We start from the raw sequence: 115,343 nt of genomic DNA on the forward strand, positions 1-115,343 counted from the left end.
ATATTGATCAGGCCTGCGCCCTGCCGATTGTCGCTCCTCCCCACAGGGAGGCGATCCGTTCCGGACCGATGCCCACGCTGTCGTCGGTCACTTCAAAGCGCACCCGGTTTTCCTCTGCGCGAATCACAAGGCGCACCGTTCCGCCCTCTTTCTTTGGCTGTACGCCGTGCCGCACCGCGTTTTCCACCAGCGGCTGCAGAACCAGTCGGGGGAGCTGCATTTCAGGCAGCTCCTCCGCTTCCAACGAAAAACGGACGCGTTCGCCGAAGCGCGTCTGTACGATGCGGATATAGGTTTCCGCGGCTTCCACTTCCTGTGAAGGCGGAGCCCGCGGGTAATTCACCACACGGCAACAGTTTTTCAGATATTCGCTGAGATCCACCACCAGCTCCCGGTCCTTTTCGTTGTCCCGGGAGATCATCGAAGCGATGACGCCGAGCGTATTGTTGATAAAATGCGGGCTGATCTGTGCTTGTAAAAACAGAAGCTCATTTTCTTGGGCCTCCCGGCGGGCGTCCTCCGCCAGCACCTTAAGATGATTCTGATTTTCTATGTATACAGTGACGTCCCGGATGGAAAGAAGGGTCCCAATCCTTGTTCCCGTTTCAGAAGAAACAGGGGTCAGCTGCGCGGAACAGTACCGCTTCTCCCCGTCGCCGCAGCGCTGGAATTTCCGTTTCCGGATTTTTCGGGGAGAGGCGGCAGCGCCGCGCTCTCCGCCGGAAAAGCTTTCATGGCGAAAGGCAGGAACCGGAAATTGTAAATTTTTTGTAAACATTCAAAAAAATCTATCTCGGGGACACAAAAAGGACTCATTTGTTAGAATCCTGTCAGAGGCCTCTGTTATAATGCTGGGTATAAAGCTGTAAGTGGTTCATTACTTGGTATTATAAGGAGAGAAGAACAATATGAGAAGAAATCCGATCGGCCGAAAAGCACTTTCTTTCTTGTTGAGTTTCGCGATGATCCAGAGCGTTTTCGGGGTGGACACGGCGGGAGCGTTTGCCGCGGTAAACGACAGCGGCGTCAAAAACAGCGGCTTCAGCGCAATGCGGAATGCTGCTCCGGTCACATTGTACCTTGACAGCGGCGATATTGTCATTACAGAGACCGGGTACTCCGTGAACAACGGGACTGAGGTTCTCTGCACCGGCGGCTACGAGATTACGCAGAGCGGCAGCGGTGATGTCAGCCACAGGATCACTGTCCGGAGCGGCAATCAGGACATTACCCTGCAAGGCGCGCACGCGAAGCCCGCCGACGGCGCGGCTTTTGAAATAGAAAACGGCGCGGAAGCCGACATTACGCTTGCAGGCAGCAATTCGCTGGATTCAAGCGTGAGCAGCGACTTCTGCGCCGGGCTTTCGGTCAACGAGGGCAGCACGGTGCGTATCTCGGGAACCGGTTCTCTGACGGCAACCGGCCAACCGTTATACGGCGCGGGCATCGGCGGAAATAATGGCCAAAGCTGCGGCACGGTCGAAATTTCCGGCGGCACGGTCACGGCAACCGGCGGCGACGGCGGCGCGGGCATCGGCGGCGGCTTTAGCGGCTCCGGCGGCAGCATTACGATCAGCGGCGGTACGGTCAAGGCAACCGGAGGTGATGACGGCGCGGGCATTGGCGGCGGCTATCGCGGCAGCGGCGGCAGCATTACGATCAGCGGCGGTTCGGTCAAGGCAACCGGAGGTGATGACGGCGCGGGCATTGGCGGGGGCAAGGGCGGCGACGGCGGCACCATCACGATCAGCGGCGGTACGGTCACGGCGAACGGAGGCCCGGGCGGTGCGGGTATTGGCGGGGGCACAAACGGCAGCGGCGGCAGCATTACCGTCCGCGGCGGTACGGTCACGGCAGCCGGTGGTGTTTATGGTTCTGGCATCGGCGGCGGTTATCTTGGAAATGGCGGTGCCGTTACCATTTCGGGTGCGGACACGCATGTGACTGCCAAAGGGCAGGATGACGGCGAGGACATCGGTTCCGGCTATCGCAGCAATGACGGAGGCAGCCTCAAGGTTTCGGACGGCGCAACCGCGGCGATGCTTAACAGCAGCCCTTCCTTGAACACAAACGCAAGCACGGCTTATACAGACTGTCAAATCATTACCGGCAGCACCGAAACAAAATATGATAAGGACGGAAACGTTTCCTCAACCCGGCCGGTGCTGTACCTTGACAGCGGCGATATTGTCATTATGGAGACCGGGTACTCCGTGGACGGCGGGGATGAGGTTCTCTACACCGGCGGCTACGTGATTACGCAGCGCGGCAGCGATAATGTCAAGCACAGTATCACTGTCCAGGGCGGCAAGCAAAACATTACCCTGCAAGACGTGCGCGCGCAGCCTGACAGTAGCTTTGCGGCCTTTGAGGCGGAAGTCGGAGCGGAAGCCGACATTACGCTTGCAGGCAGCAATTCGCTGGATTCAAGCGGCAGCAACTTCTGCGCCGGACTTGCGGTCAACGCAGGCAGCACGGTGCGTATCTCCGGAACCGGTTCTCTGACGGCAACCGGTGGTTCGGGTGGAGCGGGCGTCGGTGGAAATTATGGTCAAAGCTGCGGCACGATCGAAATTTCCGGCGGCACCGTCACGGCAAACGGCAACAGCGCAGGCGGTGCGGGCATCGGCGGCGGCGCAGGTGGTGGGGGCGGCGACATTACGATCACCGGCGGCAACGTCAATGCGACCGGCAGCGCAGGCGGGGCAGGCATCGGCGGCGGCATAGGCGGCTCCGGTGGCAGCATCGTGATCGGCAGCGGCACGGTCACGGCAACCGGCAGCAACTCTGAAAACTTTGGCAGCGGCGCGGGCATCGGCGGCGGCGCAGGCGGCGACAGCGGCGGTACCATCACAGTCAGCGGCGGCACAGTCACGGCGAACGGAGGCCCGGGCGGCGCGGGTGTTGGCGGGGGCACAAGGGGCTCCGGCGGCACCGTTACGGTCAGCGGCGGCACGGTTACGGCAAGCGGCGGCAGCGGCGGAGCGGGCATCGGCGGCGGAGAGAACTTTAGCAACGGCGGCGCGGGCGGTACGGTTACCATTTCCGGTCGTGACACGCAGGTAACTGCCAAAGGGCAGAACGGCGGAGAAGACATCGGGTCCGGCAAGAATAATGATAGCGGCGGCAGCCTGACCGTGGGCGGCGGCAGTACAGTTGACGGCCCGGCGGTGGAGCTGCTTTCGGCGGGAACAAATACGGCAAACCCGGACGGCAGCCGTCCGCAGTTCATGAACTGCGTGATTCATGGCGCGGGCGCGAAGGACGCAAGCGGAAATGACCTCAGCGGCTGCTACGACGCGAACGGGAAAATCAGGCTCAGCATCTCTATGCATACGCCTGCTTCCGCAAAGATAGGCGAACCGGTCACGCTGAACGCGAGCGTCACAAAATACAATCCGGATGTTCAAAAATATCAATTCAATCCCGTGTCCCTTCCCGGAACCGTTCAGTTCACCGGGAACGGCACCCCGCTCGGTTCTCCCGCGGGGGTGACGAATGGCGCTTCACAGATCAGCTGGACGCCGGAGAACGGAAACAAAGTCTCGCTGAAAGCGGCCTATGCTCCGGCGGCAGATGACCGTTACGCTTCGGCGGAATCCGCGGCGATCGATTATACGCCGGGGAAAATAACGCCGGTTATCGGGACGGCCCCGACGGCCTCGCCGATCAACGCGGGCGAGAAGCTTTCCCTGTCCAAACTGACGGGCGGCGCCGCAGCGGCGAACGGCACGAAAATTCCCGGCACATTCGCGTGGGCGCATCCGGATATGACGGTTACGGCCTCCGGAAGCTACGAGGCGATTTTCACGCCGACGGATACGGCAACTTACAATACGGTCGGCGGCATTCTGGTAGAGCTGACGGTCGCGGCGGCACCGTCGTCCGGAAGCCATTCTTCAAGTACATCCGTTCCGACTCTTCCCTCTTCGCTGACGGATGTCCTGACAAATATGACGGTTGACCTTTCCGGCGCGCGCTTCCCGTCGTGGGTGACCGGAGTTTCGCTTTCCGCCTCGCCGTTTACGCAGGGCGGCTCTTCGGGCGCTTCCGATGCGCTGGGCGGTGCGGTCTATCGTCTTGTCATTTCGCAGACGGGCCTGAATCTCATCGGCGCCCCGTTTGTCTACAATATTCAGCTGCTCGACCAGAGCGGGAGTCCCGTCACGTATTTTACCGGCACGGTCACAGTGAGGATCCCGCTTCCCGCGGGCCTGCGCGGCACGCCGCGCGTGTTCCGCTATGAGGAGAGCGCGGGAACCTTTACCGATATGAACGCGACCGTGGAAAACGGCTTTCTCGTATTCCAAACCACCCATTTCAGCGATTACGTCGTCGCGGGTACGGGTGATTCGATCACGCTGGACACGAAAAGCTACCAGATGCCCATAAACGGACATTATCAGATCGGCGTAAAGCTGACCGGCGGCAAGGCCGCGGCGGTAAAAGTCCACTCGACAAACGATAAAACCGCGGCTGTTACAAAGCTGAAAAACGGTAATTATGAAGTTTCCGGAAAAGGCGTCGGCACGGCGTACATCATGTTCGACGTGTACGACAATAAAAACCATCTGCTGACCCACGCTTCCGTGCGTGTGGATGTGAAAACGGGAATCCGGCCGAGGGGCGACTCAACCAGGCAGATCGGCGTGTTTTAGCCGGAAGGCGAACAAAATCCCTTTATTAATGGCGGCATCTTGTTAGAATCCTGTCAGAGGTGTCTGCTATCATATGAAACAAGGAAATTATCAGGGCAGCAAACCAATTTCGCTTGAAATGCGAGGAGAGAAGAACAACATGAGCAAAAATACGGTCAGTCAAAAAGCGCTTTCTATCTTATTATGTTTCACGATGATCCTGAGCGTTTTCGGGGTGGACACGGCGGGTGCCTCGGCCGCGGTAAACGACAGCGGAGTCAAAAACAGCGGCATCGGCGCAATGCGGAACGGCGCTCCCGTCACGCTGTACCTTGACAGCGGCGACATCGTCATTACAGAGACCGGGTACTCCGTGGGCGGCGGGACTGAGGTTGCCTGCACCGGCGGCTACGTGATTACGCAGGATGGAAATGGCGACGTCCAGCACACCATTACTATTAAAAGCGGCACGCAGGACATCACGGTTGAAAATATTAACATCAACGTTTCGGGAACAAGCAACGCCTGCGCGTTTTCCATTGAAAAGGGCGCGGCGGTGTACCTGACGCTGGAAGGAAATAACACGCTGAAAAGCGGCGATTATTGTGCCGGACTGCAAGTACCTGGCGACGCGATCGCCCCGGCAGACACAACGAAAAACGCTTCGCTAACCGTTACGGACGCAAGCACCGGCTCGCTGAACGCCACCGGCGGCCGCTACGGCGCAGGCATTGGCGGCGGCTACGGTGGAAGAACCGGCGGCGCAGGCGGCGCCATCACTGTCACCGGCGGTACCGTCACGGCGACCGGCAATTACGGCGCGGGGATCGGCGGCGGCTATAACGACGCGGGCGGCACCATCACTGTCACCGGCGGTACCGTCACGGCAACCGGCAATTACGCCGCGGGGATCGGCGGCGGCTGGGCTGGCGGCTGGGATTTCTCAGACTGCAGCGTCACAATCAGCGGTGGTAGCGTCACGGCGATCGGCGGCACCGGCGGCGCGGGCATCGGCAGCAGCGGCGGCACAAACTGCGCGGGCATCGGCGTAACCATTTCCGGCGGCAGCGTCACGGCGACCGGCGGCAAAAATGCCGCGGGCATCGGTGGCGGTGAAGGCAGCATGGGCGACACTGTAAAGATTTCCGGCACAGGTACGTTTGTGACCGCCAAAGGAAATGGAGGGAAGGATATTGGTTCCGGCAACGGCAACAATAGCGGCGGCAGTCTTTCCGTTTTGGACGGCGCAACCATGACCATGCAGAATACCGATCCTAATCTGAATACGAATGCGGTCAATCCGGATTACAGAAACTGCCAAATTATTACCGGCGGCACCGAAACGAAATATGATAAGGACGGGAACGTGTCCTCAACACAGCGGATACTGCACCTTGACGACGGCAACATCGTCATTACAGGAACCGGGTACTCCGTGGGCGGCGGGACTGAGGTTGACCACACCGGCGGCTACGTGATTACGCAGAATGGAAATGGCGACGTCCATTATTCCATCACCGTGAGCAGCGGCACGCAGGACATTACACTTCAAGACGTGCACGCGAGGCCTGCTCAAGGCGCGGCCTTTGAAATAGAAAGCGGCGCGGAAGCCTACATTACGCTTGCAGGCAGCAATTCGCTCGACACAAGCGGAAGCTCCAGTCATCGTGCTGGTCTTGCGGTAAACGCTGGCAACACGGTGCATATTTCGGGAAGCGGCTCCCTGACGGCAGCCGGCGGGGACACCAGCGCGGGCATCGGCGGAAATAATGGCCAAAGCTGCGGCACGGTCGAAATATCCGGCGGCACGGTCACGGCGACCGGCGGCGTCGACGGCGCGGGCATCGGCGGCGGCAGCAACGGCTCCGGTGGCAACATTACGATTTCCGGAGGCACCGTCATAGCAAACGGTGTCAACCAGGGTGCGGGCATCGGCGGCGGCATCAGCGGCTCCGGCGGCACCATCACGATTTCCGGCGGCACGGTCACGGCGACCGGCGGCAGCGTCACGGCAAACGGATGTTTAGGCGGCGCAGGTATCGGCGGCGGTTTTTGTGGCTCGAGCGGCACCGTGACCATTTCCGGCGCGGACACGCTGGTGACTGCCAAAGGGCAGGGCGGTGGCAGGGACATTGGTTCCGGCGACAACAACAACACCGGCGGCACTTTGACCGTGGGTGACAGCAATACTGCGGAACCGCTTCCCAACGTGGAACTGCTTTCAGCGGGAACGAACGCGGCTAATCCGGGCACCAGCCGTCCGCAGTTCATGAACTGCGTGATTCAGGGCACGGGCGCGAAAGACGCAAGCGGCAATGATATCAGCGGTTGCTACGACAAAAACGGAAAATTATGGTTGGATATTACCATGCAGACGCCCTCTGCCGTAAAAGTCGGCGAATCGGTTGCGCTGAACGCAAGCGTAAAAAGACATTATTTCAACGACACGGTGACACTTCCGGGAACCGTTCAATTCACCGGGGGGGGCAATTTGTTTGGATCCTCCCCGGTGACGCTTGGCGCGGCGCAGATCAGCTGGACGCCGGCGAACGGAAACAAAGTCTCGCTGAAAGCGGCCTATGTTCCGGCAACAGATGACCGATATGCTTCGGCGGAATCCGCGGCGATCGAGTATACGCCGGTAAAAATAACGCCGGTTATCGGGACGGCCCCGACGGCCTCGCCGGTCAAAGCGGGCGAGAAGCTTTCCGCGTCCAAACTGACGGGCGGAACCGCGGCGGCGAACGGCAAGCAAATTCCCGGCGCGTTCTCATGGGCGCATCCGGATACGGCGGTTACGGCCTCCGGAAGCTACGAGGCGATTTTCACGCCGACGGATACGGCAACTTACAATACGGTCAACGGCATTCCGGTAGCGGTGACGGTCGCGGCGGCACCGTCATCCGGAAGCCATTCCTCAAGTACTTCCGCTCCTTCTCTTCCCTCTTCGCTGACGGACGCCACGACGCATATCACCGTTGACCTTTCGGGCGCAACCTTCCCGTCGTGGGTGACCGGAGTTTCGCTTTCCGCCTCGCCGTTTACGCAGGGCGGCTCTTCGGGCGCTTCCGATGCGCAGGGCGGTGCGGTTTATCGTCTTGTTATTTCACAGACGGGCCTGAATCTCATCGGTTCCCCGTTTGTCTACAATATTCAGCTGCTCGATCAGAGCGGGAGTCCCGTCACGTATTTTACCGGCACGGTCACAGTGAGGATTCCGCTTCCCGCGGGCCTGCGCGGCACGCCGCGCGTATTCCGGTACGAATCAGACGGTACGCTGACAGACATGAACGCGGCCGTGGAAAACGGCTTTCTCGTATTCCAGACCACCCATTTCAGCGATTACGTCGTCGCGGGCACGGGCGATTCGATCACGCTGGACACAAAGGATTATTCGATGCCCGTCGGCGGCAAGTACCAAATCGGCGTAAAGCTGACCGGCACGAAAGCCGCGGCGGTAAAATTCCACTCGACAAACGATAAAACCGCAACCGTTGCAAAGCTGAAAAACGGCAATTATCAAGTCACCGGAAACGGCCCCGGCACGGCATATATCATGTTCGACGTGTACGACAATAAAAACAAACTCCTGACCCACGCGTCCGTCCGTGTGGACGTGAAAACGGGAATCCGGCCGAGGGGCGACTCCACCAGGCAGATCGGCGTGTTTTAGCCGGCGCTGCGGTCGAACTCACAGGAATATGAAAGGACTTTTCAAATGGAACTTGCTTTGAAAGAATCCGTGAAAAAGCCGGACGGAACGGCGGCCGGCCGGAGCAGTCTCCGTGCTCCGGCCGCCGGGAACCCCGTGCGCCGCCCTGCCGCTGCCCGGTCTTTTCTTCAGCTCCGGCCCGAAGACGGTGAGAACGGGCGGAGCGAAGAGCGCCCGCGGCCGAACAGGACCGGCCTGCCGGACACGCTGAAAACTTCGCTGGAAAACCGCACCGGCCTTTCGCTGGACGAGGTACGGGTGCATTATAATTCCTCCCGGCCCGCGCGGTACGGCGCCCTCGCCTTTGCGAAGGGCACCGAAATCCACGTCGCGCCAGGGCAGGAGAAGAGCCTTCCGCACGAAGCGTGGCACGTCGTCCAGCAGATGCAGGGGCGCGTGACGCCCAACGCGAGAATCAACGGGGAAGCCGCGAATACCGACAGCCGTTTGGAACGGGAAGCTGAGGCATTCTATATAGGAGGTTCATCGAATCCTTCTTCAACATTAAACAACAAGGCGGCCGGAACAGTTGTCATTCAGTTCAATTTGAATGAAGCCATTAATTATCTGTTAAAGCAATGCACTGCAAATTCAAGTCTTAAAGAAAAGTTATTGAAATTTTTTAAAGATAATAAAATTGATATTGGAAAAAACACGGATATTAATGATAAAAAAGTTATAGAAGCATTAAAATTATTTTTAAAAGCCTCCTCAGATAAAAAGAAAGACACTGAAGGAAAAAAAAATGGCATGAAATTAGTGGAAATGTTGGCGCCTTTTACTATCTGCAAAGAATTTTGTACTAAATTTAATGCTCATCGGAGATTTTATAAGCTTACTCCTCCACCTTCACAAGTTGTACATGAAATCAGACCAAACCCAAAGCAAATTCCGTTGAACAGGAACATATCCAATTTGGATATGTCTGGAGATACTTCGTTTAAAGACAGTACGGATTATCTATGCAACATGCGACACTTTAGGAAAGAAATGAAATCCGGTCATATCGATAAAAACAAAGACGAATCTTACCCTCAACGTACATGCCTCATGGGTATTTATAATATAATTTTATATTATAGCTTCAGGCATAATACCGTCCTTGCACGAACAGAAAGCACATCTGCAAATCAGCCTCTTTCATGGGTCAAAGTTGCAAAAAGGCTTGATGACGATCCAGAGTTGAAAGATATAAGTGTAAAGCAAATAATTCAATCAATGTTAAAACAACTTTTCGAAAGTCCAGCAGTGCCGGAGTTATATTCTGAGACGCATGCTTTAGCTACGGCAATTATCGGATGCGATTTTACAAACGGTTTTAGAGGTCAGCAATTTTTTGCAAAACTGCTTGGCCTTTGGCTAGAAAAAAATACAAAAAAATTGACGTTCTATACTTTTTTTACAAAATATTATTTTCCTGGTTTACCAAACCACAAGCGTTATGTAACTGCCGTCAATGAAATATTAGACGATACTGCTAAAAGTGATGATGATAAGATAAGAGACATCTGTGAAAAGCTACAAAATGGAGGTGAGGTAGGAAAAAAATTGGCGGTAATTTTAGCGAAAAACAAACAAACTATGAAGGATTTTTTGATTGAGTTAAAGGAACCTAAATCACAGCCAAGTCCGGTTTCTCCATTGCCGCCTCCAATGGCTCCACAGCAAACCCCGCCGGAGGCGCTTGCAGCAGCTGGGCCGGCAGTACCCCCGCCAGTCGGCACAGACATGGCCCCGCAGGAAAAGCGGCCGGAAGCACCGCAATTTTCCCCATCACTTCCAGTGGATGAAATAAGCGAACCAAATGCCAAAAAAGCAAAAGTGGATTCACCTCAAGTTACAGTAGGTCCTAAAACGTTCCGAATGCTGGCCCCGTCTTTCTCTCCTTCAACGTCGCTGTCAGGCAAAGACGCCGCAGACATGGCTCCTCATCAAAATTTGCCGGAACCGCTGGCAGATTTTGCTGTGGAACCGTTTTCGGATGACGAAGATTCTGAAATGGAAGACGCGCAGACAAGTGCGTCGGCGGATAAATCGACAGCGAGTGAGGAACCCGAAAAGCCGAAAAAGCGCGTCGAAGGGGGCTCAGACACAGATACGGAAGATGATGAAGAGCCTCAAGGGTAAAAGCACTCACCAATTTGGTTAGGTTATAAGACCTGGAAAAGTAAGGAATCATTTGCCGGCCCCGTTTTTCCTTCTTTTTCCGCCTCATTCCTGAGCGCTTCCGTCATCAACTCATCCGTAACCCGCCCGCCCCGCGCTTTCGCGGCCATGCGGGCCAGCCGCGCGGCGGCGTGGATCGTCGCCGGGGAAAGCTCCAGTTCCCGCGCGTATGTCTTCAGGTCTAAATCGGAGCAATCCCCCGGGAACGCCTGTTTCCACAGCAGAAGCCGCTGCGCCTCGTCCGGCATGGAGAAGCGCGCCAGAACCGTAATGCGGCGCAGGAACGCCTCGTCGAAGTTTTTGAACAGATTCGTGGCCAAGAGAACCGTCCCGCCGTACTGCTCGATGCTTTGCAGCAGGTAAGACGTTTCCACGTTCGCGTAGCGGTCGTTGGAGGAGCTTACCTCCGTGCGACGGGAAAACAGCGCGTCGGCCTCGTCGAAAAACAGGATGCAGCTTCGCTCCTTCGCCGCCTCAAAGATTTCCGCCAGGCGCTTTTCCGTTTCGCCGATGTATTTGTCCAGCACGCGGGAAAGGTCGATTTTCAGCAGTTCCAGCCCTAATTTATTTGCGATGGCGGAGGCGGCCATCGTCTTTCCGGTTCCGGATGGGCCGTAAAGCAGGCCGATCACGCCCCTGTTTTCGCCGGAATCCCCCCGCTTTTCCGCTTCGCGGTTGGATTCGATGCAGCCGCAGAGCAGCTCCAGCCGATTCCTCGTTTCGTCCGTGACAATCAGATCGTCCATTTTCGCGCCGCTTTCCACATTCAGGGCGCCGGAAATCTCTTTTTCCTGCGCGCGCACCGCAAAAGCAAAGTCCCCGCCGCCGATCTTCCCGCGTCCCTCCCGGCGGCAATGCTCTTCAGCGGCAAGCCACGCGGTTTCGATCTGCCGGAAGGTCATCCGGAAGTAATCCGGCGCTTCCGACGGTTCGATTCCGTACTTCCCGCAGAAATAACTTTGCGCGGTTTCATAATCTTTTCCGTTCAGAAAGCCGGTGGTCAGATGCAAAACCGTTTTTCCCTCAATTTCCGGCGCGGGGCAGTCTTCCCGGTCGCTGAGGATCAGGCACGGAATTCCCCGGTCCGGGAGCTGCCGGAACAGAGCTTGCGCTTCTTTCGCGCAATCCGGACCATATCCGCATACGCACAGCACGCTGTTGGAAAGCACCGCGTCCAGCGCGCATTCACAGGAACGCGCGAAAAGCTCCGCTTCGTCCGGCTCTCCTCCGCATTGGTAAAACAGGCACGGGCGCTCCGTCCTTGCGGCGGCGCGGCGGGCAAGAATCCGTTTTCCGCTTCCCGCGCGGCCGGTTACATAGAGAAGAATATTTTCCCCGCGCATCATTTTTCGAAGCGCGTTTTCGGCGGATTCCAGCAATTCATTCCGAACCGGCAGAAAATCGTCGGCATGATCTTGAAACAGGCGGCGGTTCCGGCCATGCTGCACGTTCCCGTTCAGCAAAAACCGAAGCACGTTCCTTCGCGGCAGCAGCGGGGTGAACAGAAGCGGCTGAACCGCGTCGCTTCCCTTTTCCAGGCAGAACAGGTAACGCAGGGCAGAGTGTTCCGCATCGGCGGCGTTCAGACCCTCGTCGATCCTGCCTTCCGAAGAAAATTGGGAATAGACGCCGCAGGCAAAGTCGAAATTCGGCACGGGCGTTCCCGTCAGGCTCTGGACGCTGTTGCGCAGGCCGCCGTCCAATTCGCAGCACAGGGCAAGGACGACGCAGAACCACCCGCATCCCTCCAGCGCAAGCGCTTCCCTCAGCGCGGGCAAGGTCAGATACGGCTCCGAAGACTGTTCGCGTTCCCTGATTTCACGGACCGCTTCGGTGATCCGGCTCCGAACCGGTTCCGGATTGTCGGAATCCATCAGAGACACGCATTGCTTGCATATCCCTATGGCATCCATTAGGTTCTGCCAGTTAGAATGGTACCCGTCCCGTGCCGCCATAAAAAAATCCCCCTTTTGGTTTGGCTCGATCTTTGCTTTCATTATAGAAGATTCATCCGGCTATTTCAATCGACAGCTTTCCGTAAAATGCTGTTATAAAACGTAAATTTCACGAGGTAACCTATGGAGAACGAATTTTTTCTGCGAAACAGATATGAAAAGGGCATGCTTCTGACCGCCGAGGATCAGGAGCAGCAGCAGGCGTACCATGTGGAAAAGCGCAGGCTGCTGAACCGCTTGGCCATGGGGTCCGGAATCGTAAACGGCTTTTCGCTGGGAACGGACGAAGACGGAACGGTGCTGACGATCGGCGCCGGCCTCGCGCTGGATTTCGCCGGGCGTGAAATTTACCTTCCGCGGACAGTCCGAAAAAAAGCGGAGGAATTACTTCCGTCAACAGATCATCTGGAAGGATGGCTCCGTATTTATGTCCGGTACGACGAATCGGCCGTGGGCGAAGCGGCTGTTTTACCCCTGCCGGACGGAGGCCACCCCGTCATTCCGAACCGGATTCAGGAATCCCTGCAAATAGCCGCCGCGCTCGAAGTTCCGGCTGACGGCGTCGCGCTTGCGGAAGTGCGGATTGCGCCGCGGGACGGGCTGCCCGTGATCGCGGACCTGAATCCTTGCAGCCGCACGTTCCGGTCCGCTCTGTTTTCCGTGAAGGACGAAACGAAGACTGCGGCGAGCGGGGTACTGTCGGTCAACCTTGACCGCATTCCGGACGATGAAGGTGTTTTTTATTCCCGGGAGGTATCCCACGGCTTAGGGCCGGGCGCGAATATCTCCGTCACCGCAGCCGTGTTGGACGGCGAGGGGGATTCCCGCTGCGTAATCAGCGGGAATTCGGAGCTGTTCGGCTGCCCCCTGCGAACGGCGGTCAAACTGTTCCCGGAGCGCGGGAGCTTCATTGCCGCGGTGCGGCCGCATTCCGTTCGGAACGGGCTGCTGCGTCTGCGTTGGTACGCGCGGAAAATGGAGGACGGGGGAGAGACGCCTGAGGAAGAAGAGCCGATTCCAAACGAAAAAAGCAAGCCCGAAAATCAGGAAGCGGAGCCGGCTGAATCCGCTTTTCCCGAAAGCGCGGAGTTCCTTTTGAATCCATCGGTCGCGTTTTTGCGCAGAGGGCAGACCGTAAAATATACGCCGGTTTTTCACAACGGTATTTCCGGGAACGACTGCCGGTTCCGGGTTACGGATCCTGACGGAGGAACCATCGACGCGGACGGAACCTATACGGCTCCCAACCGGGCCGGCGTTTTTGAAATCGCCGCGAGCATTGACGGCTTTCCGGAAATTTCGGCAAACGCCCTTGCCTGTGTCCTCTCGGAGGAACAGACATGAAAAAACTGTTGAAAGCGCTCTGGAAAAAAATTGTTGCGTACCCGACCTCATGGAAGGATTATGTCACCGTCGGAAGATGGATGATTTATAAAAAGCTGCTGATCATCGTTTCCGTTCTGATCCCGGTTTTGGCAGTGGCGCTGATTTGCTTTTTCAGCCGCCAGCCGGCCGGCGCGGTACCCGTTTTCCGTGAATCGGATGCGAAGCTGAAGCTCTATTCGGGGCAGGCGGTCGTACTGATGAATCAGGGAAATCAGAAAATCTATGCGGGACAGGTTGCGGCTGGAAAATATTCCGGCAGCGGGCAGCTTTATTCCCCGTCGGATGGGACGCTGATTTATTCCGGCGATTTTTCCGAAGGAAAATACTCCGGTCAGGGAAGTCTGTACAACGGAAAACAGCTTCTGTATGAGGGTGGTTTCCTGAATGGGCTGTACAGCGGAAGCGGCACTCTATATTCCGGAAGCAATGTCCTTTATTCCGGTCAGTTTGCGAATGGCGCTTACGATGGAACCGGAACGCTGTACGAAGGAAAAAACATTTTGTATTCCGGACAGTTTGCTGGCGGGGCTTACAACGGAGAAGGAACCCTGTACGCAAACGGTGTCAAACGGTACGAGGGCGGGTTTAAAAATGGTCTCTACAGCGGTCAGGGTTTCCTTTACACGCAGGGCAAGCTGATTTATACCGGCAGCTTTGCGCAGGGGAAACGCGACGGGCAGGGAGTTCAGACCACGCCGGACGGCGTTAAGGTCTATGAAGGCGCCTTCCGTAACGACTGTTACGACGGAGAGGGAAAATTATATTCCGGCGGCGGCGCCCGCCTTCAGTTCGAGGGCAATTTCATTCAGGGAAAGCCCGGCCCCAGCGGTTCCATTTACAATGCGCGGGGCCAGCTCCTGTACAGCGGCGCCGTATATGAAGGCTCCGTGGATTATCTGAGCCTGCTGGGAATCCCCGTTTCCACGCTGCAGACGGAAGTGAAAGAAGTCCCCGAAATTTATTATGGGTCCGGTTTCGTCGGGTATCTTTATCCGGAACTGGGTTTCGCGTTTCTGACTAAATATAATTATTCGGCGGATGTTCCGCAGAATCCCGAACCGCCGCCGTTGTCCGGGTCGGAGAGTACGGCGTCAAATCCGCTTTCTTCCGGGGCAATAGGCGGGAAAGACACCAGCCTTTTTGCCAAGCCGGAGGATAATCTGGTAGTTAATACCCTGCTGGTTGAAGAGCGGTTCTTTTCTCTGCAAATGCCGGAAAATGAATCTCCGTCCGCTGTAAAAAACAATATTACCGGGTTCGAGGAACTGATGGAATCCCGGCTTGCGCGTATCTCATACTCCTCGTTCCGGCAGTGCTATCAGCCCAGGACCGCCGTCCGGGGAGACCATCTGTTTGAGGCGCCGGATCTTCCCGAGACAGTCGAATTCACAGGAAAAAGCTTTGATCAGAATGAAATTACGTATTTTTATCGGACCAGCGACTGCACAAAAGACGGCGTGCCGTGGGTCATCTTCTGTGAAAAAGACAAGAAAAACGGATAGGAGGAGAGCGATATGGCCGGATACGGCATTATTGCGGACATCAGCAAATATCTGCTGGACACCGTGCGAAATTCTGTCTGCCCGAATCTGATTCAAAGCCGGGAACAGGTATCGCTTGGGCCGCCGAATAACGAAAATCAGACGGCGCTGCTTTGCGTTTATCTGTACGGGATTCAGGACCATTACGATTATTTCCCGCGGGACGCGGCGTCTCTGATGCAGTCCTCGTCCCGGAAAACGGCAAAAGCACTTTCCCTTCAGTACATCCTGTTTTTCAGCCGACACGCACAGGTGCCGCTGGACGCTCTGACCGGGCACCGAGTGTTCGGCAGGCTGATCCAGCAATTCTCCGTCGGCCCGACGATCGATATTGCCGGGATCCACGCGGAAGCGGACAGCGGTGACCTTCCCGTGGAGATAGCGTTTTCCAAGTTTGACGATCACCGGCGTCAGGAGCTTTGGAACAGCCTTTCCGAGCCGCTCCGCCCCGCGATTTATCTGGAAATCGGTCCGGTCCTTCTTTCGGGAGAATTGGAAAGCCTGAATCGCGTCGGTGAGTTCAGCGGGAAAGTGGGTGAAATATGAAGCTTCACTTCTCTTTTGCATTGGTGCTGCACCGTCCGTTTGATTCCGCCCCTCCGGAATCAGAGCCGGAATTTCGGATGGACGGGCGCGTCCTGAATCCGTTTCCGAAACCGGGCGGAATTTATGTTTTCGTCAATCAGCCTCCCGGCCCGGTTTCCGTTCTATGCCCCGGCTACCGGACTGTCGTTGCGGACATCTGTTCCGGACAGATCAAGCATATCTGCCTTGATCCGACCGGACGGTATGATCCTCCGCCGGGATGGCAATTAAGAACTGTGAAAACCGTTCCCGGCCACACCTGTTGGATTCGTGACTCATCTTGCGAAATACGGTTACTTACATATGAACGGGAAAAGCAAACGGCGCGTTTATATGCCCGCCCCGGATTTGTCGGGGGAAGCCTTCTCTTTTCCCGTGATAACGTGAGGGAGCAGGCCTTCATCTTGGAAAAACAGCCGCCCAACCTTTATTTTCTCAGTAATCTGAAGGAGGATTATGCCGGCGGGAAAGCCTGCAGAATTTATCCCGGAAAGGCCGACGACAGCGGGGACTGCCGCCTGATTATTCCACAGAGCTTGGAGTTTTCCGATGCGTTGGTAGAGGAGGGGTAAGATGGGGTTTGGGGTTGTGAACGGCGCGCTGCTGCAGTGCGCTTTCGGCATGACGCCGTCCGTACTGACGGTTTTGCCGGAAAGCCGCGTCTTCTGCGGCGGCATGCCCGCGGCAAATATCATGGACTATCAGCCTTTCGTCAACATTTGTCCGTTCGGGATGTGCACCTGCCCCGCTAACCCGGCGGTGGCCGCGGCGACGGCAGCGGCTTTGGGGGTTCCCACTCCGGCGCCCTGCATGCCGGTCCTGCTTTCCCCGTGGATGCCCGGGAATCCCGCTCTTTTGATCGGGGGGATGTATCCGGCGCTGACCCAGGAAAGCAAACTGATTTGTTCCTACGGTGGAATCATCACCATCAACACGGCGGGTCAATTTTCCGCTGAATATTAATTTCAAAAATTGAAAGGAGAGAGCTTTGCGGGAAGTGACCCCGTTAAAGACAAAAAGCAATGGCTGAATATTTATCACCGGGAGTCTATGTGGAAGAATTCGATTCGGGAATCAAACCGATGGATGGGGTCAGCACCAGCACGGCGGGCTTTGTGGGCATGACCGCCAGGGGGCCGCTGACCGGCGTCCCGCAGTTTGTGGGAAGCTTCGCGGAATTCCAGCGCGTTTTCGGCGGATACCTGCCGAAAGAAATCTATGGGCAGCGCCGCTTTTTGCCTATGGCGGTGGAGCAGTTCTTCGCAAACGGCGGTTCGCGGTGCTTTGTGATGCGCCTGCTGGACGGAAGCGGCGCGCAGGCTTCCGCGGCCGATCTCGGCGCTCTGAAAATTACCGCTTCAAGCGTCGGGGCCTGGGGCGATTCCATCCGGGCGGCCTGCAAGAAAAGCCCCGTGAACGACAAACTCTGCAATCTGCTCGTATCAAGCCCCGAGTTTGAAGAATCCTACGAAAATGTCTCCCTGGACCCGAAATCGGACGGGTATCTCGTCCGGCTGCTGGAAAAATCGCTTCTCGTTCGGGCGGAGTACACCCCGGCGGAAGAGGTGCCCGATCTGTATTCTCTCTTTCCGGGCAGTGAAGAGGACAAGAAAAACGGGAATTGGGCGACCGTGGCATTAACCGGCGGGTGCGACTGCGCAGAGGGAGAAAATCCCGCGGAAAAAATCAATGCGGCTGTTTTGAAGGGGACGGACGGCGGCCCGAACCGCCGCAGCGGACTCTGTGCCATGAAAGATGTTACGGAGGTCAGCATTGTGGTCTGTCCGGGAGTGACCGACCCGGCGGAGGTACAGGAGATTGTGACGCACTGCGCGGAAATGGAAAACCGCGTCTGCATTCTGGATATGCCGTCCGGCATGAATCAAGTGACCGACCTGCAGCAGTACCGCGCACAGTTTGACAGTTCCTTTGCAGCGATGTACCACCCATGGGTTCAGGTTTTTGAAACGCTGGAAAAGAAGTCGGTCTATATGCCGCCCTCCGGGACCATGGCGGGTGTTTACGCGCGCACCGATACGGAACGTGGGGTTCACAAGGCACCCGCCAACGAGGTCCTTCGGAACTGCACCGGGCTGGAAACAGTATTCGGAAAACCGGAGCAGGACATGCTGAATCCGGTCGGGGTCAACCTGATCAGGAATATTCAGGGCCTTGGCATCCGTGTATGGGGTGCTCGGACCTGCTCCAGCGATCCAAGCTGGAAATACGTCAGCGTGCGCAGACTGTTTATCTATATTGAGGAGACGATACGCCGGAATACGGGCTGGGCCGTGTTTGAACCGAACGATCAGCTCCTTTGGACTAAAGTGCGGGGCAGCATCGCCTCCTTCCTCGGCACACTCTGGCGAAACGGCGCGCTGATGGGGGCGACGGAAGCGGAGGCTTACTTCGTCAATATCGGAAAAGGCAGCACCATGACGCAGGACGATATCCTGAACGGCAGGCTGGTCTGTGTGATCGGCGTGGCGCCTGTGCGCCCGGCTGAATTTGTCATCTTCCGAATCACTCAGATTATGGAACAGAATGGTTAAAGGGGGAATGAAGAATGGCGTATCCGTTTAAAAAGTATAACTACGCCGTGCTGATCGACGGCTTTAAGCAGGCCGGGTTTTCCGAAGTCAGCGCCGCGGATGTCGAGGTACAGCATATCGAGTACCGGGAGGGAAACCAGAAAACCATGTCGTTGCAGATGATTCCCGGTATGGTGAAGTACTCCAATGTAACACTGAAATGGGGCTCTTCGGACAGCAAGGAATTTTCCGACTGGATCGCAAAGACAGCGGGCGGCGACGTAACGCAGAAAAAGGTTACCATACAGCTGATGGACGAAAAGAACTCCACGGTTAAAGCGGAGTGGACGCTTGAGAACGCCTGGCCGACCAAATACACGGCGCCGGATTTCAAGGCGTCGCAAAATGAAAACGCGTACGAAAGCGTTGAGCTCTGCCATGAAGGGCTGAGTCGCACAAAGTAAGGAGTGACCGAATATGTCTCTGATGACGGAATACGAATTTACGCTGCCGGACGGATATGTGGACGAGTCCGGAACCCTTCACCGGGACGGCGTGATGCGCCTTGCCACGGCGGCGGACGAAATTCTGCCCATGAAGGATTACCGCGTGCAGCAGAACCCGTCTTACCTGACCATTCTGATCCTCAGCAGGGTTATTGTCCGGCTGGGTACCCTGAAGGAGGTCGGCACCGACGTGGTGGAGCGCCTTTTCGCGCGGGACCTAGCCTTCCTGAACGATATGTATCAGCGCCTGAACGGGCTGGAAGACCGGACGGTTTCCGCGGTATGCCCGCAGTGCGGAGAAAAGTTTGAGATACCGCTAAATTTTACACGGGAGGAATAAGCGTTTACCCGGAACGGGAGCTATACCGGGAGATTACGTTTATCGCCTACTACCTGCACTGGACGGCCGACGAAATTCTGGCTCTGCCCCACGAGGAACGGCGCCGCTTCTGCCGTGAGGTCTCCGACCTTCACGACAGTATGGCGGGACGCCCGAAAAATCCTTTTGAAGTCAACTGAATGGAGTGGGGGAAACGATGGGAAAAACATTGACCGACCGACTTTTACTCGGCTTTAATTTTATCGTAGACACGGAATCGGGAATTTTTCGCGCGTCCAAAGTCAGCAGCATTGAGCAATCGCTCAATCTGGAGGCTATTCCGGAAGGCGGCGTGAACGGCTATGCCCACGCGCTGATTCGGCCTCAAAGCGAACTGAAAAAGCTGATTTTTGAAAGGGGCTGCTGCGAAGAATACCTGGACCGAAAAATGAGCCGCCTGCTTGGGGTAAGGCAGCAGCAGCCCATGACCATCTGTATCTACGACCGCTCTCAGACCAATATTCTCAAGACATACCGTGTGAACGGCTGGATGGTCAGCAAATGGAAGGTTTCCGACCTTGACGCGGCCGGCGGCGGCATCCTTCTGGAAACGGTCGAAGTGGTCTATGATACGCTCACGTGTGAGGATTCTGAATGAAACAGAATATTCTGGTGATCAAGTCGGGCGCGATTGCCCTGCGGAAGCCGCTGATTCAGCCGCTTTTCTGCCGCGTGGGAAAAAATTTCAGCGGAGCCCGTATGTCCTTGCTGAATCCCGCGCGGGGGCCCGAATCCCATATCCAAAGAGTTACAACCAATATTACGAATAACCTGAAAACCGTCAATCATATTTCCGTCAGGGTAATGATCCGGCAAAATGCCCGGATGAAAGAAAACCGGGCGGGCGCAGTTTGGGGCAGCGTCGGTGCCGCGGCCCAAGCGATCATCGACGGCGCTTTGCAGCGAGAAATCGACCGGGAGCTCACGCTGATGGAACGCGGGGAAAACATCGGTTCCAACCAGAGGCGGCTGAATCGGATGAGGGCATATCTGAATGCGAAGCCGTACCATGTGGTCCGGAACTTTTACGCCGTTCACATGCACAATCCGACCCATGCGGAATCGGCTTCGGCAACTGCGGGGGAACCGTTTTATACGGATATCGTCCGGGAAAAATCCGTTCGGGATACCCGCTCGGTCAGTGAGATCCATCTGAACGCGGAAAGCGCTGCGCAGCCGCAGCCGGACGGCTGCCGGGGTGTGGACGCGAAAAAAATTGCCGGGCAGATTCTGGAGCAGGTGGAAAAGCGTATGCGGCTGGATCAGGAACGAAGGGGCATTTGGCCCTAGATCGGAAAAATGGAATTTAGGACAAAGGGGGCGCTGCCGTGGAGAAGGCCGTTATCGCGGCGTATAATCTGACGAGCAGAAAAGTTCAAGGCGATTTCCAAAGCGTGCAATTCAACCCAAATACTTATTCCGTTTCGCGGACAAATACGTTTCAGAAGAACTCAAGTCTAACTTACGGGCGGATGGCCGACGACGCGTTCCTGAAAAGCGAGCCTGCGACTCTGTCGGTCGAGCTGTTGTTTGACACGTTCGTATATGAAGCGGCGGAATCTTCCCAGAAAGACGTTCGCGACCAATACCGGCTTCTGCGCGGTTTTACAAAGATTGAACCCGATTTGCATTCGCCCCCACACGTTCGTTTCTCATGGGGGAAGGTTTCCTTTGTCGGCGACATTTTGTCCATACAGGAAACATTTACCATGTTCGCCGGAAACGGGATTCCGGTTCGTGCAAAGGTGGCGCTGAGCATTCAGGGCTGCTACGATGAAGATCTCGCCGTCAGTTCCAACAACTCTCCGGACAGGACGCGGGAAAAAGTTGTCTGTCAGGGCGACACCTTGTGGTCGCTTGCACAGCAGGCCTACGGTTCGCCGGAGCTGTGGAGGACCATTGCAAAGGCCAACGGCATCGAGAATCCGAGAAAGCTTTCCCCCGCCGTTACCCTGACCGTCCCCGCCCTCCCCGGCGGAAAGGAATAAATCCATGGCGCAGTATACATACGAACAGCTGGAAGCCAAATACAACGGCTGGCGGGCCCCGACCGCTAAGGCTTCCATAAACGGGAGTCCGCTTCCCGCCGCAGCCTGGCGGATCGAATCGGTGGAGTGCGTCACGGGGACCGAGCTTTCCGCCGGAATCTGTTCCGTGACGCTCGGCGGAGTTTACGACCGCAAAAATTCACGGTTCCTGTGCGAAGACGAGTGGCCCCTCGGCTCCATCGTGGAAGTGGAACTCGGCTACATTGTAACCGAATCGGTTTTCAAGGGTTACCTTTACCGCCTGGAATACGAGCTTGGAGAAGAAGACCCGCCGCGGATGATCCTGCTGTGTATGGACGTCAAAGGGGCCATGATGGGAAACGGCCGACTTGGTTTGACGGGGGGGCTGACCTATCGGCAGGCGATCCGGAGCTTTTTTTCAGGAGAAAACGCCCGCGGCTACAATGTGCTCTGCGATCCCCCGGAAACGGACGGCCTTCCGGAACTGGACAATCCTATCCCGTTTTCTCCGGCGCAGACGGACGATTACCGCTTTCTGTGCGGCACGGCCCAAAGGTTCGGTCTGGAGTTCTTCGTCTGCAAGGGAAAGCTGCTTTTGCGAAAAAAGCCCGACTCCGCCCCGGTTCTTCTGGAGCTTTCTTCCGACCGGGGGATCAAACGGTTCCACGCCGCCCTGAGTTCCGCCGGATATATCAAATCGGTTACGGTACGGGGCGGCTCCGACGACGAAAGGGACGGCGAGAAAAAACGGGCGCTGGGCAAGGCGGAGAACACGCAGTCGATTGCTGCGGAGAGCAGCGACGCCGGCCGCTTGATCGGGCAGCGCTCCGCGGAGTTTTTTTCCTCTGCCGGCGATGACAAAGCGGCGCAGGAACTGGCCGAGGCGCAAATGAGGCGAAGGCGTGAAATGGCAAGCGAAATATCCGTCCGTTTGACCGGCCTGCCCGAACTTCTGCCGGGCTTTTCCGTCGGTCTGACCCGGTTCAGCCCAAAGCTGGACGGGAACCTGTATCTGACCTCGGTGATTCATCGCATGGACGAAACGCAGTTCACGACAACGATTACGGGAAGGATGGAATAAAAATGGACCCGTTTGCTCCGGAAAGCGAAAAAATTTACGAATTTTTGCCGGCGACCGTTTTGGCGAACAATGACGAAGAACATAAGGGGCTGCTCAAGGTGGAACTCATTTGCGAGGGAACCGACAGGGCCGTACTGGACGGGGTTAAAGTCGTCGTCCCGTTTTCGGGCGACGCTTACGGGATCTACGCGCTGCCGGAAATCGGCGAACAGGTGGTGGTCGGCTTTCTGAACGGTTCCTTCGACAGGCCTTTCGTGCTGGGAAGCCTCTGCACGGTAAAGGACCGCATGCTTTCAGATTCGTATCACGAAACCAACGCGTACAAGCGGATCGTAACCGCCGGAGGAAACTTAATTGAAATCTCCGACGAAAAGGGCGAAGAGAGCATTTCGGTAAAAACGCCGAAAAAAATCTCGATGATTTTTTCGGAGAAGGACGGAACCGCCGCAATTTCAGCGGGTGAAAATCAGGTAAAAATCAGCGACGCGGACGGTACGGCGGAAATCAGTGCAAAAGAAAAGATCTTACTGAAAACCGGCGGTTCGTCCGTGACGATGGATTCGGATGGAGGAATTACCGTAAACGGCGAGAATCTGCAGTGGAAGGCAAGCGCCATTTCGGCCAAAAGCAGCGGGGAACTGACGGTTCAGGGGACGAAAACGTCGCTTTCCGGTTCCATGGTGGAAATCAGTTCGCAGGGAATTATGACCATCAAGGGCAGCATAACCAAGATCAATTAATCGGTGAAAGGCATTTCTATGGAGAATGGATTTTTAGGCAGAGGCTTCCCGTTTCCGCTTCGAATAGCCGACGGGGAAATCGAGCCGGAAAATGGGGAAGCAAAGATCAGGCAGGCAATCTATGTGATCCTGATGACGCGTCAGGAGGAGCGGCCGATGCTACCGGAATTCGGAAGCCGCCTGTGGGATTATGTGTTCGATCTGCCCGGCGAAACCTGCCGCCATCTACTTTGCAGCGAGATCGTCCAGGCAGTCTGCCGCTGGGAGCATCGGGTGGATCATGTGAGCGCGGCTGTCGACGATTCTGAGCTTTCGAGGGGAAAGGTTATTCTCACGGTTTCCTATACCGTACGCGCCACCAACCGTCCGGACAATCTCGTTTTTCCATTTTATCTGGAAGAGGGGGGCGGAAGATGAAAGAAAAGGGGGAAATGCCTCTTATCGTTTCAGAATCGCGTGAAGAGCTTTTGGCCGAAGTAAAAAAATCCGCCTGGGATTTGGGGATCACGTTTTCCGACCCAAAGGGTTTCGCCGATACGCTTTTTACGCTTTACTCTTATTTCTGGCTGGAAACTGCGGAACGGCTGAACCGCACCCCGCGAAAGCACCGCATCGCCTTCCTGAATTGTCTTCAGACCGCTCATTTCCCCGCGCAGGTGGCCAATACTTTTGTCGTTTTTCAGGTGGTGAAAGGATATGGCTGCCCAGTCAAAATTCCGGAAGGGACCGTGCTGTCCGCTGTGCCCGAGGACGGCGGGGAACCGATAGGATTCCGAACCAAATGGGATTTCTGGGCTGTGCCGTCGTCGATCCGGGATATTCTTTGGGCCGATTATGATGCTGACGCAGTCTGCCGCGTGTATTCGGACGAAAGCGCCCCGTCGCCCGAAGCGTTCGAGCCATGGTGCGGGGTAAAACCGGACGGGCGCCACCGGTTCGACATGGCCTTTCGCAACGTATTGGGTGGCGAAGGGGAAAATCTGGACGTCACTCTTTCTATGAATGTCCGCCTGCAGGATACACCTTTGCCCGCCGGGGCGCTCGCCGACCCTGCGCGGTTCCGCTGGAGCCTGACGGACTGGTCCCCTGAGCAGGAGGATTCCGCTCCGGAGAAATTCGTGCGCGTGACGCCGAAAGAAAACGGCGGGCTGGCCCTTTCCGCGGATGGGTTCCGCAGCAAAGAGCCGCTGGCCTGCTTAAGTCTGGAGCTGCTGGACGGTTCCGCCCGCGATTTGTCCTTTGAACAGATCGAGATATGCGCGGAAAAGAGCGGACTGAGTCCGGACGCCGTGGCAATGGGAGACTGTGAATTGGACGGGAACCGGTTTTATCCGTTTCGGCCGATTCTTCATCCGTTCGAAGAATGCGGTGTGTTCTGCGGCGAGGCGCTTTCCAAACACGGCGCGGAAATCACCCTGAGTTTCCGGCTGTCCGTTGAAACGACGGAGGAGTTCCCGCCGCAGAGGAAAGAAGCGGTCAACTATAAATGGATTATGCGTAAGCCCTTACCGAAGCCGAAAGAAGAAGTTCAGGAAGCTTTCGCGTCCTCGGTAAAATGGGAATACTGGAACGGAAAAGCCTTCCGTACCATATCCGGAAAATGCGGGGCGGCGGACGACTTTTCAAAAGACGGGGAGCTGCGGCTCGTTTTCGACTGCCCGGATGATATCAGCTTGGGGGAGTATGGAGGCAGGAAGGGATATTTCCTGCGCCTGAGCTGCGGGGAATGCAGGGAGCTGTATCGGCTGCCGCGCCGCGTCCATACGCCGTGTATTCAAAATGCGCGGTTTTCCTATCGCTTTTTAAGCCCGCGGTGTCCGGAACGTTTTCGCACCGTTAATTTCGGTGACCGGGCCGAGCTGCCCGCGGATTTTCCGGTTCGGCCTTTTGCCGCGCCGCCCTGCCGGTCGAAATCCCTGTTCCTTGGATTGGACTGGCTTTCCGGCAATCTTCGTGTTCAGATGTTCGCCGCATTGGACGAGCCGCAGGAGGCGGACGAAAAGCTGACAATGGAAATCCTCGGCGAAACCGGATGGGTCAAAATGGCCGTCGACGACGAAACGGGCGGACTGCGGCGCAGCGGGCTGGTCTCTTTCCTTACTCCTTCATCGGTTCAAAAGAAATCCCTGTTCGGCACGGAGAGATATTGGATTCGGATTACCCCTCCGGAACATTCCGAAGGCCTGAAAATCAAAGGGTTTTATCTGAACGCGCAGCGGGTAGAAAACAGGGTCCGGCACCGCAAAGGAGTGTCTCTGCTAAACTTACCGAAAAGCGGAGTGCTTCAGCTTTCCCATGGGAATCTGGTCAAGGAGTGGGTTTTCGTCAAATCAGCCGACGGCGCAAAGTGGGAGCCTTGGAAGGAGTTTTTACCGGGAGACGAATTCCGATGGGGCTTCTATAAAATCAACCGTAGCAGCGGCAGAATCTATTTTCCTTCCCAAATATTTTACCGTGCTTTAAAACCGGATGACGTGATCTATATCGTTTACGACACCGGAGACGGAAAACGGGCCAATGTCGTGGCCGGCGCGATCAGTAAAATGAGCAGGGAAATCCCCTGCATTGCGTCCGTGCGGAACCCGTTCCCGGTGCTGGACGGTTACGACAGCGAAACGGATGAAGATCTGGCGTCCCGCGCTGAAAATCTGCTTTATACTCACGGCCATGCGGTTACGGAGAAGGATTACGAGCTTATGGCCCTCGACCTCTGCCCTGAAATTTACCGGGCGCGCTGTGTCGGCGGTACGCCTGTCCGGCTGGCGGTGCTGATGAATGTCCCGGACAGCCGGGTCGTCTTTCCGAGAATTTGCCGCACGCTGCTGCCTTTTTTCAGAAACTGCGGAGCTGCGCGGACGGCCGGGACGCAAATTGAAATACTGCGGGCCGTCCCGGTTCCGATCGAGTGCGGTATGAGCGTTTGCGGAAAGGATCAGCCGATCGGCGAAGAAATCGAAAAACTGAAAGAAAAGCTGACCGCCTTTTTTAATCCAATCAGCGGCGGCCCGCGCGGCGACGGCTGGGAAATTGGACGGCTTCCGACCTTCGACCAGATCCTGTCGTTTCTGGGGGCGGGGTTCCCGAGACTGTTGATTTCGGACCTGTCGGCGACCGTTTTGAAAAACGGCCGTTCCATCGATCTTCAGAAAATCATGCCGGGTCCGTTTGACGTTCCCGGCCCTGTCACAGTAAAGGTGGAGATTTCAGCATGATGGAACTTCCTGTTTTGGACGATAAAAAATTCCGCAGCCTTTTTGAGGAGGCTGTTGCCCGGATTCCCCTCCTGACGGACAAGTGGACGGATTTCAATCCGCAGGACACGGGAATCATGCTATTGGAGCTGCTGGCCTCGATGACGGAAATGCAGATCTATTACCTTGATCAGACCGGAGACCGCTTTCTGAACGCCTACTTTGATCTTGTCACTCCGGACTCCAAAGGGAAACCAGTCCCGCAGCGCAACATGGAATTCATGCGGGAATTCCAGCAGGTAAAAAGCGCGGTAACCTTCCGGGATTATGAAAGCTTGGCTTTGAATTCTTCTCCGCGGCCCGAAAAGGCACGCGCGGAGCGGATCGGCGGGATGCTGCGCCTGACCGTCTTTCGGAAAGGACGGCTGACATCGGAAGAACTCGGCCGGATCGATCGGGAAATTAAGCCGCACTGCCTTCTGACAACGCGTCTGGAAGTCCGGCAGGCACTGGTGGCACCCTTAATCGTTTCCTGCAGGGCTCGGTTTGACGCTGCGACGGGACGTTCGCAAGCCTGCCGGGAAAAAATAATAGGCATTTTCACCGGCGTCGCCGATCGAAAAAAGATCGGCGAACGCCCGGACATTGGCGAAATTCGCATGGAAATCCTGTCCATCCCGGCGGTCAGGCAAATTGAACGCCTGTCGATTCAATACAAAGGAACGGATCTGGATAAAATCAGGGAAACAAAGGATCTTTGTTTTGAGGTCGAATCGATTCATCTTGAGCTTTTCACTTAACGGAGGACAATCGGAATGTGCAAGACAGAAGAACGTCCTTTTTTTGATCATCTGCCGGATCTTTACAAGAGCGATCCGCTGCTGGATCGCATGACGGCTGTTTTTGAAAAACCTTATCTTGAACTGGAAGGAATCATTGACCGCCTTCCGGAAATGCTTTACGACCCGGAACAAACCCCGGAGCCCTTTTTGAATTTTGTGGGAGAACTCGTCGGGTTGCGAAATGTACACGGTCAGTTTACTCCGAAACAGATGCGGGAACTGATTCCAATTGCGTGTTGGCTTCAGGGTTGGAAAGGAACTCGTCTAGCCATGGAAAAGCTTTTAGACGTTTATTTAGAGAGTATTTGCGGGCATTCCGTATCCTTCCGGATTGTCGAATATGAAAACTGGAACGGCGAAGATCATTCCAAAAAGGTTTTGGCTCGTTATTCCGGCCTGTACGGCGGCGAGCATGACGTAACCGTACTGTTTTTGCCCGAACCGGCTTTGCAGTCCGCGGAAGAACAAAGCCGCCTGATGATGGTCCTGAAAAACTATACCCCTGTCTCAGCCCGTTTAAACGTGGTATTTATCCAATTACAAATAGTACTGGACGATTCTTATCTCGGATACAATGTTCTTTAAAATCACATCGATGCCTGCCCGATTGCTATATTCCCTTTATGTGGTCATCTTTTCCGAATTTCCCGGTCAAGGGGACACGGAAAGAAACCGTCGTTCCGCCGCTGCTTTCCATATGCAGGCCCTCGCCGTAACAGCTCACCAGTCGTTTGGGGATATTGATCAGGCCTGCGCCCTGCCGATTGTCGCTCCTCCCCACAGGGAGGCAATCCGTTCCGGACCGATGCCCACGCTGTCGTCGGTCACTTCAAAGCGCACCCGGTTTTCCTCTGCGCGAATCACAAGGCGCACCGTCCCGCTATGAGGAGAGCACGGGAACCTTTTTTACCGATATGAACGCGACCGTGGAAAACGGCTTTCTTGTATTCCAAACCACCCATTTCAGCGATTACGTCGTCGCGGGCACGGGCGACTCGGTCACGCTGGACACGAAGAACTATCAGATGCCCATCGGCGGAAGCTATCAAATCGGCGTCAAGCTGACCGGTACGAAAGCCGCGGCGGTAAAATTACACTCGACAAACGATAAAGTCACAACCGTTGTAAAGCTGAAAAACGGCAATTATTAAGTCACCGGAAACGGCCTTGGCACGGCATATATCATGTTCGACGTGTACGACAATAAAAACCATCTGCTGACCCATGCGTCCGTAAGGGTGGATGTGAAAACAGGCATCCGGCCGAGGGGCGATTCCACCAGGCAGATCGGCGTGTTTTAGCACAACCCCTTTTTTTCGAGTTGGCAGATAGATCGGCGGGCTAATTCAACACAATTTGGATCTATAAATCCGGCCGCATTGCAGGAAGAGCGGATCATCTCGCTTCTTCCTGTGATGCGGCCTTTTTTCTGCGCTCCAAAACCCAAGCCGCAGAGAAACGGCCGTCCGTTACGAGTCAGGCTCCGGAAAATTCAGGAGCGGCCGGAGCCGATCTGCAACGCGAATAGGTCTCCGCGAACGTTTCCCGGCATCTGTGAGTGGAGGCCGCTGACTGCTTCATTCGAGACAGGGATTGCAAACGGGAAAGAAATTTATTATAATTGTTGTAATATATAAAATACTTTTGCAAAAGTGACTAAATATGGAGAATAGTTATGAAGGAATTAGAAGTACCCGTAACTGAAAGGCGCAGGCTGACGAGAAACAGTATCTACAATTTCATTTATGAATCCGAGTCCCCTCCGTCAAAGCATGAAATCTCGCAAAAACTGGGGCTGAGTTTGCCGACCGTGCATCAGAATATCACGGAACTGTTAAACGCCGGACTCATTCAGGTGGGAAAGGTGCAGAAATCGACGGGCGGCAGGCGGGCAATCGGTTATTCCATCGTCAGCGACATCAAATTCGCGGTGGGGATCTCCATTACAGCGGATAAAGTACATTTTCTGGCCTCCGATCTGAAGCAAAGCGAACTTGCCTATAAAAAAATTGAGATCGGTTCTCTGAAAAGGGATGAAATCGGAACGCAGGTCGCAAGGGATCTGGAGACCTTTCTGAACGAGAACAGGCTGGACCGCAGCCGGATGCTGGGCGTAGGCATTACGCTTCCGGCTGTTTTGGACGAAGAAAAGGACGAGGTTAAGTTGTCGCCCACCATGCAGATGCGGAATATTAGCCTGAGCACCATCCGGAGGCCGATCCCGTACACCACCTATATTGAAAATGACGGGACCAGCGGCGGATTTGCGGAGTGGTTCGGGTCGCGGAACACGCTGAGCAACAATATTGCTTACCTTTATTTGGAGAACGGGGTCGGCGGTGCGGTGTTAATCAACGGAGCACAGTATTACGGAAAAAACAAAAGAAGCGGCGAATTCGGCCACATGTGTGTGGAGCCGGGCGGGCTGCTGTGCAGCTGCGGGAAACGGGGATGCCTGGAAGCCTACTGTTCCACCCTTCGCATCAGCACAAAAATAGGCGTTTCGGTTGAGGAGTTTTTCGACGGGCTCAAACAGGGCAACCGGGAATATAGGCTCCTTTGGGAAGATCTTTTGGAGCATCTGGCAATCGGGATCAACAATATTCATATGGTGCTGGATTGTGACGTCGTACTGGGCGGCTTCCTTTCCCAGTACCTGGAACCCTACCTGCCGGAACTGAAACGCATGGTGGAGCAAAAGGATACCTTTGAGGAGGGTTCGGAGTACTTACGACTTGGCCGGTACCCGCGAAAAGCAAATATGATGGGCGTTGCATGGTGCTATATCAAGAAATACATCGAAAGTGTTTGATTTGTATTTGTTCCTAAATCAGCAATTTAAACATTGGGGATAATGACTAAAAATAGAAAACTGCACAGAAATATATTGACTTTATTGCCCGTTTGTTATATGATTTAGACACTTAAATAAATATCATTTGTAAAAGTTAAGTAATTTACTATATTTGGAAAATCCCGAATCGCTCCTTCAACGGAAGGCCGGCGGCGGGCAGATTCTTTATCTCTTTCATTCTTTTCGCTTGATTTTTTCTTCGCTGATACGTTCATGTTTTTTTAATCTGATGCGTAATAAGGAGGGTAATCTAGCAGGTTCAGGACTCAGACGAGGTATTTTGCCTCTTCGGGCTTTGCAATCAATGAAACAGGAAAAATGTAAGGAGGAAAGTATTGATGAAAAAACTAATTGCAGCTGTATTGGCCTGTATGATGACGGCATCGATGGTGGCCTGCAGCAACGGATCCACAGGGGGCCAAAGTTCGGCGGCGGCACCAAGTTCCGAGGCCGCTTTAGACGCGGCGGGGTCGGCGGCGTCCACTCCGGCAGCCGGCGGAAAGAAAGTCGGTATTTCCATGCCTACAAAATCTCTGGAGCGCTGGAACCGCGACGGTTCTTACCTGGAAGACCAGTTTGAGGGAAAGGGCTGCAGCGTGGAGCTCACCTATTCCGACAACAAAATTGACCAGCAGGTAAAGGATATCGAGAACCTGATCGCCGATAAAGTTGACCTTCTTGTTGTGGCAGCCATCGACGGCGATTCCCTCTCCAATGTTCTGAATACCGCCAAGAGCGCGAATATCCCGGTCATTTCCTACGATCGTCTGATCATGAACACCGACGCGATCAGTTACTATGTATCGTTCGACAACTTCAAGGTTGGTCAGCTGCAGGGCCAGTTCGTGGTTGACCAGCTGGGCCTGAAGCCGGACGACAAGTCCAAGAGCTACAACATCGAATTCACTGCGGGCGATCCGGCCGACAACAACGCGACTTTCTTCTTCAATGGCGCCATGGATGTTCTGAAACCGTACATAGACGCTGGCATCCTGAAGGTTCCTTCCGGCCAGAAAACGTTCCAGCAGGTTGCAACGCAGTCCTGGGATACCAAGAACGCGATGAACCGCATGCAGAACATTCTGGGTTCCTATTATTCCAACGGCAAGACCACGCTGGATGTTGCTCTTTGCTCCAATGATTCCACCGCGCTGGGCGTCACGCAGGCAATCGGCTCCGACTATATGGGCAGCAACACCCCGATCATCACCGGCCAGGACGGCGATGAAGCGAACCTTGCAAATATCATTGACGGCAAACAGTCCATGACGGTTTACAAGGCTGTTGCAAACGAAGCGGTTGCCACGCTTGATATCGGCATGGCCATGCTGGACGGCCAGAAGCCGGACGAAAGCCTGATTAAGTCCGCAGGCTGGAAATTCGACTGCTCCTATGACACGAAGTCCTACGACAACAAAAAAGGCATTGTTCCTTCCTATCTGCTTGTCCCGACTGTCGTAACCAAAGACAACATTCAGAAAGAACTTGTCGACACCGGCTACTACACGATGGATGGCAAATATCCGAAGGCAAAGAAATAATACGAACGGCTTGTACGGGCGGGGTTATTCAGCCCCGCCCGCTCTTCATTTATAAAAGCCGTGATGAAAATACACAGTCAGGGGGGCATTGACTTGCCAGACAATATTTTAGTTATGCAGAGCATCACAAAATTGTATCCCGGTGTCAAGGCATTGGATAATGTGAATCTGGAAGTGCAGCGCGGTGAGATACATGCACTGGTCGGAGAAAACGGCGCCGGCAAATCAACCCTGATGAATGTTTTAAGCGGAACCATTCCATTCGGCGAATATGAGGGAAAAATTCTCTTTAACGGGTCGGAATGCCAGTTTAAACGCATTCATGACAGTGAAAAGCTTGGCATCGTTATTATCCATCAGGAATTGGCTCTGATCCCGGAGCTTTCCATTGGTGAGAATATGTTTCTCGGAAATGAGCGCAACGGAAAATTTGGTATCGATTGGAACGAGACTTACAGTCAGGCAACGAAACATCTGGAAGAGGTGGGCCTGAAAGACAAGGCCACAACCCTGATTAAAGATATAGGGACTGGAAAACAGCAGTTGGTTGAAATTGCAAAAGCGCTCTCCAAAAATGTAAAGCTGCTGATTTTGGATGAGCCGACCTCCTCTCTAAATGAAGAAGATTCAAAAATGCTTTTGGATATGCTGTTGCAGTTTAAAAAGCAGGGCATGACTTCCATTATCATCTCACATAAACTGTCCGAGGTTGCTTACGTGGCCGATCGGATTACCGTGCTTCGCGACGGTGCAACGATTGAGACCATCGACAATGAGGACCGTACCATTGATGAAGACCGAATTATTAAAGGAATGGTCGGACGCGAGCTGACAAACCGGTTCCCCGCCAGAGAGCACAAGGTCAGCGAGGAAATCGGACTGGAAGTAAAAAACTGGGTCGTTCATCATCCGATTTACACGGAGAAGCAGGTGGTAAACGGTGTCAGCTTTCATGTACATAAGGGCGAGATCGTCGGGTTTTCCGGATTGCAGGGCGCGGGCCGTACCGAGCTTGCCATGTCGCTGTTCGGCAAGAGCTATGGCAGCGGCATTTCCGGTCAGGAGTATCTGAACGGCAAAGAGGTGCACCTGAAAACCGAGGAGGACGCCATCGAGCACGGTCTCGCGTACGTAACCGAGGACCGGAAGACCAACGGGCTGGTTTTAATCGACACAATAGCGAAGAACACCACAATGGCGCGGCTCAAAAAGGTGTGTGACAAACACGGCATTATTGATGTCGGCATGGAAAACCATGTTGCGGAAAAGTATGTAAAAGTAATGAATACAAAAACACCGACCGTGCAGCAGATGGTCGGAAATCTGTCGGGCGGAAATCAGCAGAAGGTATTGCTTTCCAAGTGGATGTTTGCGGACCCGGATGTTCTGATTCTGGATGAACCGACCCGCGGCATCGATGTCGGCGCAAAGTACGAGATTTACTGTATCATGAACGATATGGTAGCGCAGGGAAAATCGGTTGTAATGATTTCCTCTGAACTGCCGGAACTTCTGGGGATGTGCGACAGGATTTACGTGATGAACGAAGGCTCCCTGGTTGCCGAAATGAGCAGCGGCGAAGCGACGCAGGAGAGGATCATGGGCGCCATTCTCCATTCCGATAAAAGAGGCATTTCAGAGGAACAAAAGGAAGCGTAGGAGGCAGAAGCATGACAAAGGCATCTTCAATTATTAAAAAGTACACGATGACCATCGCTCTGGTTGTGGTCTTCATTTTCTTCACGGTTTTGACGAACGGCAGATTGGTCTACGCCCAGAATATTTCCAATCTGCTTTTGCAGAACGCTTATGTCTTGGTTATGGCATGCGGCATGCTGCTGTGTATTCTGACCGGCGGCAACGTCGATCTTTCAATCGGCGCTACGCTCTGCCTTGTGGGTGCCGTCGCGGCACAGCTGATGGACCAGGGCTCCATGGGCGCGCTGCCCACGATTCTGATTGCGATGCTGATTGCGGCAGTGATCGGCGTCTGGCAGGGCTTCTGGATCGGCTATATCCACATTCCCCCGTTTATTGCGACTTTGGCGGGTATGTTCCTGTTCCGCGGGCTCGGCCGTGTCGTTTTGGCCTCGAAAACCGTCAACATTCAGAATGAGGCGTTCCTCAACACCTTCATTTCCTATATCGACGTTCCCGGCATGGATACCAAGTCCTTCCATATTTCGGCGTTGATTGTCGGGGTGGCGATCGCGGTCCTGCTGACCGTGCTGATGTTTTCCAGCCGGGCCAAAAAGATAAAAAAGAACTATGCGGTTGATTCGCTGGTAGCTACGCTCATCAAGATCATCATGATTGATGCCCTGATTATCGCATACTGCTGGAAGCTCGCCAACTACAAGGGGATTCCGGTTATGCTTCTCTGGATTCTTCTGGTGGTTCTGATCTTTGCGTTCATTACGATGAAAACAGCTTTCGGCCGTTATTTCTACGCGGTGGGCGGCAACGAAAAGGCCGCGAAACTTTCCGGTATTGACCCGAGGCGTGTCTATTTCTGGGCTTACTTCCTCATGAGCGTATTGGCAGGCTTCTCCGGCTTGCTGGTGGCGGCCCGCATTGGTTCCGTCGACGGCAACATGGGCAACTCTTACGAAATGGACGCAATCGCGGCCTGCTTCATCGGCGGAGCATCTGCTTACGGCGGTTCCGGCACTGTTTCCGGCATTATGATCGGCGCTATCCTGCTCGGTGTTATGAACCAGGGCATGTCGATTTACGGACTTCCGGACGAATGGCAGTACGTTGTGAAAGGCGCTGTTCTTCTTGCGGCCGTTATCTTCGATGTCGTTTCGAACCATAAGGTAGGGAAGCAGTAAGGCTGATTGCTTTTTTGCGATCGGGCGGGCATGATCCGTGAAGAAAGGGTTCCGCGGCGGGCGCGCCGTCCGCCGACAGGCGGTTCCCGCATCGGAATGCGAAAGTGGATTTTCGTCGCCCACTCGGGAGCGAGTGAAAAGCGGGAGGAAAACAAATGCAGGCTCAATCAGAGGAACTTCGTACAAAGAAAAAGAATGCCGGAATCAAGCTGACTCTGCGCATTCTGATTGCACTCTATATTCTGTATCTGACGAAAGAAATCGTCTTTGCGGAGGTGAAGCACACAAGCTCCCTGCCGCTCTGGGTTACTGTGCTTGCGAGCGTTGTTTTCTTTCTGGCTGCCATTGCGTTCGGCATCTATGCATGGCGGGAATATAAAAATTCGCTTACCGTGCGGGGAAGCGAACAGGAATCAGAATCCCCGGGGGACGGCGGCAAGAATCTTCCCGACTCGATTGACCGGAAGTAAATTGTATTTTGTGAACGCCGATCCTATGCCCGGAAGGGTTTGGTCGGCGTATTCCCTTTAATCGTTCAGAAAGGAATCGATCTGCTGCAGCGCGGCCCCGACGGCGCTTGCTTTGTCTTTGAATTTGCTGAAATGAAGATAGTCAGGCTCGCCGCCGAACGAATGGAGCGCTTGAAGTTTTTCCATAAGAATGTCGGAGTACTTTTCCAGATAGCGGTCAATTTCACCGCCAATAATAATTTCGGCGTCAAAAATGGTACGGATGTTGTTAATCCCAGTGGCGAGATAATCCAGATAAATATTCCATTTCTGCTTGCAGTACTGGTTTCCCATTTCAAGCGCCGCGAAGAAATCATCCACGTCTTCAAAATTCGGTTCTGTTAAAACCTTTGTGGAGCAGTATGCCTCCAGGCAGCCTTTTTTCCCGCAGTTGCAGGGCAGCCCGTTCTGCACAATCGTCATGTGTCCGAATTCTCCGGAGTAGCCGTTGATGCCGTTATAAAGCTTATTGTCAATGATAATGGCCCCGCCGACGCCTTTGTTGACGGAAAGGAAGACGGCGCTTTCCACTTCATCCATTTGCCAGATTTCGGCAAGGCCGGCCAGGTTTGCTTCATTGTTGACCATGACGGGGTAGGAGATTTGTTTTTTCAGCCTGTCAATCGAAAGGCCCTTTACATGCAGTGTGGGACTGTATTCCAGAAGATCGGCTTTCGGATTTACCAGCCCGGGCACGGCAATGCCAACCCCGAGGAGCTTGTTGAGATCCACGTGATTTTCCCGCAGAAAGAGGTCTAAATCTTCGGCCACAGCCCTGAAATAATCCTCGTCATTCCGGAACGGTTCACGGATTTTTTTATAGAACAGGACACTCTCTCCGAGGTCAATCACCACAAAGCGGAGATGGTTTTGCGTGACTTCAATCCCGCAGGAAAGCCGCGCGCCGTAGTCCAGCGAGTTGACAAACGGTTTTCTTCCGCCGGAAGATTTCAGTGTTCCTGATTTTGTAACCAAGCCGCGTTTTTCCAGGTCCTTCAGAATGAGGGATACCGTCGGCATGCTCAAACTGAGGGAATCGGCAATGTTTTGCTTGGTTGCCCCGTTGTTGGAGTAGAGAAAATTCATGATTCTGTTCTTGTTTACATCTCTTACCTGAAGATTATTCAAACCTAACACACCTTTTTTCCGGGAAAAATCGTTTTGGAAACCTTCCGTACTTTAGACGAATCCTTTTGTAAAAATCATAGCACGAATCTATTCTATATCCGGATCGGTTTTTTTGCAAGTTTCACATAAGTTTTAGTTGTGCCCGGTTTTTTTCTTTCATAGAGTAGACAGGATCAGAATAGAATGATATCATACTTTATGAAAAGTATTTATTAAAAGTTGTATTGAATAACTAGAAGGATAGTGAAAATCATGAATGAAACAATCGAGGTTCAATCCATCCGAGACGATGCCTTTCGAAAATACGGCAGAGTCGTTTCCGGGTTCGACTGTGCGCCCCTTCTGAGCAGGTTGAAGAAAACCCCCTGCCCGTCGGACACAACGGTTTATGTGGCTTCCGACCCTGAACTGGAAAAGCTGGATGTTTTCGGTGAGCTTCAGGACCGGGAATTCGGCGGACTTCCGATCGAGCTGGGCTATTGCAACGGCAGCAATGATAAGCTCAACGCTCTGGAATATCACCGCAGTTCCGAAATCAATATCGCGGGAACGGATCTCATCCTTCTGCTGGGTTTGCTGCAGGACGTAAGCGCGGCGTTTACCTATGATACCGGACGGGTGGAAGCGTTCCGCGTTCCGGCTGGAACCGCGGTGGAATTATATGCGACGACCCTGCACTTTGCTCCGTGCAGCGCGTCACCGGAAGGCTTCCGGGACGCAGTCATTCTTCCGCGCGGCACGAACCTTCCGCTGGAAGCAAAACCGGCGGCGCAGGGGGAAGACGCATTGCTGTTTGCCAAAAACAAGTGGCTGATTGCACATCCGGAGTCCGGTCTGCAGGCAGACGGAGCTTTTGTGGGACTTCAGGGCAAAAATATTAGGGTGTAACGGGGGAAATACGATGTCTGGAAAATGTGTTCTTGGGATCGACGTTGGAACTTCCGGGTGCAAAATCCTTGCTCTGGACGATTCCGGAGTGATTCTGGGTTCCGTCACGGAGGAGTACCCCTGCTATGCGCCTCAGCAGGGATGGTCGGAACAGGACCCTGAGGATTGGTGGAACGGCACCGCGGCGGGAATCCGTAAAATCACTGCGCAGCTGAACGGAAAAACGGTCTGTGCCGTGGGCCTTTCGGGGCAGATGCACGGCATGGTGGCGCTGGACCGTGAAAATCACGCGGTTCGGCGCGCCATTCTGTGGAACGATCAGCGAACCGGAAAACAGTGCGAGGAGATCACGGAACTGGCGGGGGGGCCGGATGCTCTTCTTGCCGTGACCAATAACAGGATGCTTACGGGGTACACCGGCGGGAAAATCCTATGGATGAAGGAAAACGAGCCGGTGAACTATCAAAAGACCGTACATATTGTTAACCCGAAGGACTATATTCGGCTGAAACTGACGGGGGAACTCAAAACGGATGTTTCCGATGCTTCCGGTACGGGTTTCTTCTGTGTGCGGGAGCGCCGGTGGGCCGACGATCTGATCCGGAAAACAGGCCTTGACCCGGCAATGTTCGCGGAGGCGGTGGAATCGACGGCTGTTTCCGGCCGTGTCACGAAAGGCGCCGCGGATTTCACCGGTCTGCCGGCCGGAATTCCGGTCGGAGGGGGCGGCGGCGACGCCGTTATCTCAACAACCGGCCTTGGCCTCGCAAAATCCGGCCGGGTCGGGGTCACGGTCGGAACCTCCGGTGTTGTCGCCATGGGACTTGCTTCGTTTCTTCCGAATCCCAACGGGATGCTTCAGGTTTTCTGCGGGAATGAACCCGGATCGTTCAGCGCGATGGGCGTAACCCTTGCGGCGGCCGGCTCCTACCAGTGGTTCCGGAATTCTCTCGGTCAGGATGAAATGCGGAAGGCGAAAGAGGAGGGCAAAAGTGCGTTTGCTCTGCTGGATGGCGAGGCGGCCTCCGTTCCTCCGTGCAGTGAAGGGATGTTCTTCCTGCCGTATCTGTCCGGGGAGCGTGCGCCTCTGAACGACCCTCTCGCCCGCGGCGCGTTCCTCGGTGTAACCTCCCGCCACGGCAAGGGCCATTTTGCCCGCGCGGTTCTGGAGGGCGTCGCGTTTTCGCTGCGTCAGGTTTACGAACTGATGAGCGCGAAGGACGCAAGCGAGATTGTCATCGCGGGGGGCGGGGCGGCCAGTCCGCTCTGGCGTCAGATTTTTGCGGATGTCTTTCATCTCCCCGTGAGAACCGTGTATGGCAGCGCGGAGGGCGGCTCGTTCGGCGCCGCGCTGGCGGCCGGCGTAACCGCCGGTATCTGGGGCAGTCTTGAGGAAACCGTGCCTCTGATCCGCTCGGAAAGCATGACGGCACCGATTTCCGCAAATGTCGCATGCTACGAGGAAAATTATGCAAAATACATCAAATTCTATGATGCTCTGAAATGGAGCTTTCATTAACAAAGGAGTGTTTTTGAAATGACGAATATCCCTGAAGTAAAGCTTGGAATAATCGCAGTCAGCCGCGACTGCTTTATCATCTCGCTTTCCGAAAAGAGAAGAAAAGCGATTGTGGATTCTTATACGGCGAAATACGGCGCCATTTACGAAGCGAAAACAACAGTGGAAAACGAGCGGGATATGCTGAAAGCCGTTGAGGAAGTCAAGGCGGCCGGCTGCAATGCTCTGGTGGTATTTTTAGGCAATTTCGGCCCCGAAACGCCCGAAACGCTGATCGCCAAATACTTTGACGGCCCGGTTATGTACGTTGCTGCCGCAGAAGAAACGGGAAAAGACCTGATTAACGGCAGAGGCGACGCCTATTGCGGTATGCTCAACTGTTCCTATAACCTCGGCCTGCGCCACCTTACGGCAGTTATTCCGGAGTACCCGGTTGGTACGGCGGATGATCTTGCCGAGAGCATTGCGAAATTTGTCCCGGCGGCGCGTGCGCTGATCGGCGTAAAATCGCTCAAAATCATCACGTTCGGTCCTCGCCCTCAGGATTTCTTTGCCTGCAATGCGCCGATTCAGCCGCTTTACGACCTCGGCGTTGAAGTACAGGAGAATTCGGAGCTCGATCTTCTGGTTGCCTACCGCGCGCACAAGGACGATTCCCGCATCCCCGAAGTTGTGGCTGATATGGCCGCGGAGCTCGGCGTTGACGGGAACCATTACCCGGATCTTCTGCCGCGCATGGCGCAGTTTGAACTCACCCTGCTCGACTGGGCAAAGGACAATCTGGGCTCGAGAAAATATGTGGCCTTCGCGGACAAATGCTGGCCGGCTTTCCCAAAGGAATTTGGGTTTGAGCCCTGCTACGTGAACAGCCGCCTGACCTCCCGCGGAATTCCTGTGGCCTGTGAAGTGGATCTCTACGGCGCTTTGAGCGAATATATCGGAGCCTGCGTGACGGGCGACGCCGTCACTCTGCTGGATATCAACAACAGCGTGCCGAGCGATCTTTATGAATCCGATGTCGCCGGGAAGTATCCCTATACGCTGAGGGATACCTTCATGGGCTTCCACTGCGGCAACACTCCGTTCTGCAAGCTTTCCAAAGGCGCGGCGGTCAAATATCAGCTGATTCAGAACCGTCTGCTTGAAAACGGCGGAACACCCGATTTTACCCGCGGTACGCTGGAGGGCGACATCGCCCCCGGGGAGATCACGTTCTTCCGACTGCAGGGCAGCGCGGAAGGTAAGCTGACCTCGTACATCGCGCAGGGAGAGGTTCTTCCTGTTGCCACCCGCTCTTTCGGCGGAATCGGTATCTTCGCCATTCCGGAAATGGGTCGCTTCTACCGCCATGTTCTGATTGAACGGCATTTCCCGCATCACGGCGCCGTGGCCTTTGCCCACGCGGGCAGCGCGCTGTTTACGGTGTTCCGTGCGCTCGGCGTCCCGGAGATCGCTTTCAATCAGCCGAAGGGAGTGCTGTACAAAACCGAAAATCCGTTTGAATGAAAAAAGGCCGCCGCTCTGACCTCCGATGTGGGAGCATGAGCGGCGGAACCTGAATTTCCCTTGTCACTTTTCTAAATATTCTTGTCCCTGATTTAACGGATGCGCTCTTTGCGTTCCGCCGAATCGGGGACAACTGCTTTTTTTGCTCAGTTTTCGGGGCTCAGGTCAAATGCAAGCGAGAAAACCTTAAAAAGGCAAGTGAAAATTACTTCTCTATTCCATTTTTGTGATAAAGCGTTTCTTCAAACTTTCTTGCCGCGATGCTTAAAAAGCGCCGGTCATCGCGCACCAGACAGATGGCTCGTTTCGGAATTGTTTCCGCGAGGGAAATACGGAAGATGTCGCCTCGCAGAAGCGCTTCTTTTGCCAGATCTTCCGGTAAAAATCCGATTCCAAGGTTGCTTTTTATCAGGGGAAGCACCTGATCGGTTGTGGCCGCCTCGGTGTCGGGCTGGAGGGATAATCCGTGTTCCAGAAACAACCGGTTATAGAACTCAAAAGTCATTGTATTCCTTTCCAGACAGATCAGCGGATATCTTTCCAATTCCCGCAAATGAATGTTTTTCCCCGCGAGGAAAGCGAACTGCGGTCCCCCAACCAGAACTTCTTCAAAATATTTCAGAGGAATTTCCCGCAGTGTTTTGTGAACGCCGGTCGGCGTAGTCACCACGGCAAGATCGACAAGACCGTTTTTCAGCGCGGCCACGGCCTGAGGCGTGGACTGGTTTGAGATCCGGATCCGTATTCCGGGATACGATCGGTGAAAACCGCTCAGCTTTTCCAGCAAAAGGCCATACAGGGCCGTTTCGCTTGCGCCGATGGAAAGAATCCCGCTTTGCAGATTTTTATCGCTCGCCAGTTCTTCTTCCCCTGTCCGAATCTGTTCATAGGCAATGGCGATATGCGAATACAGGCGTTCTCCCTCTGGAGTCAGCGTCACGCCGCGATTGGTCCGAAAAAACAGTTTACACCCCAGCTCGCTTTCCAGATGATTCATGCCGCGGGTGATGTTCGGCTGGCTGTTCAGCAGAATATTCGCCGCTTTTGTAAAGCTCTGGTATCGGGCGACATAATAGAAAATCCGATAATAGTCATAATTTGCGCTCATCTTTCGCTCCTGATATATCAAATAATTATAGTCGGTATGTCGAATATACTTTTCACATTTTTTTGTGCTTCCAGTATAATGGAGTCGTTGCCAAAGTACAAGTAATTTTTAAGAAGAGAATGGAGCAAACAAAGCGATGAATTTGTTGGAAGCGCTTATGATCCTGTGTTTTGGGCTTTCATGGCCCATTTCCATCTACCGTTCCTATACAGCCAGAACCGCGAAGGGAAAAAGCCTTTTCTTTGAGGTCTTTTTATGGATTGGCTATGTGTTTGGAATCATACGGGAGTTTATGCAGTTCTCATCAGGAGAAGAATTGGACTTTCTTTTCTACTTAGGCTGGGTTTTCTATTTTCTTAATATCGCTGAAATTACGATTGATATGGTGTTGTATGTTCGCAATGTCAGATTGGATAAGAAACGGGAAGCAAAGCTGGAAAAAGAAGTTGCAGAGGAAGAAAATGCGATCGGCTAATCATTTCGGCGGAGGAGCCGTAAATATTCATCTTATGGTAAGGGAGTGCATCTATTGTGGAAAAACAGCTCTATGCGGTAACGATCAGCCACCAGCTCGGATGTGGAGGAGCTTACATCGGGCAAAAACTTTCAGAAGAATTTAACATCCCGTTTGTGGACCGCGATATTCTAAAACAGGTTGCTGATGAGCTCCATCTGGCGGAAGAGGATTTGGAGCACCGCGACGGACGACTGTCTTCCGTGTGGGAGAAGCTTACGGAACAGTTGTATACCGTACCGGCTGCAGGGTGGATTCCGCAGTATCACCCAAGCGATAAGGAACTGTTTTACCTGGAGTCGGAATATATTCTCAAAATTGCCGAGAAGACTTCGGCGGTAATTTTAGGGCGGGCGGGACGCTATGTTCTGAGAGAGAGCCCGAGACATGTGAAGATTTTTGTTACGGCTGAATTGCCGGAACGCATTGAGCGCGTTGCTTCCCTGTTTCAGATTTCCAAAGAGGCGGCAAAAGAAAAGATCGAAGAGAACGATCGGCAGAGGATCGCTTACAATCGAGCGTTCACGAAGTCCGATCGCCTTGATGTCCGTCTTTATGATCTGGCAGTCAATACGTCATCTTTGGGATTGGACTGCGCCGCACGTATGGCGTCGGAGTGCGTCCACGCCAAATTGGCTGTCTGAGTTTAAGGTTATTTTAAAATTGCTGCCTCTGCCGGACTTTTCACTCCGTTTACACACGTTTTTGAAGTTTACACAGAACCTGATACTCCCCAGAATTGCCGCTGCCCTTTCGCAGAGCAATCCTGCCAGGTAAGTGTGGAAAAAAGATATAGCCCCCTGCTGCGCATTGTGCGAATTTTACGCAGTTATCGATGATGGCTTAGGCAGAATATGTCCTCAATGTCATCGCCTTCTCCACATGTTTCCCCTGTTTTCACAAACCCTACGTCCTCATAAATATGTTTACCTTTAGAATTATTGGGTGCGGTGCTGAGATATATTCTATCGCATTTATAGCTCTGAAACATCTCGGAAATAATTATTTGTAATGCACATTTGCCATACCCGTTTCCTTGATAATGCTCATCAATCATAAAACGGCATAACTCATATGCTTTTAATTCATCACTGTACCCGTACATCGTAAAGCCAATCAATATCTCGTCTGCCTGTATGCCCTTTATAACCCAGCCATTCTCAAAAACCGACTGCGCAATTGAAAATGCGTTGCTTGCAACAAATTCTCTGCCATCTTTTCCCGGGTTGAGACAACAGATTTTCTCCCAGTTATCTGCGTTATATCAATAAGTTTTATATGGTTCATTTCATCGTTCACCTCAATATGAATCAAGTATAGCACAAAATCACCACCGCAAAAAGCAAAAACTCCATGTGCGGGTTTATCCCCTGACACATGGAGTTTGTTTTGGTGCCGCCAGCCGGACTTGAACCGGCAAGGAATCACTTCCGAAGGATTTTAAGTCGGTTTATCCATTGAAAAGCAAGCGGAATCTAGAGAATTCTATAAGAAGATAGAGACGCTGCAAACCCAGACAGAATCAGGGTTTGCAGCTTTTTTATATAAAAAATTCAGGCTGCATCCCGATTCCCAAGAAAATGAGTTTTGCATTTTATTTTGCACGTTTAAGGGATAATTAAGGGACGCTCGCTAAACTGCGTCGCATATGAATCAAGCGACATCCCGTCTAAATTCCATGATTGTAGCAGCCATCACCTGCCACTGACAAATTCTAATTAGGAGCCGATGACTGTGAAAACCAAAAATAGGAAGTATTACGAAGCTCTATTTAGCACGTATCCCGATTTAGTGACGCTGGGCCAATTTCGAAAGATGCTTGGTGGAATTTGCGCGGGAACTGCCAGAAAACTTTTAAGAGAGAATCGTGTACAGCATTTCATGATTAGATATACTTACCTGATTCCCAAAACATATATTATTGATTATGTCCTCAGCGACGATTACGCTGAATTCAAGAAAACACTAAAAGTTAAAATATAAGGGAGGCGTAAAAATGAGTAAAATCGTTGTTGTCGCGGCGCAAAAGGGCGGTGTCGGCAAAACGAGCACGGTTCGCAATCTTTCCTATTCCCTCGCAGAGTTGGGACAGCACGTCCTCGCCGTAGACTTTGACCCGCAATTCAACCTTACCACCTGTTTCGGCATTAACGACCCCGAGAAGCTAGAATATACAACTGCAACCCTTATGACCGATATGCTTGAGGACCGAGAGCTTCCTCCGAAAAAGGATTTTATTCTCTCTATCGGTAAGGTCGATCTGATTCCCTCAAACATCCAGCTTTCTGTCATTGAGGCAAATTTGAGGTTGGAAATGGGAAGCGAACACTTGTTTCCAAATCTGCTGGAATCTCTGCGTGGGGACTACGATTATATTATTGTAGATACTTGCCCGTCACTCGGTACACTAACGATCAGTGCCTTGACCGCAGCGGACGAAGTCATGATTCCCGTCAATCCGCAACTGTTGGCGGTCATGGGGTTGCAAGAACTTACGAAAACCATCCTGAAAATCAAGCGCCGCCTGAATCCCAAAATAAAGTTTGGCGGTATCTTGTTCACGATGTGCGATAAACGTACCAATCTGTATAAAGAAATCAGCAGTCAGGTTGACACCGCTTACCGCAGCGGCATGAGGATATTTGACAGCCGGATTCCTACTACGGTCAAGGTTGGAGAGGCCAACGGCCTTGGCCTGAGTGTTTTGGAATACGATAAAAAAAGTCCTGCGGGCCTGGCCTACATGGAACTTGCAAAGGAGGTGCTTGCCTGATGCCGGGACAAAGGCCCAAACTTAATCCCAAAATCAAATCCATCGACGATCTGCTCCGAATCAACGACGAGATTCAGAGTCAACCGCCTAAACAGGAATATTCCGAGGAACCGGTGAGTGGCCCTGTCGCCGTGACCGTTCTCCCCATCGAAAAAATCCGTATGTTTCAGAAGCATCCGTTCCATCTCTATGAAGGAGAACGGCTGGACGATATGGTGGAGAGCGTAAAAGCAAATGGTGTTCTGATTCCCACCATTGTCCGCAGGATTGAACCCGATGAAAATGGCTGCGAATACGAAATGCTGTCCGGCCATAACCGCATGAACGCTTCCCGCATCGTGGGACAAAATGAGATTCCGTGTATCGTCAAGGAAAATCTTTCGAACGAGGACGCATGGATTTATGTCGTGGAAACCAATGTTCTACAGCGTTCCTTTGCGGATATGCTTCCCTCGGAAAAGGCGGCGGTGCTTGCGCTCCGGTACTCAAAAATGTTCAGTCAGGGGAAACGGAACGACATCATCGCGGAACTCAAAGCGCTTGAAAACCCGCAATACATCGAAGAAAGATCGACTTATGGACACGATGTCCACAAGTCGATAAGTAGAGATACTGTGGGTTTCGAATATGGGCTTAATGGAAGATCAGTGGCTCGTTATCTTCGTGTAGATAAGCTGATTTTGCCCTTGAAGCAACGTCTTGATAACAGTGAAATTACCCTCATCTCTTCGGTCGGGTTATCCTATCTCGCCGAATCAGAGCAGAAAATTGTAGAAACAGTATTGGATGAAAATGAGTACAAGATTATCCCCAAAAAGGTTTCTCTGCTCCGCGAATACTCCGGCAAGCTGAATCAGGAGCTTGCCACTCAAATCCTTTCCGGCGAGAAAAATAGGAAGCCAAAAAACTCTACGCCGCCGCCAGTAAAAATAAAGTATAAAACCTACTCCCAATATTTTTCTGCTGATACTAAACCGAGCAAAATGGAGCAGGTAATTGAAGAAGCCCTACGAGAATATTTTGCTCACCATCCCAAAATTGAAGGCATGGAAGAACAAGGTCACATAGCTAACAGCTAAAATATCAAGTAGAGAAAGGTCTGAAAATGATGGAAAACGCATTGGTGGAACTAAGCTACACCGAGAAGAATGGCATGATGCTACCGGGTATTCAGATCTCCAATGACAGAAAAAGCGACTGCCCCCTGGGGCGGTACGGCAGGATGGCACTGGAATATCTCCGAGAGAACCATCCAAAGCGGTTTATGACTATGAAAATGGATGGTACTCTGATGGAGAAAATGCATAGGGTCAATGAGGAAGCGTTGATACAGATTGAGGCCCTCACACAGCAGATGCTCCAAAAGGAGCCGATGACGCACGCCGGGGATACGCTGGAGAGGACTAGGCTTTTCGACAGCCTGCGCGGTCGGCAGAAGAAATCGTTATCTGTGGTTTGGTATTAGTCCCACAATAGACTTGATGTTGCCCTAATTTGTGTTTCTCAATCAACAAATTACAATCTGCTAGGAGCTAACGGGATTTTATTAACGTTAGCCCCTATTTTTTATCTATTATAACGTTGACATGGTTCCTTTCGCTATTGCGACAAGCAGATATTGTATTATCAATAATGTCGATATATAATTAAATATACACATTTATCTTATAAAAAGGCGAATTTACAGATTAAAGGACTAAACAGGCATGAAAGCAACTGAATCTTCTGAATATATGTCTTTTCAATTTCTACAATTGCTTAGGGAGAAAAATCCCGCTTGGAGGTTATTGACTGCCAAACAAGCGCCTTTTATTGCGGCGTTTTTATATCAAGAATTTATTGCTGAAAACAAGCGACAAATTGCTGAGCATGAGTTGATTGGTAGTTTAGAGAGTTATTTGAACGAATTAAATCAAGGACAGGACGAAGATCTTTTTTTGCGATCCGGCCATGAATATTTAGACATCTGGACAGATGATGCTCATGGCTGGTTGCGTAAATTTTATCCTACAGGGCAGGATGAACCGTATTTTGATATTACATCTCAGGCACAAAAGGCCATTGAATGGCTGCTGAGCCTAAAGCAACAAACTTTTATTGGCACAGAATCACGCTTAATCACAGTCTTTGAGCTTTTGCATCAAATTGTTGAACGTTCTGAGACGAATCCTGAACTGCGGTTAGCAGAGTTGGAACGCCGGAAAGCAGAAATTGAGCAGGAAATTACACGTGTAAAAAATGGTCAGGTTAATCTACTCGATGATACGCAGATTATTCAAGCTGGTGGCGGACATCCAGACCGCCGACATGCTAAACCTGCCCACGCCGGAACTGGAAGGCGGAAAACCGACGGTCGTTGCTGTGGAAGCGACGCCCTATCAGAAAATGGTGATGGAGAGTTACGTAGAGCGTGCGGAAAAGATCCGAAGCCGGGCAGTTCCGCCGGACGTGGACAATATGCTCAAGCTGACCGGCGAAGCGCGACTGATGGCCATCGATCCCCGCCTTGTGTATGAAGATGCTCCCAACGACCCGAGTACCAAACTGAACCGATGTATTGAAGACGTCTTCGACACTTGGGAGAAAACAAAGGAGAAACAGCTGACACAGCTTGTTTTCTGCGATGCCGGGACACCGAAACCCGGTAAATTCAACGTGTATGATGAATGTAAACGTGTTCTTTTGGGAAAAGGCGTTCCGAAAAGCGAGATTGCGTTTGTTCATGACGCAACCACCGAAGCGCAGCGAGACGCCTTGTTTGAAAAAGTGCGGCAGGGTGAAATCCGCATCTTGCTCGGCAGCACGTCAAAGCTTGGCACCGGTGTAAACGTGCAGAAAAAGCTGATCTGCACCCATGATCTCGACTGCCCGTGGAAGCCTTCGGATTTAACGCAGCGGGCCGGACGGATTCTGCGGCAATTCAATGATAACCCGGTTGTCAGCATCCGCAGGTACGTAACAAAAGGGACTTTTGATTCGTACCTGTGGCAAATTCAGGAGCAGAAACTGCGGTATATCACGCAGGTCATGAGCGGAAAAAGCATCGCCCGTTCCTGTGAAGACATGGATGAAACCGTGTTGACCGCCGCCGAAGTCAAGGCGATTGCCACCGATAATCCCATGCTGGCACAAAAAATGGAGGTAGATAACGAAGTGGCCCGCTTGAAGCTCCTGCGTGGAAGCTGGCTGAATGAACGCGCCGTTCTGGAACGCAACATCAATCAGTATTATCCGGAAAGCATCACGCATCACCAGAACAATATCAAAAAAATCAGTGCAGATGTGGAGCTGTTACAGCAAACGGAAGGCCGGGATTTCCAGATCACGGTTGACGGCAAGACGTTCAATGAACGTGTTCCCGCAGGAGAACGCCTGATGCTGTTATCCCGGCTGGACGATTGGAAAGGAAAAGATACGCCGCTCTCCGTAGGAGAATACCGCGGCCTTGCACTTTCATTGGAACACGGGGGCTTTGAATCTCTCCAGTTTACGCTGAAAGGTTCGCACACCTATCGCGGTGATCTCGGTTTGTCGGAATTAGGGGCAATTACCCGTATCGAAAATGCCGCCGGTCAGATCACAAAGCTCCTTTCCGATGAAAAAGACGAGCTCGCTAATTTTGAACGGCAGCTCATGGAAGCAAAAAAAGAAATCATCAAACCATTTGAGTACGAACAACGTTTATCGGAGTATGCCGCGCGGCAAAGCGAAATCAATACTTCGCTGGAGTTTCAGGAACTTCAGAAACAGGAGGATATCGTTTTGGATGAAGATAACGAAACGGAGGAAAATGAAGAGGTAAAGGAAGAATCCGTATGTGTCGGCATGGAAGTGGAGTAAACAGACCGGAAAATTTCAATTTTCGTTACTCACTCATTAAACGAATGAAAGATCATAGACTCAAATATCTGTCCATCAATGCTGATTATTTCATCAATGGGGATTGCTGTGCCATCGGTCATAACAACAACACGTTTATATTCATCTACCTTTTTTGCTGATCCGGTGGCAGTAACATAGGCACCGCCGTCTTTCCTTGCGTCCGGCAGAAAATAGGTGATTGCAATCTTGGGATGCTCTTTTAACCGATCCGCTATGATTTGCAGTCTGTCACTCAAAGCGTCTTGTGTATATTCGTCCAATTCTACTCTCTCATCAGTCAGTCTGGCGGTTTCTTTGATGGCGGAATCATAGCCGGTCAGTGCGGCAAAGGGGGAAAATTGAGCCGCTCGGTCAAGGACTGTCATGTGAGGGCGTGTCGCAGAGACATGGTGCGGTAGATTGATGATGTCGTCATATGCCCTTGTCATGCCTTGTGCCCTCCTATCTGCTTATTCCTGTCTACGGTAGTTGCGCCTTCCTTCAGATTCATACCCTTTAGGATGGCGTTTTTGCCATGTTTCTTTTTTATCTCCAACATTACTTCCTGCATCTTTTTTTCTCGTTCAAGTCCGACTTCCTCGGCTTCTTCTTTCGCCCGCGCAGCCGCATAATCCGTAAAGAGATTAAGCTGTTCAAAGTTGTTCGTCTTTTTAACAGTTGTCTCATCAACAACATGATTTGCAGTGATGTTGACTCTTCGAACCAGAAGATTTTTGTCAACAATGCGTTCAAACAGCTCTGTGACCGCATTCAGAATTAACTTTGTAGAGGAAGTCTGCCTGCCAAGATTAGCCGAACCATGTGCGGATTTAGGAACGGTGCGTCCATAGCGATCAGTGGTGATTGACCCCCGATATAATTTCTTAGTCTTCGGGTCTATTAGATTTTCAACATCATATCCCACCGTCAAAACAAGCTGGTCGGTCACAAGCCTTTTATCCACCAGATCAAGTACCAGCAAATCAGTCATTTCCCGTACAATCAATTTCGCTTTTTCAAAAGTATAGGCGGATTGAAGCACTTGACCCGATCCAAGGCTATTTGTACTTGGCTTGTATGCTTTAATATCCGCAATTGTACATGGTTCCCAGCCCCATGCATGGTCAATCAGCAGTTCGGCGTTGATGCCGAACTGCTTGTACAGAAAATCTCCGTTGTAATAATCGGTAGGTTTACCAAGAGAGCATCTTGCAATATCTCCCATCGTAAAAAGGCCGTGTTCCTCCAGCCTTTTGGCATAACCTTTGCCAACGCGCCAAAAATCTGTTAGAGGCCGATGCGACCACAGGGAGCGGCGGTAAAGATCGGCGCGTCGTCCGTCGTTTCGGATACTCCTGTCGTGATTAAGGGGACGATGGACGCGAAAAAAATCAAAGAGCTCCTCGGGCTCAGTCCGCTCTCGGACGCGGCAATGGATTCCGTGGCGAACGGTTCCAGCCGCATCCTGTGCATCCCGGTCGCGGCCAGTACGGGCGGAACGGTCGGAACTGTTTCTAAGACAGGCACCGGAACCGGAAGCTGCGCCGCAAGCGGAGCCCCTTACAATATTTTCAGCGTCATCGTAAAAATCACCGGAAAGGGTTCGCTCAATTCCGCGCTGTTTCAGGTTTCCGTCGACGGCGGGTATTCCTTTTCCGACGAGCTGACAATTCCGCTGAGCGGCACCTATGAAATTCCATCGACGGGGATCACCCTGACGTTTACGGCGGGGACCGGCGAAAACGCGGAAACGGATTCCTTCCTGATCGGGGACACTTACAGCTTTTCGACCACGGCCCCGGCTATGACCAACGCCGACGTGATCGCTGCGATCGCAAAAATTCGCAATCTTGCGGAGACGTTCGAGCTGGTGCATATTGTCGGGGAATCCACGGCGGACTTGTGGGCGGCGGTCGCCGCCGAACAGCTTACGCTGCAGAACACTTACCACAAGCCTGAACTATTTGTGCTGGAAGCCTACGCGCCGAATCAGAACGAAACCGCCGAAGCCTACGCCGCCAGGCTCATCGCAGACCGGAAAAACGTTAAGAATTACAACATTCAGGTCGTCTCCGCCCGGTCGCTTTATGTCAGGATGGACGGCACGACGAGGGAAGTCAACAACGCCGGGATCGTTTGTGGGCTTTACGCGGCGGCGAAACCGCAGCAGAGCATCGGGCAGACCAACGCGTTCGGAATATCTTCCGGCAAGATGCTGGGCCTTCGCCCGGCGGGAATCGAAGACTGCATTTCAGATCTTGACGAAGCGGGATTTTTGACATTCCGCAGATACGACGGGCTTGACGGCTATTTTGTTACAAACGCCCGCGTCATGTGCCCGGACGGATCGGATTATCCGTATGCCGAGGACGTCCGAATCCTGAATAAGATCATCCGCAAGGGCCGCGCCGAAGCACTTAAACAGCTTCAAAGCGGCGTCGACCTGGAAGACGTTGACGGGGATCTTGCCGCGAAGGCCGCCTTTATCCAGACGCCGCTTGACGAAATGGTCCGACAGAAAGAAATCTCCGCCGTGACCGTCACCGTGCCGCCCGATCAGGATGTTCAGAAGACCGAAGCCATGCAGGTCAAGGTCCGTTACGTTTCGCGCGGAATTGTTCGAGAAATCGACATTGACGTCGGTCAGACCACGGCTGCGGCGTCGGCGTCGTAAGGAGGATAGATCATGGCCATCATCAACGGCAGAAACTACGACTGGAGCAGCGTCGACATCAGGCTGCCCGGGATCAACATTGAAGTTCAGGAAATCGACTACGACGACGAGCAGGACAAGGAAGCCTCCTACGGCAAGGGAAACGCGCCGAGGGGATTCGGAACCGGCAACTACAAATCTTCCGGCAAGCTGTCCCTGCTCCGGGACGATTACAATGACCTGCTCGACTACTGCAAGAAACACAACATCTCGTTTTACGACCTCATTATTGACAAGATCGTTGTCTCCTACGCGAACTCCGGCCAGCGCACCCGGCAGGACGTGCTCAACACGGTTACATTCAACAAGCGCAGCCATAAAGCGGCGCAAGGGGACAAATCCCTTAAGATCGACCTTGACATGCTGATCGTAAACGGAATCGTTCAGGACGGCGTCAAGCCGGTTTAATCTCAAAATAACTGACAAAGGAAGCGTTTAAAATGGAAAACGAAGCTCAGAACGCCGTTCAGACCGTGCCGTCCGTTGACGACCTGAAGGCGAAATACGGCAAAGTTTATAAGGTGTGCGCAACGGTGCAGCCGGATGACGATACCTCAGTCGACGTTGAATTTGTGTTCAAAAAACCGTCGACGGCAAGCTACGACCGGTATATGAAGACGGCGTCCAACGGGATGACCAAAGCGACGGAAGCGTTTCTGTACGACAACATTGCCGACGAATACAAGCCGCAGCTTGAGAGCACGCTGGGTGAATATCCGGCGCTGGCGATTTCCGTCGCGGAGAAGCTGCTCGCCATGCTCGGCCTCTCCAAGCTCATAAATTTAACGACACTTTAGAAGAACTGCTCCAGGGGGTGCGGGACGACTTTGTCGAAGCCGGAACGCTCGAAATCCACCGGTATGTGCCCCCCGCCCTTCTAAAGGGAAAAGACCTTGGAGCAATGGACATTGACGAATTCCTTCAGATGTTCGCCTATGCCCGGTATTTGGAGGAGGTCGAGGAGAAAATCACCGCCCGCGCGATTTCGGAGGTTTTCTCGGAAGACTAAAAAACTCCGGCCCAAAAAGGACCGGAGTTCCGGAATTGGTAACTGATTTAAAGAACCGGCTTCCGATGATGAAGCCATGCGCTGTAGACTCTCGTTGCGTCTTTTGTCGTTTTAAAAATCTTCTTAACATTCTTTTCTTTATAACGACCCATAGTCTGTTCATTCCCTAGCCAAAGAATATAAGGAATATTATAAACTGTCAGAGGAATGAAAATTAGAACCGACAGTGCGACAGCAACAACCGCTCCAACACAGAGCGCGAAAATCAGCACATGAAAGAAAGCTGCAAAGAATACCATAATTTCCCTCCTCTTTTTTCTTTAACTATATCACGACTCGGGGGTGATTGCAATAGGCGGCGGACTGGAATCTGTATTTAAGCTTTCGGTCATCATGAACATGATCGACAACCTCACGACTCCGATGGTCCGCGTTACCTCGGCGGTCGACAGCTCCGCGAGTAAAATTCAGAACCTCGGCGTTAAGTTCGGGGACTACGCGAAAGCCGGGGCGGCAATCGCAGCAGTAGGAGAACAGATCACGGACGCGGCGCTCAAGCCGGTCGAAGCGACGTTCGCTTCGCAGAAGGCGCTCGGAGAGCTGAGTTCCCTCGGCATCAAGGACCTCGGGACGCTGAACCAGGCGGCGACGGATTTTTCCGACAAATGGGCCGGTACCTCAAAGTCCGATTTCATCACGGCGGCCTACGATATCAAGTCCGGAATTTCCTCTCTGTCTGACAAGGGAGTCGCGGACTATACCACGCTCGCGGGCGAAACCGCCAAGGCCACAAAGGACACCATCGCGGATATGACTTCATTATTCGCGACCGGCTACGGAATATACAAGGATTATTACAGCAAAATGTCCGACACGGATTTCGGAAAGATGTTCTCGGCTGGCATTTCGACCGCCGTTCAGAAGTTCAAAACGACCGGCTCCGGAATGTCGGAATCGATCCGAACACTCGGGGCCTCCGCCACCACGGCAAAGGTTCCGCTCGAGGAGCAGCTCTCCGTTCTCGGCATGCTTCAGGCGACGATGTCCGGCAGTGAAGCCGGGACAAAATACAAGGCGTTCCTGCGAACCGCCGCGTCGGGCGGCAAGGCGCTGGGCCTGAGCTTTACCGATGCGAACAACCAGCTGCTTTCCATGCCTGAAATTCTCGCGAAGCTGCGCGGAAAATTCGGCGACACGATGGACGCCGCCGAAAAGATGCAGCTCCAGAAAGCGTTCGGCGACACCGAGGCGGTTTCACTGATCGACCAGATGTATTCGAAAACGGGCAGCCTTCAAAACAATATCGTCGGCATGTACGGGGCGCTCGGTCAGGGGACCAAAGCAACGCAGGACATGGCCAGTGCGATCAACAACACCAAGCCCGATCAGATCGAGGTCACCCAGCAGCAAATCCACAATCTGGAGGAGACCCTTGGAAGCACCATGCTCCCGACCATCGGAGAACTGATGGAAAAAGCGAGAGACGTCCTGAAGGTCGTCACCGACTGGGCACAGAAAAACCCGGCGCTGGTCAAGGGACTTCTGTCGGCGGCGCTCGCTATCGGCGGATTCCTGACGATCGGCGGGTCAATGGTCGCTGTTTTGGGTGGGATAGGATTAATCACCACAAAGACGGTAGGGTTCTTTGGCTCATTTGGGACTGCTCTGTTAAAACTCCCGGATAAGTTAACCGACATACGCATTATGACAATGCTTGCCGGGGACAAAATCAAGGATTTCGGCGGATTTCTCAAGACGGGACTCGGCGCGGTCAAGGATTTCGGAGGCGGACTTTTGAACATGGCCCGTCAGGGGATCGCCTCGGCGGTCGAGGCTCTGCCGGGACTGATTTCATCGGTCTGGAGTTTTACCGCCGCGCTGTTCGCGAACCCGGTCACCTGGATCGTGATCGGCATCATCGCGCTGGTGGCCGTGATCATCCTGCTTAAGACGCATTGGAGCCAGGTCACGGCATGGCTGCAGAGCACCTGGAACGGTTTCGTCAACAATATCGTCTCCGGATTCAACACGGTTAAAAGCTGGTTTACGGGGCTTCCCGGCTGGGCGCAAATCGCGATGGCCGTCTTCCTGCCCTTTATCGGGATTCCGCTTTTGATTATCACGCACTGGGATCAGATCAAAGCCTTTTTTGCCAATCTGTGGAACGGGATTTCGGACGGCGCGAAGGACGCGGTCAACTTTGTGATCGGGGCGCTGGACGCCTTGCACTTCACGATTCCGTCCTGGGTGCCGGGCATCGGCGGCTCGTCCTTCGGCTTCAATATTCCAAAGCTCGCCGAGGGCGGCGTCGTGAATTCGGCAACGTCGTTTATCGCGGGGGAACACGGAAAAGAAGCCGTTATGCCGCTTGAAAACAACACTGGCTGGATCGGCGGTCTGGCGCAAAGCTTACTCAACAGAATCGTCGGCCTCACGTCCGGCGGGACTTCCGAAAAGGTCAGCCTTCAGCAATCGGTAAAAAAGGTCAGCCTCACGCAAACAACCAGCGAAAAGACCCGGACAGAGACAAACACGTCCATTAGGGAAAAAGGAATCACTATCAACAAGCTGTATATCCCGGTCGGCCTGACAAAGATCAAGGACCTTCCGAAGTTTCTCGCGTTCCTTCGCGAGCTGGAGGATTACGTCAACGCGAACGGTGGGTCGGTCGGCGATACAGCGACAGAAACATCCTGATGATGCGGGGGGATCACATTGATTTATACCGACGACAACGACGTCAAGATCGACGGGGTGGTTCTCCCCGGTCTCGTCAAGAGCTTTGAAATCCAGCAGGACGCGCAGATTGACGAGGAGGACGTCGAGGGCAGCACCTCCAAGCCCAAACAGGCCACCGGCTATGAGGACGCGAAAATCTCGATCGAGATCATTCTCGACGATAGTCCAACCGAAACCAAGGAACAGAAGCTGACCAAGATTCAAAACCTGTTCAAGGTCAAGAGTCAGGGAATCCCGATCATACGGACCATCGTTAATCAGCACACGGCCATTCGCAATATTTCAAAAATCCTGTTTAAATCGCTGTCAAGCAAAGCGACAAATTCCTCCGGCCAGCTTTCCGTCAGCATTGAATTATGGGAGTATGTGCCGACGACGATCACCGTGACAAAGTCGGGCGCGTCATCCGCCAGCAAGAAATCAGCCAACAAGAAATCCGTCAGTTCCGCCAAGAGTGGAAGCGCGTCGTCGGGCGGTTCCAGCGGCCTTAGTTCTTCCTATCAAAGCTATCTGAAGAGCGACCGTGGCACTGCTCCAAAGCTGACGAACAAGACGGCGCTGACTCCGGCGCAGGACACGGCGGATGCGTCAAAATACCGGGGCGTCATAAAGGCGATGCCCTATTGAGGTGACGGCATGAGCACAACGCAGGAACTGTTTTATCCCGAGGTTTCCGTGAGCGTCGGGAATGATACCTTTGCAAAAGGCATCGAGACCGAAACGTATTCCTCCAAGGATTCCTATTTCGACTGGGCTAAGATTCGGTTTACGGAAGAATTTCAGCCAAAGATCAGCATTTCGGAAGGCGAACCGGCTTCCATCAAGCTGGGGTATTCGGGAGCGCTGGAGGAAGTTTTTCACGGTTACGTCGAAAAGGGATACAACGGCGGGATCGGCAAAAATGAAATTCTGCTCAAGGACGATATGCTAAAGCTGGAAAGCACCTTGATCACCGAAACATTCCTGAACGCGACGCCGCAGGAGATTATTTCCTTCGCTCTTTCCAAAGCCGGAATCCAGTCGCCGGTGCTGTCAAATGAGACGTACCCGGCGAAAAAGATTTTCCCGGTCTCAAAAAAGAGCGTCGTCGCCCTCCTGCGGGAGATCAATACCGCGTGGGGAATCATCGCAAAGGCATTTTTTCGGCAAGGTGTTTTCTACTGGAATACGGCTCCAAAGCAATCGCAAATCTATGTTTTTACCTACGCGCAGAATATTATTTCCCTGAACCGGGTCAACGGAAGGTGGGAGCTCGTCACCGTTTCGGTGCCATTCGTTCACCATTCCGATACGATCCGGGTGGACCATCCGAATTTGTCCGGAGATTTCACGGTCGGCAAGGTCACGTTTTCCACCGAGGCGACGGGGTTCGTCCGGACGCATCTTTACTTTTAGGAGGGATTTCATGGTTTCCGAATTTATGGAGACGGGCGTTCAAAAGGTACTGTCGGAGAAATACCCGCACCTGCTCCTCCCCGCCGTCCTATACGCCGCCGTAACGGCAGCGCAGGACGCAAACGGTTATTATGTGTACGCTCTCAAAATACTTGACAAAAACGGCGAGGTCGATAACGGTTTCAAGGAAATCCCGAACGTCCGGTCAAAGGTTCAGGTGGAGAAGGGAACCACCGTTGCGGTCGTGCTGCCATACGGTGAGCTGAATCCTTATATCCTTGGGGTGGTGGTCTGATGGCAAACCTTGGGGACACGGATATTCGTTTAGATGATTCCTGGCAGCTCACGCGGGCTGCCAATGGGGACGCGCCCGTTGCATCCGGTCTCGACTGCCTGATGCAGGACATCCGGCTGGAGGCAATGACGCAGGAGGGCGAGCTGTTTTACGACGCCGATTGGGGCTGGTCCCTGCTGGATTTCGCGCAGAGCGACGGCAATGAACTGGTAGAACTTGAAATTCAGCAGCGCATTCGGACAAAGCTTTCCAGGCATTCCGAGATCGACGTTGAGACAATCGCGACCTCCGTAAGCTTCAGCGCCGATATCATCCGGATTCATACGACGTTTCAGTTTGTAAACGATTCCCGGACGCAGACGGTAGATACCGGTATCGACCGGGTAAATGTGGAGGTGGTAAACAGTGATTGACACGGAAATTCTGGATGAGGTTCTCCCCGTTCCGGATATTGACGATCTGAAGGACAATACGGTCGCGGAGCTGCAGGACGCGGGTTTCGCCATCACGAATTTTAATTCCGGCGGCATTTTTTACACCCTTACGATGATCGCGCTAAAAGTCTATATTGAGCTGATTACCCTTTGCCGGACCGTCCTGTCAAATATGTTTGTCACTCACGCGGAAAAAACGTGGCTGGACCTGAAGGCCGGGGACTTTGCAAAAACACGAAAGGCGGCGGTTAAGGCTCGGGGAAATGTCACGGTTTCCCGGGCGGCGTCCGGAGACGCGGTCACAATTTCCAAAGGGCAGGTCTTCAAAACCCAGAAAGACATCAACGGCGACGAGCTGCGCTTTTTCTCGCTGACCGACACGGTGCTGCAGCAGGGTGCGCTCAGTGTGGACGTGCCGGTGGAAGCAGAAGCGGCGGGAGTAAAATACAATGTATCCTCCGGGCAGATCGTCAACACTCTGATGCATATCGAGGGCATCGACACGATCACCAACAAAGAGGACTGGCTTAAAACCGAGGGCAGCGATGAAGAAGACGACGACAGTCTTCGGTCCCGCACGAAGAACGCCTGGTCCGAATTGTCCACCCTGCCAATCGCCGACAAATACAAAAATGTCGCTGAGGCCGTTTCGGGGGTACTGTTTGTACGGGTCGACGACGATCAGCCGCGAGGCCAGGGCAGCGTCGATATCATCGTAACCGGCACGGCTGGCGCGGCTACGGAAAACCTGCTTGCGAGCGTACAGACAGCCGAGGAAGAAATCAAGGGGCCGTATGACAACATTGAGGTCAAGAGCTCAACCACCCAGGCGCAGGACATCAGCGTGACGGTGACGGTTTCCGCTTCCCTTGATTCGACCGGTCTGGAAGATAAGGTCAAGGCGGCGCTCAGCTCGCTTCTGGCGGTCAGCAAGGACCGCAGCCTCAACGAGCTTACCATTGCCGATATGATTTACGCGATCAAAAGCAAGTGCTCCGAGGTACAGAACGTCAAGTTTACCACGCCGACCGAAGATGTGACGCTGGAGACCGATCAGATCATCATTGCGGGAACGATCACCGTTACGGTGGAGAAGGTGTAGGCATGTTTGACAATTTCGGCGACTATATGTTTTGGCTTCTTTTTACTCCGCTCAAGCGGGTAAAAAAGTCGGTTAATCAGTTTTACATTTTCTGCAAGGTGATCGGAAAGCTCTTTGACAACGCAAAGGACGCGATCTTCAGGGTGCGGACGGAATCCATGATCTTATCGGCCAGCGAGGTCATGCTGACGGTGCACGGCAAGGACCGTGATATGCCGCGCCTGAAGGGCGAGGGCACAGAAGGATACCGCAGACGCCTATCCATGAAAGCAATTATCGCGGAAAAGGCTGGGACAAACGAAGGGCTCATTCTTGCGGTCAAGGCGCTGGGCTACCAAAATGTAAGAATAGAGCCCCTGTACCTGACCGCCCCCTCCCGGTGGGCGGAGGCAATTCTCTGGATCAGCGGCGGCGATTTCATTATAACCGATCGCGATGTAATTCAAAGCGAGATCAACAAGGTTAAACCGGCATCGGCAAAAATCAGTCTGGCGCAGGAACAGGTTTACGACGGTACAACTTATTGCGCCGGGGTGCTGGAAATCGGACGAATCAGAACATTCAGGCAGGTGTAAATTATGGCATTCGGTAGTTTTATTCAAACAAATTTCGGGCGGCAGTTGGACGCCAAGCATTACGCGGGAAAGGGCCTTCGCTTTTCGCGAATGGCCCTCGGAGACGGGGACATCGAGACAGCCTCCGTGTACGACGTCACGGCGCTCAAGTCGGAAAAGCTGTCACTGAAGATCGACGTGGTTTCCGTGACGGACGATGAGGCAATCGTCACGGCCTCGTTGCTCAGCTCCAATGTGGACACGGGCTTTAACCTGAAGGAAATGGCATTGATGGCCACAGACCCGGACACAAACGAGGAAGGAGCCTATTCCTACAACCGGGACAGCAGCGACGGAGAATATGTTCCGGACAAAAATTCTTCGACGACGCTGAGCGAATATTTGCGGGTCCGCTGCAAGGTCGAAGATACTGAAAACATCACGTTTGATGCAAGCGGAAATCCCCTGTATATCACAAAGCAGGAGCTTGCCTCAGAGGTTGAGGGCCAGATCGCTGCGATGAAAGGCGTCACAGGTGGTTTGGCTCTGTATGACACTCTGAACGCCCACATCTCCGACACCGTCGCCCACATGACGCAGACACAGAAAGACCAGCTCGCGGCGGCGGTGCCGAACAGCCGGAAAATCAACGGTCACGCGCTGACGGGGGACGTGAATCTGACGAAATCAGACCTCGGCCTTGGCAACATAGACAATACGGCAGACGCGAATAAATCCGTCAACTATGCCAACAGCGCGGGATACGCGGGCTCTGCGGGGAGCGCCCCGGCAAACGGCGGCACGGCAACCTATGCCACGTACAGCAGCCACGCGGTTAGTTCTTCCGGATCGGCAGTCAGGAATAATACAATTTCATCATCTTCTCCGTCTGGCGGGCAAGATGGTGATACGTGGGATTACATCGGAAATTGAGGTGATAGAAATGTCCGGACGATATGGAAATATAAGCGGCACGATTACGCAAGCAAATAAACGATTCGGAAATATTGGTGGTACATGGACACCGGTTAATAAGCGATACGGGAACATTGGCGGAACCTGGACACAATCATATTCCGCCGCAGTTCCGATTGTATTTTATTCTATTTTGGGTAATGGAAATTATGCTTATTCTGATACATATTCAAATTTGTCATCGCAGAATACACTAGCGGTGCAGGCACATTATTTGACAGATCACAAATATAGCGGAACATATGAAGTTGTGTTATTTTGTAAGATGCCACACAATATTAATTTCAGCACCTTTGGAAACGCTGTATTACGCTTGAAAGGTAATATATCACATTATTTGAGCAATGGTGTTATTACAGGCGTTTTTGCTGGAATTACTGCGTGGGCAGGTATTGGTTCACCAACTATTGTGGCTACCAAAGATCTTATAGATACGATTGGCCCTGGGACCGGCACCACCGCTATAGATTACACGTTTACAAATATTGTGACCGGAGATCAGAGCGGCTTTATTATGTTTGGTATGGACTTGTCGGTCTATTCATCATCTTCGTTGACAGCTACTGCAAGCTTAGATTTAACGGGCGCCATTTGGGTTCCTACAAACGAGAAACTATTTTATACTGCATAAAAAATGGAGGTTTAAAATGTCAGAAATATTAAAATTTACAGATGGAACAGAATTACCGATTATTGCTTGGTGTAATCCGGGCGACATCAATTTCCAAGGCGCATATCGAAAACAGCGGACGGCCAGGATCGCCGAATCCGCCGTCGAATCCTTGGATACCTTAAAAACACTTTTGTCGGACAGCGCAAAAACGGTAAAGCTCATCCATACGCTTGAGCCGGGCGTAACGGTTGAGCAGGTCGATACCACAGCCACGGCAGACAGCGACGGCACTACGACCGCGACGAGAGACGACGGCAACGGCGACGTCATGACCACGGTGACTACTGTGAGCACCGACACGACCGCCCACACCCGGACCACCACGGTTCAGCAGTCGGTGGAACTGGATAACTTTGTATTCCCCCATCATGTTACCTACAAATATGATGTGGGCGAATACGAAATCGGACTTTGCCAGAAAACCGACACGGAATTGCAGGCGAAAGCTGCGCAGGAAATGCTTGCCGCCGTGCTGAACGCATAGAAAAGAGGTAAATCATGAAATTTGAGGTTTTAAAGACCATGTACGAAAATAAGCTGCTCACCCTATCCGGAATAAAAAAGTCCGTAAAGCTCGGATTTATTGACGCCGACGACTACAAAACAATCACCGGCGAAGATTACGAGGCAATTTAAAAATATTTTGGAGGGAATCAAAATGACAAAAACAAATTTAGGACTGGTGGCGTTTGCAAATCAGGCCCTTGAAGCTGGGACGGGGTATGTTTACGGGACAATCGGGCAGGTTTGCACCGCGTCCTTGCTTAACCAGTGCGCCGCTCGGTACCCGGATAGCAACCTTGCAGGCGGAGCTATGAGAAGGCTCGGCGAAAAATGGATCGGGAAGCGGGTTACTGACTGTATCGGTCTGCTAAAATATTACGTTATGTCCGACGGATACGGCAAAGACCCGGCTTACGATTCCAATTACGACAAATCGGCAAACGGAGCCTATAATCAGGCAACAGTTAAAGGGCCGATTTCCACGCTCCCGGAACTGCCTGGAATCTGCCTCCATATGGACGGCCATTTCGGCATCTATATCGGCGACGGATACGCCATTGAGGCGCGGGGAACGGCGTATGGCGTCGTCAAAACGCGGGTTAAGGACAGACCATGGACGGCGTGGTTCCGTTCACCGTGGATTGAGTACATTTCCGAGAGTTCAGCATTTAAGTGTGATACAACCATGCCTGTCAAACTTTCTCTCGGACAAGCCTATCAGTTCAAGGTTACTTCCGAAACGGCGCCCACTGTGACGGTCGGCACTGGCGGCGTAGTTACGCTCTTGCCGAGGTATCGTGACGGCAAGGATAGTTTTTTCTACATTGTCGGTATCGGCAGCTCAGGCAGTGAAGCTGGAATCTATGTCAATGGAGCAAAGCAATTTGTCGCCCGAAGAGCATAAAATTAGTGCAGTGGATACAGGCTTGAAACCCTGCTTCCACTGCACTGCTCTTATCCTTAGAATTATTTCTAATAACGGCCTTAGTTTTTGCCAGAAATGTTGAGACGATTTGCCAAAAATCTTGTCGCGCCACACAGTGCATCCGTTGAGACACCATACAAATCAGCCAATTTTGTTAGCATTTTTAAATTAGGCTGGGTTTTTCCGGATTCATAATAGGAATAGGTGGATCTGTCTACGAAAAGATACTGCGCCACTTTTTTCTGTGTCAGTCCATTGCTTTCCCGCAGCAATTTCATGTTTTGGGCCAGTTTAATGCCGGGCCCCTTTTGCAGCACATTCAGACTAACTGATCGCATCATCTATCTCCCCCTATGTTTCAGTATAATAATATTTTATAACATTAATATCTTGTTGTAAATAACAAGTAAATATATTTATATAATAAAAACCTGTCTTGTTAAAATGGATGATAGGGGTGGTTACTTGAACAATCTGAAAATATTGCGTGAAGAGGCTGGTCTAAGCCAGCAAAAGTTAGCGGATCAGTTGGGTCTGACACAGCAGGGCATCTTCAGTTATGAAACCGGTGCATATGAGCCTGATATTTCCACACTGAAACGGCTTGCTGACTTTTTTAATACTTCCATAGATTATCTGGTTGGAAATACGGAGATCAGGCGCAGAATTGAGAGAACAGAGAAATATGATCTCAATGAGCAGGAAATGCAAATAGTAGATGAGTACAGAGTTTTGTCTTCGAAGGCGCAAAACAGCTTTCGCCTTATTCTGGAAAGCCTTACTGATTTAGAAAAAGGGTGCTGATTTTATCAATCGGCACCCTTTTTCCTATTCACGCTTACGGTAAACCAGCTGTTGTATCAAAACATTGCTGCTATCTCTTTCCCAGACTTGGATTCAATATGGAAAGCTTATACACTTGATTCTTCAACAAGTTTGTTTCGGTCCATTGTCCGTCCTGATCAATCATTTCATGAAGGAGCACATCATTTCCGTTCGTAATCCGTATAAAGTCAAAACGATATTTCTCCCCGCCGCCCGACGCGTAAACCGAGATCATGTTCCCGCTTTGTTCCGTTTTGTCGACGTGATCGATCAGGTGATACCAGTCCTGATAGATAATTGGCACAAGAGATTGGGCGTCATAGTCCCAGCCGTGCATAGGATGACATAAAAAATCTTCAGGGAAATAATCAATCGCTTTGATTTTCCAGCCTTTATTCTTGTTTAGTTCCGTAGTGACAATGCCGTAAAAATAGGCAAAGTGGCTCCCGGAATAGTAACCGACCGGGTCGTTCATCGGCGCCCCGGTAATCACTTCCGCTTCGATCATATGGTAGTGAAGACGAATTGTCGCTATGAAGCACTTAAAAAAACAGATCCTTTTGTCCCCTGAATAGCGTTGAATTTGCGGAATAATTTCGGTATAATAATATAATCAGAATGAAGAAGGAGTTGGTGAAGATGGCGGACAAGTTGCATCAACAATATGTCCTGATGCACAAAAACATACCTGTTGCCGATTTGGAGCTTGATACTGCATCCGGTTCCATCTCCGCCGTAGGTTCCGCTCACGAAGAAGCGCATGTTCCCATTGGCATTTCTGTGAAAAAGGGAAAAATCGACCGGGCAGCCCTGAATGAATGGTGGAAAGGCCGGGCAATTCCGGCAAGCCGTGATGGAATACGTCACGCGCTGACGGAACTGAATGTTTCTACAACACAACAGCTTCTGGATAAATGCCTGGGACTCAGCCTGTCGGACCAGTATTGGATACGCCCTAAAAAGGCAGGGATTGAATGGCGAGATATCAACTTCTTTGATCACACCTTTTCCGATGATATTGGAAATATCCTGTTTGGCAAGGGGTCGTCCAGTGATAATGTCAGTTTGATGTCACCCGATAACACCTCGGACGGATGGCTGAAAAAGAAATGGGCCATTCTTGACGGGAAGCGGTGCCTGATCAAAGGCGGAAGCGGTGCCATTCAGCAGGAACCGTACAATGAAGTGTTGGCAAGCCGGATCATGGACCGACTTAGGATTCCCCATGTTTCTTATACGCTGATGTTGCAGGATGACTACCCATACAGTGTCTGCCAAGATTTTATTACCCCGCAAACGGAATTGATATCTGCATGGTACATCATGCTGACGCAGAAAAAGCCGAACCATATTTCCGTGTATCAGCACTATATGTGAGGCATTGGGAATCCCCGGTGTGCAGGATTCGCTTGACCGGATGATGGTGCTGGACTATATCATTGCCAATGAGGACCGTCATCAGAATAATTTTGGAGCAATTCGGAATGCGGAAACACTGGAATGGCTTGGCTCAGCCCCTATTTACGATAGCGGATCTTCCCTTTGGTTTTCCAAGCCGCAAGCTATGATTAATGCCAACGCAACGACTCCATGTAAACCGTTCAAGGCTGACCATGAGGAACAAATCAGGCTCGTATCCTCTTTTGATTGGCTTGACTTGTCGGCGTTGAAAGGTATCGATGACGAATTCCGCGACATTCTGAATGGCTCCTTGTTTATTGACGAAACACGGCCTGACGCTTTGTGCTTTGCACTCCGTAAACGGGTAGAAATGTTGGCGGAGATCGTAAACTCACGTGGTGAGCAGCTCCCCGTAGACAATTTTAGCGCGGATATAACGGAAGATGTGGCATATAACGGAACGGATAGCGAGGATGAGGACTTAGAACGGTAACTAAATATTATTGGGAGGGACTGTTGCAAAATGTATTTGCGATAGCACATTGCACAAGAAAACAGTCTCTATAAAAAGAAGATGCACCTTGAAACGGCTTTCTTGAGCCATCAAGGTGCATTTTTTGTGCACTATTTTTTCATCAAGACTATTTTCTAACAGCCTCTTTTATACTTCTATGAAGATGGCGTTAGAAACAGAAGGTCTCCACAAGGTGCTATTATGATTAATAGACGCATATAAAATATTATCACTTATTTTGAAAAAATTGCCCTCTTCAGGGCAATTTTTCTTGACTTCTACGGTATAAGTGAAAGGAGATCAATTTGTTTGGAAATAAAACAACAGCCAAATAAACTAAAACAAACAATTTATAGGAGGTAGGCTCAATGAGTCAAAAGTCCATATCTACGGTGCAAGCAGCATCCAATGTCCAGATTTCCTACTTGAGCAGCGGTACATGGAAGACCATTAATGACCAAGTACAAAGCTCTATGGATGGCATCAAAATTCAGACAAGCTCAAACAGTTCCTATTATTTACAGTATCGGACATGGAATCAGGGGAAAACAGATTATTACCCTTATGTAAAAAGTAATGTAAATGATTATGCCGGCTCGTCGGGCAAACCTGTCCAACGGCTCCAAATACAGGCATACCAAAATGATGGCACAAAACTGTCAGCAGGTATCGTTGTAATGTATCGGGCATTTGTTGATGGAGAATGGCTACCTTGGGTAAGCAATGCCGACCCTGAATGGATGCGAAGCGTACAAAACAAATACGATTTGGGTGGTACTCTGGATACTGATGCATCTTATGCCGGTAAATCAGGCAAAAATATCAGTGGCATTGAAATCCGTGTTTATGAAGAAGGAGCAATTGGAGACTTTTCCGGAGGGGAGGCAACAGCATTCCTAAGCTACATGGCTGATAGTACTTCAAATTGGAATTCTTTTGAAAGAAGCACAGTCGCGTCCCATATTGATGGGATCAAAATGCAAACTACAAACAAACCTTATTATCTCTTATATAAAACGTGGAACTCCGGTCAGTCCTCTTATTATCCGGCAGTTAAGAGTACCGACAATGATTATGCAGGCTCTGCGGGGAAGCCGATTCGGAGATTAAGCATTCAGGCATATAAGAACGATGGCACAAAATTGGTTTCTGGTGTTATTGTTATGTACCGTGCCTATGTAAATGGCGAGTGGCTGCCTTGGGTGAGCAACGCTGATCCAGAATGGATGAGAAACGTACAGAACAAATACAGTTTAGGCGGTACGTTGGACACGGGCGGTTCATTCGCTGGTGAAGTAAATGAAAATATAAGCGGCATTGAAATACGTATTTTTGAAGATGATTCCCTGAATGCCGGAACAGATGATTTCTCAGGAGACGAACTTAGTCTATCATTAAGTTATATGGCTGACAGTAACGATAATTGGAACGGCTTCAATGGAAGTGTAACTGCATCACATATTGATGGAATCAGAATTCAGACAAACTCGGATCAGTCCTTTTATCTGCTTTATAAGACTCTGAATTCCGGCCATGATACGTACTATCCTGAAGTATCAAGTACGGGGAATGATTATGCAGGTTCAGCAGGAAAACCAATCCAGAGGTTAAGTATCCACGCTTATCAAAATGATGGTACAAAATTGATTTCCGGCATTGTCGTAATGTATAGGGCTTTGGTCGATGGAAGGTGGCTGCCTTGGGTCAGTAACGCTGACCCCGTGTGGATGCGTGGCGTTCAAACTCAGTATAACCTGGGCGGCACATTGGATCTAGATGCCTCTTATGCGGGTGCATCGGGTAAAAATATCAGTGGTATCGAAATTCGGGCATTTAAAGGTGACACAGACCTTACGCCGATAGAAAACTTGCCTGGAACTGAAACTACGCCATCCTTAAGTTATATGTACGACAGCATTTCAAACTGGCATTCCTTTGACAAAAGCGTGATGTCAGCACACATTGATGGAATAAAAATACAAACCAGCCCGAATAAACAATATTATATTAAATATCAAACCTGGAATTCCGGCCAGTCTTCCTATTATCCGGAAGTTGCCAGCACAGAAAACGATTACGCAGGTTCAGCAGGAAAGCCAATTCAGAGAGTAGGACTCCATGTCTATAGAAGTGATGGTGTAAAATTAACAACCGGTGTTGTTGTCATGCTTAGGGCTTATGTGGATGGAAATTGGCTACCTTGGGTTAGTAATGCCGATCCTGAGTGGATGCGGAGCGTTCAAAGCAAATATGATTTAGGTGGAACACTGGATACTAACGGCTACTACGCTGGTATAGCGGGTAAAAATATCAGTGGTATCGAGATCCGAGTTTTTGAAGAGAATGGAATAAATACAACACCTACTACACCCACAGGAAATTACAAAATTATTCAGGCGCCATTTATTTCACAATTGGGGGATTATCCCACCGGATGTGAAAGTGTTACTGCCGTCATGGCACTTAATTACGCGGGGATTAATACCTCAGTGGATACGTTTATTGATACTTATCTGGATAAATCCACTATACCATTTGATCCAAATCTCACATTTGGCGGAAATCCCAGATCGTCCCACTCATATGGATGCTATGCCCCTGTGATTAAAAAAGCTTTGGATCAAGCTTTGTCAGGGAAAAACTATGGGGCTAATGTATTGAGCAACGTATCCTTGGAAACATTGTGCTCTCAATATATAGATAAAGATATTCCGGTAATTATGTGGGCTACGATGTATATGAATCCACCATATATCAGTTCTACGTGGACATTTAATGGAAAATCAATTCAATGGATTGCACCGGAACATTGTTTGTTGCTCGTAGGATATGATGAAAACAATTATATTTTCAACGACCCTCTGCAAACACAAGCCCTAAAGTATTACAGTAAATCGTCCGTGGAATCCGCTTACCAAGGACTATATAGTCAAGCCATAGTGATTGTTGAAAAGGAGGAGCCTACTAACCCGCCCGCTCCGCCTGTATATCGTTATGGCGCTGTTAAGAACCCGGTAACAGGTGAAATTTATCCGATTATGCTCTATGAAAATGGCAAACAATATATTGAACCGGCTTACCAGCCAGAAACAAATGCAGCTGAAATGAAGCCAACCTTGCTGAATAAAGCTACGTTCAATGTGGCCAAATTTATTTCCGGGCTTGAGTTTGATGACAGCCTAAGCAAAGCGGAAAATCATCCGGTGCTTGGTAATATAATGGGTATTGTTATTGGTGGTATTACGTCTTTTAATGAAAGCTGGGAATCACTATATATAGATATTAACTATTATAAAGTGCCCGCTACTGGACAGAAGAAAGCAGTGATTGAATGTGGTGAATCAAAATACAACGAATTATTTAGTAAGTGGAATTTCTATGGTATTCCTGTGTCTTTGAAATCGCTGCATAGCATATGGACTGGTGCTGGGGCTTGGGAGGCAGCCGCTTGGGAAAAAGCTGTTAACGATATGGCAAAAGAGCAGTATGGAAAATATAAAAGCGTAACGCCCAACAGCGATTACCATTATGATCTGGAATATACGCTTGATGCAAAAAGAGAAAATGATAAGTACGTTTCTTATATTTTCTTGGGTGACGGTGGAAAAATGTATGAGTATGCCAAAATGTATGATAAAGAGAAAATTGAAATAGTCGTAACACAAGGACTCTTGAATGAAGAGGTTGATCGGCTAAATATTCTCCCGTTGCTCAGTCCCGTAAGTCCGTTGCCGGAAGACAAAGTTGCTTTGTTTAACATTATGGTACAGTGAAATTGTATGATACAAAAAGAAGAGGGCTGATTTCAGCCCTCTTTTTGTATCTTGTTATCTTTGACAGTAAAGTGTTCGGTTACCTTCAAGGAATCAGCAACCCATAGTGCAATCTTTCCAGAAGACAAATCTACGGAATCATCAAATGCTCCGGTAACTAAATAGGGAATGTCCTCTCGATAGCATTGTATAATATGATGCTTTTTACCCCCATAGGTATAGGAATACTGAACTTCCGTTATTTTGCCGTGAGTGCCATCATAATGTTTATAATTGGAATCAATTTTTGGAGGATTTACCTTACTCGATGAATCAGAGCTTAACATACTTGCGGCATTCGCAAACGATTGTTTCATATGCTCTTCATATGCACTGGTTTTTCCGGCGAACAGATCTTTATACATTTGCTTATCTTTTTCAGATAACGCTGACCCTGAATAGTAGTAATTCCCAATTCCTACCATAAACGGCAGGGAATCTTCCTCTGTTTCAAATTTTTTCTCAACGGCATTCTCAGGACACGCAACAACGGATAAATTATATTGCGGACCGGAAACCCAGCCTCCTGGTACTCCGAATTCAAAAGTCACAAGATCCCCTTTACTATTTTGTGTAATAGTCTTTAATGAAACCGGTGGATTCCCCACTGTGCTTTTGTTCGTTTGGCATCCAACCAAAAGGAGCAATAAGGTGAGCGCCATAAGTGTAATAGATAATTGTTTCTTTCTATTCATTCTTTCCCTCTTTTTTATTTATTGTTCTATTTTAGTCAGTCTGATTCTAATTCACCGTTCCACTGACTAGCAAGAAATTTATAACCCATGGAAAAAAGTTAATTGAAGCTGTTAATTCCAGCGTCTTCCCTAAGTAAGCAGATAAAATATCGGTTCTAATAGTTATTATAAAGCATTGTATTTATTATAAACATTATATCATTTCTGTTTCTTTTTTCTACCAGTTTCACACAAGTATTTTTTGGAAAATATTAGGTAATAGGAACACTTCTGTTTTCGCTTTTTCATGGAGCGAAGCGACCAAGCCCCTGCCGGTAAACCGGCAGGGGTAACTTAATGCCAAAATCTCAGATTTTGGAGTTAAGGCAGGAATAGCCGTCATACTTCCGGCGCGTTTACAGCTTGAAAGCAGAGCTTTCAACCGTTCTCTTCGGTATGATTTTATATTCTCAGTATGATTTTCGTCATACTGCGGAAAGAAGGGGTCGTTTGCAGAAAGAAGCATGTAAAACAGAGCGCAAAACGCTCCATCTGCCGGTTGACACCATCAAGGCATTGGAAAAGCTGGCGGCGAAAAACGGGACAGATTTATCGAAGGAGATCCGACATGCCATCGACGCCTACCTTGATGTTTCCGTCACCGCCGAAAACATCAATATGATTGACGGCGTGATCCATCAGGAGCTTGAAGTCCAGATTAAAGCTCTTGGCAATCGACTTGCCGCCATGCTCAACCGCCTGACGATTATTTCCGCTGCGGGTTACTACGCAAATATCGCCATCATTTCCGATCTGATCGATACCGACCGGTATTCGAGCTTTGAAAAAATCGAGAGCATCGCCCGCAAAAAGGCTCTTGCCTACGCAAATATGAAAAGCGCCGACGCTCTCAGAGCCTTTCTGGATGACGAGGAAATGAAAAAAGCAGTCAGCGACTTGAAGGGAGGGCCAAAGCACGTCGATTTTGATGTATAAGCAGCGGTTCCGAAATCCCAACTACCGCAAGACACCCAAATGCAATTACGCCCACATCGGATACATTGCCACTCGTCCTGGTGCCTCCAAAAATGAAGGAATGCGCCACGGCCTGTTTGGCAAACTGTCTCCCAGTAAGCTCACCGAGTTTGAAACCTGGCAGGAAGCTGCGAGGGATGTCCGAGAACTTTCGTACCGCAGGGTCAACATGTTCCGTGGTATTATCTCGTTTTCTCCGGAAACCGCCGCCGAGCTGAAGCTGAACGGGCACGAGGCATGGGAAGAATATATTGAGCGGCATATTATGACGCTTGCACAGAAAAATGGAATCCGCGCGGAGAATCTGTCGTGGGTGGCAGCGCATCATAACGAGCGCGGCCACCCACATTTGCATGTGGTGTTTTGGGACAAAAACCAGAAGCTGATGAAAAACTACGTTTCTCCCAAAGTTCCGAACAGTATCCGTATCCAGCTTATTAAGGACACTTTTCCGGAGAAGATTGCGGAATATTGCAGGCAAAAGGGCAAAATCAAGGGCGAATTGAATACTGTTACCGATGAGCTGATTACTGAGTTCGACGAATATATGCAGAAACTTTACCCAAAGGAATACCGCCGTCTGAAAGAAGAATTTGGACGGATTGGCGAGGATGAGCTGTTGACCTCTCCCCTTGACAGCATGGTGGGCAATATCGATCTCGCACCGTATCTGAAACGGCTGTTTGTACTCAAAGATAAAATGCCGAAGCAAGGGCGGCTTGTAGATAAGCTCTTGCCCGCGGAGGTCAAAGCTGAGATTGACACCTTTGTTTTGGAGCTGAAAAATTCCAACGAATATATCCGGAACCTCGTAGCCGATTACGCGGAAAGTAAATGCTGTCTTGCCATGCTATACGACAGCGATCCGGAAAATATGGAAACATATCGAAAGCAAGCGGTCGCCGAGGCAGACAAGTTAATTGCAAACAAAATTCTCCGTGTCATCAAATCCATACTGCGCAAAGAAAGAGAATTATCCTCATTTGAATTCACGCAGGCAAGAAAGGAATGGTACACAGAGCAAATGATTTGTGAAATACTGATGATGCTGGAACAGAATATCATCAGCCTTGACATGGAATACGATGACGCGCAAAAGTCAATGGGCACCGAGCTTTCCAAAACGGCAAAAAAGGAATGGTACCTGCGGCATAAGGACAAGGGTATGGAAGTTTAACGCTTCCGTGTCCTTTTTATATTACTCTGACCGGACATCTGTCCGGTCTGGAAGGGATTGAAAAGAAATGGATCATATCACAGCAGCCAATACTTATCGTCGGAACGGCGTTCAAATTTTATCAACCGGCCCGTATTACGGGGTACTTGTAACAGAACAGCCTCCCTTTCAGTTCCCGGAAGGGCATCCGTGCCATGGCTGTCCCTACACTCTGCGAACCAATGTCCCATCCTGCATGTTTCCTGAAAGGAAGAACGGTGGATGCTTTTGGCACGATATCAACAAAAGGTGAATCAGGAATGGGTACGATCCCTATAGAGACAATTTACGCTGCTTTGCGAAATACACTTTCGAGCTGTATCCACTGATAAAGCAGAAAAAGCAACATACAAACCATAAAGAAGAACTGGAGGAATAGTCATGCATAGCAAAATCGACTTTTATAAGCAATTTTTCGAACAGCTTGCAAGGCGGGGATTTCAAGTGCGCCGATCCGAGTCTTCCGATTATCTCGCTGACATCTATCATAAAGGCCAACTTGTTGCGTTCTATACCAAGGGGGACACCATTGAGAAAAATCCGTTCGTGTCGGTTCGAGACAAGATAATCAACCTAATCAACGATACGGCGAAAGAGACCGCCCTGAAAGCCGGAATTTGCAGCGAGTGTCCGTATTCCGAAGCAAATGAAAAGCTGACGAACGGTTCTTACAAGCTGGCGGAGTACAACGGAGTGACGCTGGCCTGCAAACAGCATCATCTATTCGGCTATGTATTTTCCACCTACCGCACCGCGCCCGAATCCGATGAAATCATGCAGCGCCAGTTTTTCTACAATCGGGAGTTTGCTGGACAGGACTTCGCCAAACGTAGCGGTCTTGTGGACGAAAAAGCCCTGTTCACCGAGACGGAGCTGAAAGCACTCCATGCCAGTCTTGTCAAAATGAACGTCCTCGACAACAACGTTTCCAACGATGAACGTCTATCCGTGGGGCTATAAAATTCCCAAAATCCATGTGCTGAAGTACTTAAAGGTCGAGGGATATTTGACGGAAAAAGATGAATTTAGTGTGGTAAAGCGTTGAATTATAATTAGGTATCTGCTACAATAAAGCTGTCAATGGCAGGTGCCTCTGGCTGCAAAAAAGGAGGTATTCAGTTTAATGGTTACAGGGCATCTGCGCAATAAGAACGGCATCTATCAGATTATTTTGAATTACAAAGACGCTAAGGGAAAATACCGGACAAAGTCCGTTAGTACGGGGCTTCCGGTCAGGGGCAACAAAAAACGGGCGGAGGACATGCTTCAAGCGGAGCGGAAAAAATTTGAGCAAGAGCCAGCAAATGATAACAAAGATGTGCTGTTTTCAGACTATTTATTGAGTTGGCTTGACATGATGAAGAACAGCATTGAAATTACAACGTATGGTTCGTATTTCTACATCGTCAAGAATCACATTGTTCCATATTTCAAGGCGAAAAAGCTCCTGCTTCGGGACGTAAAGCCGAAACATATTCAAGATTTTTATCAGTACGAACTAAACGACAAAGGGGTTTCCGCAAACACGGTTATCCACTATCACGCCAACATTCGAAAAGCTTTGCAGTATGCATTTGTGACAGGGATGATTCCATCCAATCCAGCTGACCGGGTACAGCGCCCTAAGAAGCAACCGTTTGAAGGAAACATCTACAACGAAGAAGAATTGGAAAAATTGTTTCAGGTTGTCAGGGGAACACCGATTGAACTGGCGGTTCTTCTGGGTGCGTTCTATGGACTGCGAAGAAGCGAGATTGTAGGGCTAAAATGGGATTCCGTAGATTTCGTCCAAAAAACCTTTTCAATTCGACATACCGTTACGGAAGTCAGCATCGATGGTAAATTTCTGACGGTTGCACGCGACCGTACCAAAACAAAATCCAGTTGCAGAACATTGCCTCTTGTGGCTCCTTTTGAAAAGGTACTGAAAGAACTGAAACAGAAGCAGGAAGCGAACCGGAAATTATGTGGAAATTCTTATTGTAAAAAATATCTCGATTACGTTTATGTAAATGAAATTGGAGAGCGGATTAAACCGGCATATCTTACGGATCATTTTCCCCGAGTTCTGGAGAAAAACCATATGCGCAGGATTCGTTTCCACGATCTCCGCCACAGTTGTGCGAGTCTTCTTTATGCTCATGGGGTAAGCCTCAAGGAAATTCAAGAGTGGTTGGGGCACAGCAACATCAGCACTACCGCCAATATCTACACGCATCTAAGTTTTGATTCTAAGGTTTCCTCTGCCAACGCGATTCTGAAAGTTTTCCCCGAAGCTTCATCCCTTACACATCCCTTACAGGAAAATGCGGTAAATTCCACGGATTCCGTAAATTCAGCGAAGCACAAAAAAGCAAAAAAGGTCTCCAAACCCGCATGAATACTGGGCTTGGAGAGATTCAACGCTGGTGCCGCCAGCCGGACTTGAACCGGCACGGAATCGCTTCCGAAGGATTTTAAGTCCTTTGTGTCTGCCAATTTCACCATGGCGGCAAATCTTTAATTTTGAAATTCCTGAATTAACGACTTCGGAAAATTAAGGGATGCAAGTAAGGGATGCGAAAGAAAAAACGGGTTTTGCTTTTGAAAAAACTCAATAGCCATGCGGGTTTGCAGATTCCAAGCGAGAATGGACTGAACGGATTTTAAGTCTTTTGTGTTTGCCAATTTCACCATGGCGGCAAATTCAATTTTAACTTCCCTGAATTTTTACTCTGAGCCTGCCGATTCCACCACAGCGGCTCGGTTTTTAGCAGAAATCATTATACCATAGCCCGGCGGCAAAAGCAAATCAAATCTTATTCTTTATGATTCGATTTCAACATCTTTGACACGGTAATATTCTTTTGTCTCCGCGACACGGTAAACCTCAGACTGATGCTGCCGGAGCAGCTTTGTCAGGGCGTAAACGTCCACCCAGATTTCGTTATTGCATTCTTTCTGGCTTTCGTCAAAAACCAACTGAAGTCCGAAATGCAGATGGCTGACCTTGATATTATTTACATTTTCCTTGGAACTGTATCCCGTGCGGCCGACATACCCGATCACATCGCCCGCCTTGACGGTATGACCGACGCCAAGACCGGCCGCATACGGGCGGTTTTGCCGAAGATGCGCATAGTAATAGTACCGCTTGGTGTCAAAGGAGCGAATCCCGATTCTCCAGCCGCCGTACTGGTTCCAGCCAAGCGCTTCCACGACCCCGGATTCTACCGCGATGACCGGTGTTCCGGTTGCCGCCATCATATCGTGACCCAGGTGGGGCCTTGAGTACCCATAGGTGCGCTGTACCCCGAAATCATCACATTCCGAGTAAGGAAATGTCTTCGCAATCGGCGAATAGCCGATCAGACCGTATTTTTCCTCGTCGTCTTCCCGGTATTTTCCGAGAAGTCCCCCCAGCACCGCCGTATAGGCTTCCAAATAGTAATGATAGTATTTCATATCCTTGGTGATTTCATCAATGCCGGCAGTTTGCAGCTTTTCAACGAAAGCATCCATGTCGGAGCTTTTGTAGCGGGTGAAATCCCCACCGTATTTTGCCCCCAGATAAGCGAGAATCTGAATCCAGCTGAGGTTTCCGCCTTGTTCATGGGATTTGATATCAAGATTCATGGCTTTTTTCAGGGCAAGATACGAAACGTTGAATTCAACATATTTGATGTATTTGGCTTCTTTTTTCTCCTGAGTCTGTGTAGGAACCGACTGATGGACATAGCCGGCGGAAGCGGTCAGAAGGACAACCGCCAGAAAAAGGAGTAAAACTGTTTTCAAGGCCTTTCCTGTATGGTAAAACAACATTTCATCCCCCGCTGTTCTACCCAATCATATGAGAATCGCCCTGAAAATATTGCTCAAATTACAGCTGCAACGGTTTGAACCATAATTTTTATGTCACCCCAAACGCTGACTTTGCGAATGTATTCCAAATTCAGCTCAGTTTTCGGCGGCAGGATTTGTTCCATGTAGATCCGGTCCGGGTCGCCGGAAGCAACCAGAAGCCTGTCTTCATCCTTAAACGCAATGCTGGAAGGCGCCGTAATTCCGGGGCGTACCAGAAGCGTCGCCATCCCTTCGGGGCTATAGGCGTCCACATAACGCCGAACTTCCGGCCTGGGGCCGACCAGGCTCATGGTTCCGTTTAAAACATTGATCAGTTGGGAGAACTCATCCAGCCTGCATCTGCGAATCAGCTTACCGATTCGCGTAATGCGCGCGTCTTCACCGGTGGTGACGGCGGGCCCGATTTTATCCGCGTTTTGTACCATCGTTCGAAATTTAAATATTTTGAAATCCTGATTATAGCGCCCGACACGTACCTGACGGTAGAAAACCGGCCCCGGGGAATCCAATTTGACCGCGATTGCCAAAAGGAGCAAAACAGGCGAAAATATCAAAAGAATGAAAAGAGACGCCAGGATGTCTCCGGAGCGCTTTAAAATCAGCGTCAAGCGTTTCTTTCGCAGCAGATTCCAGTATTCCTGGGTAAACTCATTTTTCATCGTTGGCGGAAGAGCTTTCAATGTCATGTCTTTTCACCATTTTCAATTTATAAATTTATTGTACCATTATATCACAGCTTTTAAGCATATGATTTATTTTTTGAATTCGTATCAATCGTATTTACATTGCTCTAAAAGAAATGCTATACTGATAAATATCACGGGGAAAAAGGAAGGATATCTCTTATGTATTATCTTGGGATTGACCTTGGGGGAACAAATATTGCAGCCGGTGTGGTCGATGAAAATTACCGGATTACGGCAAGGGCAAAAAGAAAGACCTCCGTGCCATGCACGCCGCAGGAAATCACAGAACAGCTTGCTTTAACCGCTTTGGAAGCGCTGAAAAACGCGCATCTGACTTTAAATGATATTCCTTATGTGGGAATCGGAACACCAGGCACGGTCAACCGGGAAAGCGGAGTGGTTGAATTCTCCAATAACCTTTTCTTTGAAAATCTTGAGCTTAAAAAGCTTCTGTCCGAACGGCTGAAGCAGGATGTGATTCTGGAAAACGACGCCAACGCGGCGGCGTTCGGCGAGTACAGGGCGGGCGCCCTGAAAGGGGCCAATAACGCGCTTGCAATCACGCTCGGCACCGGGGTCGGCAGCGGTATTATTATTGACGGTAAAATTTACGCGGGCAGCAATTTCGCGGGCGGCGAAATCGGACATACCGTGATTGTGGCGAACGGAAGGCCCTGCACCTGCGGCCGCAAGGGCTGCTGGGAAGCTTACGCCTCCGCCACCGGCCTGATCGCCATGACGAGGGAAGCCATGCAAAAGAACCGGGATTCTCTCCTGTGGAAGCTGGCCGGCACTTTGGAAAATGTGGACGGCAGGACCGCGTTCGAAGGCATGAGGGCAGGTGACCGGACCGGAAAAGAAGTTGTGGATGAATACATATTTTATCTTGCGTGCGGCCTTGCAAACTGCATTAACATCTTCCAGCCGGATATTCTTTGCATCGGCGGAGGAATCAGCAACGAAGGGGAGTCGCTGATGGTTCCCCTTCGCAAAGCGGTCGCCGCCGAAAACTACGCGCGAAACGCTCAGCATCAAACCCTCATCTGCCGGGCGCTGCTCGGTAACGACGCGGGAATTCTCGGCGCTGCTTTGCTGGGCGTATAAAATTAGATTCAATGAATCGCGGGAGGAGTATAAGGATGGAAAAGCTGGAAATTGGCAGACTTTCCGACGGACGTCCCGTTCAGAAGGTGAGTTTGAAAAGCAAAAACGGGATGACGGGCGAGTTTTTGAATTATGGGTGCCGTATCGTTCGTTTGACGGTCCCGAACCGTGACGGGGTTTTTGAAAACGTGGTTCTGGGACACGATTCACTGGCGGAATATGAGGCTCCCGGCGATGTGCAGGGCGCCGTCATCGGCCGTTTTGCCAACCGGATCGCGGGCGGGGAGTTCAACGTCGGCGGGAAGTCTTATCATCTTGCCAAAAATGAGGGGAACAACACGCTTCACAGTTCGGCGGCCGGGTTCCAGAACCGCCTGTGGCAGGTAAAGGAGACCACGGACGGCGGCGAGCCGTCTGTAACCTTCTCGCTCCTGAGCCCGGACGGCGACGGAGGATTCCCGGGCAATTTGCGCGCGGAAGTCACCTACACTTTGACGGAGGATTATTCGCTTCGGATTGACTACCGTGCCGAAACGGACGCTGAAACGCCGCTGAATCTGACAAACCATTCCTATTTTAACATCACGGGAAATGCGGCAAAAGATGTTCTTGGCATGGAGCTGCGGGTGTTTTCGGACGCAATGACGGAAGCGGACAGCGGTTTGATCCCAACGGGAAGGCTTCTTCCGGTCGAAGGGACGCCGTTTGACTTTCGCTCCGCCGCTTCGATCGGTTCTCAGATCGGCGAGCCCGATCCTTTTCTTGTCCTGTGCGGGGGATACGATGTGAATTATGCTCTGAACGGCCCGGAGGGAATCAAAAAAGCCGCGGAGCTTTTTGATCCTCAAAGCGGAAGAGTCATGCTGGTCATGACCGATCTTCCCGGCATTCAGGTGTACACGGCGAACAGCTTTGCCCCTGGCACAGTTGGATTCGGAGGAATTGAATATCAGCCGCATCATGCGGTCTGCCTGGAAACGCAGTATTTTCCGGATTCGCCTCATCAGCCGGATTTTCCTTACCGAAACCTGGCACCGGGCCAACGGTTCCATTCCACCACGATTTTTCGCTTTGAATGCAGATAAATTATTGAAAAAACAGTCTAAAAAAAGTCGGAGCAGCCGTGCCGAAAGGTATCGGGAGCTCCGGCTTTTTGCTTAAAACAGCGAGCTCCCGTGCCCTCAAGCACTGTTTATGGTCTTATCAGAGCGGAACCCACCCCCGTAACCCCAGAAACTCCTGAGGGATAACCGTCGAAGAGACAACGGTTCGATTCTTTCTCTGGGAAGATGAGCACTGCACAAAATGATATTTTTTATTATTTTTTTGTAAAAAGCCTTGCAAATTGGAAAAAGTTATGATAAGATAAACTCAGAAATTAAGAATGATTATTATTTAATTGGAGGTTGATTCAAATGCCGGCATTTGCAAATCCGTTTTCAGGCAATGTTGAACGAAAAATGAGCCAGGAGGAACTGATTCAGGCAATCCGTTTGGATATTGCCGGAGAATTGGAAGCAATCTACCTTTATGATGCACACGTTCAGGCAACGGACAATGTAACGGCCAAGACCGTAATCGCGGATATCAGGGATGAGGAAAAAGCCCATGTCGGAGAACTGATGACGCTTTTGAGAACACTCGATCCGAAGGAAGCGGAGCTGTTTGCCTCCGGGGAATCGGAGGTCCGGGAAATGCTGGAGGACCTTGGAATTTCCAAGGGGGAGACAGACCGGACCGCGGCGGATCTAGCAACCGTTGGAAACCTGTTGGAATAGAAAATCAGGAAAGGAGAATTGAGGATGAGTTACCTGTCAAGAGAGAGCTCCAACCTATCTGCGGAGCTGTGGCAAAAAATCGATACGGCGGTGTTGGAGTCCGCCAGAAAGACATTAACCGGTCGGCGTTTTCTTCATATTTTTGGACCGCTTGGGATTGGTGCGGAAAGCATTCCTATCGACAGCGCGGGACAAGTCGGCGAAGTTGTCAATAACGGCTTTATTACGACGAAAGCCAGAAAATACATGGAAATCCCCGCCCTTTATCAGGACTTTACCCTGACAGCGAGAGACCTGGAAAACAGCGCGCGCCTCGGTTATCCGGCGGATCTGACCGGAGCGGTGCATTCCGTGCAGGCATGCGCCCGGATGGAGGACAAATTCATCTATTTCGGGAACGGCGATCTGGGCTATGAAGGCTTAATGACCGCTTCCGGAATTCAGAAGAGGAAAAGGTCCGATTGGAAGACCGGCGAGAACGCTTTTACGGACATCGCCGCAGGAATCGGGAGCATGGCGGCAAAAGAGATTTACGGCACCTATGCTTTGTCTCTCAGCCCCGACCTCTATCTCGATCTTCAGCGGATACAGCCGGGAACCGGCCTCCTGGAAATTGACAGAATCAAAAAGATGTTGGACGGAAAGGTGTACCAGTCGGCTGCTCTGGGCAGCGGCAAGGCGGTTTTGGTTTGCTCTGAGCCGGCTAATATGGATCTTGTCATAGGGCAGGACCTTGCGGTCGCTTATCTGGAGCAGAAGGAACTGAATCACTGCTTCCGTGTTCTTGAGACCGTTTTGCCCCGTATCAAAAATAAAAACGCTGTTGTGGCGTTTGAATAAATTTAAATTAATTTAAGGAGAGATCATTATGTCAAATGCAGATTTTTATCGTTGCGAAAGATGCGGAAATATTGTTGTTAAGGTGAAAGACGGCGGCGGAACGCTCGTGTGCTGCGGTCAGGATATGACGAAGCTGGTGGCGAACAGCACGGATGCTGCTCAGGAAAAGCATGTGCCGGTTGTGACAAGGGAAAACGGCAGGATCAAAGTTGCCGTAGGCTCCACACTGCATCCGATGCTGCCGGAACATCACATTGAGTGGATTGCGCTTGTTTCAGGCGAAAGGGTGGAGATTAAATATTTACAGCCGGGTATGCAGCCGGTCGCCGATTTTGAAGACGCGGAAAGCGGAACAGTTTATGAGTACTGCAACCTGCATGGTCTTTGGAAAGCGGAGTTTTAAAAGGAATTCTAAAACGGTGAATGATTGAAGCAAAAACTTCGAATAATACCGGTACCATTATATTTCAGGAGGTTATGACGGAATGGCAGTACAGAATGCAATGACTGCGGACTATCTTCGCTCCGCCTATGGCGGCGAAAGCATGGCGCACATGCGTTACCTGATTTGGGGCGATATGGCCGAAAAAGAAGGCTTCCCAAAAATCGCGAAGCTGTTTACGGCAATCGCCTATGCGGAACGGGTTCATGCCGGCAACCATTTTAAGGTGCTCGGCGGTTCAACATCCGATTCCACGGTTGCGGCCGGCGGGGTTTTCGGGACCGGCAAAACGGCAGAGAATCTTCAGGGAGCTATTAACGGCGAACTTCACGAAGTAGAACAGATGTATCCGGTATATCTGAATACTGCGGAGTTTCAAAACGAACCCGAAGCAAAACGCTCTTTTCATTTTGCACTGGAAGCGGAGAAAGTCCACGCAAAGCTCTTCCAAGATGCCCAGAACGCGGCAAAAGCAGGACGAGATATGGAATTGAAGGCTGTTTATGTTTGCCCTGTTTGCGGCCACACGGTTCTGGACGGAGCGCCGGACCGATGCCCGATTTGCGGAGCCAAAAAGGAAATGTACAGGCAGTTTTGAAAAAAGACCGAGCGAATCCCCGCCGAAAGGCGGGGATTTTTTGCATAATTTCATATTATGTCAACAGAAGCGGAAGTTTTTGTTTCAACCGGTTTTTTTCAACATGTTTGTCTCGATTGTTGAAAGGCTGGGGTTTTGCTGCCGCCGTAAGATGAGAATTGTTGAAAACTAGGTGGAAAGTGTTGAATAGTCAACAACGAAATTCTACAATATTAAAATAAAAAACAAGTTTATGTAAAGTACAAGTAACCGATCAGAGTCGATCGTCATCTATATTTTTCTTATATGTAATTATTTAACCTTGAAAATAATGTAAAATACAATGGCGATTATTAACAAAGGCCGGAAAGGAGGCACCAGGATGGAGAAAACGGAACAGAGCGGGAGAAAGTGGATTATTTTCACCGTTGTCACTTTAATTTTTACGATCGCAATCCTAACCTGTGCTTTTTTGATGGTTCATCATATTCGCGAGAATTACGCGAGATATACGCCGGACCAGATCACTCAGCAAATCATAAAAGAACTGGAACCGGAAGATCTGGTTAAAGTAGAACCTGGACAAATCTCAAAGCATTATGACATACCGGACGGAGTTATTGAGGCAAGTTCGCTGTATATGAGCAAATCCAGTGAAAGCGCATCGGAGCTTGCATGCTTTCTTCTGACCGATACGTCAAAAAACAATCAGTTGCTGCAGGCCATTCATGCGCACATCAGCGCGAAGGCCTCGGGATTCAAGAGCTTGAATCCAACCCAGTACAATGCCCTGAAGAATGTTTTGATTTCACAAAAAGGGCGATATGTTCTGGTTTCTGTGGGAAGCGTAACAACGGCGGAGGAAAAACTGTTTTTAGATTTGCTGAGTCAAAAAAACACTTGAAAATCCGGATAGGATATGATAGAATATTTTTCATGCGGGAGTAGTTCAGTGGTAGAGCGTCAGCTTCCCAAGCTGAATGTCGCGGGTTCGAATCCCGTTTCCCGCTCCAAAGATAATTTGGGGAAGATTTTCCTCTTCCCCAGTTATCATAAAATCAAGTGTTCAGCTTGTGAGCATTTGATTTTATGATAAATCCCCCGTAGGTTTAATCGCAACGGGGGCTTTCATAAAAAATATATTACAAAGCTACATTGGGATAATCAGTCCCAGCCCTTCATTCGTCGGGGCCTGCCCAATGCGGTGATGCGTTCAAGGCAGAAGTATCATTATCACTTGCCGGGATCGTCGCGCGACATGCAGTTGGTCGCAACAGCGCCTGTGTCCGCTTCGCGGTTTCTGATGTTTCCGCCCCCAGCTAAGAAACGTTTTTGTAATTTCCCCAATCGGTCAGAACGATTGGCAGAAATATTTTCAAAGTGCGCCAACCTCGCGCATCGATTGCGGAGCAGTCGAAACAAGAGGTACACAGTGTCTTTCACTGTGGATTGGGTTTGTGGAAAAAATAAGTCTGCACCCTCAGTTGCCAATAAGGGTACAGACTTGAATCTATCCGAAATACGCAGTAAAATAAACCACGCATAATCGGCATTCACAAGTCATATGGGTTCTAGTTACCCTTATGGCGCATGGGGACTAATCATTTGGACGATGGTTAATCCTCTGTGGATGCTATTTTTTTGTCCACATACAGGAATTATATACCGGTTTTCGGGAAAAGCAAGTTTATTTTTTCCGTATTTTATATTTTGTCAATAAAGCGGAACCGGTTCCGCTTTTTGCCATGCAGACTATTTGCATGGCCTTTTTATTTCATCAAATTCCCATTGATATTTCAGAACACTTGTTCTATACTAATACAAGAACATGTGTTTGGAAGTGGGAATTTGGAACGGGTCATTCTTCACAGCGACTGCAACAGCTTTTATGCCTCCGTGGAATGCCTGCACCGACCGGAGATCAGGGAAAAGCCGGTCGCGGTCGGCGGCGACGTTGAGCAGCGGCACAGCATTATCCTGACGAAAAACCAGATCGCGAAACGGTATCATGTCAAGACCGGAGAAGCCCTCTGGCAGGCAAAGCAGAAATGCCCCGATCTTGCATTGTGCCGCCAAACTATGAGCTTTACATGCGTTTCTCACAAATGGCCCGCCGGATTTACCGGGACTATACCGATCTCGTCGAACCGTTCGGTTTGGATGAGGCCTGGCTGGCGTGTACACGGTTTCCCACGGCCCATATCTTTCTGGAAGATCACGCCAGGGTGCGCCGCTTCTCGCAATCCAGAGGATAGCGTTCATTATTAGGCGGTTGTCTTTTGCAGGACACCCCTGCTTTTTATGTTTATCCGAAGGAATATAATCCTTGATGCGGTTCCATTCTTCATCGCTTAATTCATATCGTTGCCATTTACATTACCGCATCAATTATACCATATTTGTGCATCTTTTCTTTTTCAAACACGCCCTAACTTAATTGTATTCTGAGTAATTCTTTTTACCTCATCAAAATCATCAAGGTTTGCTTTGATAATTTCCATATTTACGACCTTTCGAATGCACAATTTATTCTATGCGAAGCGTAAACGGTAGAGGATACGGCAGCAGTTAAACATTATGCGAAGCTCGGGAATACTCACATCTGACCGTTGTGCTAATACAGCAATTGCATCATTGAATAGGTTTTCCAATGTTTTTTTCCGTACGCCATTGCGGTGCACATCCATCATCACCCCAATATTCGTCAATAGCCTTAATGCTATTACCCATCATCTGAATAAAGGAAGTTACATGGAAGGACATACCCTCAGCCCATACATGGGTAACCGTAATAATAAGATCATCTTTTTGCTCAATTCGTTCAACTGTTCCATTCCAGTTCCCAGGGTAGTCACAATTTGCTCTTAAGAATTCTTCTACGCCGAATTGCTCATTTGTATTATGCCAACGTATATAAGCGTCTCTGCAGAAATAGCCTCTTAATTTTTGTTCATCCTGCGTTGCGATACTTTCCCAATATTGTACTATGAATTTTTTATAATCCATCTAATCCCTCACTTGTTTCAAACAAACTGAATTTATTCGGCTTACGTGAGCATTTAAATTTTGCGGAGTGAAATTAAGTAAACAAACTGCGAAGTTCGCACTGCGCCTCAAACTCCTAAGTTTGCTCATAATATACAATCCCATGGAAGTTCAATCTGCTGCTTCTTGTACTATTAATCCGTACAACTTTTTGATAGTCTAGCGCCCATGTTAAAGGCTTTTTGACAGGTAGTTGGAAATTGTTCTGCTCTCACCTGAGCCTTATGCTTTTCATCGTACTTAGATGCTTCATACTTGGAATAATCATCAAATTGATAAGTATCATTTGCAATCAGTATTTCCGAAGTTCCGCCTAATACTTTCAGGGCTTGTTGGTTCTGTTGAAATATGGTTTCATAGCTTCGGTGCTTCATAGTTTCTTCTGTAACATTCATGGTATAAATAAAGCCTGAAGCTATTTTCCCTTTAAATATAGTTTGGTTGTCGACGTTATAAGAGAAATTAGGAAAGAGCAGCCGTTCCAGAAAACATGACATTTCTCCAGTGATACGATTGAGATAAATAGGCGAACCTAATAGTAAAACATTGCATTTTAAAATTTTTTCAAGGCAATCCGACAGATCATCTTTCATTGCACAATGGCCAACAAACCTAGAGCTTTTTCTTTTACAGGCAAAGCAGCTTGTGCAGCCACTAAACTGCAGGTCATACAAATGAATAAGTTCTGTTTCGGCTCCGATTGAGTTGGCACCATCAATGGCTTTTTGCAATAAGGTTGCAGTATTCCGATTCCTTCTCGGGCTTCCATTTACGGCAATTACTTTCATATAAAATCATATCCTTTTGCATTAATTCTTTACAATCGGTCGAATTATATAAAATAATCTGAATTTGTTCTGGCTTCTCATTATTCCGCTGATACGAAGCATCCAAAGAGTAAACATTACGCGAAGTTTAGCTGGGGTGCTGGGGTGCCCCATTATGCTCATAACCTATGCTAAACAAGATACCACATAATCAAGCGGCACATCCATATGAGCAGCGACTTCCTCTTCTGTAAGTCCGCCGTCAATAAATCGCTTAACAACTACAACCATGCTTTCTCCAACCTCGATAATGTGCTTATCTAAATCATAGAAACGTACTACACGTTGTCCCCACGGATGTTCAAACAGTGGATGAACGTATTCAATGTTTTTGAAATTCTCCAGCTTGGCGGCAAAGCTTTCAATATCGTCATCTTCAAAATACAGTTCTGTCGCGTTATTTCCGAAGATGATTTCATTGTCTTGTTTGTGTATAAAATCTTTCCATGTATCGAATGTCTGCAAATTGATCCCACCCGTTAAAGTAACGTTTGCACCGAAATCAGCAATAATATCCAGGCCCAAAACGCTGTGATAAAACTGTTTTGCCTTTTCCATATTTTTTACCGCTATCAATGTCGAAGTGTATTTCATACTGTACCTCCAAGTGTTTATTATAAAATAACATACATTCATGCTGATTGTTATATGCTGCCCTCTATTTTACCGAACCGGAACTAATAAACATTATGCGAAGCTCTGGATAGGGTAGAGACGACTCATTATCCCTACCAGACCTTCACTTCTAAACCATATTGGTCTTTAAAAACGCCGCAAATAATCATAATAAAATCAATAAGGGAACCGATTCCAAAAACGCCCGCTGTAAGGAGCCAAATGATGCCGGTCCCAACTTTTCCAACATAAAAACGGTGAATACCAAAAACCCCTAAGAAAAAACATAGCAATAAGGTTGCTAACCTGCTTTTGGGTGAAACCGGGATTGGAACAGGCTGATAATACATGACATATTCTCCTTCTTGGGGAAGTTCTTCAGATTATGCATATTCTTCACGATGCGCTTCCGAATTACACAACGCACTTAAAAGCGATTCTAACAGAACAAATAAGTCCTTCTTATATAATTTTAAACAAATATACTCGCAATCAAAAAATTTGTTTTGCAGTTTCCGTACGACCCTCTTTGCTCATTATTCCGCTTACACGAAGTTTATATCCACTTCAGATTAGCAAATTCGATTAAAAACATTATATATCAAAGTGGACTTTTTGAGTAGATCAAAACACAAAAGGTTAAAAATTTTGCAATTATCTTATGATTTACCCCAAAAAAATTTCTTGTTTTTGCTCTTATCTGTGCAAATGATTTAAACAGGATAAGTGAAAGGGGGTTATTAAACTCCCGAAAAAACGAGAGGGGTGAATTCACTCCGAAAGTATTATCAGGAAGCTTCAGACAAATTAGTCAGGAGGTACGTAATAATGGATCAAAAAATTATGTCGTCGGCGCAAGGGGCAGTATCAAATATTCAGTTTTCTTACTTAAGCAATGGCGGCTGGAAAACATTTAGCGGTCAAACAAAAAATGCCATGGACGGGATTAAGATTCAGACAAGCTCTAACAGCCCCTATTATCTGCAGTATCGGACCTGGAATCAGGGGAAGAGCGGTTATTATCCCTATGTCAAAAGCAATGTAAATGACTATGCCGGCGCATCGGGGAGGCCTATTCAACAGCTCCAGATACAGGCATATCAAAGAGATGGGACCAAGCTAACGGAACGTATCGTTGTGATGTATCGGGCCTATGTGGACGGAGAATGGCTCCCATGGGTAAGTAATGCCGATCCGGAATGGATGAGAAGCGTTCAAAACAAATATGATTTAGACGGCACTCTTGATCCCAACGCTTCCTACGCCGGTCAATCGGGGGCTGCTATCAGCGGAATCGAAATTCGTGTTTATGAAAGAAGAACTAACCGGGGATTTCTCAGGTGATGAAGTAACCGCATCCTTAAGCTATATGGCGGACAGCACCTCAAATTGGAATGATTTTGAGAAAAGCACCGTAACGTCTCATATTGATGGAATCAAAATACAAACCGGTACAAACAAGCCCTATTATCTCTCATATAAAACATGGAATTCCGGAAAATCCTCCTATTATCCTCCTGTAAAGAGCACTGTCGATGATTACGCAGGTTCTGCCGGAAAGCCGGTTCAGAGACTCAATATTCAGGCTTTTAAAAATGACGGAACAAAATTGTCTTCCGGTGTTATTGTGATGTATCGCGCCTACGTGAACGGAGAATGGCTCCCATGGGTAAGTAACGCCGATCCGGAATGGATGCGAAACGTCCGAAACAAATATAGTCTGGGCGGTACTTTGGACACGGGAGGCTCTTTTGCCGGGATAGCCGGTGAAGACATCAGCGGCGTTGAAATCCGTATTTTTGAGGATGATTCCTTAAATGCCGGAACGGATGATTTTTCAGGGGATGAACTCAACTTGTCGCTAAGCTACATGGCTGACAGCAATAACAATTGGACTGGTTTCAGCGAAAACGTAACCGCATCGCATATTGATGGAATCCACTACGATGAGGGTATAAAAGTAAACGCGATTAGTAAGGCAGTGCGGGTCAGTACTTCGGCGATTTATAGACTGCTTAAAAAGAAGCAGAAAACCGGGACGATCGAACCATCATATGAAAACAGTGGCAGACAATCGGAAGTAACACCGGAAAAGTTGGCAAAAATGGAAGCGTTGATCGCTGAGAATTCGGATATTACCCTTGCGGAAATCAAAGAAGCCATGCAGCTGTCTATCCAAAAGTCCGAAATCAGCAATATTCTTCGCAACAAGCTGGGGTTCCGATATAAAAAAAGATGGTACATGCCAGCGAGCGAGACCGGTCAGATGTAAAAGTTAAACGCACCATCTGGAGTAAAATGCAGCGCACAATGCATGCGGCTTCGCTGGTGTTTCTTGATGAAAGCGGCGTCAACACGAATTTGACCCGTCGGTATGGCCGAGCCAAGGGGAAAGACCGCGTGAAGGACAGCGCTCCGCTGAACACACCTAAAACTACAACAATTGTGTCCTCTGTGCGACTTGACGGCACAACGGTTCCCCAATTCTTCTCAGGCTCCATGAATGGCAACATGTTTCTTGATTACATACAGCATGAACTCGTTCCATCGTTACATGCCGGGGATTTGGTTATCATGGACAATCTTCGCTGTCACAAAGTGAAGGGTGTCAAAGAAGCAATTCAACAAACCGGCGCGCACTCTACCTTCCTCCGTATAGCCCGGACTTCAATCCGATTGAAATGATGTGGTCAAAGTTAAAAGCCGTCCTGAGAAAGGTCAAAGCCCGAACGGTGGATTCGTTGCTTGAAGCTCTTCCAAAGGCGTTTCAGACTGTTTCTGTAAGTGATATTAGGGGATGGTTTCGTGAATCTGGCTATTCGCTTTCTTAAGTGGAATTGCTGTAATATTAATAAAAACTTTGAAACAGTAATCGGACTGGAATATGATGAGGAGGTAAATGAAAGCGAAAAAAAGCCAACATGTTTAAGTAAACCAACCTTTAATGTCCTAAAATTTATTTCGGGGCTCGAGTTCGACAATAGTTTGGATAATCCTTGGTTTGATCCTCATATGCCAGCCCTTGCTTCTCTGGCGGGAATGTTCATCGGCGGCGTCTTAGCTGCGTCTAAAAGTCAGGTAGGAACTTATCTGGACATTCACTACTACAAAGTTGCAGAAACAGGGGAAAAGAGAGCTACTGTTAATTGCGGTAATTCCGACTACTATGACATGTTCAATAATTGGAATTATAGCATTTTCCACTCCTTAAGAGATGAACATGGTATCACCGCTTACCCCGAAGATAGAATCCCTGGCTGGGAAGATGCAGTAAACGACTTTGCAAGGTATCAATATGAGAAATTCAAAGGGATACCAGCAAATGATAATTACAAATACGATATCCAAAGGAAAAAATTGAAATCGTAGTTTTTGATGATTGGCAGATAATCGAACGGTTTAATATTATTGAACTCCTAAATCCAGTCACTGAATTGCAGGAAGACATAAGATCATTGTTTAACGTTCAGACTTACTAAAAGATAGACCAGAGAGCTACTCAATGCAGTTCTCTGGTCTATCTCTATTTTTCGTTTCAATGACCTGCAAGGAATCCATAACCCATGGAAGGACATCTCCTGAAGAAAGTTTATTGGAGCTATTAAGTCCACCAACGGCAAAATACGGAATATCCTCACGGAAACAGTAAACATAATTCGAGATTTTCTCCTGATATTCATAGGTATATTTTACTTCTGCAATTCGGCCGTGGGTTCCCTTATATACCTTAAATTGAAAATCTGATGCATTGCCGCCAACCTCTTGAAAATGTTTCATTATGGTGTTTTTATATTCTTCCGTTTTACCTTCAAATAAATTTTTGTATTGCTGGATATCTTCCTGAGAATGATTATCGGAGTAATTTCGGACGCCGATCATCAAGGAAATATCTGCGTCAAGATCTGAGGAATAGGTGTAGCCAGGAAATCTAGCTTCTACAGAATGGCTGGTTAGAGATACCGAATCCCATCCTTTGGGAATCGACCATGTATAGGTTGCATCTACATTCTGATCTTTATTTGTAACTGTTTGCATCTCAACAGGACATTTCCCCAATGGTTCCAGTTTTTGTTTATTGCAGCCAATAGCAGAGGAAAGAAGAAGCAAACAGACCAGAATTAAAAGAAATCTTTTCATGTAATCCTCTTCTCACAGTAAAATAATATTTATAAATATACCATACAAGCAATGAGCTGTCAAAATGTTTCAGTAGGCATAAACCTAATCAAAATTCATATGCCTAGGGGAGCATACCGGCCTTTGAAGTAGAGCAAAAAGAAAACTCCTGTGAAAATGGGAGTTTCTCTTTTTGTATAGCGAAAACCACAAGTAGAACTTGTAGCTTTCGCTATACAAAAAACTGAACGCAAGCGCAGTGAGGCGGCACTGATACAGGTTATTCAGGAGGCGTTCGTGCAGAGCGTGTCCACACGGAAGATGGAAAAGCTGGCTCACCGTCTGGGGATAGAGAACCTCTCCCGCAGTCAGGTCAGTGAGATGACAAAGGGGCTCAATGAACAGGTACAGGAATTTCGCAACCATTCTCTGACGGATACCCGTTATCCTGTCATTTGGACGGATGCCCTGTACGAAAAAGTCCGTATGGATGGCCGTGTCGTCAGCATGGCGGTGATGGTTGTCTGTGGCGTCAACGAGCAAGGGTACAGGGACATTCTCGCCGTGGAACCGATGCTGGATGAATCTAAAGAGAGCTATTCCCAGTTGTTTCAAAGTCTTCTGGACCGCGGACTGAAAACACCTCTGCTGGTGGTTTCCGATGCCAATAAAGGATTGATAGCCGCGATCCGGGAAAGTTTTCCCGGTGCATCCTGGCAGCGTTGCAAAGTCCATTTCATGCGAAATATTCTGGCTCATATACCGCAGAAAGAAAAAGAAGCCTTCGCCGCCCAACTGAAAGAAATCTGGCTGGCGCCTTCCGCCCAGGTAGCCCGACAGCGCGCAAAACAGTTGTCGGAGCAATACGGGAAGCGGTTTTCCAAGGCAATTGAGCTTCTGGAAGATGGGCTGGAGGACTCACTGGCCTTCTATGCATTCCCCGAGCTTGACGCCCGTAAAATCTCATCGACCAATATGCTGGAACGGCTGAACAAGGAAATCCGGCGCAGAACCAACGTCGTCGGGATATTTCCAAACAACGATTCCTACCTGCGGCTGGTAACAACATATCTCATGGAATACGCCGAAGATTGGTCTGTTTCCAGAGCATATTTGAATCCCAGATCAATTCAGACACTTCTGCTAAACGCAGCTTAATTCATTTTGTGGAGCCCCTAAATTGCGAACTTCTCTTGACATACCCTGTTTTGGTGATGTCTAAAAAAGGTTGCTGTTTTCACTGCGATGGAAGAATAATAAAAAGGATTCAGATGCCTGCGGTTTGAATCCTTTTCTTTCCTCATTTTTTATGGTATACTGAATTTAAACATATTTCGGATTATAAAACAGACAGATACCCATGAATTTGTTATAAAACAAGGACGTTAAGACCACTAAAAGGGAGGCTTTGCACATTGGCTGCCTCATCAAAAAAACGATTGAAAGCTCAACCAAAGAATATGATCTTTGCGCTGGATATTGGAACCCGCAAAGTCATCGGAATGGTGGGTACTGTAGAAAGTGGAAAGCTTCGGATTATCGCGATGGAAAAAGAAGCACATACCAAGCGTTCCATGATTGACGGCCAGATCGAAGATATTGAGCAGGTTGCCAAAGTCGCCCACACTGTCAAAAAACGTTTGGAGGCAAAGCTTCAATATACCTTGAAGCGGGTCTGCATCGCCGCGGCAGGACGGGCGCTAAAAACTCAGCGTGCTTCTTTTGAAATGAAATTCCCGCTACCGCAGCGGCTGGATAAAGAAACAATCAGCCGTTTGGAAGCAGGCGCCATCTACGAAGCGGAGGCGGCCTTTACCAATGGTCTGGATACGAATAGCCGCCAGTTTTATTTGGTCGGACATACGATTGTTCAGCACTATATGGATAGCTATCCCGTTTCTAATTTGTTGGATCATCGGGCCGGACTGATTAAAGCCGATGTGATTGCAACCTTTCTTCCCAGTGAAGTCGTGGACAGTTTGTATTCGGTCATGCATAAGATCAATCTGGAGGTTACCAGTCTTACTCTGGAGCCCATCGCTGCCATTAACGCCGTAATCCCTCAAAATCTTCGTTTTTTGAACCTTGCTCTGGTGGATATCGGGGCAGGGACTTCCGACATCGCCGTAACCAGGGACGGGGGAGTTGTGGGGTATACCATGGCTACGGTAGCGGGAGATGAAATTACAGAAGCACTCATGAAAAAGTACCTGCTGGATTTTAATACCGCAGAGTCGATCAAAACACAAATTGGAAGCCAAAAAACCATGCAAGTTACTGATATTCTTGGAAATGAGCAAACCGTCACAAAAGACGATATTATGGATTGTGTCGATAAATCCATGGAGAGTCTTTGCCGTGAAATTTCCGAGCGTATCTATGAGATAAACGGCGGTTCTACCTCTGCTGTTTTTTTGGCCGGGGGCGGCAGCAAACTGGAAGGTATGCGAACAAGCATTGCAAAATATATGAACTTAGACGTTAATCGCGTAGCGATAGCCGGCAACAACTTTGAAACATATGCATTCTCGGATTCATACGATCTGAACGACCCGGAATATGCTACGCCGTTAGGGATTGCCGTTTCCGCGGGACTAAATCTGATTGATGAAAGTTTTCACGTCACTCTAAACGGCAACGAAGCGAAGCTTTTCCGCAACAGTACGATAACAGTACGAGATATTCTGATGATGAACGGATTCTCGTATCATGATCTTATCCCAAAGGCGGGTCAGAAGCTGATTATCCAGTTAAACGGAAAACGGACCGTGTATTACGGGACTCCCGGCGAGCCTGCCGTCCTCCGTGTAAACGGGAAAGAGGCCAAAATTTCAGATTTGGTACATATGGGAGATAATATAGAATTCTCTTCCGCTGTGAATGGTCAAGACGCGAAACGCTGCCTGAAGGACTTGATGACAGACGATCCAAATCAAACGGCCACTGTGAACGGGAACATCGTTTCTCCCGAGACTACGCTGGAAAACGGCGATTCCATTGTTTTGAAACCGGCTCCACCAACGCCGGCGGCGGACTTTTCCGATTCTAAACCAAACTTGGAAACTGCAGATGAACTTTCGGAGGAGGTGTCCCCTGCGGCTCAAGAATCCGCTTCAGAGGAACAGAAATCCGCGACCGCGGTCTCTGCTGATTCTGCATTTTCCGGCGATCAGATTCAATTTGATTTGAACAATCAAACGGTTGTTCTTCCCCAAAAAGAGAATGGCTCTCCATATTACCTGATGGACCTGATCGAACGATCGGGAATCGATCTTGAAAAGCCGACAGGAACGTTTGTTCTACGCGTAAACGGCGTTGATAGTTCTTTTCTTACAGAGTTAAAATCGGGAGATCGTTTAGAAATCTTTTATAAAAGCTAACTCTCGTCTGCAATGATACCAGGGGAAGGTTATGAAGCTGATTCCCAATTTGGCCGAAGACTATTTAAAATCGAGCGAATATTATTGATCGGAAAGTCTGCAAAGCCGGGGTTGCGTTTGCCATGATTCAGGCCCACGTTGGAGGAAACAAACTGATTGCAGATGGTGGCGCACCAACGAGGCCACGAAAGGAAATGCTTTCGTGGCCAATCTTGAACGATAAATAGGGAAAAAGGAGCGCCACGTTTTGCATTGTGTTCGCTGAGGCCTGCATCTAAGATTGAGCGAATGACACAAGGCAGAAGCCCGGAAAGCGGCAGGAATGCCAGCTTTCCGGGCTTCTGTTGTGTACCGAACGCACAGGAGCTTTCCTTTGTTATTCGCCGATGTAATCCTTGCCGAGAGCGTCAGCGGCCAGAATAGCGGCATAAAGCTGTTCCGGAGTAACATCACCCAGCATGTTGTGAATGGATTCACCCGAAGCGCATGCCTTTTCCGCGGCAATCATTACTCTGGACGGGTCGGTCACGCCAACCTCCTTCAGCGTAATCGGCAGACCGACGGAAACGCAGAAGTCCAAAACTTCTTCAATTTCTTCCATGGGAGCGTCTTCCAGAACGAGCTGCGCAACCGTTCCGAACGCGACCAGTTCCCCGTGCATTGTTTTTTCGCATTCTTCCAGCGCGGTAAAACCATTGTAGACGGAATGCGAAGTGGCAAGACCGCCGTTGTCTGCCCCTACGCCGCTTAAATAGGTGTTGGCTTCAATAATAGCCTCAACCGCCGGAGTGAGGATACCGAGTTCAGCGGACTTTTTGGCCTTAAAACCGTCGTCAAGGAGGGTGTCGTAGCAGAGCTTGCAAAGTGCCATGGCGGATTTTGTAATGCCGCCGTTTTCTAGACTGGGAGAATTCGTTTTCTGGCACATTCTGGCTTCAAAATAAGTTCCCAGTGCGTCGCCCATGCCGGAGACGAGAAAGCGGATCGGCGCTTTTACAATAATAGAAGAGTCAACAATGACCGCATCCGGATTTTTGGGATAGAAGATATACTTTGCAAAGGACCCATCGTCGTTGTAAATTACGGAAAGGCCGGTGCACGGAGCATCTGTAGCACATACGGTCGGAATAATTACAACCGGAAGCCCTTCGTAATAAGCTGTGGCTTTCGCTGTGTCAATTGCGCTGCCGCCGCCAATCGCGCAGATTACACCGATCTTGTTCTCTTTTGCAATTTTTTGCATTTTATCGATTTCCCCGACCGAACTGATGCCGCCGAAAATCTCAAATTTTATAGATGCATTTTTGCCTGCGAAGCTCTTTTCAATTTTGGGCCGCGCTGCCTTGTAGCCGCTTTTGCTGCATATAAAAAGAATGGATGTGCCTAAATCTTTCACATGATCATACAGTTCGAGTAAAGCATCAGGGCCCTGAACATATTTTGACGGTGCTCTCATTAAAGCCAGCATTTATTATCGCTCCTTCATGTTAATATTTTAACAATATTAAGTATAATGAATTTTTAGTAGTTTTTTCGCTTCAGTCGAAAATTATTAAATAAATTTGATCATCCCTCGCAGACTCCATATTTTCAGTAAGAGTGCGATTCCAGTCAAAACCATGTTTTTCCTTGAGTCGTGAGCCATTTTATTAAGGACGTCTCTGGTTATCAGAAAGGTCATGACAAACGGTTTTCATGCGGTAAAACTTTCAGATGAAATTGGGACCAAGCAGGCAGCCGCGCAACTCGGTGCGGCCTACTACACGCTGCCGGAATGGCTCCAGAAGCGCAAGGTTTACGGTGATCACGCTTCGGGCTGCTTTGGCTAAAAGCATCGTGTTCCGGTACATTATGACTTGTTGCAATCGTATTTAAATCCATACCGGCAGTCGGGCTTGTTCATACTCTGCACGATTCTTGACTTTACCGCTCAAAGTAAAAAACCCGAAAAGCAGCATGTATGCCAGCTTTTCGGGTCTGTTTTTTGCATATTGGTCCAAATGGCGGGGGTATCCAAGGAACATTGAAAGGAAAAATGGCAAACCGATTTTTATGGTATCATTCCAAGTTGAGAACTTCAGCAATCTGCATCATAGTATTGACCCGGTAATCCGCAAGAGAGGAGCTCGCTGCGTCGCCAACTGCGATTGCCGTCATGTTTCCCGCTTTCGCCGCCTCAATTCCTGCAACCGCATCTTCCACGACAACACAGTCCTCTGGCTTTGTTTCGAGTTTTCGGGCAGCGACAAGAAATACCTCGGGGTCCGGTTTGGAATGCTGAATTTCAGTTCCGTCAGCAATCGCGTCAAAAACGGTTTCAAGACCGATTTTTTGAAGAATCTTTCTGGTGTTTTTGCTGCTACTTCCGATCGCGATTTTTACCCCGGCTTTTTTCAGGCGGTTGATTAATTCCATCACTCCGGGTAAAATATCCGAATGCTTCAGATTGTCGAGCAGCTTTATATAAATGTCGTTTTTGTACTGCATCAATTCTTGTTTTTGCTGTTCACTGTAAGACTTTTCCGACTTTCTCAGGATGATTTCCAGAGATTCGGCGCGGGAAACGCCGCGGAGCAGATTGTTGATCTGCCGGTCAAATGGAATTCCATTCCGGTCGGCCATGGACTTCCAAGCCATAAAATGCAGGTCGTCGGTGGATACAATCACGCCGTCCAGATCAAAAATAACGGATTTCAAGATTTCTGTGTCCTTTCTGCCATTCCCTGTTTCAGCCATTCCAGACTAAGAGGGAGCCAGTAGGGGATGCTTAGCCCCTTGATTTCCGCTTCGCTTTTCGTGTTTTCATCACAAAGAGACATCCCATGCGGCCCTTTTTCAAACAGATGCAGTTCACAGGGGACATGAACCGAATGGAGCGCGGTGGCAAGTCCTAACAGATCCGTGGGAGGGATCAGGCTGTCTTCATAGGTGCCCCAGACGAATGTGCGAGGCACTTTTTCGTGGATTTTAGGAATCAGGTTCAGGGATGCGGCTTCCTCCTGCGTTATATTTTCGTGCCCAATCATGATTTCCTGGATACTTGGGCCGCGAAAATCCGGAATCAGGCCCTGCTCCATCATTTCCAGTACGAATTCAGGAGTTTTCCTGTTTTGGGGAATCAGGGATACAGCGGGATAACCTAATATAATATGATTCGGGCGGGTTTGATCTTTCGTCAGACCCATCTCGTCGGTGAGGAGAGGCTGATTGAAATAGACACCCAGAGAGAGCGCCAGATTCCCTCCGGCGGAAAACCCGATTACCGCGATATTGTCACTGTCGAGCAGCCAATCCTCCGCGTTTTGGCGGATAATGCTCATTGCCCTGGCAAGTTCTTTCAGGGCAGTGGGGAACGGGTGATCAATTTTGACGGAGTATTCGAGTACGAAAGTGTGGTATCCCTTTGCCGCAAATGCCAAGGCAACGGGCTCGCCTTCGTTTTTCGAAATCATAGTATACCCGCCCCCCGGGCACACCACAACAGCCGGGCGACGGATGCCTTTTTTGGCAAATTCCCCGTCATCCAGAATGTTTGCGGTCAGCTTGGCGTCGCTGCTGTCGGACACCGAAAAAACAAGATTTTTCATCAAATATCTCCTTTAAAGCTTTGTGTCCCATTTCCCGCAGAAGGGGTCCACAGGATTTTTCCCGACAAACTCGGAGCGCCCCAAAAGCTTATCTACCAACAGCTCCAGGGTATAGTCGTTCACGCCGTATGTATTGATGTATGTCGGTACACGCGGCACGTCCAGCAGATGATACGGGTTTTCTACCGAAATAAAAACGGTGGGAATGGACTTAAAGTAGATCGGAACGTTCAGGCCCATGGGATTCTGCCATTCAATCCGCACAACGGTTTGATTCGATTTGGTGGCAAGGCTGCAAAGGTAGAGAATCAGATCGTAATCTTCACACATTTTTAAATAGGATGCCTGGTGCCCTTCATAGACGCCGTCCGCGTGGAAAAGGGTTACCGTAAATCCCTCTTTTTCAAGCAGCCCGCGTAATTGGCCCGTAAGGCCCGACTCTCTGGAGTAGCCGATTGCGTTTGCTTCGCCCTCAATGCCATACAGAAGAACGCGTTTCTGCTTTTCGGGAGACAGTGGAAGCAGCCCCGGCTGTTCCTTCACAAGCGTGATGGAGCGGTCGGCGATCTCACGCGCCGTTTGACGGTGCTCTTTGCAGCCAAGCACACGTTCCGCAGCCTTAGCGTCCGGAATGTTGTTCTTATTATGAAGCCCAAGCGAGGCTTTCAGCGCAAGAATCCTGCGGACGGCTTCCTCCAGCCTTTCCCGGCTTAGAAGCCCGTCTTGAAAGCCCTTTCGCATAAAACCGACATCTTCCTCCAGATTCTTGGTGAAGAGAAACATGTCGCATCCGTTTTCAATCGCTTTTGGAACCGCCTGATCGCGCGGCATAGCCATGGCGAACCCGGCCATCGTGGTCGCGTCGGTCAAAATCAGTCCGTTAAAACCCATGCTCCCGCGCAGAAGTCCCTTGAGAAGTTCCGGCGAAAGCGAAGCGGGAAGAATATCGGCGTCCGAGAGAGAGGGGTTCAGCTTTTTGGAGTATTGCGGCTGCGAGATGTGGCCCACCATCACAGTCTTGGCCCCGTGGTCGATCAAATAGCGGTAATTCCTGCCGTAGGTTGCTTCCCAATCCTCCGGGGAGAGAGAATTGACGGAGGTGACAAGGTGCTGGTCCCGTTCATCGGTTCCGTCGCCGGGAAAATGCTTGATGGAAACGCAGATGCCCTGCTCCTGGCAGCCCTTCAGATATGCTTCTCCACAGCGGAGCACCATGTCGGGGTCACTGCCGAAGGTGCGCGTGTTGGTGATTGGATTGCGGAAATTGTAATCGATGTCGATCACAGGGGCAAAGGCGAAATTAGCGCCGACGCTTTTGCCTTCCTCCGCGCAGATTTTTCCAAGCTGATAAGCATAATCGGGGTCGCCTGTCGCGGCTACCGCCATATTGGAGGCGATTCGAGTCCCCTCCTGTGCAATGCCTTTCCCGCCGTTTTCCAGGTTTGCTGCAATCAGCATGGGAATGCGGCTGTTTCGCTGCAGAGTTGTTACTGTGGCGATCACGCTGTCCTTATCCATGGGGCGGCACATCAATCCGCCCACGCCGAGATCTTTGGAAAGATGGGTCAGAAACTCCTCGTCCTGACGGTATCCTACCATGAAGAACAGCTGCGCGATTTTTTCATCGTCCGTCATTGCCTTTAATGTGGTTTCAACCCAATTCACATCGTCATCCGTTAGGAAAAAAGGATTCTGTTTTAAGTTTTCAATATTCATTGCTGTACTCCTTTGTTATGCTGAAACAATGCCGGAACGGTGGAACATCCGCTGAGAAAATGCATGCAGCTTTTCCTGATTGGTGGTGTACCCCATAAAGATCACAATAAAGGCGCCGAGGATAATTGTTTGGACGGAGCCGTCGATTCCAAGCACAACCATCCCGTAAGACAGCGCGTTCATTCCGATTGCCCCGGAGAAAATTCCCAGCGGCAGATTTGAGAAGCGGGCCAGATAAAGCCCCACAAGAACGGGCCCCATGGAGGAAAACATAATAGAGGTAGAGCCCAGGTTTGAGGCAGGGCTAACCGAAACGGTGGAAGCGTTCAGCACGGCTGCCACCCCAAGGGTTGCGCCCACCAGCAAATAGGTCTGGATGATATTTTTCTTTTCATTGACGCCGTTATTCACCGCAAGCTGTGCATTGATGCCGAGGGAACGGGTATCGTAGCCGAATTTTGTGGCGGTGAGGAGATAATAGTAGACGCCGAGGACAATAGCCAGTACGAGATAGCAGTACGGCGCCTTCGCAAAAACAGTGAGCTTGGCATCCATAAACATATTGGCGCCGGAACCATCAAAAACCAGACCGCTGAGCGCTTCATAGATCATCACCACACCGAGCGAAACAATGATGGTAGGAACGCGGAGGAACAGGTACAGAACTCCCTCCAGCAAAGCCAGCAGAGTGCCGATCGCTACGGTTAAAAGCAGCATCAGAACCGCATTGAGGCCAAGCATGGAGGCAAGGTTGCTGCCCAGAATGCCGGACAGAATGACGATGGTTCCGGCGGCAAAGTCCCACCGTGCTCCAGAAAGCGGGAGGGCGATCGCAAAAGCAATGATGGTAGACACAATACTGCCCCGAATGATAATATCAAGTGCGTTGCCGCTCCAATATCCGGTTTTTTGTGCGCCAAGCGAAACCAGCAAAATAACCGCATACATCAAAAAGGGAAAAGAGAATGTTTTCATCAGACGGAGCAGTTGTTTCATAATCTTGTATTTCATGATCTCAATCAGACCTTTCCGGTTCCCCTGAAAAGAGAGCCGCACAGTTCAACCGCTGTGAACCGCGCGGCTTTGCTTTTCTGCGTTACTGCGCTTTTCTTGCCGCCTTGATTTCCGCGAGAGAGCGGTTGGTCAATGCGTTCAGGTCTTTCCAGGTTGCGTTTGAATTGAAAGTTTTCATCACTTTTTTCAGCTCTTCCGCCGTAACGCTTCCTTTAGACTTGTCGGCCGGAATGACGTAGTTCTGGAAATCGGCGACTTCCTGCTCATTGGTGACAATCGGGTAGCTGACCGTGCCGTTCAGGCTCCAGTCACTGTAGGTTTTTCCGTTGACGCGGTCATACAGCTGAGCGAACATATTAGCCATGATCTGGCTGTAATTGTTTGTCCCGGCCGCAACGACGCTGCCGTCTTTGATCGCCGCCATAGTAGAATCGTTGTAGCCCAGCGAAAGGATTTTGGTGCTCGGCTTTGTGCTGTCCTTGATGGCGGGGTAAATCATATCCATTCCGGAACCGAGCCCAAGAATTGAGTCGACGTTGCTGTGCTTTGTGAAAACATTGGTCACAGCCGCTTTGGCAAGGTCAGGGGTGTACATAAAGGTTTCCATATCGTAGACTTCCGCGCTGGGGTCCAGCTGCGACATCTTTTTCTTGAAGCCGTCGGCGATTTTGGTTCCGTCCACAAAGGTGAAAGCCGGGAAGGAAATGACCCCGATGTGCTTCAGGCCCTTTTGATTGGCAATTTCAGCATAGGTTTCTCCAAATTTTTCAGGGTCGCCGTTGAACTGCTTCAGTCCGCCCACAAAGTACTTGCTGTTTCCCTTATAGGAGCTTTGAATATCGCCGAGCGCGACGCCGTAATAGACGCCCCTTTCTTCGCACATCTTGATGCTGTTGTCAAGTGCGGTGTCATAGCCGCTGATCACGGCGTCTACGCCCTTATTCAACAGATTTTCCAGGCCGCTGATGTGCTGGTCTTCGCTCTGGCCCACGGTTGCATACTCAAACTTTACGTTAAAGTTCTGCTCCAGATAGGAGGCGTAGGATTTGATTTCTTTTCCCTGTATGTCTGTATAATTGTAAAGAATTACGCCGATTTTAACTGGCTTTTGACTGGACGCCGAACTGGAACCCGCCGTGCTGTTTGCAGATCCGTTATTGCTGGAGCATCCGGTCATGGAAAGCGTCAGGGTAAAAATTGTTATCGCTGCCAGAAGGTAAGCAGTCAGTTTTTTCATTTTCATTTTTATTTCCTTTCCTTACTGGTTTTATTTTATCTACAGGCGGTGTTTTCCGCCGTGTAAAACAAATTAACGGGGCAGAACCTTTTTGGACTTCGGCTGACGGATGGTGAGGAATACGACAATTAAGAAAATGATGCCCTTAATCAAAGAGACCACCTGCGTGTCTACCCCTGCCATAACCAACCCGTTGTTGAGCAACACATACGTAAAACTGCCGATGATTGCACTGCTGATGCGGGATTTTGCCCCGCCGTTCAAGGCCATTCCGCCAAGAATCAGGGCGACAATCGCGTCCATCTCCAGGCCGGAACCGGTTTTTTCGCTGACGCTTCCGGTCCTGGACAGAGAGAAAACGGCGGCGATCCCCACCATGATGCCGGCCAGGACATAAGCTTCCACCTTAACCTTTTTGACACGGACCCCGCTCTGCATGGCAGAGAGCGGATTGTCACCAATGGCACGGTTCTGCTTACCCAGCTTGGTCAGATTGAAAAGAACCGTCATCACGATGCAAAGAACCGCCATTGTGCCAATCAGGAACGGTGTGTTGGAGCGGAACAGTTCCAGGCCGGCCGTATTGTGCACCTCAATTTTATCAGTGCTCATGGAATTGACGTATGTGACAATTCCGCGGGCGACGAACATCACGGAGAGAGAGGAGATTGTGGACATCAGACCAAACTGATTGGTCACGATGATGTTTAACAGATAACACGTGACGGAAACAGCGATTGACACCAGAATTGCCGGCAAAACCTGGCCTGCCGTCAGGTTCATCACATACGTGGCGCACAGGGAACTCAGTGCGACCACCGCGCCGACGGAGATGTCCATTCCCCCATGGGAATAGATAAATGCCATTCCCAAGGTAATGGTGAGGATCACGACCAGCTGACGGATCAGCGTTTCCAAATTTCGGGCACTGAACAGATTGCCGTCCGTGAGGTACAGAAAGACCGCGATGACGAAAATCAGCCCGAAATATTGGATAATATATTGTTTGTAATTCTGAATCCAGTGCAGAATACGGGAACCGAAACCGCTTTTTAATGTATTTTTCTCTTCCACGATCGCACCGCCTAAATCATATATTCGATAATCGAGGATTCCACCAGCTCCGGACTTCGTTGAAACTCCATGGAAACGCATCCATCCTTCATAATAAGGACACGGTCGCTCATTCCAATCAGTTCCGGCAACTCCTCGCTGATGATCAGGATAGCGCAGCCCTGCTTTTTCAGTTGATAAATCAACTGGTACATGGTGGTTTTAACTCCTACGTCGACGCCGCGTGTCGGACTGTCCAAAATCAGGATTCTGGACTGGTTTCCGATCCACTTTCCGAAGGACACCTTTTGCTTGTTCCCCCCCGAAAGCTCTCCGACTGTCTGGTTCACGCCGCTGCACTTGATGTGCAGACCGTCCACCTGCTTTTGAGCGAATTTCTTTTCGGCGCCCGGAAGGATAAAAAAGCCTTTTTTCAGCTTGTCCAGTGCAGAAATTACCAGATTGTCTTTGATAGAGGCATTCAACAGGAGCGTTTCCTGATCCCGGTCCTTAGAAACATAGCCGATGCCGTTTTCCATGGCGGTTTGAATATTTTTTACTCGGACCGGAATTTCCTTCCCGCCGGTTGATTTTGTATCTTGCAAAACCGTGACTTCGCCGCGCAGTGGAGGAAGCATCCCATACAACAGTTTTCCCAGTTCATGCATCCCGCATCCCGAAAGCCCCCCGACACCCAGAATTTCGCCTTCATGCAGATCAAAGGTGATATCCTTCAGCGGTCCTGCGTCCACATGGCTGACCTGCATCATTCGCCTTTCGCCGTGGCTGGCATCAAAATCGCTGCGGTAAAAGTTATCCTGAATGGAACGCCCAACCATTGTCTGCTTAATCCGGCGCTCGTCAAATTCTTCTTTCCGGAAGGCGGAAATGAGTTTGCCATCACGCAGAACTGTTAAGCTGTCGCAGATTTCCATCAGTTCCGGCAGGTCGTGAGAAATGAAAAGGACCGCCTTGTTCTGTTCCTTTAAATCCCGCATGATTTTGTGAATCAAGGATCTTCCTTCATAGGAAAGGGCCGTTGTGGTTTCGTCCACGATCAGCAGAGTGGGATCGAAATACAGTGCGCGGGCGATTTCAACAAGCTTCCGCGTTTCAAAGCTCAGGGTTTCAATCGGTGCGGTAACATCGAAAGAAAGACCGACTTTTTCCAAGGACTTCTCCGCTTCGCGCTGCATTTTTTTTCGGTTGATGGAGCCGTGCTGCAGGAACATTGCTTCATCGCCGAGAAACAGGTTTTCCGCGACGGAGAGCCCGCTGATTGTGCCTGTTTCCTGGACGATCATGCAAATTCGGTTGTCCCGGGCATCCAACGGACTGCGTGGGCGATATGGCTTGCCCCTCAGCAGGATTTCGCCTTTGGTGGCCGTGTGAATTCCGCTGATGATGGAGGAAATGGTTGACTTGCCCGAGCCGTTTTCTCCAATCAGTCCTTGAATCTGGCCGCAGTAAACCTTTAGGCTCACCCCATCCAATGCTTTGATGCCGTCAAAGGCCTTTTCTAAATTTTTTGTTTCCAAAAACAGTTCTTTTTCCATGACAAACACCTCTTTAACAGCTTGCAGAGTAAAAGGGAGACCTTCCTAAGGTAGTGTTTCCTGACGGAGTTGCAACATTGTATTGGTATAATATGCAAATATTTTCATATAGTATGAATTGCTCTGCAGAACTTGCTGCCATCTTGTCCCTGGCTTTCTTTCGGTACATATGAAATTATATACGGATTTTTTCCTGAATACAACCGGCAATTTTCTCGAGAATTCAGTCGCTAATTTAAAAGAAATGAATATGAAAATTTTCATGTTCATTTTGCACAAGTATTGAGTTTTTTCTTTGAGGTATGGTCCATATCAATAATTATAATGCTTTCTTGTAGCTTTTTCCCATTGAAAAAGCGGTGGAAAAAGCTATAATGAAATGAGTAAGAAAAAGTTGTGAAAGTAATCGGAAAATTTTCATATATTATTCTTGTGGAGACTAAAAAATGAAAAAAGTAAGCATGAATGACGTTGCAAAGCAAGCAGAAGTTTCCCTGACAACCGTTTCCCGTGTGATCAACAATTCCGGTTATGTAGCCGAAGAAAAAAGGAAACGTGTCGAAAATGCGATTCGTGAGACCGGCTACCTTTTGCCGATTCAGCCGGAGAAGCCGGCACACACGGAAAATCTGATCGGGTTGATTCTCCGCAAGATATCCGTCAACATTTTTTATGATCAGCTTAGCTCCGCCCTCCTGCAAGAGGCAGATAAGGTGGGTTACAGCATGGTGGCAATGTACAGCAGCAACCTTTGCAACGACAATCTGCGCGGCTATGTGGAAAAGCTTTTGAAATATAAGGTCAGCGGTATCGTCATCTGTGGTTTCGGAGACGAATATCTTTCGGAAAGCCTGAGGGAATTGCTGCAGGAATGCGGGATTCCAATTGTTTTTGTGGAACGCACGGCGGGCTGCTACGGTTTTAACCGCGTTTTGGTGGACAACTCCCTTGGAACCTATTACGCAACAAGATATCTGATCCAAAAGAAGCACGGCCGTCTGCTTTATATTGGTTTTGATAAGAAAGGCAGCGTTGAAAAGTCACGGACCAAAGGGTTTCTGCATGCGGTGCAGGAGGCGGGCTATGCCGACTCGCAGTATTCCATTTACTCCTGCCCGGACAGCTCGGTCGCCTCGGGATATGCCGCAATGAAATGGGCGCTTGAGAAGCGGGACGATATCACGGGTGTGGTAGCTTATTTCGACGGTTATGCGGCCGGGGCGATGCAGTATCTTTACGAAATAGGGCGTAAGGTTCCGAATGACATCGAGATTATCGGTCACGACGATACTTATGCGCCGAATCTGGCTCCGCCGATCAGCAGCGTTCGCATGCCGTTTGAAGAAATGGGTTCTGCCGCGGTAAATATGATTCTTGAAAATCAGGGAAACACCATGGATTTTTTCGCAAAAACCGTCTCCCTGGAACCGAAACTCATTCTGCGCGGCGGAAATGCACAGGCGATTTCTCTATAAGCGCAGCAGTTCGAGTGTAGAAATACAAAGCATAGAAACCCCAAAAGAAATAGTCATGCCCGATTAATTTCACGTTTTGAGTAACAAATTATCCGAAGCAGAGCAATGGAAAGCGTACCCGAAGCAGAAGCTTGATGCGCAGATTGTATGCCACGCAGCTGCGCCGAATACTGTTTCAATCAAAAGCTGGAGCCGGCATCTTTACAATGCCGGCTCCAGATGGACCTGATTAAATTTAATTTTGAACTAAATGCTGTGTTTTATTCAAAGTTTCCGTAAAGCCAGGACTCGCTGCCGCCGGTCAGCCGGTAATTGAGCTGGGCCGTGTCCTGATCGAGATACGAGCCGTTCTGATATTTTTCCAGTACGACCGTAATGTGTCCCCATGCATCATTGGACGGAGAGCCGATATCTGACCGTGGAATTACCAGTTCGATTCCTCCGGTTGCGGTGTCCCACTGCGGCGCTATGACGGAAGAAATGGTTTTGTTCAGTGACCAGCTGCCGCCGGACACAGTGTATTTGTTGTAAGCAGAATCCGTGTTGCTTCTGGTAAAGAGGAACGCCATATTTCTTCCCAGTGCGGAATCATGGATGGTGTGGGTCGTTGTACTTGCGCTGTTGCTGAAATCTTCCGTGTAAACGCTGACTTTAAACTCATTCTGTGAGGAACCGGGGAGAGCCCCCGCTTCGTTGTTGATGCGAATGTAGATGTTATTCGCATCGTTGCTGATGTAAACCTTTTTGATATCCGTCCGGCTGTCCGAAACAGCGGTATCGCCGGGAGCATCCACATAATAGGGGACGTATTGATACTGGCTCCAATCCCCGCTTGCTCCGCTGGTTACGCTGATGGATTTGTAGCAGCCGGAATTGTTTTCCGAAGCGTAAACCCGCATATCGTAGTTGTCCGCATAGGCCAGGCTTGCCAGAACAAACGCGGCGGCCGTAACCGGCTCGCTGGCCGTGCTCACACAGGGGGCTTCCGTCACGTTGCTTGCGGCCTCTCCGGTTACCATCCATCCGGTGGCGGTTCTGTGCTTGAACCATTCCAGCATGTTATATGCTTTGTCCGGATTCCCGGAATAGATTTGGTAAACCGCGTCCCACATCGTCATCTGGGGCCACGACGGAGAAGCTTCCAGCGCCTCGTTGCCGCCCGGGCTCCACTGAGAGGTGTAATAGAAGGTGTCGCCGGAATATCTGGGCAGCCCGTATACGTCGTGAGCGAGGTCGGTTTCCAGCTTGGAAATGTGACGCGACGCCCTTGAGGAGTTCACGTCAATCGCGCCCAGCGCGAACAGAATATTGGTGGATGAGTCTTCCAGAGTGTTGTTGGAAAGGTCGGAGTTCACGCATCTGTTGTAATATCCGTTGGAGACATTCCAAAGACCCTGACTGCTGTCATCGCGGTTGATCGCCGTCAGGATGGAGCTGCCTGCGCCGTTGTAGCTGTCTGTTAAGGCGGCGTTGCCCATGACTGTGGAAATCAGCGCCGCGCTTTTCAGGCCCATGGCATAGGCTGCCTGCGTATAGGTGTAGTATTCGGAGGTGTCGCCCTCTTCCCAGATACTCTTGTCCGCAGGCCCAAATCCGGTGCTCTGGTTGATATTGTTCATAATGTAATTCGCGGATTTTTGCACCGCGGAATAAAGAGCGGAAAGGAACGACTGGTCGCCTGTCAGCTTATAGTGCCGATAAACGCCGATCAGAAACATGCCGATGGAATCGTTTTCAGGCTCTACAAAATTCTGATTGGTGTTGTCCCACAACCCATAGCAGGTGTGGAAGGTACCATCCGAATTTTGGCGTGCCGCAAGCCACTTCCAGTAGGTTTCGGCTTCGTCGGTAAATCCGGCGGCGTCTAATGCCATTGCCGTCACGGCGGAATCTCTGGACCAGATCTTATAGCCGTAATTTGCAGGGTTTGTCGTTGCCGGCATGGCTCCGTCGCCGGTGGAGCTTCCGGGGCGGATCGAATTTTTAATCATAACCAGATTCCTTTTATAGAGCGCAGTCAGGTCGGAGTCTGAGAGGGAAGGAACGGTTTTTTCGCTGAACCAGTTCTGGTAGTCGTTTGCCGTTTCTTCAAACCAATCGCTGCCGCTCCGGGAGGCCGCGGTATTGCACAGAGCCTGAATCTCATTCAGGGAGGTGCCGAGCCCCAGGTAGAAGTATACGTATTGCGTGCCGCCGGCGGGAATTGTCACCGTTTGCTCAAATGCGGCGGAAACGTCCTGCGCAGAGACACTGGCGTTGTTTTTGAGCGTGCCGCTGCCGTCAAAGGTATACCAGGGAGAGCAGGTTTGGCTGGAAGTGCTGCTGTCGGTATCGTTTGCAGCCTGATAGTAGCTTGGGGCCGCAAACGCTCCCAAAGCCAGATAGGGCTGGGAAGAGGCGTTCATATTTACAATGATGGCTTTTCTGGAAGAATCGTAGCTTGCTGAAATTGTGTTGGAAGTGCTGTTACTAGGGTGAAGCATGTCAAGAAGGCTGTAGGTTGCGCTGGAGGATCCGCTGTTTTTCAACGCGTAGCGCGTTACGATCAGGTTCTGATTCGGAACGGTCGCATAGTCCCTTGAGATCTCAACAGAAGGCTTGCTGCCGTCGTATTTCAGGTAGTTGGTATGTAAAATACCGTCCTCGTCAAAATAAGCTTCCGAGTCGAAATTATGGGTCTGGTCATATTTGACATTGTTGGTTTCATCCCGGAAGAAGCCTGCGTAATCCTGAATCTGATTTTGGGACCAGTTGCCCGAATATCTCAGTTCGGAAAGGCGGGGGCCTTTTCCGCTGGATGTGTCGGTGTCGTACAGCTTACTGGCCTGCCAGATTGACATCATATTGTTCCAGTTCGAGGTGTACAGACTGCGCACGGAAACATGCTTTGGGGTCACAACAAGATTGTCAAGATTGAGGTACCCGTCCGAGCTGTTTTCCACCGCAACTTTTACCGTGTGTGTCCCGGAGGAAAGCGCGGTTCCCACATCCGTGGTGTTCCATGTGTCCCAGCTTCCGGTGTCGGCGAAGTACGCGTTGCTGACAAAATTGCCGTCAACGTAGATTTCACGGACATTGGTTGCTCCGGTATAATTCGTATAACGGAATCGAAGAGTAGTGTCTTCAGCGGTTGAAATGTTTATGGTAAATTGGACGGAATCGCCGGAATCGCCGAACCCGTCGACAAAGCCGGAGCCGGTATAACCATTATGGTTCGTATTTGTGGTCACGTTGTTTAGCGATGCGGTTTCGGCTTCGTACTGGTTCTCCGTGTAAATTTTTGCTTCTGCGGCCGATTTCGGCAGCCATCCGAATCCGGCGAGCAGGCTGAACGCGAGCATGGCTGCGGTTACGGATTTTAACTTTCTCTTGTTTGCCAATTTCATTTTCTTTTCCTCCTTGTTTTTTGATTTATATGAATTTGCCGGTCGGATTTCAGGAGCTGATTTCAATATGATCCAGGTTAATGTATCCCTCGTATCCGCTTGAAACCAACAATACCAACCGGTGCATTCCCGCCCTCATAGAAACCTGTTTTTCCGATTCCTGCCAGGTGTTCCAGTCTGCGGTTACCGGAAAATCCACTTCTCCTTCGGCGGCATTATCCATATACAGAAAGCGTTTGCATTCCGCCGCGGTTGCGTTTGAATATCTGAACTTTAAGTTGTAGGACCCGGCGGTCGGGACATCAAGATCAAATGTTACGGAAGAATACATGGTCCCATACGAATCCACAAATCCGGTTCCCGTGTATCCGGGGTGGTCTGTATTGGTTGACACGCCGGAAAGGATGGAGCTCTCCGCTTCAATGATGGACGGGCAGGACTCCGAACCCCATTTCAGGTAGATCATATCCCAGTATTTCAGGGAGGGAACCGTAAACGTAACGTATTTTCCGTTTGAATCTGTTGAGACCGTATAGTTCAGGGACGTGGATATCCCTTCGTCCGTGTCCGGAGAAGCAACACTGACGCCGGCAACGGATTTGTAGGTCGGAATGTAATATTTTACGGTCAAATTTGTCTTTTCGTCAGGCGCTGCGGCTGCATTCCTCCAGTTTGTATCGGTTTCGGCAGTCATATTGATGAGGTGCAGAATCCCGTAATCGTCGCCTTTGTTTTTCGGGATAAACCAGATCTTGCCTGCTTCGCCGCTTCCCGACACGGATTCGTCGCTGATACTGATGTTCTGAAGTCCGCCGTCCGACGGGATAATATCCGGGTCATACAGCAGATTCTCGTATGCCGTAATGAAATTGTACTGATTTTTCATCGCCGTTCTCAGGTTGTCCCTCATGGACTTATACGCTTTGGGGTAGTAGGGATGCCCCAGCATGACGGCGTCGCTGTAGCCGGTGGAGCCGTTGGCCATGGAGAGACCGGAACCCATTTCAATATGCATGGCGCCGGAAGCGGCCAGCACCGCGTCCGTCAGGCGGACGGAATTTGAATCGAAGGTTCCCAGCGTGATGCTGTCAAGACGGATATCTCCACCCGCATTGTCGCTGTCCTGCTGAATCCGAATCGTGTGTGTTCCCTGCGTCAGGTACAGCGTCTTTGGCGTTGTGAACGACGATTCGGCGGAATACTGATACCAGCTTGGGTCGGCGGGGATCAGCCCGGTTCTTGTGCTGTCAAAGTTTGCTACCATTGTTTTGGTTCCATCGACATAAATGCTTTTTTGCGCTCTGGTATCGGTTCCGTTGGAGGCAAGGAACACAAGAGAATAGGTCCCTGTTTCAGGAGCCTGAACGGTATAGGAGGCGTAATCGCCTGTTTCGTCGAATCCGGTGATATAGGTTACGTTGTTTTCCGTCCCGGAGTGGACACCGCTGAGAGTGCCGCTCTCGGCCTGATAAGTAGTCCCGAGATTATCGTACTGGTTCATATACGCGGCGCAGACCATCGTTTTGCCGCCGTCGTTTTTTCTTTGCCAGTCAATGTAGTTCTTCAGATCGTTATAGTTGCTGCAGTTTTCCCAGATTTCGCTGAACGGGAAATCCGTATTCGCGTTTTTGATAATATCGTTGGATGAAAAATCATCGTTGGGAGACGCGGCTCCATTGACCGCGTTCATTGTAATATAGTTTTTACTGCTGTTGTTTGCCGTTAAATTTTGCTTGATTTCATTCACATAGGACGAAAAGGAATTTGCCAAATCGACGGAGTTTCCCGAGTAGTCGTAGTAATTGACATTGCCCCAGAAATCACCCATCTGATCGAGCTGAATCCCATCGAACCCAAATGCGTTAACGGCCCCCGTGTACTGAGTGGACATGAAATTTCTCCAGTACTCATTCAAGGGATTGAATACAAAAAGAATCGGGAACGGTTTTCCCTCCAGAGGGAATATAAATTGGTCGATATGATTCAGAGAAGAGGGAGTGCTGGGATCGTAGCTGATATTATGATTGAGATTTTTGTACAGTCCCCATTCCTTGCTGACACCGTAATTTTCATATCCTTCGCGTGCCATATAAACCATTTGATAGGCCATTGCTTTTTGATTCAGATTATGTCCGGCGTTAATCCTCTGCAAAATGCTGGCTTTTGAAATGGTATTCCCGAACATGTCTTCCCAGGTGGCCGCCGTGTTCGATGGAATATCCTTTTCATGGCGCCACATCCAGTCGTAATACTGAACAAGGTTGATATGGTAATCCCTCGCCAGTTCCTGCATCAGGGAAGTGCTCTCCGCTTCGGTCTCTCCTTCCGGAAAATCGACACTGTACCCATAACGCGGATAGCGGGAAACATTGGAAGAAACATCGATTGCCGTTACTTTGGTGCTTCCATTTCCAAGTGACACCCGTACCAGATATCCGGTGTAGTCGGCAGAATCGCATTGCCATGAAATGCTGCGTTCGGCTGTTCCGCCCGCTACGATGGTTACATTTTCACTGCTTTCCCAGACCTGTTGGTTTAGATGATAGATCCTTGTACTGACGGTCTGTTCGATACCGCTTCCGGTGCTGTTCTTAATTTTCGCAGTGATCATGGCGGTGTCTCCCGGATGATAACAGGCTTTATCCGTGTAAAGATCGATGATTTCACCGTAAGCCGATGTGGTTGAGCTGAGGGCAGACTGTTGCTGAGATACGGAGGCTGCCGACTCAGCCGCGCAGACGGTGCCGTTTGAAACGATCACGGCACACGCCAGAGTCAATGACAGGCAAGCTAGAAACCTTTTCAATCAAATCCTCCTCCTTTTTCACACTCCTCTTTTCCGACAAAAGCTGCATATAACACCTTCTTCCATAATTTACATTTATTTCCATATTTATTATAACGCAAATATTTTTTATCTTAAATTCCTATTTTTTTAGATTTTAGTTCAATTTTTTTATATATAAATTAAAATTTTGCAATTTATTCTTGTGATCAGTGAAGGATAAAGCTGGATGAAGAAAAGAAATGTCCGCTTTCTATAAATTGTCCATTAACGGGAATTGATTCTGCTTTGATCTTCCTTTCGGGACTTCATGATTGTATTTATTTCCGCTGAGAGATATAATGTGGAAGGTTCCGCCAGCCGGTCTGCTGCTTAGCGGTGTCGATGACAAACTGGGAAACATCGGGAAGGTTGCGGAGCCTTGCGAACAGGGAACGTTGTGAACGAGATTTGAGATCAGTCGATTGCGCTGTTTCTTTTGCTCCGAAAAAAGAAAGCTACCGCACCGGAAAAGGAGAACAGAATGAATGTATTAGTATTGGGCGGCACAAGATACTTTGGTGTACATATGGTTGAAGCCCTTCTTCAAAAAGGGCATCAGATCACGATTGCCACCAGGGGGTTGAAAAAAGACAATTTCGGCAACAGGGTTCGGCGGGTTGTTGTTGAGCGCACATCACCCCGAAGCATGGCGGAAGCATTCTGCGGCAGATTTTTTGACGTAGTGTGTGACAGCCTTGCTTACTGCTCCAACGATGTGAAATATGCGTTGGATTCCATAAGCTGCAAACGCTATGTGATGACATCCTCGGCGTCTGTGTACGATCTGCATGTCGATACAAAGGAAGGCGACTTTAATCCTCTTGTAAAACCGTTGAAATGGTGTAACAGGGCGGATTACCCGTATGATGAAGTCAAACGGCTTGCAGAGTGCGCCGCGTTTCAGGCATACCCTTCCCAAAGCACAATAGCCGTCAGATTCCCATTTGTGATAGGACCCGACGACTATACCAATCGACTGTATTTTTATGTCGAGCATATTGTAAAGGGGATACCCATGTTGATTGACGATATCGATGCGCAGATGGGATTTGTCAGCTCAAACGAAGCGGGCCGTTTTTTGGCTTTCTTAGCAGAGCAGGAATACACAGGCGTTATGAACGGAAGCAACAGCGGAACAATATCATTGCAGGAGATCATTCAGCATGTCGAAGAAAAGACAGGCAAACAGGCAATTCTATCAAATCATGGGGATAATGCTCCCTATAACGGCGGAGTGGATTATAGTTTAAATACCAAACTTGCGTCAGATCTAGGTTTTTGTTTTTCTCCAATCAGACCATTTATCTATGATCTGATTGACAGGTACCTAGAACTCTCCGGAAAGTAAAATACGATTTCCCAAGAAGTTTAATGAATAGACTTTATGGAAATCCAGTGATTTGCACGCTTTTTAAAAACCGCAATTGCTAGTGCGAAAAAAACTCAGTACACATCGGAAGCGAGGCGCAGCTCAATGGAATTCAATGAAAAATTGCAGCAATTACGAAAACAGAAAAATTTGACACAAGAGGAACTTGCCGACTCGCTCTATGTATCCCGCACGGCGGTTTCCAAATGGGAATCCGGGCGTGGATATCCCAACATCGATTCCCTCAAAGCAATTTCAAAACTCTTTTCCGTATCTGTTGACGAACTGCTTTCCGGCGAAGAACTGATATCCCTTGCCGAAACGGAAAGCAAAGAAAATGCAAAAAGCTTTTCCGATATGATTTTCGGAATATTCGACTGTACAATGGCCCTGCTGCTTTTTCTGCCGTTCTTTGGGCAGCAAGGAGACGGTATGATATACACCGTTTCGCTCATTGCTCTCACGGATGAACCAAACTATATTCTTGTTCCGTATTTTGTGTTGGTGTCGTTGACTGTTGTGTTTGGAATTGCGATCCTTGCTTTTCAAAGCTTTCCTAATCGAATATGGGCGAAAAGCAAACTGCCGGTTTCGCTCATGCTCAGTATTTTGAGCGTGCTTATTTTTATCAGCACCCGACAACCTTATGCAAGTGTATTTGTGTTTTGCTTGCTTATAATCAAAGGCGTTTTGCTCGTAAAACAGCGGTGACACGAATCGTGTCACGACTGTGACGCCGCGATTCTTACAATTTTCTGAACCTTCATGATAGGCTGATATCAGACTTGAAGTCTGGATAACACCAAATTAGGAATGGAGATCAGAAAATGAAAAAAAGCAATCAAATCAATTTTGCAGTATCAGGAGCCTTGTTTTCCCTTTTCGTGATACTCACAATCATGCTCATGCATGTGGATGTGAAGCCGGTAGGGCCGAAGGGTTCTTATGTAGGGTTTGCAACTCTGAACAAATGGATGTCAGAACGGCTGGGAGTCAATATGCTCCTGTACCACATTACGGACTGGTTCGGCGTGGTGCCTGTTTTGGTTGCCTTGGGCTTTGCGATCCTGGGACTGATTCAGCTCATTGGTAGAAAGAGTCTGAAGCGTGTGGATTACAGCATTCTGGTGCTGGGCGCGTTTTATCTGCTTGTGATCGGTGCCTATTTGTTTTTTGAGTTCAATATCGTAAATTACAGACCGGTTCTTATTCAGAACGTTTTAGAAGCGTCGTATCCTTCTTCCACCACACTGCTTGTCCTGTGTGTCATGTCCACGGCGATCATGCAGTTCAACCGTCTGGTAAAGGGAAGAGCGGCAAGAATTGCCATTAACGTGGTCTGTGCCGTCTTTGTCGCCGTCGCTGTAGTCGGGCGGCTGCTGTCAGGAGTTCACTGGTTGACCGATATTCTTGGCGGTGCGCTGCTGAGTTCAGCGCTTGTTATGCTGTATGATTCGGTTAATACATTTATTGAATCTAAAAAAAACCGCTGAGGCAAGCCCGGCCCCATAAAGAGCGCGCGCGGTTCGTAAAAGCAAGGGCTGCGAATAACGACAGACAATTTCATGAGTGAAGGCACCGTCTGTGGAAAAAGTGCAATTTGTGTGAGGAGCAATTCGGAATATTGGTACCGCCATTTTAAATGCCGACCACTTGGCTACAGCATTTCCAATTTAGATTGCAAATATGGACATATCCCTCCTCCGCCGAAGGCGGGGGAGGGATATAAGTAAATTCTACAATTCAACTGGAATTGCTGTAATATGATTTGCCTGTCATGCACCGTAATTCTGATTGCTTTATGTTTGAAAAATAAGCGCTGGAGGATGAAAATGATTTACAGAAAGATGGAAGAAGCTGATATTCAAAAAGTTATTCCGCTGTACATGGAATACTACAATTATAAGGATAACAGCTGCTGGACGAAGGAAACCACCTATAAACGCATTCATCAGGTTTGGAGCAGAGAGGATTCTCATTGCTTGGTTCTTGAAAATAATGAAGTCATAATCGGCTTTGCGATGGGTTATTTTGAGCAGTATGACGATCTGGTCGCTTACGATTTGATTGAGATTGTGATTGCACTTGCCTGTCAAAATAAGGGATTTGGCACTGCTTTGATGTTGGAGCTTGAGCGGCAGGTAAAAAGCATGGGCGCGTCGATGATTCAGCTGCAGGCTGTAAACGATGAGAAACATAACCGGTTTTACGGCAGGTTACAGTATAAAGACGTCGGCAATCTGATTTTAAAAGCAAAATGGCAATTAGGCGCGGATTAAAAAATGGACGTTTCCGGCTGCCGGAAAGGTCATAAAGTTATTTAGTTTTTTTAAAATGCCTCTTGCAATCTTTTTTTAATAGACTTACTCTTTATTTCAAGGATATCCTTCATCAATGAAAGGAGAAAACTGATTGCATGAAGCAGGAAAAAATTGAAGAGCTTGAAAAGGTGATTTGCGCCGAGTATGGCAATATCGCGGGCATTCTTGTACAAAAAAGCGGAGTGAAATTATACGAAAATTACTGGAACGGATACACGGCCGGTCATGCTGTCCACGTGGCATCGGTGACCAAAAGTGTTGTTTCCGCGTTGATTGGTATCGCCATCGAGCAGGGTTATATCGAAAACGAGGACCGGAAGGTGTTGGACTTATTCCCGGATTACACGGTGAAAGCGGGCGAAAGAACAATACAGAACATTACAATCAGAAATTTACTTACCATGACGGCCCCGTATCGATATCAGACGGAGCCCTACGAAAAATTCTTTACAAGCCGGAACCCGATTCGGGACGCCCTCGATTTGTTAGGCGGAGACGGTGCCATCGGAGAATTCAATTATTCCGCCATCGGCGGAACCCATATTTTGTCGGGAATCCTCGTGAAGGCTACAGGGCGGTCCGTGCTTGATTTTGCTGTTGAAAATTTATTCGCACCACTGGGAATTAAAGTGCCGCGCAATGTGGTGCTGCGTAATAAGGAAGAACATATCGCCGTGATGAACGATAAAAACACCAGCGGCTGGGCCGTTGACGCGCAGGGAATCAACACGGCGGGCTGGGGCCTTTTCCTGACGGCTGAGGATATGACAAAAATAGGCCGGTTGTACCTGAACGGCGGAGTATGGGGCGGCAAACAAATTGTATCGGCTGGGTGGATTGCTGAGAGCACGCGGGAACACAGCCGATGCGCCCAGTGGGGAAATCTGGCCTACGGCTATCTTTGGTGGATTCTTGACGGCGACAGCTATGCGGCTCTGGGCGACGGTGGCAATGTAATCTATGTGAATACAAAGAAAAAAATGGTGGTTTCCATTGCTTCGCTTCTTATACCGGATGCCAAGGATCGAATCGAACTGATTAAAAAATATATCGAACCGATTTTTCAGGATTAAAAAACGGTAATCCGTCTCCAGATTGCCAAAACCGACAGGGCCGCGAAACAATTCCGTTGTCTCGCGGCCCTGCTATTTGGTGTTTGATTGGGATTTCACCGGACCGATGCCGGCGGACTGAAAACGAATCAGTCTGTTCGTTTCACAATTTGCAAATTTGTAACGGCTGAACCGCCGCCCTGACCTGTCACGGGATGTTTTGGCGAATGAACATAAAACATAAAACCATTTGAACTGCAGATTGTTCCAATGTCATGGTTTTCTTCCACGGCCGCGTGTCTGACCCTGCCGACGATCATTGCGTTAATCCCCTTTCCCGAAAGGTCGGACGCGGTTTCAAGCGTGCATTCGTAGCATAAGAAGGCCTCTCGGATGCGGGGGGCTT

The 115,343-nt window shown here is 49.9% G+C and carries 107 protein-coding genes, 2 tRNA genes and 5 pseudogenes (1 of these 114 running past the window's edge); 83 read left to right on the plus strand and 31 right to left on the minus strand.

The window, feature by feature from the left end:
* Positions 1 to 7: 7 nt before the first annotated feature.
* Positions 8 to 778 carry a sensor histidine kinase gene (locus tag ACLQ3M_RS06155; RefSeq protein ID WP_411676821.1) on the minus strand — a complete coding sequence of 257 codons (771 nt, stop codon included), beginning with the start codon at positions 776 to 778 and terminating at the stop codon, positions 8 to 10.
* A 130-nt stretch (positions 779 to 908) separates the two neighbouring features.
* On the opposite strand from ACLQ3M_RS06155, the gene ACLQ3M_RS06160 reads away from it, so the two are divergent.
* From ACLQ3M_RS06160 to ACLQ3M_RS06170, 3 genes are all read left to right on the plus strand, one after another.
* Positions 909 to 4,658 (plus strand): beta strand repeat-containing protein, encoded by a 3,750-nt coding sequence (locus ACLQ3M_RS06160; RefSeq protein ID WP_411676822.1) that lies wholly within the window; start codon positions 909 to 911, stop codon positions 4,656 to 4,658.
* Between the two features lie 139 nt (positions 4,659 to 4,797).
* Positions 4,798 to 8,310 carry a beta strand repeat-containing protein gene (locus ACLQ3M_RS06165; RefSeq protein WP_411676823.1) on the plus strand — a complete coding sequence of 1,171 codons (3,513 nt, stop codon included), beginning with the start codon at positions 4,798 to 4,800 and terminating at the stop codon, positions 8,308 to 8,310.
* A gap of 45 nt (positions 8,311 to 8,355) precedes the next feature.
* Positions 8,356 to 10,476, plus strand: coding sequence for a DUF4157 domain-containing protein (locus ACLQ3M_RS06170; RefSeq protein ID WP_411676824.1), 2,121 nt, complete (start codon positions 8,356 to 8,358; stop codon positions 10,474 to 10,476).
* Between the two features lie 23 nt (positions 10,477 to 10,499).
* Here the strand turns inward: ACLQ3M_RS06170 and ACLQ3M_RS06175 are convergent, their stop codons facing one another.
* Positions 10,500 to 12,470: an ATP-binding protein gene (locus tag ACLQ3M_RS06175; protein WP_411676825.1), complete on the minus strand. Its 1,971-nt coding sequence runs from the start codon at positions 12,468 to 12,470 to the stop codon at positions 10,500 to 10,502.
* 123 nt (positions 12,471 to 12,593) lie between these two features.
* Between ACLQ3M_RS06175 and ACLQ3M_RS06180 the strand changes: the two genes are divergently transcribed.
* The 24 genes from ACLQ3M_RS06180 to ACLQ3M_RS06295 all read left to right on the plus strand — a co-directional run bounded on the left by ACLQ3M_RS06180 (position 12,594) and on the right by ACLQ3M_RS06295 (position 34,960).
* Positions 12,594 to 13,814 carry a hypothetical protein gene (locus ACLQ3M_RS06180; RefSeq protein ID WP_411676826.1) on the plus strand — a complete coding sequence of 407 codons (1,221 nt, stop codon included), beginning with the start codon at positions 12,594 to 12,596 and terminating at the stop codon, positions 13,812 to 13,814.
* Positions 13,811 to 15,358, plus strand: a complete 1,548-nt coding sequence (locus tag ACLQ3M_RS06185) for an MORN repeat-containing protein (protein WP_411676827.1) — start codon at positions 13,811 to 13,813, stop codon at positions 15,356 to 15,358. Before ACLQ3M_RS06180 ends, ACLQ3M_RS06185 begins: the two co-directional genes overlap by 4 nt.
* A gap of 12 nt (positions 15,359 to 15,370) precedes the next feature.
* On the plus strand, positions 15,371 to 15,943 hold the full coding sequence (locus ACLQ3M_RS06190; protein WP_411676828.1) for a Pvc16 family protein: 573 nt from the start codon (positions 15,371 to 15,373) through the stop codon (positions 15,941 to 15,943).
* Complete coding sequence (locus ACLQ3M_RS06195) at positions 15,940 to 16,554, plus strand: hypothetical protein (RefSeq protein WP_411676829.1); 615 nt, start codon at positions 15,940 to 15,942, stop codon at positions 16,552 to 16,554. Before ACLQ3M_RS06190 ends, ACLQ3M_RS06195 begins: the two co-directional genes overlap by 4 nt.
* A gap of 1 nt (position 16,555) precedes the next feature.
* Positions 16,556 to 16,945 (plus strand): DUF4280 domain-containing protein, encoded by a 390-nt coding sequence (locus tag ACLQ3M_RS06200; RefSeq protein ID WP_411676830.1) that lies wholly within the window; start codon positions 16,556 to 16,558, stop codon positions 16,943 to 16,945.
* Between the two features lie 59 nt (positions 16,946 to 17,004).
* Positions 17,005 to 18,534, plus strand: a complete 1,530-nt coding sequence (locus ACLQ3M_RS06205) for a phage tail sheath family protein (protein WP_411676831.1) — start codon at positions 17,005 to 17,007, stop codon at positions 18,532 to 18,534.
* A 14-nt stretch (positions 18,535 to 18,548) separates the two neighbouring features.
* Positions 18,549 to 18,977, plus strand: coding sequence for a phage tail protein (locus ACLQ3M_RS06210; RefSeq protein ID WP_066643760.1), 429 nt, complete (start codon positions 18,549 to 18,551; stop codon positions 18,975 to 18,977).
* A gap of 13 nt (positions 18,978 to 18,990) precedes the next feature.
* The gene (locus ACLQ3M_RS06215) at positions 18,991 to 19,359 is read left to right on the plus strand and encodes a phage tail assembly protein (protein WP_156989432.1); all 369 of its coding nucleotides are present in this window, start codon (positions 18,991 to 18,993) and stop codon (positions 19,357 to 19,359) included.
* Positions 19,360 to 19,412: 53 nt separating this feature from the next.
* Positions 19,413 to 19,538: a DUF6760 family protein gene (locus ACLQ3M_RS06220; protein ID WP_411677065.1), complete on the plus strand. Its 126-nt coding sequence runs from the start codon at positions 19,413 to 19,415 to the stop codon at positions 19,536 to 19,538.
* Between the two features lie 17 nt (positions 19,539 to 19,555).
* Complete coding sequence (locus tag ACLQ3M_RS06225; protein WP_411676832.1) at positions 19,556 to 19,996, plus strand: phage tail protein; 441 nt, start codon at positions 19,556 to 19,558, stop codon at positions 19,994 to 19,996.
* Complete coding sequence (locus ACLQ3M_RS06230) at positions 19,993 to 20,688, plus strand: hypothetical protein (protein WP_411676833.1); 696 nt, start codon at positions 19,993 to 19,995, stop codon at positions 20,686 to 20,688. Before ACLQ3M_RS06225 ends, ACLQ3M_RS06230 begins: the two co-directional genes overlap by 4 nt.
* Before the next feature lie 38 nt (positions 20,689 to 20,726).
* Positions 20,727 to 21,386 (plus strand): LysM peptidoglycan-binding domain-containing protein, encoded by a 660-nt coding sequence (locus tag ACLQ3M_RS06235; RefSeq protein ID WP_411676834.1) that lies wholly within the window; start codon positions 20,727 to 20,729, stop codon positions 21,384 to 21,386.
* Positions 21,387 to 21,390: 4 nt separating this feature from the next.
* Positions 21,391 to 22,488 (plus strand): phage late control D family protein, encoded by a 1,098-nt coding sequence (locus ACLQ3M_RS06240; RefSeq protein WP_411676835.1) that lies wholly within the window; start codon positions 21,391 to 21,393, stop codon positions 22,486 to 22,488.
* 2 nt (positions 22,489 to 22,490) lie between these two features.
* Positions 22,491 to 23,228, plus strand: coding sequence for a phage baseplate assembly protein V (locus ACLQ3M_RS06245; protein WP_411676836.1), 738 nt, complete (start codon positions 22,491 to 22,493; stop codon positions 23,226 to 23,228).
* Positions 23,229 to 23,246: 18 nt separating this feature from the next.
* Positions 23,247 to 23,645, plus strand: coding sequence for a GPW/gp25 family protein (locus ACLQ3M_RS06250; protein ID WP_411676837.1), 399 nt, complete (start codon positions 23,247 to 23,249; stop codon positions 23,643 to 23,645).
* Entirely contained in the window at positions 23,642 to 26,440 is a 2,799-nt protein-coding gene (locus ACLQ3M_RS06255; protein ID WP_411676838.1) for a baseplate J/gp47 family protein, read from the plus strand. Before ACLQ3M_RS06250 ends, ACLQ3M_RS06255 begins: the two co-directional genes overlap by 4 nt.
* On the plus strand, positions 26,437 to 27,219 hold the full coding sequence (locus ACLQ3M_RS06260; RefSeq protein ID WP_411676839.1) for a hypothetical protein: 783 nt from the start codon (positions 26,437 to 26,439) through the stop codon (positions 27,217 to 27,219). The genes ACLQ3M_RS06255 and ACLQ3M_RS06260 overlap by 4 nt, the downstream gene beginning before the upstream one ends.
* A gap of 15 nt (positions 27,220 to 27,234) precedes the next feature.
* Positions 27,235 to 27,846: a hypothetical protein gene (locus ACLQ3M_RS06265; RefSeq protein ID WP_411676840.1), complete on the plus strand. Its 612-nt coding sequence runs from the start codon at positions 27,235 to 27,237 to the stop codon at positions 27,844 to 27,846.
* 329 nt (positions 27,847 to 28,175) lie between these two features.
* The gene (locus tag ACLQ3M_RS06270) at positions 28,176 to 28,412 is read left to right on the plus strand and encodes a hypothetical protein (RefSeq protein WP_411676841.1); all 237 of its coding nucleotides are present in this window, start codon (positions 28,176 to 28,178) and stop codon (positions 28,410 to 28,412) included.
* A 524-nt stretch (positions 28,413 to 28,936) separates the two neighbouring features.
* Entirely contained in the window at positions 28,937 to 30,073 is a 1,137-nt protein-coding gene (locus ACLQ3M_RS06275) for an ROK family protein (RefSeq protein WP_411676842.1), read from the plus strand.
* Positions 30,074 to 30,453: 380 nt separating this feature from the next.
* Entirely contained in the window at positions 30,454 to 31,656 is a 1,203-nt protein-coding gene (locus ACLQ3M_RS06280) for a substrate-binding domain-containing protein (protein WP_411676843.1), read from the plus strand.
* 63 nt (positions 31,657 to 31,719) lie between these two features.
* Positions 31,720 to 33,315: an ATP-binding cassette domain-containing protein gene (locus ACLQ3M_RS06285; RefSeq protein WP_411676844.1), complete on the plus strand. Its 1,596-nt coding sequence runs from the start codon at positions 31,720 to 31,722 to the stop codon at positions 33,313 to 33,315.
* An 11-nt stretch (positions 33,316 to 33,326) separates the two neighbouring features.
* Entirely contained in the window at positions 33,327 to 34,490 is a 1,164-nt protein-coding gene (locus ACLQ3M_RS06290; RefSeq protein ID WP_411676845.1) for an ABC transporter permease subunit, read from the plus strand.
* Between the two features lie 155 nt (positions 34,491 to 34,645).
* The gene (locus ACLQ3M_RS06295) at positions 34,646 to 34,960 is read left to right on the plus strand and encodes a hypothetical protein (protein ID WP_411676846.1); all 315 of its coding nucleotides are present in this window, start codon (positions 34,646 to 34,648) and stop codon (positions 34,958 to 34,960) included.
* A gap of 57 nt (positions 34,961 to 35,017) precedes the next feature.
* On the opposite strand, the gene ACLQ3M_RS06300 is transcribed toward ACLQ3M_RS06295, so the two are convergent.
* Positions 35,018 to 36,127, minus strand: coding sequence for an ROK family protein (locus ACLQ3M_RS06300; protein WP_411676847.1), 1,110 nt, complete (start codon positions 36,125 to 36,127; stop codon positions 35,018 to 35,020).
* Between the two features lie 264 nt (positions 36,128 to 36,391).
* Here ACLQ3M_RS06300 and ACLQ3M_RS06305 point away from each other — a divergent pair, with 264 nt between their 5' ends.
* The 3 genes from ACLQ3M_RS06305 to ACLQ3M_RS06315 are packed head-to-tail and all read left to right on the plus strand — an operon-like array spanning position 36,392 to position 40,040.
* Positions 36,392 to 37,015: a DUF4867 family protein gene (locus ACLQ3M_RS06305; RefSeq protein WP_411677066.1), complete on the plus strand. Its 624-nt coding sequence runs from the start codon at positions 36,392 to 36,394 to the stop codon at positions 37,013 to 37,015.
* 13 nt (positions 37,016 to 37,028) lie between these two features.
* A complete protein-coding gene (gene xylB, locus ACLQ3M_RS06310; protein ID WP_411676848.1) occupies positions 37,029 to 38,534 on the plus strand; it encodes a xylulokinase in 1,506 nt (501 codons plus the stop codon).
* A gap of 18 nt (positions 38,535 to 38,552) precedes the next feature.
* Positions 38,553 to 40,040: an L-fucose/L-arabinose isomerase family protein gene (locus tag ACLQ3M_RS06315; protein ID WP_411676849.1), complete on the plus strand. Its 1,488-nt coding sequence runs from the start codon at positions 38,553 to 38,555 to the stop codon at positions 40,038 to 40,040.
* Between the two features lie 205 nt (positions 40,041 to 40,245).
* On the opposite strand, the gene ACLQ3M_RS06320 is transcribed toward ACLQ3M_RS06315, so the two are convergent.
* Positions 40,246 to 41,148 carry a LysR family transcriptional regulator gene (locus ACLQ3M_RS06320; protein ID WP_411676850.1) on the minus strand — a complete coding sequence of 301 codons (903 nt, stop codon included), beginning with the start codon at positions 41,146 to 41,148 and terminating at the stop codon, positions 40,246 to 40,248.
* A 136-nt stretch (positions 41,149 to 41,284) separates the two neighbouring features.
* Between ACLQ3M_RS06320 and ACLQ3M_RS06325 the strand changes: the two genes are divergently transcribed.
* Positions 41,285 to 41,623, plus strand: coding sequence for a hypothetical protein (locus ACLQ3M_RS06325; RefSeq protein WP_411676851.1), 339 nt, complete (start codon positions 41,285 to 41,287; stop codon positions 41,621 to 41,623).
* 56 nt (positions 41,624 to 41,679) lie between these two features.
* Positions 41,680 to 42,306, plus strand: coding sequence for an AAA family ATPase (locus ACLQ3M_RS06330; protein WP_411676852.1), 627 nt, complete (start codon positions 41,680 to 41,682; stop codon positions 42,304 to 42,306).
* A 185-nt stretch (positions 42,307 to 42,491) separates the two neighbouring features.
* Here ACLQ3M_RS06330 and ACLQ3M_RS06335 read toward each other — a convergent pair whose 3' ends face one another.
* Positions 42,492 to 42,902 carry a GNAT family N-acetyltransferase gene (locus ACLQ3M_RS06335; RefSeq protein WP_411677067.1) on the minus strand — a complete coding sequence of 137 codons (411 nt, stop codon included), beginning with the start codon at positions 42,900 to 42,902 and terminating at the stop codon, positions 42,492 to 42,494.
* Positions 42,903 to 43,658: 756 nt separating this feature from the next.
* Here ACLQ3M_RS06335 and ACLQ3M_RS06340 point away from each other — a divergent pair.
* From ACLQ3M_RS06340 to ACLQ3M_RS06360, 5 genes are all read left to right on the plus strand, one after another.
* Positions 43,659 to 44,435: a ParA family protein gene (locus tag ACLQ3M_RS06340; RefSeq protein WP_411676853.1), complete on the plus strand. Its 777-nt coding sequence runs from the start codon at positions 43,659 to 43,661 to the stop codon at positions 44,433 to 44,435.
* Positions 44,435 to 45,514: a ParB N-terminal domain-containing protein gene (locus tag ACLQ3M_RS06345; protein WP_411676854.1), complete on the plus strand. Its 1,080-nt coding sequence runs from the start codon at positions 44,435 to 44,437 to the stop codon at positions 45,512 to 45,514. Before ACLQ3M_RS06340 ends, ACLQ3M_RS06345 begins: the two co-directional genes overlap by 1 nt.
* A gap of 26 nt (positions 45,515 to 45,540) precedes the next feature.
* Positions 45,541 to 45,900, plus strand: a complete 360-nt coding sequence (locus ACLQ3M_RS06350) for a TnpV protein (RefSeq protein ID WP_411676855.1) — start codon at positions 45,541 to 45,543, stop codon at positions 45,898 to 45,900.
* Between the two features lie 241 nt (positions 45,901 to 46,141).
* Positions 46,142 to 46,951, plus strand: coding sequence for a DUF3375 family protein (locus tag ACLQ3M_RS06355; RefSeq protein WP_411676856.1), 810 nt, complete (start codon positions 46,142 to 46,144; stop codon positions 46,949 to 46,951).
* A complete protein-coding gene (locus tag ACLQ3M_RS06360; protein ID WP_411677068.1) occupies positions 46,923 to 48,275 on the plus strand; it encodes a helicase-related protein in 1,353 nt (450 codons plus the stop codon). The genes ACLQ3M_RS06355 and ACLQ3M_RS06360 overlap by 29 nt, the downstream gene beginning before the upstream one ends.
* 29 nt (positions 48,276 to 48,304) lie before the next feature.
* Here the strand turns inward: ACLQ3M_RS06360 and ACLQ3M_RS06365 are convergent, their stop codons facing one another.
* Both ACLQ3M_RS06365 and ACLQ3M_RS06370 read right to left on the minus strand, forming a co-directional pair.
* Positions 48,305 to 48,745: a hypothetical protein gene (locus ACLQ3M_RS06365; RefSeq protein ID WP_411676858.1), complete on the minus strand. Its 441-nt coding sequence runs from the start codon at positions 48,743 to 48,745 to the stop codon at positions 48,305 to 48,307.
* Positions 48,742 to 49,617, minus strand: a pseudogene (locus ACLQ3M_RS06370) (DNA methylase); the annotation flags it as partial. The pseudogene ACLQ3M_RS06370 and the gene ACLQ3M_RS06365, both read right to left, overlap by 4 nt.
* Between ACLQ3M_RS06370 and ACLQ3M_RS06375 the strand changes: the two are divergent.
* From ACLQ3M_RS06375 to ACLQ3M_RS06390, 4 genes are read left to right on the plus strand one after another with little or no spacing between them, the layout of a single operon-like run.
* A complete protein-coding gene (locus tag ACLQ3M_RS06375; protein WP_411676860.1) occupies positions 49,594 to 50,970 on the plus strand; it encodes a DUF2586 domain-containing protein in 1,377 nt (458 codons plus the stop codon). The pseudogene ACLQ3M_RS06370 and the gene ACLQ3M_RS06375 overlap by 24 nt on opposite strands.
* 12 nt (positions 50,971 to 50,982) lie before the next feature.
* Positions 50,983 to 51,417, plus strand: a complete 435-nt coding sequence (locus tag ACLQ3M_RS06380; RefSeq protein WP_411676861.1) for a hypothetical protein — start codon at positions 50,983 to 50,985, stop codon at positions 51,415 to 51,417.
* Between the two features lie 32 nt (positions 51,418 to 51,449).
* Positions 51,450 to 51,806, plus strand: coding sequence for a hypothetical protein (locus ACLQ3M_RS06385; protein ID WP_411676862.1), 357 nt, complete (start codon positions 51,450 to 51,452; stop codon positions 51,804 to 51,806).
* A gap of 17 nt (positions 51,807 to 51,823) precedes the next feature.
* Positions 51,824 to 52,018, plus strand: a complete 195-nt coding sequence (locus tag ACLQ3M_RS06390; RefSeq protein WP_411676863.1) for a hypothetical protein — start codon at positions 51,824 to 51,826, stop codon at positions 52,016 to 52,018.
* 47 nt (positions 52,019 to 52,065) lie between these two features.
* On the opposite strand, the gene ACLQ3M_RS06395 is transcribed toward ACLQ3M_RS06390, so the two are convergent.
* Positions 52,066 to 52,317 (minus strand): hypothetical protein, encoded by a 252-nt coding sequence (locus tag ACLQ3M_RS06395; RefSeq protein WP_411676864.1) that lies wholly within the window; start codon positions 52,315 to 52,317, stop codon positions 52,066 to 52,068.
* Between the two features lie 43 nt (positions 52,318 to 52,360).
* Here ACLQ3M_RS06395 and ACLQ3M_RS06400 point away from each other — a divergent pair, with 43 nt between their 5' ends.
* Genes ACLQ3M_RS06400 through ACLQ3M_RS06455 form a run of 12 tightly spaced genes read left to right on the plus strand, consistent with a single transcriptional unit; the run spans position 52,361 to position 61,593 of the window.
* A complete protein-coding gene (locus tag ACLQ3M_RS06400) occupies positions 52,361 to 54,715 on the plus strand; it encodes a phage tail tape measure protein (protein WP_411676865.1) in 2,355 nt (784 codons plus the stop codon).
* A gap of 18 nt (positions 54,716 to 54,733) precedes the next feature.
* Entirely contained in the window at positions 54,734 to 55,384 is a 651-nt protein-coding gene (locus tag ACLQ3M_RS06405; protein WP_411676866.1) for a transcriptional regulator, read from the plus strand.
* 9 nt (positions 55,385 to 55,393) lie between these two features.
* Positions 55,394 to 56,152, plus strand: coding sequence for a serine/arginine repetitive matrix protein 2 (locus tag ACLQ3M_RS06410; protein ID WP_411676867.1), 759 nt, complete (start codon positions 55,394 to 55,396; stop codon positions 56,150 to 56,152).
* Positions 56,153 to 56,162: 10 nt separating this feature from the next.
* Positions 56,163 to 56,447, plus strand: a complete 285-nt coding sequence (locus ACLQ3M_RS06415; protein ID WP_411676868.1) for a hypothetical protein — start codon at positions 56,163 to 56,165, stop codon at positions 56,445 to 56,447.
* The gene (locus ACLQ3M_RS06420) at positions 56,447 to 56,860 is read left to right on the plus strand and encodes a DUF2634 domain-containing protein (RefSeq protein WP_411676869.1); all 414 of its coding nucleotides are present in this window, start codon (positions 56,447 to 56,449) and stop codon (positions 56,858 to 56,860) included. Before ACLQ3M_RS06415 ends, ACLQ3M_RS06420 begins: the two co-directional genes overlap by 1 nt.
* The gene (locus ACLQ3M_RS06425) at positions 56,853 to 57,983 is read left to right on the plus strand and encodes a baseplate J/gp47 family protein (protein ID WP_411676870.1); all 1,131 of its coding nucleotides are present in this window, start codon (positions 56,853 to 56,855) and stop codon (positions 57,981 to 57,983) included. The genes ACLQ3M_RS06420 and ACLQ3M_RS06425 overlap by 8 nt, the downstream gene beginning before the upstream one ends.
* 2 nt (positions 57,984 to 57,985) lie before the next feature.
* Positions 57,986 to 58,558, plus strand: a complete 573-nt coding sequence (locus tag ACLQ3M_RS06430; protein WP_411676871.1) for a hypothetical protein — start codon at positions 57,986 to 57,988, stop codon at positions 58,556 to 58,558.
* Positions 58,559 to 58,561: 3 nt separating this feature from the next.
* Positions 58,562 to 59,470 carry a hypothetical protein gene (locus tag ACLQ3M_RS06435; RefSeq protein WP_411676872.1) on the plus strand — a complete coding sequence of 303 codons (909 nt, stop codon included), beginning with the start codon at positions 58,562 to 58,564 and terminating at the stop codon, positions 59,468 to 59,470.
* A gap of 10 nt (positions 59,471 to 59,480) precedes the next feature.
* The gene (locus tag ACLQ3M_RS06440; RefSeq protein WP_411676873.1) at positions 59,481 to 60,143 is read left to right on the plus strand and encodes a hypothetical protein; all 663 of its coding nucleotides are present in this window, start codon (positions 59,481 to 59,483) and stop codon (positions 60,141 to 60,143) included.
* A 16-nt stretch (positions 60,144 to 60,159) separates the two neighbouring features.
* Positions 60,160 to 60,669 carry a hypothetical protein gene (locus tag ACLQ3M_RS06445; RefSeq protein ID WP_411676874.1) on the plus strand — a complete coding sequence of 170 codons (510 nt, stop codon included), beginning with the start codon at positions 60,160 to 60,162 and terminating at the stop codon, positions 60,667 to 60,669.
* A 14-nt stretch (positions 60,670 to 60,683) separates the two neighbouring features.
* Positions 60,684 to 60,821: an XkdX family protein gene (locus tag ACLQ3M_RS06450; RefSeq protein WP_411676875.1), complete on the plus strand. Its 138-nt coding sequence runs from the start codon at positions 60,684 to 60,686 to the stop codon at positions 60,819 to 60,821.
* 22 nt (positions 60,822 to 60,843) lie between these two features.
* A complete protein-coding gene (locus ACLQ3M_RS06455) occupies positions 60,844 to 61,593 on the plus strand; it encodes a hypothetical protein (RefSeq protein WP_411676876.1) in 750 nt (249 codons plus the stop codon).
* An 80-nt stretch (positions 61,594 to 61,673) separates the two neighbouring features.
* Here the strand turns inward: ACLQ3M_RS06455 and ACLQ3M_RS06460 are convergent, their stop codons facing one another.
* Entirely contained in the window at positions 61,674 to 61,955 is a 282-nt protein-coding gene (locus ACLQ3M_RS06460) for a helix-turn-helix domain-containing protein (RefSeq protein ID WP_411676877.1), read from the minus strand.
* Between the two features lie 124 nt (positions 61,956 to 62,079).
* Here ACLQ3M_RS06460 and ACLQ3M_RS06465 point away from each other — a divergent pair, with 124 nt between their 5' ends.
* Positions 62,080 to 62,418: a helix-turn-helix transcriptional regulator gene (locus tag ACLQ3M_RS06465; protein WP_411676878.1), complete on the plus strand. Its 339-nt coding sequence runs from the start codon at positions 62,080 to 62,082 to the stop codon at positions 62,416 to 62,418.
* 70 nt (positions 62,419 to 62,488) lie between these two features.
* Here ACLQ3M_RS06465 and ACLQ3M_RS06470 read toward each other — a convergent pair whose 3' ends face one another.
* The gene (locus tag ACLQ3M_RS06470; RefSeq protein WP_411676879.1) at positions 62,489 to 62,947 is read right to left on the minus strand and encodes a hypothetical protein; all 459 of its coding nucleotides are present in this window, start codon (positions 62,945 to 62,947) and stop codon (positions 62,489 to 62,491) included.
* A 125-nt stretch (positions 62,948 to 63,072) separates the two neighbouring features.
* On the opposite strand from ACLQ3M_RS06470, the gene ACLQ3M_RS06475 reads away from it, so the two are divergent.
* The 3 genes from ACLQ3M_RS06475 to ACLQ3M_RS06485 all read left to right on the plus strand — a co-directional run bounded on the left by ACLQ3M_RS06475 (position 63,073) and on the right by ACLQ3M_RS06485 (position 68,127).
* Complete coding sequence (locus ACLQ3M_RS06475; RefSeq protein ID WP_411676880.1) at positions 63,073 to 63,816, plus strand: hypothetical protein; 744 nt, start codon at positions 63,073 to 63,075, stop codon at positions 63,814 to 63,816.
* 40 nt (positions 63,817 to 63,856) lie between these two features.
* Complete coding sequence (locus tag ACLQ3M_RS06480; protein WP_411676881.1) at positions 63,857 to 64,333, plus strand: hypothetical protein; 477 nt, start codon at positions 63,857 to 63,859, stop codon at positions 64,331 to 64,333.
* Between the two features lie 389 nt (positions 64,334 to 64,722).
* Positions 64,723 to 68,127 (plus strand): C39 family peptidase, encoded by a 3,405-nt coding sequence (locus ACLQ3M_RS06485; RefSeq protein WP_411676882.1) that lies wholly within the window; start codon positions 64,723 to 64,725, stop codon positions 68,125 to 68,127.
* Between the two features lie 32 nt (positions 68,128 to 68,159).
* Here the strand turns inward: ACLQ3M_RS06485 and ACLQ3M_RS06490 are convergent, their stop codons facing one another.
* On the minus strand, positions 68,160 to 68,861 hold the full coding sequence (locus ACLQ3M_RS06490; RefSeq protein WP_411676883.1) for a hypothetical protein: 702 nt from the start codon (positions 68,859 to 68,861) through the stop codon (positions 68,160 to 68,162).
* Positions 68,862 to 69,350: 489 nt separating this feature from the next.
* Between ACLQ3M_RS06490 and ACLQ3M_RS06495 the strand changes: the two genes are divergently transcribed.
* From ACLQ3M_RS06495 to ACLQ3M_RS06510, 4 genes are all read left to right on the plus strand, one after another.
* Positions 69,351 to 69,836 carry a ribbon-helix-helix domain-containing protein gene (locus tag ACLQ3M_RS06495; protein WP_411676884.1) on the plus strand — a complete coding sequence of 162 codons (486 nt, stop codon included), beginning with the start codon at positions 69,351 to 69,353 and terminating at the stop codon, positions 69,834 to 69,836.
* Positions 69,829 to 71,052 (plus strand): MobP3 family relaxase, encoded by a 1,224-nt coding sequence (mobP3, locus tag ACLQ3M_RS06500; protein ID WP_411676885.1) that lies wholly within the window; start codon positions 69,829 to 69,831, stop codon positions 71,050 to 71,052. The genes ACLQ3M_RS06495 and mobP3 overlap by 8 nt, the downstream gene beginning before the upstream one ends.
* Before the next feature lie 420 nt (positions 71,053 to 71,472).
* A complete protein-coding gene (locus ACLQ3M_RS06505) occupies positions 71,473 to 72,051 on the plus strand; it encodes a hypothetical protein (RefSeq protein ID WP_411676886.1) in 579 nt (192 codons plus the stop codon).
* Between the two features lie 163 nt (positions 72,052 to 72,214).
* A complete protein-coding gene (locus ACLQ3M_RS06510) occupies positions 72,215 to 73,471 on the plus strand; it encodes a tyrosine-type recombinase/integrase (RefSeq protein ID WP_411676887.1) in 1,257 nt (418 codons plus the stop codon).
* Between the two features lie 26 nt (positions 73,472 to 73,497).
* Here the strand turns inward: ACLQ3M_RS06510 and ACLQ3M_RS06515 are convergent.
* The 3 genes from ACLQ3M_RS06515 to ACLQ3M_RS06525 all read right to left on the minus strand — a co-directional run bounded on the left by ACLQ3M_RS06515 (position 73,498) and on the right by ACLQ3M_RS06525 (position 75,620).
* Positions 73,498 to 73,584: transfer RNA gene (locus ACLQ3M_RS06515), tRNA-Leu, on the minus strand.
* Between the two features lie 312 nt (positions 73,585 to 73,896).
* Complete coding sequence (locus tag ACLQ3M_RS06520; protein ID WP_411676888.1) at positions 73,897 to 74,892, minus strand: M23 family metallopeptidase; 996 nt, start codon at positions 74,890 to 74,892, stop codon at positions 73,897 to 73,899.
* Between the two features lie 53 nt (positions 74,893 to 74,945).
* Positions 74,946 to 75,620, minus strand: coding sequence for a sugar transferase (locus tag ACLQ3M_RS06525; RefSeq protein ID WP_411676889.1), 675 nt, complete (start codon positions 75,618 to 75,620; stop codon positions 74,946 to 74,948).
* Positions 75,621 to 75,779: 159 nt separating this feature from the next.
* Between ACLQ3M_RS06525 and ACLQ3M_RS06530 the strand changes: the two genes are divergently transcribed.
* From ACLQ3M_RS06530 to ACLQ3M_RS06570, 9 genes and pseudogenes are all read left to right on the plus strand, one after another.
* Positions 75,780 to 76,724: an ROK family protein gene (locus tag ACLQ3M_RS06530; protein ID WP_411676890.1), complete on the plus strand. Its 945-nt coding sequence runs from the start codon at positions 75,780 to 75,782 to the stop codon at positions 76,722 to 76,724.
* A gap of 35 nt (positions 76,725 to 76,759) precedes the next feature.
* On the plus strand, positions 76,760 to 77,809 hold the full coding sequence (locus ACLQ3M_RS06535) for an aldose epimerase family protein (protein WP_411676891.1): 1,050 nt from the start codon (positions 76,760 to 76,762) through the stop codon (positions 77,807 to 77,809).
* A gap of 330 nt (positions 77,810 to 78,139) precedes the next feature.
* Positions 78,140 to 78,502: a demethoxyubiquinone hydroxylase family protein gene (locus ACLQ3M_RS06540; RefSeq protein ID WP_411676892.1), complete on the plus strand. Its 363-nt coding sequence runs from the start codon at positions 78,140 to 78,142 to the stop codon at positions 78,500 to 78,502.
* Between the two features lie 24 nt (positions 78,503 to 78,526).
* Positions 78,527 to 79,342: a family 1 encapsulin nanocompartment shell protein gene (locus ACLQ3M_RS06545; protein ID WP_411676893.1), complete on the plus strand. Its 816-nt coding sequence runs from the start codon at positions 78,527 to 78,529 to the stop codon at positions 79,340 to 79,342.
* 25 nt (positions 79,343 to 79,367) lie between these two features.
* Positions 79,368 to 79,745, plus strand: coding sequence for a desulfoferrodoxin family protein (locus ACLQ3M_RS06550; protein ID WP_411677069.1), 378 nt, complete (start codon positions 79,368 to 79,370; stop codon positions 79,743 to 79,745).
* An 82-nt stretch (positions 79,746 to 79,827) separates the two neighbouring features.
* Positions 79,828 to 80,382, plus strand: a complete 555-nt coding sequence (locus ACLQ3M_RS06555; protein ID WP_411676894.1) for a rubrerythrin family protein — start codon at positions 79,828 to 79,830, stop codon at positions 80,380 to 80,382.
* Between the two features lie 361 nt (positions 80,383 to 80,743).
* Complete coding sequence (locus ACLQ3M_RS06560) at positions 80,744 to 81,265, plus strand: DUF4358 domain-containing protein (protein ID WP_411676895.1); 522 nt, start codon at positions 80,744 to 80,746, stop codon at positions 81,263 to 81,265.
* Positions 81,266 to 81,299: 34 nt separating this feature from the next.
* Positions 81,300 to 81,374 (plus strand) — tRNA-Gly (locus ACLQ3M_RS06565).
* 883 nt (positions 81,375 to 82,257) lie between these two features.
* Positions 82,258 to 82,493: pseudogene (locus tag ACLQ3M_RS06570) on the plus strand (DNA polymerase IV); the annotation flags it as partial.
* Between the two features lie 34 nt (positions 82,494 to 82,527).
* Here the strand turns inward: ACLQ3M_RS06570 and ACLQ3M_RS06575 are convergent.
* The 5 genes and pseudogenes from ACLQ3M_RS06575 to ACLQ3M_RS06595 all read right to left on the minus strand — a co-directional run.
* Positions 82,528 to 82,692: pseudogene (locus tag ACLQ3M_RS06575) on the minus strand (transposase); the annotation flags it as partial.
* 300 nt (positions 82,693 to 82,992) lie between these two features.
* A complete protein-coding gene (locus tag ACLQ3M_RS06580) occupies positions 82,993 to 83,367 on the minus strand; it encodes a nuclear transport factor 2 family protein (RefSeq protein WP_411676896.1) in 375 nt (124 codons plus the stop codon).
* A gap of 173 nt (positions 83,368 to 83,540) precedes the next feature.
* Positions 83,541 to 84,194 carry a flavodoxin family protein gene (locus ACLQ3M_RS06585; RefSeq protein ID WP_411676897.1) on the minus strand — a complete coding sequence of 218 codons (654 nt, stop codon included), beginning with the start codon at positions 84,192 to 84,194 and terminating at the stop codon, positions 83,541 to 83,543.
* Between the two features lie 165 nt (positions 84,195 to 84,359).
* On the minus strand, positions 84,360 to 84,827 hold the full coding sequence (locus ACLQ3M_RS06590) for a VOC family protein (RefSeq protein ID WP_411676898.1): 468 nt from the start codon (positions 84,825 to 84,827) through the stop codon (positions 84,360 to 84,362).
* 134 nt (positions 84,828 to 84,961) lie between these two features.
* On the minus strand, positions 84,962 to 85,198 hold the full coding sequence (locus tag ACLQ3M_RS06595) for a TM2 domain-containing protein (protein WP_411676899.1): 237 nt from the start codon (positions 85,196 to 85,198) through the stop codon (positions 84,962 to 84,964).
* A gap of 478 nt (positions 85,199 to 85,676) precedes the next feature.
* On the opposite strand from ACLQ3M_RS06595, the gene ACLQ3M_RS06600 reads away from it, so the two are divergent.
* The 4 genes and pseudogenes from ACLQ3M_RS06600 (at position 85,677) to ACLQ3M_RS06615 (ending at position 88,217) form a co-directional block, all read left to right on the plus strand.
* Entirely contained in the window at positions 85,677 to 86,192 is a 516-nt protein-coding gene (locus ACLQ3M_RS06600; RefSeq protein ID WP_411676900.1) for a hypothetical protein, read from the plus strand.
* Positions 86,158 to 87,120: a hypothetical protein gene (locus tag ACLQ3M_RS06605; protein WP_411676901.1), complete on the plus strand. Its 963-nt coding sequence runs from the start codon at positions 86,158 to 86,160 to the stop codon at positions 87,118 to 87,120. The genes ACLQ3M_RS06600 and ACLQ3M_RS06605 overlap by 35 nt, the downstream gene beginning before the upstream one ends.
* Before the next feature lie 38 nt (positions 87,121 to 87,158).
* Positions 87,159 to 87,679, plus strand: a pseudogene (locus tag ACLQ3M_RS06610) (IS630 family transposase).
* Positions 87,654 to 88,217, plus strand: a complete 564-nt coding sequence (locus ACLQ3M_RS06615) for a hypothetical protein (protein ID WP_411676902.1) — start codon at positions 87,654 to 87,656, stop codon at positions 88,215 to 88,217. The pseudogene ACLQ3M_RS06610 and the gene ACLQ3M_RS06615 overlap by 26 nt, the downstream one beginning before the upstream one ends.
* A 126-nt stretch (positions 88,218 to 88,343) precedes the next feature.
* Here ACLQ3M_RS06615 and ACLQ3M_RS06620 read toward each other — a convergent pair whose 3' ends face one another.
* Positions 88,344 to 88,985, minus strand: a complete 642-nt coding sequence (locus ACLQ3M_RS06620; RefSeq protein ID WP_411676903.1) for a hypothetical protein — start codon at positions 88,983 to 88,985, stop codon at positions 88,344 to 88,346.
* A gap of 228 nt (positions 88,986 to 89,213) precedes the next feature.
* Between ACLQ3M_RS06620 and ACLQ3M_RS06625 the strand changes: the two are divergent.
* Positions 89,214 to 90,122: pseudogene (locus ACLQ3M_RS06625) on the plus strand (IS256 family transposase); the annotation flags it as partial.
* A gap of 257 nt (positions 90,123 to 90,379) precedes the next feature.
* Positions 90,380 to 92,344 carry a cell division protein FtsA gene (locus ACLQ3M_RS06630; RefSeq protein WP_411676904.1) on the plus strand — a complete coding sequence of 655 codons (1,965 nt, stop codon included), beginning with the start codon at positions 90,380 to 90,382 and terminating at the stop codon, positions 92,342 to 92,344.
* Between the two features lie 376 nt (positions 92,345 to 92,720).
* Here ACLQ3M_RS06630 and ACLQ3M_RS06635 read toward each other — a convergent pair whose 3' ends face one another.
* A complete protein-coding gene (locus ACLQ3M_RS06635; RefSeq protein ID WP_411676905.1) occupies positions 92,721 to 93,812 on the minus strand; it encodes a glycerol dehydrogenase in 1,092 nt (363 codons plus the stop codon).
* Positions 93,813 to 94,023: 211 nt separating this feature from the next.
* On the opposite strand from ACLQ3M_RS06635, the gene ACLQ3M_RS06640 reads away from it, so the two are divergent.
* On the plus strand, positions 94,024 to 94,173 hold the full coding sequence (locus ACLQ3M_RS06640) for a hypothetical protein (protein WP_411676906.1): 150 nt from the start codon (positions 94,024 to 94,026) through the stop codon (positions 94,171 to 94,173).
* A 229-nt stretch (positions 94,174 to 94,402) separates the two neighbouring features.
* On the opposite strand, the gene pgmB is transcribed toward ACLQ3M_RS06640, so the two are convergent.
* From pgmB to ACLQ3M_RS06675, 7 genes are all read right to left on the minus strand, one after another.
* Positions 94,403 to 95,041 (minus strand): beta-phosphoglucomutase, encoded by a 639-nt coding sequence (gene pgmB / locus ACLQ3M_RS06645; RefSeq protein WP_411676907.1) that lies wholly within the window; start codon positions 95,039 to 95,041, stop codon positions 94,403 to 94,405.
* A complete protein-coding gene (locus ACLQ3M_RS06650) occupies positions 95,038 to 95,931 on the minus strand; it encodes an alpha/beta hydrolase (protein WP_411676908.1) in 894 nt (297 codons plus the stop codon). Before ACLQ3M_RS06650 ends, pgmB begins: the two co-directional genes overlap by 4 nt.
* A gap of 12 nt (positions 95,932 to 95,943) precedes the next feature.
* Positions 95,944 to 97,647, minus strand: a complete 1,704-nt coding sequence (locus ACLQ3M_RS06655; protein ID WP_411676909.1) for a glycoside hydrolase family 3 protein — start codon at positions 97,645 to 97,647, stop codon at positions 95,944 to 95,946.
* A 15-nt stretch (positions 97,648 to 97,662) separates the two neighbouring features.
* Positions 97,663 to 98,658 (minus strand): ABC transporter permease, encoded by a 996-nt coding sequence (locus ACLQ3M_RS06660; protein ID WP_411676910.1) that lies wholly within the window; start codon positions 98,656 to 98,658, stop codon positions 97,663 to 97,665.
* An 85-nt stretch (positions 98,659 to 98,743) separates the two neighbouring features.
* Positions 98,744 to 99,904, minus strand: a complete 1,161-nt coding sequence (locus tag ACLQ3M_RS06665; RefSeq protein WP_411676911.1) for a sugar ABC transporter substrate-binding protein — start codon at positions 99,902 to 99,904, stop codon at positions 98,744 to 98,746.
* Positions 99,905 to 99,970: 66 nt separating this feature from the next.
* Complete coding sequence (locus ACLQ3M_RS06670) at positions 99,971 to 100,972, minus strand: ABC transporter permease (protein ID WP_411676912.1); 1,002 nt, start codon at positions 100,970 to 100,972, stop codon at positions 99,971 to 99,973.
* 11 nt (positions 100,973 to 100,983) lie between these two features.
* Complete coding sequence (locus tag ACLQ3M_RS06675; RefSeq protein WP_411676913.1) at positions 100,984 to 102,507, minus strand: sugar ABC transporter ATP-binding protein; 1,524 nt, start codon at positions 102,505 to 102,507, stop codon at positions 100,984 to 100,986.
* Positions 102,508 to 102,953: 446 nt separating this feature from the next.
* Here ACLQ3M_RS06675 and ACLQ3M_RS06680 point away from each other — a divergent pair, with 446 nt between their 5' ends.
* A complete protein-coding gene (locus tag ACLQ3M_RS06680) occupies positions 102,954 to 103,982 on the plus strand; it encodes a LacI family DNA-binding transcriptional regulator (RefSeq protein ID WP_411676914.1) in 1,029 nt (342 codons plus the stop codon).
* Positions 103,983 to 104,242: 260 nt separating this feature from the next.
* On the opposite strand, the gene ACLQ3M_RS06685 is transcribed toward ACLQ3M_RS06680, so the two are convergent.
* Both ACLQ3M_RS06685 and ACLQ3M_RS06690 read right to left on the minus strand, forming a co-directional pair.
* Complete coding sequence (locus ACLQ3M_RS06685) at positions 104,243 to 107,368, minus strand: CBM35 domain-containing protein (protein ID WP_411676915.1); 3,126 nt, start codon at positions 107,366 to 107,368, stop codon at positions 104,243 to 104,245.
* 49 nt (positions 107,369 to 107,417) lie between these two features.
* Positions 107,418 to 110,174: a glycoside hydrolase family 66 protein gene (locus ACLQ3M_RS06690; protein WP_411676916.1), complete on the minus strand. Its 2,757-nt coding sequence runs from the start codon at positions 110,172 to 110,174 to the stop codon at positions 107,418 to 107,420.
* Positions 110,175 to 110,676: 502 nt separating this feature from the next.
* On the opposite strand from ACLQ3M_RS06690, the gene ACLQ3M_RS06695 reads away from it, so the two are divergent.
* The 5 genes from ACLQ3M_RS06695 to ACLQ3M_RS06715 all read left to right on the plus strand — a co-directional run bounded on the left by ACLQ3M_RS06695 (position 110,677) and on the right by ACLQ3M_RS06715 (position 114,958).
* Positions 110,677 to 111,543: an NAD-dependent epimerase/dehydratase family protein gene (locus tag ACLQ3M_RS06695; RefSeq protein WP_411676917.1), complete on the plus strand. Its 867-nt coding sequence runs from the start codon at positions 110,677 to 110,679 to the stop codon at positions 111,541 to 111,543.
* 126 nt (positions 111,544 to 111,669) lie between these two features.
* The gene (locus ACLQ3M_RS06700) at positions 111,670 to 112,275 is read left to right on the plus strand and encodes a helix-turn-helix domain-containing protein (protein ID WP_411676918.1); all 606 of its coding nucleotides are present in this window, start codon (positions 111,670 to 111,672) and stop codon (positions 112,273 to 112,275) included.
* 116 nt (positions 112,276 to 112,391) lie between these two features.
* Entirely contained in the window at positions 112,392 to 113,057 is a 666-nt protein-coding gene (locus ACLQ3M_RS06705; RefSeq protein WP_411676919.1) for a phosphatase PAP2 family protein, read from the plus strand.
* Between the two features lie 339 nt (positions 113,058 to 113,396).
* Positions 113,397 to 113,843, plus strand: coding sequence for a GNAT family N-acetyltransferase (locus ACLQ3M_RS06710; RefSeq protein ID WP_411676920.1), 447 nt, complete (start codon positions 113,397 to 113,399; stop codon positions 113,841 to 113,843).
* A gap of 137 nt (positions 113,844 to 113,980) precedes the next feature.
* Positions 113,981 to 114,958: a serine hydrolase domain-containing protein gene (locus ACLQ3M_RS06715; protein ID WP_411676921.1), complete on the plus strand. Its 978-nt coding sequence runs from the start codon at positions 113,981 to 113,983 to the stop codon at positions 114,956 to 114,958.
* A 128-nt stretch (positions 114,959 to 115,086) separates the two neighbouring features.
* Here the strand turns inward: ACLQ3M_RS06715 and ACLQ3M_RS06720 are convergent, their stop codons facing one another.
* On the minus strand, positions 115,087 to 115,343 hold the 3' end of the coding sequence (locus ACLQ3M_RS06720; RefSeq protein WP_411676922.1) for a flavin reductase family protein. It continues 388 nt past the right edge of the window; only the last 257 of its 645 coding nucleotides appear in the window; the start codon falls outside the window, past its right edge; its stop codon occupies positions 115,087 to 115,089.

The organism is Caproicibacter sp. (genome assembly GCF_046707225.1).
GTDB lineage: Bacteria > Bacillota > Clostridia > Oscillospirales > Acutalibacteraceae > Caproicibacter.

Excerpts from the sequence above, each read along its gene's own strand:
- ACLQ3M_RS06155 (WP_411676821.1), bottom strand. The coding sequence starts at position 778 with ATGTTTACAAAAAATTTACAATTTCCGGTTCCTGCCTTTCGCCATGAA.
- ACLQ3M_RS06160 (WP_411676822.1), top strand. The coding sequence starts at position 909 with ATGAGAAGAAATCCGATCGGCCGAAAAGCACTTTCTTTCTTGTTGAGT.
- ACLQ3M_RS06165 (WP_411676823.1), top strand. The coding sequence starts at position 4,798 with ATGAGCAAAAATACGGTCAGTCAAAAAGCGCTTTCTATCTTATTATGT.
- ACLQ3M_RS06170 (WP_411676824.1), top strand. The coding sequence starts at position 8,356 with ATGGAACTTGCTTTGAAAGAATCCGTGAAAAAGCCGGACGGAACGGCG.
- ACLQ3M_RS06175 (WP_411676825.1), bottom strand. The coding sequence starts at position 12,470 with ATGGCGGCACGGGACGGGTACCATTCTAACTGGCAGAACCTAATGGAT.
- ACLQ3M_RS06180 (WP_411676826.1), top strand. The coding sequence starts at position 12,594 with ATGGAGAACGAATTTTTTCTGCGAAACAGATATGAAAAGGGCATGCTT.
- ACLQ3M_RS06185 (WP_411676827.1), top strand. The coding sequence starts at position 13,811 with ATGAAAAAACTGTTGAAAGCGCTCTGGAAAAAAATTGTTGCGTACCCG.
- ACLQ3M_RS06190 (WP_411676828.1), top strand. The coding sequence starts at position 15,371 with ATGGCCGGATACGGCATTATTGCGGACATCAGCAAATATCTGCTGGAC.
- ACLQ3M_RS06195 (WP_411676829.1), top strand. The coding sequence starts at position 15,940 with ATGAAGCTTCACTTCTCTTTTGCATTGGTGCTGCACCGTCCGTTTGAT.
- ACLQ3M_RS06200 (WP_411676830.1), top strand. The coding sequence starts at position 16,556 with ATGGGGTTTGGGGTTGTGAACGGCGCGCTGCTGCAGTGCGCTTTCGGC.
- ACLQ3M_RS06205 (WP_411676831.1), top strand. The coding sequence starts at position 17,005 with ATGGCTGAATATTTATCACCGGGAGTCTATGTGGAAGAATTCGATTCG.
- ACLQ3M_RS06210 (WP_066643760.1), top strand. The coding sequence starts at position 18,549 with ATGGCGTATCCGTTTAAAAAGTATAACTACGCCGTGCTGATCGACGGC.
- ACLQ3M_RS06215 (WP_156989432.1), top strand. The coding sequence starts at position 18,991 with ATGTCTCTGATGACGGAATACGAATTTACGCTGCCGGACGGATATGTG.
- ACLQ3M_RS06225 (WP_411676832.1), top strand. The coding sequence starts at position 19,556 with ATGGGAAAAACATTGACCGACCGACTTTTACTCGGCTTTAATTTTATC.
- ACLQ3M_RS06230 (WP_411676833.1), top strand. The coding sequence starts at position 19,993 with ATGAAACAGAATATTCTGGTGATCAAGTCGGGCGCGATTGCCCTGCGG.
- ACLQ3M_RS06240 (WP_411676835.1), top strand. The coding sequence starts at position 21,391 with ATGGCGCAGTATACATACGAACAGCTGGAAGCCAAATACAACGGCTGG.
- ACLQ3M_RS06245 (WP_411676836.1), top strand. The coding sequence starts at position 22,491 with ATGGACCCGTTTGCTCCGGAAAGCGAAAAAATTTACGAATTTTTGCCG.
- ACLQ3M_RS06250 (WP_411676837.1), top strand. The coding sequence starts at position 23,247 with ATGGAGAATGGATTTTTAGGCAGAGGCTTCCCGTTTCCGCTTCGAATA.
- ACLQ3M_RS06255 (WP_411676838.1), top strand. The coding sequence starts at position 23,642 with ATGAAAGAAAAGGGGGAAATGCCTCTTATCGTTTCAGAATCGCGTGAA.
- ACLQ3M_RS06260 (WP_411676839.1), top strand. The coding sequence starts at position 26,437 with ATGATGGAACTTCCTGTTTTGGACGATAAAAAATTCCGCAGCCTTTTT.
- ACLQ3M_RS06265 (WP_411676840.1), top strand. The coding sequence starts at position 27,235 with ATGTGCAAGACAGAAGAACGTCCTTTTTTTGATCATCTGCCGGATCTT.
- ACLQ3M_RS06270 (WP_411676841.1), top strand. The coding sequence starts at position 28,176 with ATGAACGCGACCGTGGAAAACGGCTTTCTTGTATTCCAAACCACCCAT.
- ACLQ3M_RS06275 (WP_411676842.1), top strand. The coding sequence starts at position 28,937 with ATGAAGGAATTAGAAGTACCCGTAACTGAAAGGCGCAGGCTGACGAGA.
- ACLQ3M_RS06280 (WP_411676843.1), top strand. The coding sequence starts at position 30,454 with ATGAAAAAACTAATTGCAGCTGTATTGGCCTGTATGATGACGGCATCG.
- ACLQ3M_RS06285 (WP_411676844.1), top strand. The coding sequence starts at position 31,720 with ATGAAAATACACAGTCAGGGGGGCATTGACTTGCCAGACAATATTTTA.
- ACLQ3M_RS06290 (WP_411676845.1), top strand. The coding sequence starts at position 33,327 with ATGACAAAGGCATCTTCAATTATTAAAAAGTACACGATGACCATCGCT.
- ACLQ3M_RS06295 (WP_411676846.1), top strand. The coding sequence starts at position 34,646 with ATGCAGGCTCAATCAGAGGAACTTCGTACAAAGAAAAAGAATGCCGGA.
- xylB (WP_411676848.1), top strand. The coding sequence starts at position 37,029 with ATGTCTGGAAAATGTGTTCTTGGGATCGACGTTGGAACTTCCGGGTGC.
- ACLQ3M_RS06315 (WP_411676849.1), top strand. The coding sequence starts at position 38,553 with ATGACGAATATCCCTGAAGTAAAGCTTGGAATAATCGCAGTCAGCCGC.
- ACLQ3M_RS06320 (WP_411676850.1), bottom strand. The coding sequence starts at position 41,148 with ATGAGCGCAAATTATGACTATTATCGGATTTTCTATTATGTCGCCCGA.
- ACLQ3M_RS06325 (WP_411676851.1), top strand. The coding sequence starts at position 41,285 with ATGAATTTGTTGGAAGCGCTTATGATCCTGTGTTTTGGGCTTTCATGG.
- ACLQ3M_RS06340 (WP_411676853.1), top strand. The coding sequence starts at position 43,659 with ATGAGTAAAATCGTTGTTGTCGCGGCGCAAAAGGGCGGTGTCGGCAAA.
- ACLQ3M_RS06345 (WP_411676854.1), top strand. The coding sequence starts at position 44,435 with ATGCCGGGACAAAGGCCCAAACTTAATCCCAAAATCAAATCCATCGAC.
- ACLQ3M_RS06350 (WP_411676855.1), top strand. The coding sequence starts at position 45,541 with ATGATGGAAAACGCATTGGTGGAACTAAGCTACACCGAGAAGAATGGC.
- ACLQ3M_RS06355 (WP_411676856.1), top strand. The coding sequence starts at position 46,142 with ATGAAAGCAACTGAATCTTCTGAATATATGTCTTTTCAATTTCTACAA.
- ACLQ3M_RS06360 (WP_411677068.1), top strand. The coding sequence starts at position 46,923 with ATGGCCATCGATCCCCGCCTTGTGTATGAAGATGCTCCCAACGACCCG.
- ACLQ3M_RS06365 (WP_411676858.1), bottom strand. The coding sequence starts at position 48,745 with ATGACAAGGGCATATGACGACATCATCAATCTACCGCACCATGTCTCT.
- ACLQ3M_RS06375 (WP_411676860.1), top strand. The coding sequence starts at position 49,594 with ATGCGACCACAGGGAGCGGCGGTAAAGATCGGCGCGTCGTCCGTCGTT.
- ACLQ3M_RS06380 (WP_411676861.1), top strand. The coding sequence starts at position 50,983 with ATGGCCATCATCAACGGCAGAAACTACGACTGGAGCAGCGTCGACATC.
- ACLQ3M_RS06385 (WP_411676862.1), top strand. The coding sequence starts at position 51,450 with ATGGAAAACGAAGCTCAGAACGCCGTTCAGACCGTGCCGTCCGTTGAC.
- ACLQ3M_RS06395 (WP_411676864.1), bottom strand. The coding sequence starts at position 52,317 with ATGGTATTCTTTGCAGCTTTCTTTCATGTGCTGATTTTCGCGCTCTGT.
- ACLQ3M_RS06410 (WP_411676867.1), top strand. The coding sequence starts at position 55,394 with ATGAGCACAACGCAGGAACTGTTTTATCCCGAGGTTTCCGTGAGCGTC.
- ACLQ3M_RS06415 (WP_411676868.1), top strand. The coding sequence starts at position 56,163 with ATGGTTTCCGAATTTATGGAGACGGGCGTTCAAAAGGTACTGTCGGAG.
- ACLQ3M_RS06420 (WP_411676869.1), top strand. The coding sequence starts at position 56,447 with ATGGCAAACCTTGGGGACACGGATATTCGTTTAGATGATTCCTGGCAG.
- ACLQ3M_RS06430 (WP_411676871.1), top strand. The coding sequence starts at position 57,986 with ATGTTTGACAATTTCGGCGACTATATGTTTTGGCTTCTTTTTACTCCG.
- ACLQ3M_RS06435 (WP_411676872.1), top strand. The coding sequence starts at position 58,562 with ATGGCATTCGGTAGTTTTATTCAAACAAATTTCGGGCGGCAGTTGGAC.
- ACLQ3M_RS06440 (WP_411676873.1), top strand. The coding sequence starts at position 59,481 with ATGTCCGGACGATATGGAAATATAAGCGGCACGATTACGCAAGCAAAT.
- ACLQ3M_RS06445 (WP_411676874.1), top strand. The coding sequence starts at position 60,160 with ATGTCAGAAATATTAAAATTTACAGATGGAACAGAATTACCGATTATT.
- ACLQ3M_RS06450 (WP_411676875.1), top strand. The coding sequence starts at position 60,684 with ATGAAATTTGAGGTTTTAAAGACCATGTACGAAAATAAGCTGCTCACC.
- ACLQ3M_RS06455 (WP_411676876.1), top strand. The coding sequence starts at position 60,844 with ATGACAAAAACAAATTTAGGACTGGTGGCGTTTGCAAATCAGGCCCTT.
- ACLQ3M_RS06460 (WP_411676877.1), bottom strand. The coding sequence starts at position 61,955 with ATGATGCGATCAGTTAGTCTGAATGTGCTGCAAAAGGGGCCCGGCATT.
- ACLQ3M_RS06470 (WP_411676879.1), bottom strand. The coding sequence starts at position 62,947 with ATGATCGAAGCGGAAGTGATTACCGGGGCGCCGATGAACGACCCGGTC.
- ACLQ3M_RS06480 (WP_411676881.1), top strand. The coding sequence starts at position 63,857 with ATGATGGTGCTGGACTATATCATTGCCAATGAGGACCGTCATCAGAAT.
- ACLQ3M_RS06485 (WP_411676882.1), top strand. The coding sequence starts at position 64,723 with ATGAGTCAAAAGTCCATATCTACGGTGCAAGCAGCATCCAATGTCCAG.
- ACLQ3M_RS06490 (WP_411676883.1), bottom strand. The coding sequence starts at position 68,861 with ATGAATAGAAAGAAACAATTATCTATTACACTTATGGCGCTCACCTTA.
- mobP3 (WP_411676885.1), top strand. The coding sequence starts at position 69,829 with ATGTATAAGCAGCGGTTCCGAAATCCCAACTACCGCAAGACACCCAAA.
- ACLQ3M_RS06505 (WP_411676886.1), top strand. The coding sequence starts at position 71,473 with ATGCATAGCAAAATCGACTTTTATAAGCAATTTTTCGAACAGCTTGCA.
- ACLQ3M_RS06510 (WP_411676887.1), top strand. The coding sequence starts at position 72,215 with ATGGTTACAGGGCATCTGCGCAATAAGAACGGCATCTATCAGATTATT.
- ACLQ3M_RS06520 (WP_411676888.1), bottom strand. The coding sequence starts at position 74,892 with ATGTTGTTTTACCATACAGGAAAGGCCTTGAAAACAGTTTTACTCCTT.
- ACLQ3M_RS06525 (WP_411676889.1), bottom strand. The coding sequence starts at position 75,620 with ATGACATTGAAAGCTCTTCCGCCAACGATGAAAAATGAGTTTACCCAG.
- ACLQ3M_RS06530 (WP_411676890.1), top strand. The coding sequence starts at position 75,780 with ATGTATTATCTTGGGATTGACCTTGGGGGAACAAATATTGCAGCCGGT.
- ACLQ3M_RS06535 (WP_411676891.1), top strand. The coding sequence starts at position 76,760 with ATGGAAAAGCTGGAAATTGGCAGACTTTCCGACGGACGTCCCGTTCAG.
- ACLQ3M_RS06540 (WP_411676892.1), top strand. The coding sequence starts at position 78,140 with ATGCCGGCATTTGCAAATCCGTTTTCAGGCAATGTTGAACGAAAAATG.
- ACLQ3M_RS06545 (WP_411676893.1), top strand. The coding sequence starts at position 78,527 with ATGAGTTACCTGTCAAGAGAGAGCTCCAACCTATCTGCGGAGCTGTGG.
- ACLQ3M_RS06555 (WP_411676894.1), top strand. The coding sequence starts at position 79,828 with ATGGCAGTACAGAATGCAATGACTGCGGACTATCTTCGCTCCGCCTAT.
- ACLQ3M_RS06560 (WP_411676895.1), top strand. The coding sequence starts at position 80,744 with ATGGAGAAAACGGAACAGAGCGGGAGAAAGTGGATTATTTTCACCGTT.
- ACLQ3M_RS06580 (WP_411676896.1), bottom strand. The coding sequence starts at position 83,367 with ATGGATTATAAAAAATTCATAGTACAATATTGGGAAAGTATCGCAACG.
- ACLQ3M_RS06585 (WP_411676897.1), bottom strand. The coding sequence starts at position 84,194 with ATGAAAGTAATTGCCGTAAATGGAAGCCCGAGAAGGAATCGGAATACT.
- ACLQ3M_RS06590 (WP_411676898.1), bottom strand. The coding sequence starts at position 84,827 with ATGAAATACACTTCGACATTGATAGCGGTAAAAAATATGGAAAAGGCA.
- ACLQ3M_RS06595 (WP_411676899.1), bottom strand. The coding sequence starts at position 85,198 with ATGTATTATCAGCCTGTTCCAATCCCGGTTTCACCCAAAAGCAGGTTA.
- ACLQ3M_RS06600 (WP_411676900.1), top strand. The coding sequence starts at position 85,677 with ATGGATCAAAAAATTATGTCGTCGGCGCAAGGGGCAGTATCAAATATT.
- ACLQ3M_RS06605 (WP_411676901.1), top strand. The coding sequence starts at position 86,158 with ATGAAAGAAGAACTAACCGGGGATTTCTCAGGTGATGAAGTAACCGCA.
- ACLQ3M_RS06620 (WP_411676903.1), bottom strand. The coding sequence starts at position 88,985 with ATGAAAAGATTTCTTTTAATTCTGGTCTGTTTGCTTCTTCTTTCCTCT.
- ACLQ3M_RS06635 (WP_411676905.1), bottom strand. The coding sequence starts at position 93,812 with ATGCTGGCTTTAATGAGAGCACCGTCAAAATATGTTCAGGGCCCTGAT.
- ACLQ3M_RS06640 (WP_411676906.1), top strand. The coding sequence starts at position 94,024 with ATGACAAACGGTTTTCATGCGGTAAAACTTTCAGATGAAATTGGGACC.
- ACLQ3M_RS06650 (WP_411676908.1), bottom strand. The coding sequence starts at position 95,931 with ATGAAAAATCTTGTTTTTTCGGTGTCCGACAGCAGCGACGCCAAGCTG.
- ACLQ3M_RS06655 (WP_411676909.1), bottom strand. The coding sequence starts at position 97,647 with ATGAATATTGAAAACTTAAAACAGAATCCTTTTTTCCTAACGGATGAC.
- ACLQ3M_RS06660 (WP_411676910.1), bottom strand. The coding sequence starts at position 98,658 with ATGAAATACAAGATTATGAAACAACTGCTCCGTCTGATGAAAACATTC.
- ACLQ3M_RS06665 (WP_411676911.1), bottom strand. The coding sequence starts at position 99,904 with ATGAAAATGAAAAAACTGACTGCTTACCTTCTGGCAGCGATAACAATT.
- ACLQ3M_RS06675 (WP_411676913.1), bottom strand. The coding sequence starts at position 102,507 with ATGGAAAAAGAACTGTTTTTGGAAACAAAAAATTTAGAAAAGGCCTTT.
- ACLQ3M_RS06680 (WP_411676914.1), top strand. The coding sequence starts at position 102,954 with ATGAAAAAAGTAAGCATGAATGACGTTGCAAAGCAAGCAGAAGTTTCC.
- ACLQ3M_RS06685 (WP_411676915.1), bottom strand. The coding sequence starts at position 107,368 with ATGAAATTGGCAAACAAGAGAAAGTTAAAATCCGTAACCGCAGCCATG.
- ACLQ3M_RS06695 (WP_411676917.1), top strand. The coding sequence starts at position 110,677 with ATGAATGTATTAGTATTGGGCGGCACAAGATACTTTGGTGTACATATG.
- ACLQ3M_RS06700 (WP_411676918.1), top strand. The coding sequence starts at position 111,670 with ATGGAATTCAATGAAAAATTGCAGCAATTACGAAAACAGAAAAATTTG.
- ACLQ3M_RS06705 (WP_411676919.1), top strand. The coding sequence starts at position 112,392 with ATGAAAAAAAGCAATCAAATCAATTTTGCAGTATCAGGAGCCTTGTTT.
- ACLQ3M_RS06710 (WP_411676920.1), top strand. The coding sequence starts at position 113,397 with ATGATTTACAGAAAGATGGAAGAAGCTGATATTCAAAAAGTTATTCCG.
- ACLQ3M_RS06715 (WP_411676921.1), top strand. The coding sequence starts at position 113,981 with ATGAAGCAGGAAAAAATTGAAGAGCTTGAAAAGGTGATTTGCGCCGAG.